Origin of the sequence: Streptacidiphilus sp. MAP12-33 (assembly GCF_041261265.1) — a bacterium.
Classification (GTDB): domain Bacteria; phylum Actinomycetota; class Actinomycetes; order Streptomycetales; family Streptomycetaceae; genus Streptacidiphilus.
Genome location: NZ_JBGCCA010000012.1, coordinates 1 through 114,187 on the forward strand (window position 1 = coordinate 1; position 114,187 = coordinate 114,187).

A 114,187-nucleotide genomic window follows, 5' to 3' on the forward strand; every position below is an offset into this window, starting at 1 on the left:
CGTGCGAATCGGGCGCGCCGCCCGCCCTGGCCTCCGGCCGGGTGACGTCCGGGGGAACAGGCACCCGCGTTGTCCCGCCCCGCTCGGCCTCCGGCCGGGTGGCACCGGAGGCGGCAGAGCCGGCGTGCGAATCGGGCGCGCCGCCCGCCCTGGCCTCCGGCCGGGTGACGTCCGGGGGAACAGGCACCCGCGTTGTCCCGCCCCGCTCGGCCTCCGGCTGGGTGGCGCCGGAGGCGGCAGAGCCGGCGTGCGAATCGGGCGCGCCGCCCGCCCTGGCCTCCGGCCGGGTGACGTCCCGGGGAGCAGGCGCCCGCGTTGTCCCGTCCGCCCTGGCCTCCGGCCGGGTGGCGCCAGGCGCCTGCGTTGTCCCGCCCCCAGTGACCTCAGGGCGGGCGGAGCCGTCGGAGGTGGGTTGCGAAGGTGCGTTCATCTCCGTCACCGTTACCGCCACCGCTTGACCGTGCCCACCGCGCTGTCGCGCAGGCGGCGGGCGGGGCCGCGGGGGGAGAGTACCGCTGTGCGGAAGGACTCGACGGTGTCGGTGGCGACGACGCTGAAGCGGGCCTGGAGCCAGGCGTCCCCCGCGGCCGGGCGGCGGTCGCTGGTGTAGACGCGGCGGTAGCCGAGCGCGCGCAGGCGCCCCAGGACTCGCCGGTCGTACGCGCCGAACGGGCAGGCCGCGCTGTCGACCGGCTGCCCGGCCGTCTCGGCGATCCGTGTCCGCGCGTCCGTCAGTTCGGCGTCGAGCTCGGTGTCCGGCACCTCGGGCCAGGCACGGTGGCCCAGACCGTGGCTGCCGACGCCCATGCCGGCCGCGACGAGCGCGCGCACGCCCTCGGCGGAGATGTTGCCGGGGGTGCCGATCCGCCCGGCGATCAGGAAGAAGTCGGCTGTCAGTCCCCGCTCGACCAGCGCGGGCAGAGCGATCGCGGCGTCGGACTCGTTTCCGTCGTCGAAGCTGAGCCGGACCCCGGGCCGGGCCGCGCAGTCGTCCAGGATGCGCAGGAACGCGTCCCGGCCCACCCAGTAGTCGTGCTCGCCGGGCTCACGCTCCGGGCCCGGCATGCCGACGCCGTGGAACGACACGTTGTGGACCACCTGGGGACTCATCGGCTAGCTCTGCCAATCCGTGTAGTAGCTGCTGGGGTTGGTCAGGTACTGCACCGTCACCGTGGGCACGTGGACGACCCGGTGGCGGCGGCTGTAACGGTGGACCAGCTCCCAGTCCTCCCGGGGCAGGACCTCCGGCGTGCGGCGGATGCGGCTGAACAGCAGCGCGGGCGTGCGGCGCGCCACAAAGGCGTTGGTGTCGAGGAACGCCTTGCGCGCGGCGAGCCGCCGGTTGAACGGCACCGACAGAACGTCCTTCTCGGCGCCGTCCGGCAGGACCCTGCGCAGCGCGGTGTAGACGGCGTCCGGCCCGCCCTCGGCGGTCAACGCGGCCAGCGCGCACTCCAGGTGGTCAGGCTCCCAGAGGTTGTCGTCGTCGAGGAAGGCCACGAAGCGGGAGTCGGTCAGCCGGATGCCGACATTGCGCACCACGCCCGCGATGCCGATGTTGCGGGACAGGGAGACGGTCACGAGCCGCCGGTCGTCCGGCAGGTCCGACGGCAGGCCGGCGCCGTCGTCGACGACGATGACCACCTGGTCGGTCACGGTCTGGGTCAGGGCCGAGGCCACGGCCGCGCGCAGCGCCTCGGGGCGGCGGTAGGTGGCGATCACGGTCGCGACCAGCGCGGTCGGGCGCGGCTGCCGGTCGAACCGGCGGACCTCGGCGTCCTCGGCGCGGCGCAGGGCCCGGGCCGTGTGGCCGAGCAGCACCTTGTTGCGCAGTTCGAACAGCACGTGCCAGCCGAACAGCCACTTGCCGAGCTCCCAGGGCGCGCGCGCCACGGCCCGCACCAGCTTCCTCGCCGCGCTCACTGCGGAGTCACCGGCCTTCCGTCGGAGGTGGTGTTGCCCGCCCAGACGTTGCCCGAGCCGCCCGCGTTCCAGTAGGCGACGTTGCCGTAGACGCCGCAGGCGGGGTGGTACTGGTCGGAGAAGACGTTGCCGGTGACTTTGATGCCTGTCGATCCCTGACCGCCGCCGTAGAGCGCGTAGGCGCCGCCCGCGAGCCAGTTGCCCTCCACCACGGCGTTGTTGACGGTGCCGGTGTCCGCGTAGAGGCCGATCGCGGCGGAGGCGCCGCGATCGACGCCGGGCGCGTCGAGCAGCGTGTTGTGACGGATCGTCAACTGCCCGTCCCCGCCCCCGTCGCTGATGACGGCGTCCAGGTGCTGCCACTGGCCGCTCGCGTTGACGAACGGGGCGAGGTCGTGGACGTAGTTGTCGTGCAGGTCGCCCTGGCCCATGGACAGTGCGTTGCCGAAGACGGAGATGTCGCTCCAGCCGACCTCGACGGAGCTGACGCCCATGTTGGAGACCGCGTAGTCCTCGCCGCCGTTGTCCTGCCCCTTGCCCGGGACGCCGGTGATCCGGCTGTGCAGCACCCGCAGTCCGTGGTACCCGGAGCGCAGGTTGACGCCCCACCAGTTGGTCGAGGTGATGCTGGTGTCGACGACGGTGACGTCGTTGGCGTAGATGTCGAGCGATCCGGCCAGGTTCCAGCCGTCGATCACGGTCCCGTCCGTGCGGATGGTGATGTCGCCGCTGTGCGAACTGGTCGGCGCGCTGCGCGGACCGGTGGTGGCGGCGGTCGGGAAGCCGCACGCGCCCGGCGAGGAGCAGGGGCCCGAGGGTCCGCCCCCGGCGCCGGTGCCGCCGGTGCTGCCGGGGCTCGCGGAGGGCCCGTGGGAGGCCGAGGGTGAGGCGGAGGTCGACGTGGACGCGCTGCCCGACGGTCTCGGGCTCGCGGAGCCCGTGCCCCTGCCCGGGGACGCGCCGTCCCCGGAGGTGCCCCGTGGCGTCCCGGAGGCGCAGGAAGCCTGGCCGGTGGGGCAGCCCGCGGTGGTGTGCTCGTCGAGGTGGGCGCCGAGGGTGTCGGCGACCAGCAGGAGTAAGGCCAGTGCCACGGCCGCCAGCAGCACGCGGACGGCGGTGCGCCGCCGGTCCGGGCGCCCCGGCGGCCGCGACGTGGCCCGGTGGGCGTTCTCGCGCATCCGGCTCACCTGCCACGCCACGGACGGGCGTGCCGTCCGTGCGCCGTCTCGATCCCGCGCAGCCGGTTGCGGCTCGGGAGCACGCCCACGACGTAGACGGCCAGGGCGACGACGCCGGTGGCCAGCAGTGCGGGCAGGCTCTCGCCCAGCGCGCCGCGCAGCCCCCACGCCACCGCGGCCATCGCCGCGCCGGCCACGAACGGCCAGGCGCAGGCCCGCAGGAGTGCGCGTGGGGTGATCCCGGTGCGGGCCAGGCCGATGACGTACACCGGCACCACCACACCTGCCGCGACCAGCACATGGCCCTCGGCGACGCCGACGATGCCGTGCAGGTGGGCCCCCGCGGCCAGCACCGGGATCAGCGCGCCCAGCCACAGCGCCTGGGTGAGGATCAGCAGCCGGCGTCTCCCGATCGCCACCAGGCAGTCGTAGGCCAGCTCGCAGCCGATCCGCACCAGGCCCAGGGCCATCAGCCACGGCAGGGCCCCGGTTGCGGGCAGCCAACGCCCCCCGTAGATCAGGTGGATGACCGGTGCGGCCAGCACCGCGAGCAGCACGCACAGCGGCACGCTGCCGGTGACCAGCACGCCCAGTGCTCTGCCGAATCCCTGGGCCAGAGCCTGCGGCGACTCCGCGAGCCGGGAGAACCCGGCGAAGGAGACCCGGCGGGCGGCCTCGGAGATGATCCGCACCGGCCAGCCGGAGATATTGAACGCCAGGACATAGAAGCCGAGTTGCACCTTGCCAAGGGTCGAGCCGACCACCAGGGTGTCGACGTTCAGCACACCCAGCGCCAGCAGACTGGCACCGGCCAGCGGCAGACCGAAGCGCAGCAGGGCGCGCGCCTGATCGGCGTCCCAGCCGAACCGCAGCCAGCCGGGCGCGGCCAGCACGCAGCCGACCAGCGCCGCGACGTTGCCCACGACCGAACCCCAGGCGAAGCTCATCGCGCCCCACCCACGGAACGCCAGCACCAGCGTCACGGCCGTGCTGAGCACGAAGTTGAGCGCGTCGATGGTCATCCGGCGGCCCTGGGCGAACTCCCGGGTCAGGATTCCGGCGGGCACCTGCGAGACGCCGTCGAGGATCACGCACAGGGACATCACCCGCAGCACGCCGGTGGCCCCGGGAGAGCCTAGCGCGGCCGCCAGGTGCGGCGCGGCGACGAACAGCACGACGTAGAACAGGCCGCTGGAGATGGTGCTCAGGGTCAGCACGGTGGGCGCGAAGCGCCGCACCTCGCCCTCCCAGCGCACCATGGCCAGGCCGACGCCCAGCTCGTTGGCGGACAGCAGCACCAGCAGCACGGTCTGGGCGACCCCGTAGACGCCCCAGGCGGCGGGACCCAGCGCGAAGCGCGCGAGCACGACGCCTGCGGCGAAGTTGCCCAGTCGCATGACCACGGTGTTGATCAGGCTCCACCGCGCGGCGTTGCGGACCCGCGTGCCCAGTGCGGGGGGCGGGTCCGGTGGTTCGGTGGTTCCAGGGGCATCGAGGCCCGGGGCGGGCGCGGTGTCCATGGGCGGCACTCCTCGGAGGCGGCTCGGGGCCGGCGGGGGTCAGCCGAACCAGGAGGATCGCTGCTTGGCCGGCGCGGCAGCGTTCGTGGGAAGGGCGGCCAACTGCATCGTCGGGCTCTCCAGCCCTGCCTCGGCCCGCGTCGGCACCGCGGCCGCGGCCCCGATCGGCTCCGCCGCCGGGCCCGGCCGGCCGGGTGCCTCGGTTTCGGTCTCGGTCTGCGGCGGCCTCCCGCCCTCCGCCGCTTGGCGGGACCGGCGAGATGCCTCGGAGTCGGCCTCGGAGTCGGCTTCGGCCTGCGGCGTCAGCCCGGCCGTGTCCGCCCCGCGCGGCTCCGCCGGGTTGGGCCATGTCTCGGCCTCGGTCTGCGCCGGCCTCCCGCCCTGCGGCTCCGCCGCAGGGTCGGGTCGGCTGGTGGGCCCGGACTGCCGGGGCAGGCCGGACATCGCGCCCAGCGGCGGAGCCGCTGGGGCGTCGGGGGAGGCGAGGGCGGAATCCGCGCCGTCAGGCGCCCGGCGCCGGCGGGCCTCGACGAAGAAGGTGGCCACCAGGCTGAGGGCGAGGCCCAGGAGCCCGGCCAGCACCGTGTACTCGATCCGGGTCTTGGTCTGGGCTGCCGGCGTCTGCGGCGAGACGATCGTCATCATCCGGATCATGGCGTCCTGCGGGACGGACTGCTGCGTCTGGAACTGCTGCAGCCGCTCCGCCGCGTACGCGGTCAGCGTCCGGTCCTCCGCCAGCACCTGGGACGGGTCGGGCCCGGTGACGGTCAGCCACATCAGCGGTGCCTGCGCGTTGTCGGCGATCATCGCGACGTAGGTGTCGCTCACGCCACGGGCGGCCAGCTCCGCCTTGGCCGAGTCGGAGTTCAGGTTGCGGCCGAGACTGTCGGCCATGCCTGTCAGCGAGGTCTGCGTGCTCAGGAACGGGTTCCCGTCGAACGGCACCGTCGCCTTCTGCGAGTTGAGCAGCTCGACGGTGCTCTGCGACTGGTACTTCGGTGGCAGCACGACGATGATCGCCACCGCGAGCGCGGCCGTCAGCAGCAGTCCGGGCAGCAGGACGTACCACCGTCTGCGCATGACCCGCGCGATCTCGGCGAGATCCACTCCGTCTCCTTGTCCGTGGGTCGGTCGGCGGCTACGGGGACACGCGACTGACGAACGAGCTTATGGGCTTATGCGATCAGACGAGAGGGCTTTGCGCCGGTTGGTTCTGTGAGTCGGCGGGCCCGGGGTCGGCGGCCACCAGGTCGGTGGGCCGTGCCCGCCCGCCCGCGGGGCCGCCGGTCAGCAGGACCTCGGCGATCCGTTCACCGGCCCGGCCGTCCCACAGCGCGGGGCGGCGCGCAGGCGGAGGAGCCGCCAGGACCGCCAGCGTGGTGCGGACGATTCCCTCGGGCTCGATCCCGGCGAGGACGTTGGTGCCCTCGGAGACCGTGATCGGCCGCTCGGTGTTCTCCCGCAGCGTCACACACGGCACGCCCAGGGCCGTGGTCTCCTCCTGGATGCCGCCCGAGTCCGTCAGCACGATCCGGGCGGACGCCTGGAGCGCGAGGAAGTCCAGGTAGCCGGCGGGCGGCACCAGGCGCACCCCCTCGGGGACCCCCAGCGCGGTGAGCTTGCCGGCCGCGCGAGGGTGCGCGGGCAGCAGCAGAGGGCATTGCTGCGCCACCTCCCCGAGCGCCTTGAGCATGCCCGCCAGGACGGCCGGATCGTCGACGTTGGCGGGCCGGTGCAGCGTCACCAGGCCGTACTCGCCCTGCCGCAGGTCCAGCCGTTCCAGCACGCCGTTGTCCCGGGCCCGGGGCAGGTTCGCCAGCAGGGAGTCGATCATGACGTTGCCGACCAGATGGATCTGGTCCTCGCGGTAGCCCTCCGTGCGCAGGTTCTCCACCGCGTCCTGCGACGGCGCCAGCAGGTAGTCGCTGAGCCGGTCGGTGACGACGCGGTTGACCTCCTCGGGCATCCGCCAGTCGCGGCTGCGCAGGCCCGCCTCTACATGGGCCAGCAGTGGCCCGGCCTTGGCGGTCACCAGCGCGCAGGCGACGGTGGAGTTGATGTCGCCGACGACGACGACCGCGTCCGGGGCGACCTCGGCCAGCAGCGGTTCGAAGCCGGTCATCACCCGGGCGGTCTGCTCGGCGTGGCTGCCGGAGCCGACGCCGAGGCTGCGGTCCGGTCGGCGGATGCCGAGATCGGCGAAGAACACGTCGTTCATCGCCGGGTCGTAGTGCTGGCCGGTGTGCACCAGCAGCACCTCGGCGCCGCGCCGCTCCAGCGCGTCCATCACCGGCTTGACCTTCATGAAGTTGGGGCGGGCCCCCACCACGCAGACGATCCGCATCGGCTCAGAGCACCTCGACCTCGGCGCCGGCACCGCTATCCGCGCCGGCGTCACCGGCCAGTCGGCGGCGGCAGTCCAGCACGTAGCGGGCATGGCCGCGCACCAGCTCCCAGTCGAAGCTGTCGTGGTCGGTCAGCACCACCACGGCGTCGGCGGCGTCCAGTTCCTCTGCTGTCAGCTCGACACGGACGAGCCGGGCGTCGACCTCGGGCCGCTCGACCACGTGCGGGTCGGCGGCGTGGACCTGCGCGCCGAGGTCCAGCAGCAGCCTGGCCACCCGCAGCGCGGGCGACTCCCGGGCGTCGCCGGTGTTCTTCTTGTAGGCCAGGCCCAGCAGCAGGACCCGGGAGCCGTTGACGGAGCGCCGCTGCGCGTTGAAGGCGTCGATCAGGCGCCGCGTCACGTACTCGGGCATGTGGTTGTTGATGTCGTTGGCCAGCTCCACGAACCGGAAGCTCTGGCCGAGTTCGCGCTGCACCCGCCAGGACAGGTAGGACGGGTCGATGGGCAGGCAGTGACCGCCGACACCCGGGCCGGGGGTGAACCGCATGAAGCCGAACGGCTTGGTCGCCGCCGCGTCGATGGCCTGCCACACGTCGATGTCCAGGTGCCGGGCGAACATCGCGATCTCGTTGACCAGGGCGATGTTGACGTGCCGGAAGGTGTTCTCCAGCAGCTTGGCCAGCTCGGCCTCCTTGGGGGAGGCCACCGGCACCACCGTGTCCACGAGTTGGCCGTAGAAGGAGCGGACCGCCTCCAGTGAGCCGGGGTCGACTCCGGAAACCACCTTCGGCGTCTGCTGGAACCCCCACACGGTGTTGCCCGGGTCGATCCGCTCGGGGCTGTACCCGAGGTGGAAGTCGGCGCCCGCGGCCAGCCCCGAGCCGTCCTCCAGCAGCGGCCCGAACAGGTCCTGCGTGGTCCCCGGATAGGTCGTCGACTCCAGCACGACGGTCGCGCCGGGACGCAGGTAGCGGCTCAGGGTGCGCGCCGACTCCTCGATGTAGCTGAGGTCGGGCACCCCCTCGCGCAGCGGCGTCGGCACCGTCACCACGGCCACGTCGAAGCCGCCGCAGTCGCGCGCGGCGTCGCTCGCCCGGTAGGCGCCCGACGCCAGGACGGCGCGCAGCCGCTCCGAGGAGACGTCCTCGACGTAGGACTCCCCGGACGCCAGCCGCTTGATCCTGCCGCCGTCCACGTCGTACCCGATCACCTCGTGCCCGACCTCGGCGGCCCGGATCGCGAGCGGCAACCCCACGTACCCCTGTCCGACCACGACGACGCGCATCAGTTACCTCCTGCCGGTGCCGGCGGTTGCGCCGGTTCTGCGGTGCGCGCGAGCATCGCCCGCGCGGTCATCAGCACGAACTGGACGTTGGTGACCAGGTAGCGACGGCCGAGCCGGCGCGGCTCCTGGGCCACCCGGTACAGCCACTCCAGGCCGAGGCGCTGCCACAGCCCGGGTGCCCGCCGGGTGACGCCGGCGAGCACGTCGAAGGAACCGCCGACACCGTGCACGACGCGGACCCCGGTCCGCTCGCCGTAGGCCGCCGTGAACAGTTCCTTCTTCGGCGAGGTCATGCCGAGGAAGAGCAGTTGGGCGCCGCTGGCCGCGATGTCGTCGGCGATCCGCGGCTGCTCCTCGTCGGTGAAGTAACCGTCCCTGGCACCGGCCACGCGCAGGCGCGGGTGCCGTTCGGCGACAGTGGCCAGCATCGCGTCCAGCGCCTCGCGCCGGGCGCCCAGGAAGTAGACCGTGAGGCCCCGTTCCTCGGCCACCGCCAGCAGTCGCTGGAACAGGTCGATCCCGGCGACCCGCTCCGGGAGCGGTGCGCGCAGCAGGCGGGAGGCCCACACCACGGCCTGGCCGTCGGCCAGGACGAGGTCGCAGCCGGTCACCGCGTCGGACAGCCGCGGGTCCTTGCTCATCGTGACCAGCTTGGCCGCGTTGACGACGCCGACCTCCAGCCGCCGGCCCGCGACGGCCGCGTCGGCGCAGACCTCGACGGCCTGGGCCAGCGTGAGTGCGTCGATGCCGACGCCGAGCACCTGGCGTCGGTCCGCACTGTGATGATCCGTCACGGACTGTGCTCCCCACCGGAGTCGAGCGAGCCGAGCCAGGCGTGCAGCATCCAGCCGAACTCGTAGGGGCGGCACTCGCGGTCCAGCTCCACCGGCGGGAAGATCCGCTCCAGCGGTTCAAGCCGTAGGCCGGGGACGATCCGGCTGCCGACGCCGCGCGCCGCGCGGACGGCCTTGCGCGGGTCGCCGCGGAACACCTTGCGCCAGGTCACGCCGAGCTCGTCGCGGATCAGCGACTCGGGGACGGCCACGTCGGCGCCGGGGGCCGAGCGGAGCTCCGGCGCCTGTGTCATCCAGCGCAGCCCGAGCCGGACGGCCGCCCCGTGGTCCGTGCCGCCGGCCTCGGCGAGGTCGAGCAGCGCGGTCGGGGCCATCGCGTGCTGGTGGACGCTGTAGACGGGGTAGCCCTCGACCAGCGTGCCGTGCCGGGCGTCGTAGTGCCACCACCACTGGCCGCCCTCGCCCTGGAGCTCGCAGATGCGCGCCCCACAGGCGTCCGCCGCGGCCAGGGCCGCCGCGTCGCCGCCCTCGGTCGTGGCCTCGGCGGAGGCGTGGGCGCGGGCCAGCGCCTGCAACGGGTAGGTCTGGTCGGCGAAGCAGCCCACATGGGCCCGGTACCAGGGCAGCAGGCCGGGGCCGGTCGCGTGCGGGAAGAGCGGACTCGCACCCAGCCGGGCCCGCAGCAGGCGGTCCCTGGCCGTGCCCAGCCGTCGTTCCACGCCGGTCGCGTCGCTGACGTCGCGGGCGGCGCAGAGGGCGGAGAGCACCCAGGCCGCCTCGACCGTGTAACGCGGCGTCCGGGCCCCCTCCTCCAGGTCGTCGAGCGCGGCCAGGCGGGCCAGCGCGTCGTCGAGCTTGGGGTGGCGGGTGTCGGCGGCGGCCCAGGCCACGAGCGCGGCGTCGCCGAGATTGCGGACGCCGGGCAGCCGCTCGACCAGGACTCCGGCGTACTCCGCCGCGGTCAGGCCGCCGAAGATCGGCCGTTGCCGCTCCTCGGGGAGCAGGCGGGCGCCCAGCACCGTGATGGCGGCGTAGCGCACGCTCTCACCGCGGTCCTCCAGGCGGTGCTCGCCGCCGACGGTGGGCGGACCGACGGCGGCCCGGGTGAAGACGAAGGTCTGCTCGTCCTGCCGGTACATGGCCGGCAGGCCCGCCTCGGCGAGCCGAAGCAGGCGGTCCAGGAGCGCGGACAGGTCGGGATCGGCCGCGATGACGGCCTTGGTGCGTGTGGTGGTCATCAAGTCCTTCACCGCGTCGGGGAGACAGGACGTGCCAGGACGTGCCGGGATGACGTGCGACGTGCTGAAGGGGCGGACGGCCGCGCCCTCGACGCAGCGTACGCCCACACAATAAGCACACATGTGACCGGCAGGCATCGGTTTGCGGAACTCGGCCGATCTGCACCGGTTCTGATGCCGGTTCAAAGAGTCCGGATAACGGCTTGTCGCGGGCCATGACACCCGGTTCGCAGTCAGAAACCTTGACTGTCAGAGGTATTGATCGTCGCGTCCGCCTGGCTCTACCTTGTGGAGATCAAGTGAAGGACGGGGGAGGTCAGATGGGGGATGACAGGGTCCCGGGCCTGGTGGCTCTGGAGGCGGCACGCCTGTATTGGGGCAACGACGCCTGGCATGAGAACAACCGCGGCCAGCAACGGGTGTTGGCGCGATCCCGCTCCGTTCCCGCGCTGGTTCCCGCCGATCCGGTCGGCCACCCGCTCGCGGCCGAGGCCGAGCGGAACGGGTTCGCGGTGCTCGACCCCGGCTACCGGTCCGGTCTGATCGAGGAGGTCCGCACCGGCTACGAGAAGCTCATCGACGACCCGTCCGCGACCGTGGACATGGGCAGCCGGATCAAGGACGCCGTGCGTTACGTGCTGGACCCGGCGGGCCGGGTCCCCGTGCTGGCGGAGTTGCTGAACGACCCGGTCCTGAGCGTCCTCGACGCCTACTACGGCGGGCGCTGGCGCGTGCAGCACGTGCGCATGTGGAGGATCTCCCACCTGCCGCCCTCCGAACGCGCCTTCCACCACTACGGCAACCTCTGGCACTGCGACCAGCACCCGATCTCGACGCTCAAGTACTTCGTCCAGATCAGCGACGGGGTGACCGCCGAGGGCGGGGCGTTCCGGTTGCATCCCGTCCCGAGCACACGGCGGCTGATGCGCAGCGGGTTCCTGGGCCAGGGCTGGGCGAAGGGGCCGGCCCGGCGTCGACTGGACGCCCCCGACAGGGTGGTGCCCTTCGTCGCGCCCGCGGGCCACGGCGCGTTCGTCAACACCACCCGGTGCCTGCACCGTGCGGGCATTCCGCCGGAGGGCACCACCCGCGGCATGGTCCAGTTCACCTTCGTCCCGGCACCGGAGGCGCGTCACCTCGGTGACCCGCTGGCCGGGCTGGCGCCGGACCCCAATGTGGCGGAGGGTCGCACCGCGTAGCCGCGCGGCCGGGCAGCCGGCTACTCGTGGCGCTCGGGCTGCGGGGAGGGGTGGCGGTGTATCCCGTCCATCAGGCTGATCTCGCGGTCGCTGTCGAGAATGCCGCGCAGCCATGCCTCGTGCGTGGCTGCCCGGCGTCGGCTGCGTTCCCGCAACCGGCGTACCAGTGCGCCGACGATCCCGGCGACGGTCGGGTTGAGCTTGTGCACGACTCGAGCGTAGCGAATCCGGAATCCGGAATCCCGAAGTCAGTGAGACCCGGGAGCATATCCGGCTCCCGGGCCTCGAGGTGCCACCACTGGTGCGCGTCGGCACGTTTAAGAGCGTGGGTCATTCTCAGTTCGCCGTGTTCTGCCTTTGAACTACCTCCGCACGCTGGAGCGGAGAGCAGGAGTTGAACCTGCATCCGGCGAGTGCTGCCCGCACTCGGTCGATCCGACGCCGGGTGGCGAATGCTGAGTCTGGAGCGAGAGTCTGAGATTGATCGCGGCTGCCTCTACCGTCGTTGGGCTACCCCGGCGCGAAGTGCCGGGGGGAGGACTCGAACCTCCACTGGACCGCGTTCGTCACGACAAGCTTCAGCTTCAGCTTGCGCTCCTGGCGCACCCCGCCCACCGGGGGCGGGGAGTCTGTGTTGTTGTGCCTGCCGGCTACTCGAACAGGTAGCCGAAGACGGCGTCCCCGATCCGCTGGTCGCTCACCTCGGTGCCGTTGGCCTCCTCGCGGGCGAACTTGACCGCCTGCTGCAGCTTCTCGACGCGCTCCAGCAGCTGGTTGACACGCCGCGCCGGCAGCGCGCCGGAGAACTTCACCGTGGTCCAGTGACCGATCGTCACGTCCTCGGTGTAGACCTCGACCTGGGCCGGGTGCTTCTCGGTCGCCTCCGCCTTGACGTGGTTGCGGTAGACCTTCTTGGTGCGGTTGGTCTTGACCGGCTCGGTCCGCCAGCTGTCCGTCGACTCGTCGCGGCTCCAGTTCTCGGCGGCGTCCAGCACCGGCAGCTTCTTGACGAAGGTGTGCATGTCCACCAACTGCTTCTCCAGGAAGAGCAGGTAGCCCACCGGCACGTCCGTCAGCAGGGTCCGGCCCTCGACGGTCACGTCCGCGCGGGCGTGGCAGTTGGCCCAGTCCTTAGTGGCGGTGACGTCGAACAGGCGGGTCAGTGAGGCGGCGGTGCCGCGCAGCACGTCCTCGGCGTGGACCTGCACCCGCGTCGACTCGGGCGGGAACATCTCGCCCTCCTCGTCGCGCGGCTGGTAGGTCCGGGCGATGCCGGTGAGCAGCGCGGCCTTCTGCACGTCGTGGTGCGCCTGGGTGAGGTCGGCGAAGGCCTTGGCCTTGACGCCCTTCTCGACGGCGATGATCTGGTTCAGCTTGGTGGCCATGCGTGGTTCCCCCGTATCCGGTCCTCGTGGGTGCGCCGCCAGGGAATCGAACCCTGGGAGCCGTGTGGCGAGGGCCAGTCTTTGACATGGCCCAGCAGGCCCCCTTGTGTCCCAGCACTCGACGCTTGTCGCGGGCGTCTCCGTCCCGCTGACAGGAGGTTAGGGATCACCCCTCCTGGGGCGCCAGCGATTTTCCGATCTTCTGTGGCTGTCGCGGTGGGCCCGGTGGGCGTCACCGGACAGACGGCCAAGGGCGGTGGCCAGGGCGCGAACAGCGGCTCCGTCCGGCTGGAGCTGCAGGCGGACTGCTACGCGGGTGTCTGGGCCCACCACGCGACGACCACACCGTCCGCGTCCACCGGCCGTCCGCTGATCACCTCGCTGACCTCCACGGACATCGCCCAGGGCCTGGACGCGGCGGCGGCGGTGGGCGACGACCGGATCCAGGCGCGCTACCAGGGCCGGGTCACCCCGGAGAGCTGGACCCACGGCTCGGCGGCGCAGCGTCAGCAGTGGTTCACCACGGGTTACCGCAGCGGGGATCCGTCCTCCTGCAACACCTTCGCCTGAACACCGCGCCGGATCGGGCCGATACTGGTGGGAACGAGCCGAAGGAGCCGAAGGGAGACATCCCATGCGCAAGGTTGCCGACTGCCGCGACTACCCGAGTGAGTCCGGTTGCTCGCTCACCATCGCGGGCGAGGAGGAGGAAGTGGTCCGCGCCGCCGCCGAGCACGCCGTCTCGGTCCACGGCGAGACGGACAGCCCCGAGCTCCGCAACGAGATCCGCGGCGCCCTGAAGGACGAGGCGCTCAGCGGCGCCTGATCCCCGCCTCTCCCCACAACCCTCGGCGCCCCGCCCCGCGCGGGGCGCCGTCGCGGCTATGCTGCGCCACGTGCCGACACACCGCCTGGCCGCCGCCTGTCTCCTCGCCGTCGGCCTGCTGTCCGGCTGCTCGTCGTCCCAGGGCCGGCAGCTCACGCACCCGCCCGCCACCGAGGCCTACCCCTATCCCACGTCCGACGTCCCCGCCGACGAGCAACTGCGCTGGACGTACGGCTGGATGCGCGTCCTGGACTGCGAAGACGACCCGTCCGGACTGCCGAAGGGAAAGACGCAGCTCTCCCTCGACATCATCGACCACTTCGGCCAGGACAACGGCGACGAGCTCGGCGCACGTCTGGTGTACGACGGCCGCCCGCTCCAGGTGCGCACCTCGGACTCGGTCGGCATCGTCACCGCGTGGAACATGCGGGCGGGCCGGGAGATCGTCGACGTCGTGCTGGACCCGGCCACCTGCGAACGGTGGGCGCTGGCGAAGACGCACCCACCGTTCGAGCTGGTCGCCTCCCCGCCCTGACGGTCGCGACCCGCGTCAGTACTGGTAGAAGCCGCGGCCGGACTTGCGGCCCAGCAGGCCCGCGTCGACCATGCGCTGGAGCAGCGGCGGGGCCGCGTACAGGGGCTCCTTGAACTCCTCGTACATCGAGTCGGCGATGGAGACGATGGTGTCCAGGCCGATCAGGTCGCACAGGCGCAGCGGGCCCATCGGGTGGGCGCAGCCGGCCTCCATGCCCTTGTCGATGTCCTCGGCGGTGGCGATGCCCGACTCGAACATGCGGACTGCGGAGAGCAGGTAGGGCACCAGCAGGGCGTTGACGACGAAGCCGGCGCGGTCGCGGGCGCGGATCGGGTCCTTGACGAGCGCCTCGCGGGTGAACGCCTCGGCGCGGGCGACGGTCTCGGCGGAGGTGGTGAGCGTCGGGATGATCTCGACGAGCTTCTGGACCGGCGCCGGGTTGAAGAAGTGGATGCCGAGCACCTGCTCGGGCCGGCTCGTCGCGGAGGCGAGCTTGACGATCGGGATGGAGGAGGTGTTCGACGCCAGGATCGCGTCGCGGCGCTCGACGACCCGGTCGAGGGTCTCGAAGATCGCGACCTTGATGTCCTCCCGCTCGGCGACGGCCTCGACGACCAGGTCCCGGTCCGCGAAGTCGGTCAGCTCGGTGGTGAAGGAGATCCGCGCCAGCGCGCCGTCCCGGTCCTCCTCGCTCAGCTTGCCGCGGCGGACCGCGGTGTCGAGGGAGGTGGTGATGCGGGTGCGGCCCAGCTCCAGGGCCTCGCCGGTGGCCTCGGAGACCTTGACGTCCAGCCCCGCGCGGGCGAAGACCTCCGCGATGCCGGACCCCATCAGGCCGCAGCCGACCACTCCTACTCGCGCGATGTCGCTCACGTGGCTTCCCCAGTTCCGTTCGACGGGAAGTCCTAGGACTTCCATTCAGTTCGACGGCCCGACGTTACCTCCTGCGCCTCCGCGTGTCCGCCGCCGGTCCCGCCAAGAGCGGACGACGATGACATGGACGAACGTGCCAAAGGGAGGGAGGCGGGGCCATGGGCCTGCGCAGTCTGGAGGGGCGGTCCGCCCTGGTGACCGGTGCCGGTCGGGGGATCGGGCGGGAGATCGCGCTCGGTCTGGCCGAGGAGGGCATGAACGTGGCGCTCATCGGCCGCCATCGCGAGACCCTCACCGACACCCTGCGCGCCTGCGTGCGCCACGGGGTGAAGTGCGTCGCGTTCGCCGCCGACGTGGCGCACCCGGGGCAGGTGAAGGCAGCGGTCAACGGCGTCCAGCGCGACCTGGGCCGGATCGACCTGCTGGTCAACAACGCCGGCCAGGTGGACCGGGCCGAGGTGCCGCTGTGGGAGGCGGACCAGACCCAGTGGTGGCAGGTGGTGGAGACGAACCTGCGCGGGCCGTTCAACCTGCTGCGCTCCGTCCTGCCGGGCATGGTCGACCGCGGCGAGGGCCGGGTCGTCAACCTCAACAGCGGCTTCGCCCTGCGTCCCGACGGCCGCTACACCGCGTACGCCACCTCGAAGGCGGCGCTGCTGCGGCTCAGCGACAACCTCGCGGAATCGTTGCGCCCGCACGGGGTGACCCTGCTGGACATCAGTCCGGGCGCGGTGGCCACCGACATGACGGCCGGCATGGCGATGTTCGACGGCATGGTGCACTGGGGCAGCATCCCGTACCTGGTCAGCACGGTCGTCGACGCCGCCCGCGGTCGGTTCGACCCGCTCCACGGCCGCTTCCTCCACCTCGGCCAGGACGACCTCGAGGCCCTGCTGCGCGACGCCGACCTGATCCGCCAACGCGACGCCCGCACGCTGCGCCTGCGTCCGTACGGCGAGGAGGACCCGCTGGCCGCGTACGTCTGAGGACCGCCTGATAGCCTCCCGCTCCGCCGCCGGTGGGACCGGCGCGGGCGGACGGGGGCGGGCATGAGCGCGGGCGTGGGCAGGGACGGTCGACGGGCGTGGATCGCGGCCGTGGTGGGCGTGGCAGCGTTGGTGGCGCTGGTGGTCATGTCCTGGCGTGCGGTCTCCGACGCCGTGGACGCGCGCGCCTACGGCGGCGCTGCGTTCTGCGCGTCCTCAGGGGTGACCGCGGGCGCCGACTGTCGTGAGCGGACCGAGGGAACGGTCACCGGGGTCACCGAGATCGGGGGCCGCAACGCGAACTTCAGCCTCGACGTCGCCGTGGGCCCGACGGCCGGCGTCCCCGGCCACGCGGTCGCGGTCGGGTTCCGGTCCGGCAGCGCGCTGCTGGCCTGGGCCGCCGACGGAGACCGGGTCACCCTGGTCTCCTGGCACGGCCGGGTGGTCTCCGTCGAGGGCAGGGGCGGCAGCGCCGAGACCCTCGCCGCCCCGCGCGAGCGGTTCGCGACGATGCTGGGCGGCGCGCTGTTCTCGCTCGGGCTGGCCGACTACGGCCTGCTCCTGGCGGCGCTGCCCGCACTGGTGCGTCGCCACGGGCAGGGCGGGATCGTCGGGCGCTACAAGCGCGGTCGCCGGGCGACCGCGCGGACGTTCGGCTACCTGTGCGTGTCGATCGGCGGGCTGGTGCCGCTGGTGGTCGGTGTGGTGCAGCTGAACCTCGGCGCGGGCGGTACCGCCGGGTGCCTGGTCGGCGGCGGAGCGGCGATGCTCGCTGTGGCCGCGCTCGCGGCCTGGGTGACCGTGCGGACCCGGGGGCCGCGTCCCCCGCGCCGGTCCGTCGCCCGCCGAGGGAGCGGGTACGTCCGGGGGGAGGACGGGCCGGCGCGGGGTCGACGTCCGCTGCGTCCGGCTCGGGTGCCGTGGGGCCGCCGGTCCCGCCCGGTGCGGCTGCTCCCGGATGTGCCTATGCCGGCGTTCGAGCGGACCGTCTGGGTGCAGTGGGGGCTGCCGGTGCTCGGCGTGGCGGGGGTCTTCCTCATGGTCCTGGCCACCACCCAGGCGGTGACCGCGCACGACTACCGCGTCGCGCCGCCCTGCCGTGACCGGGTGCTCACCGCGGACTGCCGGGGCGTCGTGCCGATGGCCGTCAACGGCCTGCGCACCCCGGCCGGCGAGGGACGCCCGGCCGTGTCGATGGTCACCGCCGACGGCTCGCTCAACACCTGGGCGACCTTCGACGACGGCCTGCTGGCCGGTGAGGCGGTCCGGCTCCGGGGCTCCGGCACCCTGCTGCCGGCGCACGTGTGGCGGCGGCACGTCATCGGCGTGGACGTGGACGGAACGACGGACTGGTCCGTCGCCGCCCCGCCGGACCCGACCTTCGCGGTCACCGCCCTGGGGGTGGTGCTGGCCCTCTTCCTCGCCCTCAACCGGGTCCGGGCCCGCCTGCGCAACGGCTCCAGGGCGACATCCACCGGGCGCCTGCTGCTGGAGGACGTCGTGGCGATCGCGGTGGGGGCGCTCGGTGTCCGGCTGCTCGGCCTCGGGTTCTCCTGGGCGGTGGTACCGGTGCTGGCCGTGCCGGTCTGGTCGCTCGTCGCCGTGCGTCGCACCTGGGTGGCGGACCGCGTCAGCGGCTACGTCCCGGTCCTGGCCGGGCACGTGGAGGCGGAGCCGGTCCTGCGCGGATCGACGCTCGCCGAGTGCATGGCCCAGCTGGCCGACGCGCCGTTGCTGCTGGAGCCCCGCGACGGTCGCGCGGAGCGCCTGGTGAACCGCTTCCACTACGGCCGCGACTGGGCCGAGGACCCGGCCGTCGACCAGCTGCCGGCCCTGCTGGAGCAGCTGGCCACACGGCTCCACGAGCGCGTCACCGCCGCCCACCGGGCGGACGGCTCGGCGTTCTTCTACGCCTACGTCATGACCGACGAGCCGGTGCTGTGCTGCGGCGTCGGCTCCGATTCGCTCGTCCGGGCCCTGGCCAGGCCGGTTCCGCCGCGCCGCGTGGACTCGGCCGCGGAGGTCGTCGGCCTCTGGCGGACCCGCCTCGCGGAAGCGGTCCCCGAGGGGGACGAGGAGGATGAGGAGGACGACGAGGACGACGAGCGCCCGAGTCCGCCTGTCCCGGTCTGGTGGGTCCCGCTGGCCTGAGGCCGGAGCGCGGCCGGTGACGACAGGGGCGCCGCATGGGCTTCATTGCATGAATGTGCCTCCCTCCGTATAGTTATCCCAACACCGAGGAGGCAGCAGATGGCAGCGAAGGCCACGTACCGGGCGGCGGTCGCCGGGGCGAGCGGGTACGCCGGGGGCGAGGTGCTGCGCCTGCTGCTGGCGCACCCCGCGATCGAGATCGGCGTGTTGACCGGCGGGTCCAACGCCGGGACCAGGCTCGGGGAGTTGCAGCCGCACCTGTGGCCGCTCGCCGAGCGGGTGCTGGAGCCGACCACCGCCGAGACCCTCGCCGGGCACGACGTCGTCTTCCTCGGGCTGCCGCACGGCCAGTCCGCCGCCGTGGCCGAGCAGCTCGGCCCGGACGTGCTCGTCGTGGACTGCGGCGCCGACTTCCGGCTGCACAGCGCCGAGGACTGGGAGAACTTCTACGGCTCCCCGCACGCGGGCACCTGGCCCTACGGGCTGCCCGAACTGCCCGGCGGCCGCAAGGCGCTGGAAGGCAGCTCGCGCATCGCCGTCCCCGGCTGCTACCCGACGTCCGTCTCGCTCGCGCTGTTCCCCGCCTACGCCGCCGGGCTCGCCGAGCCCGAGGCGATCGTCGTCGCCGCCTCCGGCACCTCCGGTGCCGGCAAGGCGCCCAAGACGAACCTGCTCGGCAGCGAGGTGATGGGCTCGATGAGCCCCTACGGCGTCGGCGGCGTCCACCGTCACACGCCCGAGATGACGCAGAACCTCTCCGCCGTCGCGGGCGAGCGCGTCGCCGTCTCGTTCACCCCCACCCTCGCGCCGATGAGCCGCGGCATCCTCGCCACCTGCAACGTCAAGGCGAAGCCCGGCGTCACCGCCGCCCAGGTGCGCGCCGCCTACGCCGAGGCGCTCGCGGGGGAGCCGTTCGTCCACCTGCTCCCGGAGGGGCAGTGGCCCGCCACCGCCTCCGTCCAGGGGTCCAACAACGCGCTCGTCCAGGTCGCGCTCGACGAGAGCGTCGGCCGGATCATCGCGATCGCCGCCATCGACAACCTGGTCAAGGGCACCGCGGGCGGCGCCGTCCAGAGCATGAACATCGCCCTCGGCCTGCCCGAGGAGCTCGGCCTTCCGCAGACAGGAGTCGCACCGTGACGCAGCAGGACACCGGAAACCCGACGGGCATCGGCGTCACGGCGGCCCGCGGCTTCCGCGCCGCGGGCGTCACCGCCGGGATCAAGGCCTCCGGCACGCCGGACCTCGCGCTGGTCGTCAACGAGGGCCCGTCCCTCGCCGCCGCCGGCGTGTTCACCTCCAACCGGGTCAAGGCCGCGCCGGTGCTCTGGTCCCAGCAGGTCGTCAAGGGCGGCGCGGTCAGCGCGGTGATCCTCAACTCCGGTGGCGCCAACGCCTGCACCGGCCCGCTCGGGTTCCAGGACACCCACGCCACCGCCGAGAAGGTCGCCGACGCGCTCGGTCTCAGCGCGGGCGAGGTCGCCGTCGCCTCCACCGGGCTGATCGGTGTCCGGCTGCCGATGGACAAGCTGCTGCCCGGCGTCGACACCGCTGTCGCCGCGCTCAGCGCGGACGGCGGCGAGCAGGCCGCCATCGCCATCAAGACCACCGACACCGTCCACAAGACCGCCGTCGCCCACGGCAGCGGCTGGACGGTCGGCGGCATGGCCAAGGGCGCGGGGATGCTGGCGCCGGGCCTGGCCACCATGCTCGTCGTGATCACCACCGACGCGCTCGTCGAGGCGCCCGAGCTGGACGCCGTGCTGCGCGGCGCCACTGCCAGGACCTTCGACCGGGTCGACTCCGACGGCTGCATGTCCACCAACGACACCGTGCTGCTGCTCGCCTCCGGCGCCAGCGGCATCGTCCCGGACGCCGACGAGTTCGCCGCCGCCGTCCGCGAGGTCTCCGGCGACCTGGCCCGCCAGCTGATCGGCGACGCCGAGGGCGCCAGCAAGGACATCCGCATCGATGTGGTGAACGCCGCCAGCGAGGCGGACGCCGTGGAGGTCGCCCGTTCCATCGCCCGCAACAACCTGCTCAAGTGCGCGATCCACGGCGAGGACCCGAACTGGGGCCGCGTCCTGTCCGCCATCGGTACCACCGCCGCCGCCTTCGAGCCGGACCGGCTGGACGTGGCCATCAACGGCGTCTGGGTCTGCCGTGACGGCGGCGTCGGCGAGGACCGCGACCTGGTGAGCATGAAGGACCGCGAGGTCGTCATCACGGCCGACCTGAACGCGGGCCAGGAAGCCGCGACGGTGTGGACCAACGACCTCACCGCCGAGTACGTCCACGAGAACAGCGCCTACTCCAGCTGACGAGCCGAGGACCGGGAACCGTCGTGCAGATCGCACCCAAGGGCGAACAGGCCCGCAACAACACCGCGCTCCCCAAGGCGCTCACCCTCGTCGAGGCCCTGCCGTGGCTGGAGCGCTTCCACGGCAAGACCGTCGTCATCAAGTTCGGCGGCAACGCCATGGTCGACGACCAGCTCAAGGCCGCGTTCGCGCAGGACGTCGTGTTCCTGCGCTACGCGGGTCTGCGCCCGGTCGTCGTCCACGGCGGCGGCCCGCAGATCAGCGCCCAACTGGCCAAGCTGGGCCTGGAGTCCACCTTCACCAACGGCCTGCGGGTGACCACCCCGGAGACCATGGACGTGGTCCGCATGGTGCTCGCCGGGCAGGTCCAGCGCGACCTGGTCGGGCTGCTCAACGAGCACGGCCCCTTCGCCGTCGGCATGACCGGCGAGGACGCGCACACCATGACCGCGATCAAGCGCTATGCCGAGGTCGACGGCGAGCAGGTCGACATCGGCCTGGTCGGCGACATCGCCCACGTCAACGCGGGCGCGGTCAAGGCACTGATCGAGGACGGGCGGATCCCCGTCATCTCCTCCGTCGCGCGCGGCGCCGACGGCCACGTCTACAACGTCAACGCCGACACCGCCGCCAGCGCCATGGCGGTGGCGCTGGCGGCGGAGATGCTGGTCATCCTCACCGACGTCGAGGGCCTCTACGCGAACTGGCCCGCCTCGGACGACGTGATCAGCCAGCTGTGCGCCACCGAACTGGACAAGCTGCTGCCCACGTTGGCCAGCGGCATGCTGCCGAAGATGGAGGCCTGCCTGCGGGCGGTCCGCGAGGGCGTGGGCACGGCGCGCGTCCTGGACGGCCGGGTCCAGCACAGCCTGCTGCTGGAGATCTTCACCGACGAGGGCATCGGCACGATGGTCGTGCCTGACGCCGACAACGACAACATCGACGCGACCGTGATGGCCGGGGGGCTGGCATGAGCCACGCTGGAAAGACCAACAACGATGCGATGACCGGCCGTTGGCAGCACGCGCTGATGGACAACTTCGGCACCCCGCGGCTGCCGCTGGTGCGCGGCGAGGGCGTGCACGTCTGGGACGCGGACGGCAAGCGCTACACCGACTACCTCGGCGGCATCGCCGTCAACTCCCTCGGTCACGCGCACCCGGCGATCGTCGCCGCGGTGACGCAGCAGATCGGCACCCTCGGCCACGTCTCCAACCTGTTCATGGCCGAGCCGTCGATCCGTCTCGCCGAGCGGCTGATCTCGTACGCGGGCCACCCCGAGGCGCGGGTCTACTTCTCCAACTCCGGCGCCGAGGCCAACGAGGCCGCGTTCAAGCTGGCCCGGCTGACCGACCGCACCCACATGGTCTCCGCGCTCGGTGCCTTCCACGGCCGGACCATGGGCGCGCTGGCGCTCACCGCCCAGCCGAACAAGCAGGACGGCTTCCACCCGCTGCCCGGCGACGTCACCAACGTCCCCTTCGGCGACATCGAGGCGCTGCGGGCAGTCGTCACCGAGGAGACCGCGGCCGTCTTCCTGGAGCCGATCCAGGGCGAGAACGGCGTCGTCGTCCCGTCGGCGGACTACCTGGTCGCGGCCCGCGAGATCACCCGGGCCAAGGGCGCGCTGCTGGTCCTGGACGAGATCCAGACCGGCATCGGCCGCTGCGGCCACTGGTTCCAGTACCAGGCCGTCGAGGGAGTCGACCCGGACGTGGTGACCCTCGCCAAGGGCCTCGGCGGCGGCCTGCCGATCGGTGCGACCCTCGCCTTCGGCGACGCGGCCCAGCTGTTCAAGCCCGGCCACCACGGCTCGACCTTCTCCGGCAACCCGGTCGTCTGCGCGGCGGCCAACGCGGTCCTGGACACCATCGAGCAGCAGGGCCTGCTGGACCAGGTCACCAAGGTCGGCGAGCGGCTGCGGGCCGGGATCACCGGCCTCGGCGACCCCCTCGTCGACCACGTTCGCGGCGCTGGCCTACTGATCGGTATCGTGCTCACCCGGCCGGTCGCGGGCGAGCTCCAGGCCGCGTTGCAGCGGGCCGGGTTCCTGGTGAACGCCGCCGCGCCGGACGTCATCCGGTTGGCCCCACCGCTGATCCTGACCGAGCGCGACGTGGACGCCTTCCTCGCGGTCCTCCCGGGTGTGCTCCGCTCGATCAAGTAAGGGACACTTGCTCCATGACCGAACCCCATCGCGACGCATCGGCGACGTCGTCTTCGGCCCAGCTGCCGCAGACGCGCACGGCGCGCCACCGGCGGATCGTGGAGCTGCTGACGCGTCAGCCCGTCCGCTCCCAGAGCCAGCTCGCCAAGCTGCTCGCGGACGACGGGCTGACGGTCACTCAGGCCACGCTCTCGCGCGACCTCGACGAGCTCGGGGCGGTCAAGATCCGCAACTCGGACGGCGCCCTCATCTACGCCGTCCCGGCGGAGGGCGGGGACCGCACGCCGCTGGCCCCGATGGGGGAGTCGGCGTCGGAGACCCGGATGGCGCGCCTGGCGGCGGAGCTGCTCGTCTCGGCGACCGCCTCCGGCAACCTCGTCGTCCTGCGCACCCCGCCGGGCGCGGCGCAGTTCTTCGCGTCCTCGATCGACCAGTCGGGGGTGTCGGAGATCATCGGCACGATCGCCGGCGACGACACCGTCCTCGTCATCAGCCGCGACCCGAACGGCGGCCAGGACCTGGCCCGGTACCTGCTCCAGCTCGCCCAGTCCTGAGTTCTCCGCCTGGACGCAACCCGGCTGTGCCCGGGCTGTGATCGGCGCGGCGGAGACTGGCCCGCATGGGGGACGCCGCGCGAGGGCGCCTTCCGGCGGGGGCAGCCCTCGCCTGGGCGGTGCAGCCGGGCACGTTGGCCGCACTGGTGGTGCTGGTCGTCAACGACCATGTGCTGAAACAGCTTTGTCCGGGCCCGGTGAGCGGAAAGCTCAGCGACCTGGCCGGGATGCTGGTCGCCCCACCGTTGCTGGCCCTCTTCCTCGCGTCCGTGTGCGGCCGCGCCTCGGATCGGCAGGCGCTCGCGGCGGTGGTGGCGACCGGAGTGGGCTTCACCCTCGTCAAGACCTCGGCCGAGGGCGCGCGGTGGGCCTCGGCGCTCTGGTCGCTCACGGGGCTGACGACCCGGCTCCGGTCCGACCCGACCGATCTGGTGGCGCTGCCGCTACTGGCCGTCGCCTGGCTGGTCTGGCGGCGAGCGCGCCGTCGTCCGGTCGGCGCCGGCGCGCTGCGCCGCGTCCGTGCCCTGCTCCTGGTCCCCCTGCTGGTCGCGGGCGTCGTCGCCACCTCGCCGGGGGAGTTCCCGGTTCCGCAGGTCGCCGCCGACGGCGGCCGGATCGTCGAGTTCAGTGTGGACGGCACGAGTGGGATACCGGCGCTGCGGCCGGGCACACGGATCGGCGGGTACTGGACCACCGACGGCGGCAGGACCTGGACGCGCGCCCGGGCGCCGTTGCCCGCCGGGCTCCTGGCCGCCACCCGTGCCTGCGCGCCCGAGCAGCCACACCATTGCTTCCAGGTCGGCCTGCCCGGGCCGCCGCAGGTGCGGGAGACCCTCGACGGCGGGGCGCACTGGCGGGTCGCCTGGGCACTGAGCGGCGGTCGCGTGCTCTACCGTGCGCGCGGCGAACTGGACGGCACCCTCGGCCTGTCCCTGGGCCTGCCGCGGTTCGACGGCCAGATCTCCTCGACCTCGGTCGTCGTCCGGGCCGGGCCCGACGGCGACACCGTGATGGTGGCCGACCAGGCCGACGGCCTGGTCGTCCGGGACCCCTCGGGCCGCTGGCGGCGTATCGCCGCGCCGGACTGCCGAAGCGACTGCTCGCCGCCGCTCACGGGCTTCGGCCGGTACGTCGAGTTGGAGATCCTGCTCGCCCTGGCCTGGGGCGTCGCGCTGTTGATCTGGTCCCGGTACCTGGTGTGGTGGTGGCGTGACGGACGCGGGTCCGGGAGCGCGGTACTGGTGCGGGTGGTGCTCGCCGCTCTGCTGGTCGCCGGCCTTGAGTGGTGCGCCTTCGACGGTTTCGGGGACTTCACGCTGGCGCTGGACCTCCTGGTGCTGGTGTGCGGGCTCCTCGCGCTGTCGGCCGTGGGGGAGCCCGAGGGCTACCCGGCCGAGCCGCCGGGCACAGGGGTGCGGTGCGCGGCAGCCCTGGGCGGCAGCGCCCTGGTGATCGCCCCCTACCTGGGCTGGAGCGCGGGTGTGCCCGACAGCTTCGCGGTGGCCTCGCTTCTCGGCGCAGCCGCCCTGCCAGTGAGCGCGGCCGGGATGGCCGCGCTCACCTCGGCCCGGGTGCGTCGCGACCGGTCCGGCCCTCTCACGCCGCGCTCAGGACCGCGCCGATCGGACGCTTCGGCTGCAGGGTGAGGCCCGTGAACGGCTCGACCTCGCCCGGGTCCGCCTCCACCCGCCACCGCTGGGCGAGCGTCGCGAGCACGAGCGCCGCCTCGACCATCGCGAAGCGTGTGCCCAGGCAGGTGCGGGGGCCGCCGCCGAAGGGGAACCAGGCGTGGTCCGGGATCGGGGTGGGCGCGTCCGCGTCCCAGCGTTCGGGGCGGAAGGCGTCCGGCTCGGGGAAGAACCGGGGGTCGCGCTGGACGGACCACTGGCTGCTCCAGACCGTCGTGCCCTCCGGGACGGGCCTTCCGCCGAGCGTCGCACCCGGGCGGGCGACGGCGGTGATCAGCCAGATCGGTGGGTAGAGGCGCAGCGCCTCCTTGACGATCGCCTGGGTGAACGGCAGCCGTGCGTAGTCGTCGAAGCCCGGAAGACGGCCGTCGGCCAGGACCTCGGCCAGCTCCGCGTCGAGCCGGGCCCGGGCGTCCGGCGCACCGGAGAGCAGGTGCCAGGCCCAGGTCAGGGTCGTCGAGGTGGTCTCGTGGCCGCCGATGTACAACGTGATGGACTCGTCGCGCAGTTCGCGGTCGGACAGCGGCGCGCCCGCCTCGTCGCGGGCGGTCAGCAGCCGGCTCAGCAGGTCGTCGCGTTCCTCGCCGGCCGCCTCGGCGGTGCGGTGCTCGGCGATGATGCGGGCGATCTCCGCGTCCAACTCCACGACGGCGGTTCGCAGTCGGCGCCGACCGGGGGTGGGGACCCACGGCGGCAGGAAGATGGTGGCGCCGCGCAGCTCCGCGCCGATCTCCTGCTGGGCCACGGCCATCGCCCGCGCGATCGTCTCCTCGCGCCCGGCCGTCTCGACGCCGAACAGGGTGCGCACCGCGACACGTTGGGTCAGTCGCGTCATCTCCTGCTGCACGTCGACGCGTTGGCCGTCGTGCCAGTCCGACGCCACGGCGTCGGCGCACTCGACCATGGTGGCGGCGTAGGAGCGGACCTGCCGCGGCCGCACCGACGGCTGCACCAGGGCCCGCTTGCGGCGCCAGTCGTCACCGGTGCTGGTCACCACGCCCTCGCCGAGGACGTGCCGGAAGGCCCAGCCCAACTCGGAGGGGCTGAAGGAGGTTTCGACGCCCGCCAGCAACTCGTTGACGTCCTCGGGGCGGGAGACGAAGACGCACGGCTTCGGGCCCATCGCCCAGGGGACCCAGTCGCCGTAGGTGTCGCGCAGGTGGCAGAAGAAGCCGAGCGGATCACGGGCCAGGGAGGGCAGGTTGCCGAGCAGCGGCAGACCGCGCGGGCCACTGGGCGTGGTCACCGTGGTTCCCTTGGCAGAAGCCAGAGTTGAGGTCACGCGGAAAGAATGGCGGCGCCGGCGCGAAGTCTCAAGACACTCAGGAGACGGCCTCGCCACGCATGTGGCCGAAGATGAGGCTGGTCTCGGTGTGGGCGACGGCCGGGTGCGCGGTCAGGTGGTCCAGCACGAAGTCCCGCAGCGCGTCGGTGTCGGGGACCGCCACGTGCAGCAGGTAGTCGTCCGCGCCGGCCAGGTGGTAGGCGGCCACGACGCCGGGCAGGCGCGGGATCTCGGCGGTGAAGCTGGAGATCCGCTCCTTGGTGTGCGCGTGCAGCCGCACCGCGATCATCGCCTGGATGCCGAGCCCCAGCGCCGCCGGGTCCACGTCCGCGTGGAAGCCGCGGATCACGCCGCGCTCGCGCAACGCGCGCATCCGGGCGAGGCAGGTCGACGGCGCGATGCCGACCGCCTCGGCGATGGCGTTGTTCGGCATCCGCGCGTCCTGGGCGAGCAGGCGCAGGATGGCGCGGTCGACGGGCGCGAGCGCGGGCTGCGGATTCTTCGGCACAGGGCCCATCCTGCCCACGCTCGCCGAATATGTACACAGTGGGACACGCCATCAACGAATCTTCTGCGGAACTGTGGCACTCGTGCTGGCAGATCTTCATTCTGGGGCCACCCCCACAGCACCACACAGCCCTCGACGAGGAGGACTCCCATGCTGTCCGACGCCACTCGCGCCGACACCCGTGCCGTCCACGCCGGCCGCACCGACCTGCGCGGCCTGGGCGTGCACGTGCCCCCGATCGACCTGTCGACGACCAACCCGCTGCCGGGTGTCGAGTCCGGCGGTGACAGCTACGAGTCCCTCGCCACCGGTGGGCTGATCCCGGAGGGCGGCAGCGCCGTCTACCAGCGCCTGTGGAACCCGACCACGGCCCGGTTCGAGCAGGCGCTCGCCGAGCTGGAGGGCGCGGAGGCGGCCGTCGCCTTCTCCTCCGGCATGGCCGCGATCAGCGCCTGTCTGCTGGCCGCCCGCGCCGAGGGCAAGGGGCACGTCGTCGCGGTCCGCCCGCTCTACGGCGGCACCGACCACCTGCTGGCCACCGGCCTGCTCGGCACCGAGGTCACCTGGGCGTCGGCCGAGGAGGTCGACGCGGCGATCCGCCCGGACACCGGCCTGGTCGTCGTCGAGACCCCTGCCAACCCGACGCTGGAGCTGATCGACCTGGCGGCCCTGGTCGCCCGCTGTGGCGATGTCCCGCTGCTGGTCGACAACACCTTCGCCACGCCCGTGCTGCAGCAGCCGATCCGCCACGGCGCGACGATCGTCGTCCACAGCGCGACCAAGTACCTCGGCGGCCACGGCGACGTCCTCGCGGGCGTGGTGGCCACCAGCGACGCGTGGGCGCAGAAGATCCGCCCGGTGCGCGCCGTCACCGGCGGCATCCTGCACCCGCTCTCGGCCTACCTGCTCCACCGCGGGCTGCAGACGCTGCCGCTGCGGGTGCGCCACCAGTCGGTGAGCGCGGGCAAGCTGGCCCTGTGGCTCTCCGAGCAGCCGGCCGTCGAACGCGTCTACTACCCGGGTCTGCCCGACTGCGATCCGCTCGGCCTGATCGGCAGGCAGCAGTCGCTGCCCGGCTCGGTCCTCGCCTTCTCGCTGCGCGGCGGCTTCGACGCGGCGGCCCGCGCGGCCGAGCGCTGCAAGCTGATCACCCACGCGGTCTCGCTGGGCGGCGTGGACACCCTGATCCAGCACCCGGCCTCGCTCACCCACCGCCCCGTCGCCCCCGAGGCGCGTCCGCACCCCTCGCTGCTGCGCATCTCGGTGGGCCTGGAAGACGTCGAGGACCTGTTCGAGGACTTGGCTCAGGCGCTGGCCTGAGCCGGAAGGCGGGTCAGCGCTCGTAGGTGCCGTCGAGCCGTCCGCGGGCCAGCACCGGGCCCGCGACCGCGTCCATCAGGGCGCGGGGCCGGGCCTGCCGGGTGGCCTCGTCCAGCGGCTCGGCGAGCGCGAACAGCTGGAACACGTAGCGGTGCGGGCCGTGGCCCTTGATCGGCTCCGGACCGTGGTACCCGCTGCTCATGGTCGAGCGCAGCAGCCGCACGCCCGGCGCCGGGCTCTTCCGGTCGAGCCCGCCCGTGGGCAGCGCGGTGAGCTCGGGGTCGATCAGCGCCACGGTGTGGACGGCGGGCGTCGACATCGGCACGTCCGGGTCCTCGAAGACCAGGAGCAGTTGCGCGGTGCCCTCGGGCGCGGGGGACCAGGCGAGCTCGGGGGAGACGTTGTCGCCCCCAGCGCGCCGTCCTGCGGTCGAGAGCGGCATCGGCGTCTCGTGGGCGAAGGCCTCGCTGGTCAGCTTCAGCGTTTCGGGTCCGCCGAGATTGGCGCGGTGCCAGGCGACGTGCTGCTCGCCCGCGCGCTTGTTCTTGAGCAGTCGTCCCATGATCGCCACGATGCGTTCTCCTCTTTCCTGCTTGCTGCTACTTCTGCGATCGGCGTTCGCAGTATCTGGTGACTAAGATACTGCATACGCCGTTCGCAGAAAAGGAGGGCCGGTTCGTTGCCCGAGCAGCCCGAGCTCAGCATCTGGCTCCGCCCCGAACGCTCCGGGCGCGGGCCCGCACCCGGCTTCGACCGGGACCGACTGGCCCAGGCGGGCGTCGAGCTCGCCGACGCCGAGGGCCTCGCCGCTGTGACGATGCGCGCGGTGGCCACCTCGCTCGGCTCCGCGCCGGCCTCCCTCTACCGCTACGTCGCCACCCGGGACGAGCTGATCGAGCTCATGGTGGACCGGGTCAACGCGGAGATCTCCTACGACGGCCTCGGCGCCGGGGAGTGGCTGGACGAACTGCTCCTGCTCGCCCGGCAGGCGCGCGGGGTCCTGCTGCGGCACCCCTGGCTGCTCGACGTCTTCAACGGCACCGCCCCGGTCGGCCCGCACACCTTGGTCTTCCTCGACCGGTGCCTCGGGGCCCTGGCCGACCTGTCGCTGGACGGCCGGCAGAAGCTGGAGGGCGTCTCGGTCCTGATGGCCCTCGTCACCGCCCTGGTCCGGGCCCAACTCGCCGATCGGGAAGGCGCGGAGGAGCCCCCGCTGTGGCGCCGCGCCCAGCAGCAGTACCTCGCCCACGTCGCCGCCACCGGCGAACACCCGCACGTGGCCGCCGCACTGCTGGAGGCGCGCCCGCTGAAGGGTTCGAAGTCACCGGACGAGCTCTTCGACCGCATTGTCACCCGCGCGCTGCGTGGGCTGCTGGGCTTTTGAATTTCATACAGAGGAGTGCATACTTATGCCGAGCAGCGATGGGGTCCTGCCCTGAGTGAATGGAGACAGCCGTGACCGAGCCCGCAGGTGCGAAGAACGAGGACGTCCGTCTCTGGGGAGCCCGGTTCGCGGACGGCCCGTCCGAGGCCCTGGCCAAGCTCTCGGCCAGCGTGCACTTCGACTTCCGGCTCGCGCCCTACGACATCGCCGGCTCCAGGGCCCACGCCAAGGTGCTGCACCGCGCCGGACTGCTCACCGACGACGAGCTGACCCGGATGCTGGACGGCCTGACCACGCTGCTGGCCGACGTCGAGTCCGGCGCCTTCACCGCCACCGTAGCGGACGAGGACATCCACACCGCGCTGGAGCGCGGCCTGCTGGAGCGGCTCGGCGCCGAGCTCGGCGGCAAGCTGCGGGCCGGCCGGTCCCGCAACGACCAGATCGCCACGCTCGGCCGGATGTTCCTGCGTGACCACGCGCGCATCATCGGCGCCCTGCTGCTGGAGCTCCAGCAGGCCCTGGTCGGTCTCGCCGAGGCCCACCCGGCCACCGCCATGCCGGGCCGCACCCACCTCCAGCACGCACAGCCGGTGCTCTTCTCCCACCACATGCTCGCCCACGTCCAGGCCTTCTCCCGGGACGCGGAGCGGCTGCGCCAGTGGGACACCCGCACCGCCGTCTCCGCCTACGGCTCCGGCGCGCTGGCCGGCTCCTCGCTCGGCCTGGACCCGCAGTTCGTCGCCGCGGAGCTGGGCTTCGAGGGCGGCTCGGCGGCCAACTCGATCGACGGCACCGCCTCGCGCGACTACGTCGCGGAGTTCGCCTTCATCACCGCGATGATCGGTGTCAACCTCTCCCGCGTCGCGGAGGAGGTGATCATCTGGAACACCAAGGAGTTCGGCTTCATCACGCTGCACGACGCCTTCTCCACCGGCTCCTCGATCATGCCGCAGAAGAAGAACCCGGACATCGCCGAGCTCGCGCGCGGCAAGTCGGGCCGGCTCATCGGCAACCTGACCGGCCTGCTGGCGACCCTCAAGGCGCTGCCGCTGGCCTACAACCGCGACCTTCAGGAGGACAAGGAGCCGGTCTTCGACTCCTGCGACACCCTGGAGGTCCTGCTGCCCGCCTTCATCGGCATGATGGCGACGCTGACCGTCCACGAGGAGCGCCTGGAGGAGCTGGCCCCCGCGGGCTTCTCCCTGGCCACGGACATCGCCGAGTGGCTGGTCAAGCGTGGACTGCCGTTCCGGGTCGCCCACGAGGTCGCGGGTGCCTGCGTCAAGTTCTGCGAGCCGCGCGGCATGGAGCTGTCGGACCTGACGGACGCCCAGTTCGCCGAGATCAGCCCGCTGTTGACCCCCGAGGTCCGTGAGGTCCTCTCCGTCCCGGGTGCGATCGCGGCCCGCAACGGCCGCGGCGGCACGGCGCCGGACGCCGTCGCGCTGCAACTGGCGGAGGTCAGGACCGATCTGACGCTCCAGCAGGAGTGGCTCGACGCCAAGCGCTGATGCGCTCCCGTCCCCCCGGCCCCGGCCGGGGGGACGACGTCACTCCGACCCGCCCTCGACCAGCATCCGCGCGTAGTTCGCCATCGACCGCTGGTAGCGCGGCAGATGAGGGGCCAGCGCGCCCACCGCCAGCGAGACGGCCTCACGCCCTCGGCCCACGTCGACCAGGCAGAGCGCGAGCGTCGCCGCGACCGCGTCGGAGAGCACGGCCGCGTCCGGGTCGTGGTTGCCGCGCTCGGCGGTGAGCAGCTCGATCGCCTCCTCGACGCGACCGATGTTCCGCAGTGAGCTGGACATCTGCACCACGGCCCGACGCCGGCGCATGCCCGCGAGCCCGCGGTCCAGCGCCTCGCGGTAGAGCGGTGCGGCCTTGTCCGAGTGCCCGGTCGAGTCCCAGGCGCAGGCCCGCTCGAACGGCGCGATCGGGCTGCCCTCGGGCAGCTCGTCCGCCAGCGCGTCGATCCGCTCGCGGAACTCGGCCTCGGCCTCGCGCTCGTAGTAGCCGTCGATCTCCGCCCAGGCCTGGTCGCTGCGCCGGTTCCAGTCGTTCATGTCGTTCATGTCGTTCATGTCGTTCATGTCGTGCGCGTCGGGCGTGTCAGGCGTGACGTCCGTGTCGATCTTCTGTTCCATGCGCGCAGCCTGGCACAGCGCTGCGCACACGGTCCATCGGTATCGGCCGGTCAGGCGGCCTCGTCGAGCTTGCCCTGCCCCGGCGCCGGCTGCTCGGCCTTGGCGGCCTTGGCCGCCAGCAGCTTGGCCTTGGTGGCGTACATGTCCACGTACTCCTGCCCGGACAGGGCCAGGATCTCCGAGACGATCTCGTCGGTGACCGCGCGCAGCACGAACCGGTCGCGCTGCATGCCCTCGTAGCGCTCGAAGGTCAGCGGCTTGCCGAAGTGGATCTCCGGGCGCACCCGGAACGGCGCGCGCCAGCGCATGCTCCCGTTCGCCTGCACCTGGTCCGTGTTCACCAGGCCCACCGGGATGACCGGCGCGCCGCTGGCGAGCGCCAGGTGCGCGACGCCGGTGCGGCCGCGGTGCAGCCGCCCGTCGGGAGAGCGGGTGCCCTCCGGGTAGATGCCGAAGAGCCGGCCCTTCTTCAGCTGGGCCATGCCGGTGTCGATCGCGGCCATGGACGCGCGCCCACCGCTGCGGTCCACCGGCACCGCGCCGACGCCGGTGAAGAACCAGGCCATCAGCCGGCCCTTGAGGCCGGTGCCGGTGAAGTACTCCTCCTTGGCGACGTAGTGCACCTGCCGCGGCGCGGCCAGCGGCAGGAAGACGGAGTCGCAGAAGGAGAGGTGGTTCGGTGCGATGATCGCGGGGCCGTCCAGAGGGATGTTCTCGAGGCCGGTGACCCGCGGGCGGTAGAGCGTGCGGACCAGCGGGCCGACAATGATCCTCTTGAGCGTCCAGTAGAACACCGTGCCTCCGTCATGGGCCAGGCTCGATCGCGGGATGTAGTGATCCTAGTCGCCTTCTGTTACCGATCGGTAAGCGGGTACCTGTGCCGCGGGTTACATTCGGTTGATCACTGGATGAAGCGCGTTGCGCCGACGGAGTGATCTTCTGCTCCCACCGCAGCGGCCATCCGTCCACGGAGCGTCTCGTCCCGCATGGAGATCCCCGTCGGCCTGCGGCTTCCCCGTTCGGGCGGCTGTCCCGAGGCCCACCACCTCGCCCACGAGCGCGCGGCGGCGCTGCGCGCCGCGGTCGCGCGCCTTCCCACCCGTTGCACGCGGCTGCTCGCCGCGCTCCTTGACGACCCGTCCGCGGACTACGCGGCTCTCGCCGCGACCCTCGACATGCCGCGCGGCAGCATCGGACCCACCCGCTCCCGCTGCCTGGAATGCCTCCGCAGACGCCTGAATCCGGACATCTGGCTGCGCCCCTGACGGGGCTGCGCCCCTGACGGGGCTGCGCCCCTGACGGGGCTGCGCCCCTGACGGGGCTGCGCCCCGAGCCAGGCCGCCAGGCCCGTGCGGAGCTCCTCCGGGGTCGGATCGTTCGCCGCCCAGGCGATGTAGCCGTCCGGGCGGACGAGGAGCTGTTGGGGGCCGAGGCTCGGGGCGGTGACGGGGAGGACGCGGTCGGCCCACTGCGGCGGGAGCGCCGGAGCGGCCGGTCCGGCGAGGACGAAGCGGCCCGAGCGCAACGCCTCGTAGAGGCGCCCCGCCCCCTCGTCGGCGAGCGCCAGATCCCCCGCGCGCTCGCCGACGAGGGGGTGGGAGCCGGAGGCGGCCTGGGCGCGGTAGGAGACCGCGATGCCGGAGACCTCCAGTCCACCGCGGCGGGCCAGTGGGGTGAGGTGAGGCCCGAACACCTTGGCCAGCGCCCGCGCCAGCCGCATCGGCGCGGACTGGCCGACGGCGATCCGCAGCAGGCCGCCGGACGTCCGCAGGACGTGCGCGCCGACGGGGTGGCGCTCGGCCTCGTAGCTGTCGAGCAGGTCGGGCGCGGCCCAGCCCCGCACCGAGGCGACCAGCTTCCAGCCGAGGTTCGCCGCGTCCTGCAGGCCGGTGTTCATGCCCTGGCCCCCGGCGGGGGAGTGGCAGTGCGCCGCGTCCCCGGCGAGCAGGACCCGGCCGACCCGGTAGCGCGTCGCCTGCCGCTCGTCGCTGTGGAAGCGCGAGGTCCAGCGTGGGTCGTGTGGGCCGTAGTCCTTGCCGAGGACCGAGGTGACGAGCCGGCACAACGCGTCGAAGTCGACCGGCGCCGAGTCGGGAAGCTCCTCCGACCGGTCCCAGGCGAGGATGCGGTACCAGCCGTCGCCGTAGGGGGCCAGGAAGGCGAAGCCCTCCTTGGTGGCGCCGACGGTCAGCACCTCCTCCGGCTCGGTGCCGAGCCGCACGTCGGCCAGCATCACCGAGGAGATCGCCGACTCGCCGGGGTAGGCGACCCCGAGCAGCCGTCGCACGGTGCTGCGCACCCCGTCGCAGCCGACCAGGTAGGCCGCGCGGAGGGTGACGGTCTCGCCGTCGATCCGCGCCTCGACCTCGACGCGGTCCTCGTCCTGGCGCAGGTCGGTGGCCTCGGCGCCGCGCAGCACGGTGGCGCCGGCGTCCAGTGCCCGCCGCAGCAGCACCCGTTCGGTCCGGTACTGAGGGGTGATCAGCACCTCGGGGAACCGGCTCGGCAGCGTGCTCATGTCGACGCGGACCGCGCCGAAGACGCTCAGGTCCTTAAGACGCGCCCCGGTCTCCAGCAGTTCGTCGGCGAGGCCGCGGGCGTCGAGCTCCTCCAGGGTGCGGGCGTGGACGGCGAAGGCGCGGGTGAGCTGCGACTCCTCCATGCGGCGCTCCAGCACGGCGACCCGCAGGCCGGCCGCCGCCACGTCGCCCGCCAGCAGCAGGCCGGTCGGGCCCGCGCCGACCACGAGGACGTCGTACTCACGGTTCTGAATGGTGGTCATCGTCGTGTCCTGTTCCCCGGTGTGCCGTGTCCTTGCGTCGAAGGTAATTCATCACCTGATGAGTTACAAGGGGCCGATCGGTGGAGGTTGCAATCCGGAGGCCGGTGGGTAAAGGGGACTGGAACGTACGCCGATGACGACGCATGATCGTCAGGCAGACCACACCTCCGGTCAGGGCAACCCGGTCGCCTCCCCTCAGTCCCTCGCGACCGGGCTCACGAGAAAGGGAGGAAGCGCGTGGGCATGAGCGTGACCACCTCGGTGGCCACCGAGGACGACGCCGAGCGGATCCTGAAGCTGCAGTTCCTGTGCTATCAGGGCGAGGCGGAGCTCTACGGAGACTGGACCATCGACCCGCTGACGCAGACGCTCGACAGCATGCGGACGGAGCTGAAGGAGCACCACGTGCTCGTCGCCCGACTGGGTGACGAGGTCGTGGGCAGCGTCCGCGGCCGGGTCGACGCCGACGGCGTGGGCCGGATCGGACGGCTGATGGTCCACCCGCGGATGCAGCGGCACGGGCTCGGCAGCCGGCTGCTGCGCGCGATGGAGCAGCAGCTCGCCTCGGACGGGCGGGTGACCGCCGGGTACCGGCTCTTCACCGGCCACCGCAGCATCGGCAACCTCCGGCTCTACCAGCGCCTCGGCTACCGCCAGACGCAGGTGGAGGAGGTCAACAGCAGGCTCAGCTTCATCGTGCTGGAGAAGCACTCCGAGCCGGCGATCGGGCAGTTCGCCGCGACCGCCTGACCTGACGTCTCGCGCCGCCCCGAGGTCTCCCCACGACCGCGGGGCGGCGCGATCACGTGGCTCCAGGTGGTTGTCCAAACGCCATGACCTGCGCGGTCTCGGCGCCGTCCCATCATGTGTCTCGCATGCTGAACGTCCGTTTTGGGCGATCTGTGGACCATCTGTTTAACTGTTCTCCATGACGACGACCACGCACCCCCACCTCACCGGCGCGATGCCGGCAGGTGGTCGTGGCATGCGCAGCATGATGCGCTGTTGTCGAATGTGCGGCTGCTGAGCTTCCGCCCGGCACCACCGCGCCCGTCGAGCCTCGCTCCGGGCCGCCCCGCACGCCCTTCCCCGCGTGAACCAGCCGTGCTGACGGCTGCGCGCGCCGACCCACGGAAACACTGTGATCACCACCTCTGACCTGCGTAAGGTCTACCGCGCTCAGGGCCGTCCCGGCTCGACCACGGAGATCGCCGCACTCGACGGAGTCGACCTGCACGTCCGCCAGGGCGAGGTCTACGGCGTCGTCGGCACCAGCGGCGCCGGCAAGTCCACCCTCATCCGCTGCGTGAACCTGCTGGAGCGCCCCAGCTCCGGCAGCGTCCGCGTCGACGGCCGCGAGCTCACCACGCTCTCGCCCGCCGAGCTGCGCGCCACCCGGCGCTCCATCGGGATGGTCTTCCAGCACTTCAACCTGCTGGCCAGGCGAACCGTCGCGGAGAACGTCCAACTCCCACTGGAGCTCGGTGGTCTGACCCGCCGTGAGCGGGCTGCGAAGGCGGCCGAGCTGCTGGACCTCGTCGGCCTCGCCGACAAGGCCAAGGCCTACCCCGCGCAGCTGTCCGGCGGCCAGAAGCAGCGCGTCGGCATTGCCCGTGCGCTCGCCGGCAACCCCAAGGTGCTGCTCTCCGACGAGGCCACCTCGGCGCTGGACCCGGAGACCACCCGCTCCATCCTCCAGCTGCTGCGCGATCTCAACCGGCAACTGGGCCTCACCGTGCTGCTGATCACCCACGAGATGGACGTCATCAAGTCCGTCTGCGACTCCGCCGCGCTGATGCGGCGCGGACGCGTCGTCGAGTCCGGGACGTTGTCCGAGCTGCTGGAGCAGCCGGGCTCCGAGCTCGCCCGCGAGCTGTTCCCGCTGGGCGAGGGCGAGCCGCTGCAGGGCGCCACCGTCGTCGACATCACCTTCCAGGGGGACGCGACGGCCCAGCCGTTCATCTCCCAGCTGGCCCGCACCTACAACGTCGACATCAGCATCATCGGCGCAGCTGTCGAGACCGTCGGCGGACGCCAGGTCGGCCGGATGCGCGTCTCGCTGCCCGGCAGCTTCGAGGAGAACGTGGTGCCGATCGGCTACCTGCGCGAGCAGGGCCTCCAGGTGGAGGTGGCGGCCTGATGACGTGGAACGACATGCAGCCACTGCTGGTGCAGGCCACCCAGGAGACCGTGTGGATGGTCGGCCTGGCCGCCCTTGCCACCGTCCTGGTCGGCCTGCCGCTCGGCCTGCTGCTCGCGCTCACCCGACGCGGCGGACTGCTGCCGAACGCGCCGGTCAACAAGCTCGTCGGCACGGTCGTCAACGTCGGGCGCTCGCTGCCCTTCGTCATCCTGATCGTGGCGATCTTCCCGCTCACCCGCTGGGTGGTCGGCACCACGCTCGGCTGGCAGGCGGCGACCGTGCCGCTCGCCATCGCCGCGATCCCGTTCTTCGCCCGGCTCGTGGAGACCGCCGTCGCCGACGTCGACGCCGGCCTGATCGAGGCTGTCCAGGCCATGGGCGGCTCGACCTGGACGGTGGTCCGCAAGGTCCTGCTGCCCGAGGCACTGCCCGCGCTCGTCTCCTCGCTCACCACCACCGTCATCGCGCTGATCGGCTATTCGGCCATGGCCGGCACGGTCGGCGGTGGCGGGCTCGGCACCCTCGCCATCAACTACGGCTACATGCGCTTCGAGACCACGTTCATGTGGGTCATCGCGGCCGAGCTGGTCGTCCTGGTGACGCTGGTCCAGCTCGTCGGCGAGGGGCTCGCCCGCAGTCTCGACCACAAGCGGTCCGTGTCCGCGCCCCGATGGACGTTCCGGCGCCCCGCCCCCAAGACTTCCGCCGCCCCCGAGGCCGCGGAGACCCCCACGCGGGAACGGGAGCTCACCGGCTCCGTCTCGCGTTGATCCACCCGCACCATCTCTTTGGAAGGGCACTTTTCGTGCGCACCTCCGTGAAGTTCACCACCGCCGCCCTCGCCGCCTCCGCGCTGGCCCTCACCCTCTCCGCCTGCGGCTCGTCCTCCTCGACGGCCTCCTCCGGCGGCTCGTCCGCCGACGCGAGCAAGCCGCTCGTCGTCGTCGCGAGCCCGACCCCGCACGCGCAGATCCTCGAGTACATCCAGAAGAACCTGGCCGCCAAGGCCGGACTGAACCTGCAGATCAAGGTCGTGACCGACTACGTCACGCCCAACACCGCGGTCCAGGACGGCTCCGCCGACGCCAACTACTTCCAGCACCAGCCCTACCTGGACGACTTCAACAAGACCCACGGAACGAACATCGTCTCCGTCGAGGCCGTCCACCTGGAGCCGCTGGGCCTGTACTCGCACAAGGTGAAGTCCGCCGCCGCGCTGGCCGACGGCGCCACCGTCGCCATCCCCAACGACGCCACCAACGAGGGCCGCGCCCTCGACCTGCTGGCGGCCAACGGCCTGATCAAGCTGAAGAGCGGCGCCGGCCTCGAGGCGACTCCGAACGACGTCACGGACAACCCCAAGCACCTGAAGTTCCAGGAGATCGACGCGGCCCAGCTGCCGCGCACCCTCAGCGACGTCGACGCCGCCGTCATCAACGGCAACTACGCGCTGGACGCCAAGCTGAACCCCAAGAAGGACGCGCTGCTGCTGGAGAAGGCGCAGGACAACCCCTACGCCAACATCCTCGCGGTCAAGTCCGGCGAGCAGAACGACCCGCGGGTCAAGAAGCTGGCCGAGCTGCTGCACTCCCCGCAGGTCAAGCAGTACATCGACGAGAGCTTCTCGGGCGCGGTCGTTCCGGCCTTCTGAGGGAGCGAGTAGCCTCGTTCTCCCACACGCCGTCACCTCCTCGTCCCGGCACGCCGCGTCAAAGAGGTGACGGCGGCCCCCACCCTGGAGCATGATCGTTCCATGAGCAGCAGCGATGCGGCGTCCGGACCGCCGGGACGCCCCCCGGCGTTCCCGGAGATCACGATCAGCACCGATCGCCTGGAGCTGCGTGCCTTCGACCTGGACGACGCGCCGGCCCTGGCCGAGATGATGAACGACGAGCTGGTCCACCAGTGGACCACCGCGCCGCATCCCTACGCCGTGGCGGACGCGGAGGCGTGGGTGGGCAGCCGCGCCGTGGGCGAGCGGGTCTCCGGCCGGGGGCTCGTGCTCGGGGCGGCGGAGTTCCTGACCCAGCGCCTGGTCGGCACGGTGCGCCTGCGCGCGACGGACTGGCGGCTGAGGAGCACGGAGCTCCAGGTCGTCACGGCGCACTGGGCCCGGGGCGAGGGGTATGCGGGGGAGATCGCCCACGCGGTGGCCCGCTGGCTCTTCGAGGACCAGAAGTTCGAACGCCTGGAGCTGCGGACGGCGGCGGGCAACGTGGCCGCCCAGCAGGTCGCCCAGAAGCTGGGCGCGATCAGCGAGGGCATCCTGCGCAACGCCTGGCTGGTCCGCGGCGCGGACGCGGAGCACGCGAGCCGCTCCGACCTCATCGTCTGGAGCCTCCTCCCGGAGGACCTCGACCCGCACTGGAGCTGAGGCCTGCGGCGGCGAGCCGCGGTTGGGGTGCGGGGAACCGCGCGAGCAACCCGGTGGCGGATGGCCCTGTGCTCACGGGATCTCAAGGCCCACGGCGGCTTGTCGCGCAGTTCCCCGCGCCCCTGAGGTCATGCAACGTCCCTCGCGCGCAAGGCCGTGCGCCGCTGGGGCGGTGCCCCCGGATAGTGCAACGGGACGTGGGCGGTTAGCCTGTGCGCGCCGGTTCGAAAACGACTGCGGGGGAAAACGTGCGGAGCGACCGCCATGGCTGACCGGGTCACCGTGATCGGCTGGGACGGTTCGCCGCTCAGCGCCGCAGGGAAGGCCGCGCTGGACGCGGCGACGCTCGTCGCCGCCGCACCCGGGCCGCTCCGTGCGCTGACCCTCGCCGCAGGAGTCGAGCGCATGGCGCTCGGGAGCGTGGAGCTGGTGGCGCGGCGCATCGCGGACCACCGCGGGACCGCGGTCGTCGTCGCGGACGGGGACCCCGGATTCTTCGGTGTCGTGCGGACCCTGCGCCGGCCCGAGTACGGCCTCGAACTGGAGGTGCTGCCGGCGGTCTCCGCCGTCGCCGCGGCCTTCGCCCGCGCCGGCATGCCCTGGGACGACGCCCAGATCGTCTCCACCCACGGCCGCGGCGGCCTGCGCCGAGCGGTCAACGTCTGCCGGGCGCACCCGAAGGTCGCGGTCCTGACCGCGCCCGGCGCCGGGCCCTCCGAGCTCGCGCTGATGCTGCGCGACGTCCACCGGACCTTCGTGATCTGCGAGTCCCTCGGCGGTCCCGAGGAGAACGTCACCGTCCTCACCTCGGACCGCGTCCCCGACCACCTGTGGCGGGACCCCAACGTCGTGCTCGTCATCGGCGGTTCCGGCAACGGCGGACCGCTGCCGCCCTCGGGATGGCTCGCCGGACGGCCGGTCGACTTTCCCGGCAAGGGCGGTCGCGGCTGGGCGCAGTCGGACTCGGCGCCGAGCCGCGAGCTCTCCGCGCCCGTCCGGGCGCTGGCGCTGGCCCGGCTCGGGCCGCGTCCGGGAGACCTGGTCTGGGACGTGGGCGCCGGTGACGGCGCCCTCGCCGTGGACGCCGCGCGCTGCGGCGCCGCGGTCATCGCCGTCGACCGCGACCCCGACGCCTGCGCCCGACTCGACGTCAACGCCCGCCGCGCGGGCGTGGAGGTGCAGACCGTGCTCGGCACCGCGCCCGCCGCGCTCGCGGACCTGCCCGAGCCGGACACCGTCCTCGTCCGCCACGGCGCGGCCGTCCTCCAGGCCTGCCTGACCCGGCGCCCGGAGCGGATCGTCGCGCTCCCGCGCACCACCGCGGAGCTGGAGGAGGTCCGGCGCGCCTTCGCGCGGTCCGGCTACCGCGTCGAGGGCAGCCTGCTGCAGTCCTCCCCGCTCGACGCCGAAGGGCAGTTGGGCGCAGCCGCGCCGTGCTGGGTGCTCTGGGGCGACCGGGACTGAGCGGGCGGGTACCCCACCAGCACGCCCGCGTCCAGGGCGCAAGACCGTGGCGCCCGGCGTCACTGACGGCAGGTAGGCTGACGCCGTGTCCCGAGGGGCTCGGTGCAACGTGTCGGAAGCCACAGCACCGGCGGGCGTGCTCGTTGGCCATGGCCCCCGATGGGACGGAAGAATGCCGGTGTGGCCGGGGCGATCGTGCCGGTTGCCCCGGTTCTGTCGTTCTTCTTTGTGGCGGGCGGGGTCACCACCGGTTCGTCACAGTGAGGCGAGGACCGGAACGGTGGGCGCCGTGGTCGTGGACCGCGGGGCCATGGACGCCAGGCGGCCCTGGAAGGAGCCAGTGACATGAGCGAGACCGGCAACGTCCCCCTCGGGGGGCAGGTACCCGGTGTCGAGCCGGAGCAGGTGCCGCAGCCCCATGGGTTCGCGGCCGAGCAGGGCCCGGCCCAGGGCGTCCGGCCCGCTTACACCTTCCTCGACGAGGTGGACGAGGAAGAGGACGAGCTGCTCATGCCCGGCCCGCAGGGCGCGTGGAACGACGGCGCGCGCGGTCAGGAGTACCCGCCGGGGCAGATCCCGCCGGTGGTTCCCGTGGTCCCCGCCGCTTACGGCACCGCTTCGTTCGAGACCGGCTCGTTCGAGGGCGGCGCCTACGGGGCGCCCGCCTTCGAGGGCGGCGCCTACGAGCCCGGCGTGACGACACACGCCCCCGCGCACGGCGAGCCGCCCGCGCCCTCCTGGCCCCCGCTGACGCCCCCCGGTCCGGGTGAGCCGCACCTGGCGCAGCCGCCGGTCGCCCCCGCCGCCGTCGATCCGCTCACGGATCCGCTGACGGGTCCGCTGCCCACCGCGCTGGGCCAGCCCGGCCTGACCGTCGACCACTCCGCGCTGACGGCCCCCGTCGCGAGCCTGGGCGAGGGCGTGCCTGTCGACCCGTACGCGGCCCCGTCCTACCCGAGCGAGCCGTACGCCGCCACCGTCGGCATGCCCGTCGAGCAGCCCGCCGCGTCCGCCGCGTACATCCTGGCGCAGCAGCCGGTCGTGGAGCCCCAGCCGGCCGTGGAGCCCCAGGCGGTCGTGGAGCCCGGGCTCGGCGCCGAGGCGGCGCCGCTCGCCGAGGCCGGGTCCGGTCCGGACGCCGTGCCGCGGCGCCCCCTGCACGCCGGTCCGCCCATCCCGGACCCCTCCCTGATGACGGGCCAGGTGCCCGTCCGCTCCCTCGCCGACCGCGGCCCGAGCAGCCACGGCGGCAACGGCCCGCTGCCGGCCGGCACGCCACCGTTCGGCGTTCCCACGCCGGTCGTGCCTGTTCCGGTCGCAGTCGCCGTGATGCCCGGTGCGCCCGAGTACCTGGACCAGTCCGCCGCCGCTGCGGCCTCCGCCACCGTCCCCGTGCAGATGCCCTCCCCGGACAGCACGCTCGGCGGCTCGGCGGCGCAGACCGAGGCGCTCGCCCAGGCCGGTGCGTTCGCGCCGGTCGTGAGCGCCGTGCCCGTCGTCGAGGCAGCCGCCGAGGTCGCGCCCGAGGCCGTCGCCGCTCCGGCGGGCGAGGTCACGGGCGGGGGCCTGAGCGAGCCGCAGGCCGTCGGCGGACCGTTCGTCATGGAGCCGGTGGCCGTCGAGCCCACGGCCCAGATGTCGGCCCAGGCCGTCGCTGTCGCGGTCGCCGATCCGGCCGCCGCCCTGGCCCCCGTCGCCGAGCACGTCCCGGGCGGGCCGGAGCAGCCGCAGGCCGAGCCGGTCGTCCCGGCGCAGGGCCGGGCCACCGAGGCCGCCCCCACGAGCCGCATCGCCTCCTTCATCACCCCGCCGTCGCAGGCCCCGGCCCAGCCGGAGGAGACCGCCCAGGGCATGGGCGTGCTGACCGGCGAGCCGGTGGCCGAGCCGGTCACGTCGCCCTCCGCGGCCGTGACGACGGAGACCGCCGAACCCGTCGAGTCGGTCGAGTCGGTCGAGTCGGTCGAGTCCGCTCAGGCGGCGGCGCAGGCCGCCGACGAGCAGACTGGTGAGCCGGTGGCCCGGCCCACGGTCGACGAGGCCGACGCGGTCGAGGTGACCGAGGGGACCGGGGCCATCGCGGAGTCGGTGGGGGAGCAGGGTGCTGAGGCGTCGGCCGAGCCGGTCGTCGAGGCACCGGTGGAGTCGGACGTGGAGGCAGGGAACGTGGCGGAACAGGCCGTGGCCGAGCAGGCGCCGGAGTCGCAGGAGGCCCTTCCGGGCCAGGCTGCCCAGGAGCCGCAGCAGGAGACCGCGGCCGGACCGGAGGCAGCAGCCCCGGCCCCTGCCGAACCGTCGGCGGACGCCGCCCCGGCCGACGTGACGGCCGAACCGTCCGTGGCCGAGCAGGCCGGGACGCCCGAGGGTGTCGTGGAGTCCGTGGACGCGGACGCGTCCGAGGAGCCGCTCGGCGACGCCGCCCCCGGCTACGACGAGGACATGCGCGAGGCCGTGCACCGCGTCATGCGCGAGCGCCGCGACATCCGCAACGGCTTCCGTTCCGACCCGATCCCGCACGAGGTGCTGATCCGGGTCCTGGAGGCCGCGCACACCGCGCCCAGCGTCGGCTACTCCCAGCCCTGGGACTTCGTCGTCATCCGCTCCGCCAAGACCCGGACCAAGATGCACGAGCTGGCCGAGCGTCAGCGCGACATCTACGCCGAGTCGCTCCCCAAGGGCCGCGCCAAGCAGTTCAAGGAACTGAAGATCGAGGCCATCCGGGAGACCCCGGTCAACATCGTGGTCACCGCCGACCGCACCCGCGGCGGCCGCCACACCCTGGGCCGTCACACCCAGCCGCAGATGGCGCCGTACTCGGCCGCCCTCGCGGTGGAGAACCTCTGGCTCGCCGCGCGCGCCGAGGGCTTGGGCGTCGGCTGGGTCAGCTTCTTCGACGAGGTGGAGCTGGTCCGCGAGCTCGGCCTGCCGGAGCACCTGGAGGTCGTCGCCTACCTCTGCGTCGGCTACGTCAACGAGTTCCCGGAGGAGCCCGAGCTGGCGCAGGCCGGCTGGGCCAGGAAGCGCCCGCTCTCCTGGGTCGTGCACGAGGAGACCTACGGCCGCCGCGCCCTGCCGGGCGAGGAGCCGCACAGCGTGCTCCAGGAGACCCTGCGCGGCATCCGCCCGCTGGACGCCAAGGCGCTCGGCGAGGCCTGGGACCGCCAGAAGCGGATGACCAAGCCGGCCGGCTCGCTGGGCATGCTGGAGATAATCTCCGCGCAGCTGTGCGGGCTGAGCCGCAAGTGCCCGCCGCCGATCCCGGAGCCCGCCTGCGTCGCGATCTTCGCCGGTGACCACGGTGTCCACGCCCAGGGCGTCACCCCGTGGCCGCAGGAGGTCACCGCGCAGATGGTCGGCAACTTCCTTGCCGGCGGCGCGGTCATCAACTCGTTCGCCAACCAGCTGGGTGCCGAGGTCTGCGTCGTCGACGTGGGCGTCGCCTCCGAGCTGCCCCCGGCGCTCGACTCAGGCCGCACCACCGGCCTGCTGCCGCGCAAGGTCCGCGCGGGCACCGGCGACATGACGCAGGGCCCCGCGATGACCCGCGAGGAGGCCATGCGCGCGCTGGAGGTCGGCATCGAGACCGCACGCGATCTGGTGGCCGCGGGCAACAAGGCGCTGGTCACCGGCGACATGGGCATCGCCAACACCACCGCTGCCGCCGCGCTGATCTCCGTCTTCACCGGTGAGGACCCGGCGGCCGTCACCGGCCGCGGCACGGGCATCGACGACGAGACGCACGCCCGCAAGGTCGCGATCATCCGTCAGGCGCTGGAGCTGCACCGTCCGGACCCGTCCGACCCGATCGGCGTCCTGGCGGCGGTCGGTGGCCTGGAGCACGCCGCGATCGCGGGCTTCCTGCTGGGCGCGGCGTCGCTGCGCACGCCGGTCATCCTCGACGGCGTGATCGCCGGCTCGGCGGCGCTGGTCGCCAAGGCGATCGCCCCCGAGGTGCTGGCGGCGTGCATCGCCGGCCACCGCTCGGCGGAGCCGGGGCACAAGGCGGCTCTCGCGAAGCTCGGTCTGCGTCCCCTCATCGACCTGGACCTCCGCCTCGGCGAGGGCACGGGCGCGCTGCTCGCTCTGCCGCTGGTGCAGTCGGCTGCGCGGGCGATGCACGAGGTGGCGACCTTCGACTCGGCGGGAGTCACCGAGAAGCACTAGCCCCTCCCCGGGCGAATCGCTTCTGCAGCGCTTTGCGGTGGCAAGGGTCACCTTTCGCTGCCGCACGAAGTTGCACTTTGCTAGGGGCGCGAGGAACTGCGCGACAAGCCACCCTGAGTGGTACGTCGCTGAACGAGCAGGGCCATCCGCATGTGGGTGGTTGCTCGCGCCCACAAGGCGGAGCCGCAAGTCAGCAGAGCCCCGCGCCCCTGGTGTGTTCCCCACGTCCGTAACCAGAGTTCTCCGGAGTGCCGCTGATGCCCACCGCACCGCTCGACGACGACACCACCCCGCCGTACCCGGTAGGCCTGCGCCTCGCCGGACGACGTGTCGTCGTCCTCGGTGGGGGCGTGGTCGCGCAGCGCCGGCTGCCGGCCCTGCTGAACGCCGGGGCCGACGTCGTGGTGGTCTCGCCCGAGACCACCCCCGCCGTCCAGGCCATGGCGGACGCCGGCGAGCTGCGCTGGGAGCAGCGTGCCTACCAGGTCGGGGACCTCGCCGAGGCCTGGTACGTGATGATCGCCACCTCGGACCCGCAGACGAATGCGGAGGCCGCCGCCGAAGCGGAAGCGCGCCGCATCTTCTGCGCGCGCAGTGACGACGCCTCCGCCGCCACCGCGTGGACCCCGGCCAGCGGGCGCGCCGAGGGGACCGTCGTGGCGGTGCTCTCCGGTGACCCGCGTCGCTCCGTCGCCCTGCGCGACGCCATCGTGAGCGGCGTGCGCGACGGCGGACTCCTCGCCGCGCACCACCGCGGACGCACCGCCGGTGTCGCGCTCGTCGGCGGCGGACCGGGTGACCCGGAGCTGATCACCGTCAAGGGCCGCAGGCTCCTCGCCGAGGCCGACGTGGTCGTCGCCGACCGGCTCGCCCCGCGCGAGCTGCTCGACGAGCTGCCGCCGCACGTGGAGGTCATCGACGCGTCGAAGATCCCCTACGGCCGCTACATGGCCCAGGAGGCGATCAACAACGCGCTGATCGAGCACGCCAAGGCGGGCAAGTTCGTGGTCCGGCTCAAGGGCGGCGACCCGTACGTCTTCGGGCGCGGCATGGAGGAGCTGATCGCCTGCGCCGAGGCGGGCGTGCCGGTCACCGTCGTGCCGGGCATCTCCAGCTCCATCAGCGTCCCGGCCGCCGCCGGGATCCCGGTCACCCACCGGGGTGTGACGCACGAGTTCACCGTCATCTCCGGGCACGTCGCCCCCGAGGACCCGCGTTCGCTGGTCAACTGGGACGCGGCCGCGAAGATGCGCGGCACGCTCGTGCTGCTCATGGCCGTCGAGCGGATCGCCGCCATCTCCGCCGCGCTGGTCGCGGGCGGGCGCGCGCCCGAGACGCCGGTCGCGGTGATCCAGGAGGGCACCACCGCCGCGCAGCGCGTCGTGCGGGCGACGCTCGCCACCGTCGCCGACGCGGTCGAGGCGGAGGGCATCCGTCCGCCGTCGATCGTCGTGATCGGCGACGTCGTCGCCTTGGCAGGCTGAGCGCGAGCGGGCAGGATCGACCCGTGGCCGAGCTCATCACCATCGAGGACCCCGAGGACCCGCGCCTCCACGACTACGTCGCGCTCACCGACGTGGAACTGCGCCGCCGCCGCGAGCCGGAGGAGGGGCTGTTCATCGCCGAGGGCGAGAAGGTGATCCGGCGTGCCCGGATCGCGGGCTACCGGATGCGGTCGATGCTGCTCTCGGCCAAGTGGATCGACCAGATGAAGGACGTCATCGACGAGGTCCCGGCCCCCGTCTACGCGGTGACGCCCGCCGTCGCGGAGCAGGTGACCGGCTACCACGTGCACCGCGGCGCCCTCGCCTCGATGCAGCGGAAGCCGGCCCGGCCGGTCAAGGACGTGCTGGCCGGCGTCCGCCGGGTCGCGGTCTTCGAGGACCTCGTCGACCACGCCAACATCGGCGCCGCGTTCCGCAACGCCGCCGCGCTCGGCGTCGACGCCATCCTGCTGAGCCCGCGCTGCGCGGACCCGCTCTACCGGCGCGCGGTCAAGGTGTCGATGGGCGCGACGCTCAGCCTCCCCTACGCCGTCCTCGACTCCTGGCCGGACGGGCTGACCCTGCTGCGCGACGAGGGCTTCACCGTCGCCGCCTTCTGCCTCGCGGACAACTCCGTCTCCCTGGACGAGTTCGCGGCGCGTCGCCACGACCGCGTGGCGCTGGTCTTCGGCACGGAGGGCAACGGCCTCAGCACGGCCGCGCTGCGCGCGGCGGACGAGTGGGTCACCATCCCGATGTCCAGCGGCGTCGACTCGCTCAACGTGGCCGCGGCCTCTGCCGTTGCTTTCTACGCCACCCGGGGCTGAGCCCCGCCCGCAGGCTCACAGCCCGAGCAGCTCCGCGAGGTTTCCACCGAGCACACGGTCACGCAACGCGCCCGGCTTGGTGACCCTTTCGACGGTGGCGCGGGCGAGCACCGGGTCGCCGTAGGGGGCGTCGGAGCCGAACAGCACCCGCTTCGGCAGCTCCGCGACCGCCAGGCGGACGGCGAGCACCACCGGCGCCGTGGACAGGTCCAGATACAGGCTCGGCGTCTCGCGGGCCAGCTCGATCGCGGTGAGCCAGTTGAGCCCACCCAGCTGACTGACCACCAGCGGGACGCGCGGGTGCCGCCTGGCCAGCGCGGCCAGTGTCGCGAGGTCCCCGGCGGTGGTGGGCGCGTAGCCGTGCACGACGACGGGCAACCCGCCGTGGTCGTCGGCCGCCCGCAGCACCGGCTCGACGAGCCCGGCCCCGTCCGGAGGCGGCGTCAGCTCGCCGACGCCGTGGAAGCCCCGGCCGACGACGTCCCGTTCGACCTGCACCTCGACGTCCTCGGGGGAGCGCGACAGATCGACCTTGCCGAAACCGATGAACCGGCCGGGATGGGCCGCGATCGCAGCCTCCAGTTCCCGCCGGGCGGCCTCGTACACGTCCGCACCCACCGCCGCGCCGCTGACCGTCTCGTGCAGGACGGCCAGCTCCCGCCGGAACGAGGCGAGGTCGGCTGCCCGCTCCGGGTGCGGGCGGGTGCCGAAGAGTACGGTGCGGTCGACCCCGGCGTCGTCGAGCAGGGCGATGTGGTCGGCCACAGGGGCGTGGACATGGCTGTGCGCGTCGATGATCAACGTGTTCTCCTGGTGGACCGGCCACGGCCGCGGGAATGCGGCCGCCGGGTCCAGCGTCGAACACTGACACGGTGACAAGGTCAAGCCGAGGGGGAGCAGCGGGCATGCGGATCGGGCAACTGGCGCAGCGCACGGGCACGAACGAGCGGCTGCTGCGCTACTACGAGCGCGTCGGACTGCTCACCTCCGAGCGTCTCCCCAACGGCTACCGCGACTTCCACCCGGACGCCGAGCAGACGGTCCGCACGATCCGTGCGCTGCTCGCCGCCGGGCTCCCCACCGCGCTGATCCGTCAGGTTCTGCCCTGCGGCCGCGACGACGGCTCCCTGCGCGCCTGCCCCGGCGTCCTCACCCGGCTGCGCGGCCAACTGGTCCGCCTCGACCAACGTGCGTCCGAACTGGACCGGGCCCGCGCGACGCTCCGCGAGGCGATCTCGGCGACGGAGCGGGCGCTCTGAGGCGCGACGCGACTACGGGAACCAGCGCGAGCCGTTCCGGGGTGGGTCCCGTTCGTCCCGGAGGGACGGTCGGATGATCGAGCGCAGGCGCTTCAGCTGTTTCACGCTGATCAGTAGCACCAGGCCCACGATGAGCAGGCTGGTGCAGGTTCGTGCCCCCAGAAGGAACCACCACTGCGCAGCGCCCGACGTCCGCCCGGCGAGGCCCAGGCAGGGGAAGGATGCGGTGCCGCCTCAGACCATCATCACGGGCGGTCAAACGTGTTGTGGCCTCCCGTGACTTCACCGACCGCCGTCAGGCGCCGACACGCTTGGCGCCGATCAGGACGCGGTAGCGTGCGCGGGTGCGGAAATCGGCGGTCGACCAGACGGTCGGCTGCCCGACCTCGCGACACAGGTGCAGGATCTGTTCCGGCCCCAGCCAGACCCCCACGTGGGCGCCGTAGGGATCGCTCGTCGGGCCGAACAGCAGCAGGTCCAGCGGCTCGGGCGAGGTGACGCGCATGGTTGCCGCGCGGTCCTCCCACAGCTCGCTGGAGCGCAGCGGCGGCACCTGTCGCCCGAAGTGCGCCAGGACGGCGTAGGCGTAGAGCTGGCAGTTCGCACCGGCCGCGAGGTCCGGTCGGGCGAGGACGGCCGGGGCCCCGGGGGAGCGTGCGCCGACGTACGGGACGTGGAGCAACGCGGGCGGTAGCAGGGCGGGATCCATGGCCGGGAGCGCGGCTCCGTCGTCCACCCGGGTGCTCCGGTTCAGCCGTGCGACGCGGCGGGGCTCGGGGTCGCGCCGAGGGCCTGGGTCCGGGTCTGGGCCGAGGGGGAGCCGGAGGGAGAGCTGGCAGGGGAGGCCGGGGTGGAGGCCGCGCCGGTGCCCGGCCAGGTCTCGGTCATGGTGCCCTTCGCGGCGATCGTGTAGCGGGTGGTGCTGACGGTGCGGCCGGCGCTCTGCGGGGTGCGTTCCTCGCGGAGGACCGCGCCGTTCTGGATCAGCCAGGTGCTGGTGCCGTTGGGGTCGCCGGTGGTGGCGTGGGCGGCCAGCAGAACCGGTTCTGCACCGCTGCGGAGCCGGTAGAGCTCGATCATGTCCTCCGGGACGGCCCGGTCGCGGCGGGTCAGCACGACGACCGCCGCCGTGTCGCCCTGGTAGCGGGCGGGCAGGACGGCGGTGAGGGTCACCGGCGCGCCGGGGCCCGTGCCGTGACCGTTCGACAGGTCGATGCGCGAACCGTCCGCCGGGTCCTGGTAGGAGCGTGAGCCCCAGTCCACCGCCGCGACGGCCTGGGCCGCCGCGTCGCCGGTGGCGACCGCGGCCAGGCCGGACGAGGCGTCCTGGGCGGCGGCCGGCGCCGCCTGGGAGGCGTTGACGCCCTGCGGAGCCGGCCGCGCCGGCCCGCTGCCCTTGGCTGTCCGGTTCTCGCAGCCCTGCGCCGTGGCGATCGCCAGCGCCACCCCGATGGTCACCGTGATGAACACGATCAGCCGCTGCCGCAGCAGCCGCCGACGCGCGGCCGGACCGCCGGGACGGCCGGGCGCGGGCGTGCGCGGGCCGCCACCCGACGGCCTGCGGGCCGGGTGCGGCGTGCGCGTGCCCGCGGGCGGAGCGGGACGCCGCGGCTGCTCGCCGGGACGACGCGCGGCGGCGATGCCCTCCACGGGCTCCCGCATCGTCGGCGGCAGCGGCCGCCGCCCCTGCGCGGGCCGCCGACTCTCGGGCCGGGCCCCGCCCGAACCGTGGGAGCCCTGGCCGTCGCCGCCTCGCGTGCCACCGCGCCTGCCTTCGGCGCGGGCCGCGTCACCCGGTCGCGACCCGCGCTCGCCTGCGTCGCTCGCCGAACCGGCCGCGCCGCCCGGACGGGCGCCGCGTCCGCGCGCGCCCGCTCCCTGGGGTTCGGTCCCACTGCCGGGCCGCAGCTCCCCGCCGCTTCCCGAGCCGCCCGCGTGCGGGCCGACCTCGTCGGCCCCGGCACCGTAGGAGTCCGGCCCGTAGGGGTCCTGTCCGGTGCCTGTCCGTCGAAGGCCCGCGCCGCTCGCCGCGCCCGACGGGCTGCCCGGCCGCGCGCCGCGTCCGCGCGGGTCCCGGCCGTAAGGGTCCGAGCCGGGGCCGGGCCGCAGGCGCGCGCCGCTCGCCGAACCGTCCCCGCGCGGGTCGCGCCCGTCGGTGCCCGGCCGCAGGCCGTCGCGCCGGGCGGTGCCGTGCGGTGGGTGCGCGTCCGCGTACCCGGCCAGGCCGGCGACGTCGCCGGGCGCCGGCCAGGACGCCTCGGTCGGCGCGGAGGCGTACGCCGGACCCGCGTGCCCGTCGGCGCCCGCGTCGTACTCGTACCCGTGGCCGTGCGCCTGCGGCGCGATGCTGCGCCCGATCGCGGCGCCGCGCGCGGCGAGTTCCCGCAGCCGGTCGTGGACCTGGGCGGGGGTGGGCCGTGCGGACGGGTCCTTGGCCAGGCAACTGCGGATCAGCGGTGCCAGCGCGGCCGGAAGACCCGTCAGGTCCGGTTCCTCGTGAACGACCCGATAGAGCATCACCTCGGAGCTGCCCGAGCCGAACGGGGTGTCACCCGTCGCCGCGTAGGCGAGCGTGCTGCCGAGGGCGAAGACGTCCGTCGCGCCCGTCACGGAGACGCCGCGCACCTGCTCCGGAGCGAGGAAGCCCGGGGAGCCGACGGCCGTGCCGACGTGCGTGAGCGTGCTGGCGCCGCTGGACCAGGCGATGCCGAAGTCGATGATCCGCGGGCCCTTGGGGGAGAGCAGGATGTTGGACGGCTTCAGGTCGCGGTGGACGACCCCGGCGTCGTGAACCTGGGCGAGCCCGTCCGCGAGCGCCGCGCCGATCGCCGCGACCTCCGCCCACGGCAGCGGACCCTCATCGCCCACCCGCTTGTACAGCGAGGGTCCGGGCACGTATACGGTGGCCAGCCAGGGGCGCTCGGCCTCGATGTCGGAGGAGACCAGGCGGGCGATGCAGCCGCCCCGGATCCGCGCGGCCGCGGCGACCTCACGCGCGAACCGGGTGCGGAACTCCGGGTCCTCCGCCAGCTCGGCGCGGATCAGCTTCAGTGCGACCTTCTGCCCCTTGCGGTCGGACCCGAGGAAGACGACCCCCATGCCGCCCGCGCCGAGCCTGCGGTGCAGGCGGTAGGGGCCGACGAGTCGCGGGTCCTCGCGCCGGAGCCGCATCTTCGTCACATCGCCGTCCCACCGTCAGGTCCCCGTCGCCGGGGGTGTGCTGGGCATACCCGAGCACGGATTGCCGATTGCCAGGACCACAGCTTACGGACTGCACGGACCGGTGTGCTGATACGCAACACCTTGCCGCCGCCTTCACAGCCACCCGGGGGCACAAGCCCGCCTCAGGGACAACCCTGAGAAGCCCCCCGAGGCGCTGTCCACCTGGGGTAGTAGTCCTCAGGTCGGAGGCTCCTCCCTGGGGCGGCCCGCAGGACCCTGCGCTGGCATGACGACCGGGAAGAAGCAGCCGCCTAACGTTGTTGTTGCGCGGTGGGCGGGACGCTCGTCCCCCGAGGATCTCCGCCTGCCGCGACCAGCCATGGCTCTCGGAGTCCAAGCCGGTACAGCAATCCGCAAGGACGGCCCGGAAGCATGGCACGGATGATGACGAAGACGACGAAACGGTGGATGGGGGCGTCAGCGATGGCCATGCAGGAGACCGGGAGCCGACCGCCGCGTCGGCGCAGGCCGGCGTCGGACGGCACCAGGAACCCCCTGGTCGCGCTCGCCATCGCGCTGCCCGTCGCCGCGCTGCTCGCCTACGCCTTCGGGGGTTGGCACCAGTTCGCGCTCCAGGCGAACACCATGGTGCAGATGTTCGGCCACTGAGCCGCGCTGCGCCTCCAGGACCGCGGGTGGCGGGTCCGGTCTGTCGGTGAGGGCAGACCGGGCTCGTCCCCCGCACTTCTTCGTGCCCGCGAGCGGCAGCCGGGCAGCAGCAGAAGGGCCCCGACAACCGTCGGGGCCCTTCTGACCTGCTCTGGTGCGCGATACTGGGATTGAACCAGTGACCTCTTCCGTGTCAGGGAAGCGCTCTCCCGCTGAGCTAATCGCGCGGGTGGTACTGCTTGTACTGCACACCCTCCGAGGAGGGCAGTGCGCGATACTGGGATTGAACCAGTGACCTCTTCCGTGTCAGGGAAGCGCTCTCCCGCTGAGCTAATCGCGCGGGTGGTACTGCTTGTACTGCTGGGTCCTGCGGTGGTGCACGGTCCTGTGAGGGACCAGTGCGCGATACTGGGATTGAACCAGTGACCTCTTCCGTGTCAGGGAAGCGCTCTCCCGCTGAGCTAATCGCGCATGGAGGTGGAGACGGGATTTGAACCCGTGTACACGGCTTTGCAGGCCGTTGCCTCGCCTCTCGGCCACTCCACCGAGGCGGGGGGTCAACAGGCAACCCCCTACTCAGAGCGGACGACGGGATTCGAACCCGCGACCCTCACCTTGGCAAGGTGATGCTCTACCACTGAGCCACGTCCGCGTGATCTCCGGTGGCTGACCGCTTTCGTATCCAGCGGTCCGCGTCCCGGCGACGTGTTGAACTCTAGCGGATTCCGGGCCCAGCTCAAATTCCGTATCCCCTGCGTGCCGGAACGGGGTCCTCGGCCGCAGGCGCTCCGGCCTGCGGAGACCTAGACTTCGGCCACCGCCGTAATCGCACAGGAGTCGACGCACCCGTGACCCAGCAGCTCTTCTCCACCGATGCCATGGCCCGCTTCGCGGGTCGGGTCGCGACCGGACTGCTCGAGGTCAGCGACGATCCGGCAGTTCTGGACGGCACCGGATTCTGGGCGGTTGTCGCGGATTTCGAGGGCCGGATCACGTGCGCCCGGTTTGCCGACGTCCGTCCCGAGGAATCGTTTCCGCGCACCGATCCGGCCGGCTGGCTCGGCCCGGAACGTTCCGCCTGGCACAGTTCTCTCGACCACGCCGCGTACACCGCCGGCGTCCGCCGCATCCGCGAGCACATCGCCGCCGGCGAGGTCTACCAGGCCAACCTGTGCCGCGTCCTGCGCGCGCGCCTGCCCGACCCGGCCCGCGCGGACGTGGACGCCCTGACCGCACGCCTGGCCCTCGGGAACCCCGCCCCCTACGCCGGCACGGTCCGCCTCCCGGACCACGGCGTCGAGGTCGCCTCCGCCTCGCCCGAGCTGTTCCTGCGCCGCGACGGCGGTGTGGTCCTCTCCGGCCCGATCAAGGGCACCGGCCGGACCGAGGAGGACCTGCTGGAGAAGGACTTCGCCGAGAACGTCATGATCGTCGACCTGGTCCGCAACGACCTCGGCCGCGTGGCCGTGACGGGCAGCGTCACTGTTCCCGACCTGTGCGCGGTGGAGAAGCACCCCGGGCTGGTGCACCTCGTCTCCACGGTCCAGGGCAGGCTCCGCGCGGACGCGGGCTGGCCGGAGCTGTTCGCCGCGACCTTCCCGCCCGGGTCGGTGACGGGTGCCCCCAAGAGCAGTGCCCTGCGGATCATCGAGGCCCTGGAGACCGCGCCGCGCGGCCCCTACTGCGGCGCGGTCGGCTGGGTGGACGCGGACCGGGGCATCGGAGAACTCGCGGTCGGCATCCGCACGTTCTGGGTCGAGCGGGACGGCGCGTCAGCGACGGTTCGCTTCGGCACGGGCGCGGGCATCACCTGGGGGTCGGATCCGGAACGCGAGTGGGACGAGACGGAGCTCAAGGCCTCCCGCCTGCTGACGGTCGCCTCCGAGCGGTAGTTGCACTGCCCTCAGGGGTGCGGAGCTCTGCCGATGTGCGGCTCCGCCGCGTGGACGCGAGCAACCACCGGCGTGCCGATGGCCCTGCGCGCCCCGGACCATCCGCTCGTCGGAGGTGCCCTCTCCGGCGTGCGGATGGTCCGGGGCGAGCAGCGCCGTCCGCCCCGGATGGGTTCCTCGCGCAGTTCCCCCGCCCCTGGGGGTCCCGTTTAGGATCAAGTGCGAGTGGGTGCAACCGAGACTCACAGCGAGGAGAGCGACCGTGCGGACCTGGGTCAACGGCCGGCTGGCCGACGCCGCGGAGGCGACCGTCTCCGTGCTGGACCACGGCATGACCGTCGGTGACGGCGTCTTCGAGACGGTCAAGGCGATCGACGGGCGTCCCTTCGCCCTGCGGCGGCACCTGTCGCGGCTGGAGCGCAGCGCGCGTGGGCTGGGGTTGCCGACGCCCGACCGCGCCGAGGTCGAGCGCGCGTGCGCCGCCGTCCTGGAGGCCAACCCCGTCGCGCTCGGGCGGCTGCGGATCACCTACACCGGCGGCCTCGCGCCGCTCGGCTCGGACCGGGGTGACGCGCCGGCCACGCTCGTCGTGGCCGTCGGCCCGACCCCGCGACGTCCCGACACCGCCGCCGTGGTGACCGTCCCGTGGACGCGCAACGAGCACGGTGCGACGGCCGGGCTCAAGACCACCTCGTACGCCGAGAACGTCGTCGCCCTCGCCCGTGCCCACGAGCAGGGGGCGAGTGAGGCGCTGCTCGCCAACACCACCGGCCGGCTGTGCGAGGGAACCGGGTCCAACGTCTTCGTCGTGGTGGGCGGCCGCCTGCTGACCCCGCCGCTGAGCTCCGGCTGCCTCGCGGGAGTCACCCGCGCGTTGGTGCTGGAGTGGACCGACGCGGAGGAGGCCGACCTGCCGTACTCCGTGCTGGAGGAGGCCGAGGAGATCTTCCTGACCGGCACTCTGCGCGACGTCCAGGCGATTTCCCGGGTGGACCGGCGTGACCTGCCCGGCGCGCCCGGTCCGGTCACCGCGAAGGTCATGGCGATCTTCGCGGAGCGCGTTGCCGCCGATCTCGAGCCCTGACGGCCACCAGCCCTGACGATCACCCTGACGGCCACCAGCCCTGACGACCACAGGAGGCCCCGCGTGACCACGACCCTGCGTCCCACCGGCCCCGAGCGCACCGACGACCAGGGCGGGCGTGAGCGCGCGTACGCGATCTGCGTCAACGGGCGCGCGGTGGGGGCGGTGCGGGTCCGGGCCGATGCCGACGGGATCGGCGAGATCGCCGACCTGGCGGTCGAGGAGCAGGGCCGCGGCCGCGGGCGTGGCACGACGGCGGTCCTGGCGGTGGAGGAGATCCTGCGCGGGTGGGGCTGCCCACGCGTGGAGGGCGTGGTCGTCGGCGAGGAGGGCGACCCGACGGTCGCCCGGCTGCTGCGCTGGGCGCAGTCGCTGGGATACGTGCCCGCCGCACGCAACATGGTCAAGACGCTCCCGGCCACGCCGCCGGAGCTCCCCGCGGGCCTGTCGGCCCGCCCGCTTACCGCGGCGGAGTTCCCGGCCTGGCGGGACTCCCGCAACGCGGGCTACGCACAGATGCTGCTCCGGCACGCCGGTCTCTCGCCCGAACAGGCCGAGGCCAGGTCGGGGGCGAGCCACGCGCAGCTGCTGCCGCAGGGGCTGGACACCCCCGACGTGTCGATCCAGCACCTGCTGGCCGGGGACGACGTGGTCGGCATGCTCTGGGTCAGGACGGCGGAGTCGCCCGAGCGCCCGGCGTGGGTCTTCGACGTCGAGGTGATGGAGGGGTTTCGCGGCCACGGGTACGGGCGCGCCCTGATGCTGCTGGCCGAACGGGTCACCCTCGTGGCGGGCCGCGACCGCCTCGGCCTCAACGTCCACGCGGGGAACACGCCCGCGGAGCGGCTGTACGAGTCTCTCGGCTACCGGACCTACCGCTGGGCCTTCGCCAAGCCGCTCTCGTAGCCGAGCGGCTGCCCTCAGCCCAGCAGCTCGTCGATCCGGCCCCGGAGCCCGTCCTGGCTCTTCGAGCCGTCCAGCAGCTTGCCCGCCACCACGTACGTGGGCGTGCCCTTGACGCCGATCGCCTTGCCCTCGGCGTGGTCCGCCTCGACCGTGAAGCTGTGCCGGCCGTCGATCAGCGCCGTGTCCAGCTCCTCGCCGTCCAGGCCCAGTTCGGTGGCGAGCGCGGCGAGGAAGCCGGTGCCGCCGCGCTCCAGCTCCGGCAGACGCCCGAGCAGCGCCTCGACGTAGGGCCAGCCCCGGCCCTGGGCGAAGGCCTCCTCCGCGGCCTCCGCCGCCGCGAAGGCGAACTTGTGCTTCTCCAGCGGGAAGTGCCGCAGCACGAGGTCGATGCTGTCGCCGTGCGCGGCGCGCAGCGCCCGCACGTCGTCGAGGGCGGTCGCGCAGTCGGGGCACTGGAGGTCGCACCAGAACTCGACGGTTCGGCGCGCGGAACTTTCGGTCATGCTCGAAAGTCTCCCATTTCGGGAAGGATGGAATTGCAGCGGAGCCGCACAAGGAGAGCACGATCATGACAGCGATCATCTGCATGGCACTCTCGGCCCTCGGTGTCGTCATCGCGGTGCTGACGGCGAGCCGGGGCCGGATGCGGGCCGGGCTGCGCTGGCTCGCGGTCGCGTTGGTCCCGACGGGCCTGTACCTGACGGGCCTGGTCACCGTCTTCCGGAACATCGGCACGACGCTCGCGAACTGGGCCACGCACCTCGTCTTCGACCCCAAGGTCTGGGTGGGTGTCGCCATGCTCTGCGGCACCGTGCTCATCCTGCTCTCGACGGGCGTCCGGTTCGGCCGCGGTCGTCGGCGCGGGAAGGAGCAGGGTCAGGTGCCCGCGAAGGGCGGAGCGCCGAGCGCGCCGCCGGGGCGGCCCGCCGGGGCCGCACTGCCGGCCAAGGGCAGCGCACCGACCGCCGACCTCGGCGACTTCTCCGACGTGGAGGAGATCCTCAAGCGTCGCGGGATCTGAGCGCCGCGCCGCGCTGAGCGGCGCTCTCCCAGCAGACCAGGCCCGCCAGCAGTGCCGTGGTCACGGCCAGGGCCGTGCCGCCGCTGGACCAGCGCAGTGCCGGGACGCCGGCGGCGAGGACCGCGGCGGCCGTGACCAGGCGGCGCCGGGGCCAGTCGCCAGCCAGGGCGCGGTGGAACGCGGCCAGGGCTGCCAGGTAGAGGGCGACGCCCAGCGGGAGCAGCGCGCCGGGCAGTCCGTGCAGCGGATGCCGGAACGAGTCGATGGCCTTCTGCATGCCGACCGCCGCGACGGCGATGCCGAGGATCAGGAACAGGTAGGCGTAGCCGAAGGACCACAGCGCCGCGCGCGGCCGCTCCTCGGCGGGGACACGTTCCAGCAGCGCGGCGCTGGCCTCCTCCTCGCGGTCGAAGTAGAGCCACCACAGGGCCGCGCTGGCGGCGAGCGCCAGCAGGGAGCCGACCAGCACGGTCGTCAGGTCGTCGAGGTGGCTCGCGGCGGCGCCGACCTCGGTGACGGACTCGCCGAGCACGATGATCACGGCCAGGCCGTGCCGTTCGACGAAGTGGCCGACGCCCACGGTGAACCCGCCGACGCCGGAGAGCCACGGCGTCACCCACTCCATCAGGCCGGCCAGGGCCCAGACCCAGACGCGCTGTTCCGGGGCCACGAATCCGGCCGCCAGCACGACCAGCGCGCTGGCCAGGTTGTACGGGCCGATCCGGTGGATGCCGCGCTGCCCCGAGGTGCCCTGGAAGGCGAAGAAGTGCACCAGGACCACCACCAGGTAGGCGGCGCCGAAGACGACGGCCCACGGCCCGGGGCCGACGGCGCGCGGAACGGCCTGCGACATCACGAAGAAGCCGGCGGTGCCGAGGAGCAGCATCAGCCGGGGGCCGGTGCGGTCCAGGTCGAGGGCGTTCGTCAGCCAGGCGTAGCCCCCGTACATCCACCAGGTGATCGCCAGCAGCAGCGCGGCCCTGGCCAGGCCACCGGGGTTCGGGTGCTCGACCAGGACCGTGGCGATCTGCGTGATCGCGAAGACGAAGACCAGGTCGAAGAAGAGCTCCAGCGACCGGACGGACTCCGCGCCGCCGCCCTGCGGGACATCGCCCTGGGGGACGTCGTCCTGCGGGACGGCGGGGGAGTCCGGTGTCACGAACCGACGCCGACGCCGCGTTCGGCCGCGACGGGCGGGGCGGTGCGTTGGCGCGCCCGGTAGGCGGCGACGTGCAGGCGGTTGCCGCAGGTACGGCTGTCGCAGTAGCGGCGGGAACGGTTGCGGGAGAGGTCGACGAAGACCCGCACGCAGTCCGGTGCCTCGCAGTGGCGCAGCCGCTCGCGCTCCCCGGCGACGATCACCAGGGACAGGGCGATCCCGGACTCGGCGGCCAGCCGGTCGGCGAGGGCCGCGCCGGGCGCGAAGTAGTGGACGTGCCAGTCGTGGCCGTCGTGGTCGGTCAGCCGCGGGGTGGTCCCGGCGCGGGCGATCATCGCGTTGAGCAGCTCCGCGGCGTCCCGGGTGCTCGTGGCGTCGAGGACGTCCCAGAAGCGCCGGCGCAGTCGGCGGACGGCCTCCAGGTCTCCCGGGGTCAGCTGGCCGACGTCGCTCAGCTCGCGGCGGACGACGAAGCCGCGCAGGGCGGGGAGATCGGGCAGTCCCTCGTGGCCGCAGGCCTGGGGGGCGGTGTTGAGCAGTTCCACCAGCACGTCGAGTGCGCACTCGGTGTCGTGGGTGATCAGCACGGCGGGGCTCCTGGCTCGTCCGTACGTGGCGCGACGGGGCGCGACTGGTTGCGCAGACTCTACAGCCCACGGCGGGAAGTGGTTCATGTCCACGCCGAGTCCGGGGCCGAGCACGTGTGCGGGCGCACAGACGACGACGCCGCGACCGGTCCGGTCGCGGCGTCGTGCCGTGCTGCGCGGCGCGCCCCCGAGTCGGTACGCCTGCGCATGAGTGAGTGCGGTATGCGGACTTCCGGACGCCCAGGCCCGCTGGCAGTGCGGTCGGGCGCCGGCGCCTCAGCTCTCGGCCAGGATGTGGCTCAGCTCCCTGTCCAGGTCGAAGTGGCGGTGCTCCGTCCCCGGAGGGACGGCGGCATCGGTGCGCTTGAGGAAGGACTCCAGCGCACGCGCCGGGGCCTCCAGCAGGGCTTCTCCTTCCGGAGAGCTCAGGGCGATGCAGACGACTCCCTGTCCGTGGCTGCGTGACGGCCACACGCGGACATCGCCGGTCCCGGTCGGCCGGTGCAGCCCCTCCGCGAGGAGGTCGCGGGCGAACACCCAGTCGACGGTCTCGTCGGCGCCCGTGTGGAAGGTGGCGTGCACGGCATAGGGGTCGGCCGTGTCGTAGCGCAGCCCCGCCGGAACGGGGAGGGAAGACTCGCTCGACACGATGAGGCGCAGGTGCAGCTCGCAGCTGACCGTGGTGTTCATAAGCGCCAAGGCCTTTCGCTCAGTGTGCGCTCGGGGATCGCACGTCGGCGAACGGACCATCCCACCCTCAGGCCCGGTGTAAACCCGTCTGTCCGGATTAGTGCGCTGCCAGTACCCCATCCAGCCCATCTGTCACAGGTGTCACACCCGTCACGGATTCCTGTCCCAGACGGGCCGAATCGGTCGTCCAAGGACGGATATGTGGCCTGTTTTCAGCCACTCGGGTTGCCGGACGCCTGACGTGCAGGAGCACGGTTCGGCATGCGGTAGTGTTTTCCCTGCACCCGGGCGATTAGCTCAGTGGGAGAGCGCTTCGTTCACACCGAAGAGGTCACTGGTTCGAACCCAGTATCGCCCACCCGGATGCAAAGGCCCGCAGGTCAACGACCTGCGGGCCTTCTGCGTTCGGCAAGTTCGCCCGGTCGGAGCAGTCCTCAGCCGAAGGGCAGCCCGTCCGCGCCCGCGATCACCGCGCCGAGCGTCGCCAGCTCGTGCTCGACGCGGGCGGCCGCGTCCGGGGCGTAACCCTCGTGCGCGCCGGAGAGCAGAACGACGCGGTAGCCGCGCTTGAGCGCGCCGAGCGCGGTGGCGCGCACCGCCTCCTCGCTCCAGACCCCCGCCAGTGCCACCCGGCAGCCGGCCGGCAGCGCGTCCGTCAGTGCCGAGCCGAGAAAGGCGTCGTCGGCGCCGTGCTCGATGACCTGCTCCTGCGGCCAGGATCCGAAGAGCAGCTCGTGCCCGCCCGTCCGCAGGTGCAGCACCGGCGCGCCCTCGTTGCGGGCGCGGCTGAGCAGTGCGCGCAGGGCGGCGGAGACGGAAGGGGTGAGCAGCATGTCGCGCTGCGCGTCGATCAGGACGAGCACGGTGGGCATGCTTCGACGGTAGCACTGGTGTTCGAATCGTTCGAGGCGAAGCGCCCGGGGAAGACGTCGATTTTTCGGCATCGGCCCAGGCGGTGCTAATGTTCTCTGCGTGCCCGGGCGATTAGCTCAGTGGGAGAGCGCTTCGTTCACACCGAAGAGGCCACTGGTTCGAAACCAGTATCGCCCACCCGTGCAGCACCTGAAGGCCCCTCAGTTGAGGGGCCTTCAGTCGTTCTGCGGCAGTGGCCTCATGCCGCCTGCTCGAGCGGCAGCCGCATCGGCCAGGCCCGTTCGACCCGGGTCGGGGTGCCGCTGCGGGCGAACCACTGCTCCAGGCCGCGCGCCTGGGCCGCGTGCCAGACCGCCTGCCGCAGGTGCAGCTCGGCGGCGCTCAACCCCTCCAGCGTGCCGCGGTGCCGACGGCCTATCGCCCGCGACAGCTCCAGTGCCGCGGTCGCGTCCGCCGCCGCGTCGTGGGCGTCCGTCAGCGGTATGCCGTAGTGCCCGCACAGGGCGGTCAGGGTGCGGCGGCCCTTGCGGTAGCGGTCGACATGGCGGTCCAGCACCCACGGGTCGACCACCAGCAGCGGACAGCCGGACGTGTACTGAGTGAGCGTCAGTCCCCGATGCCGGCGCAGCTCCCGGTCGAGCAGGGTGAGGTCGTACGGCGCGTTCATCACCACCAGCGGACGGCCCGCCCGCGCGTTTTCGGCCAGCGCCCGCGCGATCTCCTCCACCGCCACGCCCGGCGCGCGGCCGTGCTCCCGCGCCCAGGCGTCCGTCAGGCCGTGCACGGCCGTGGCCTGCGCCGGAATCGGCAGACCGGGATCGACGATCCAGTCCTGCCGCCGCAGTGGCCCGCCCGGCTCCTCCTGGACCACGAGCGCGGCCGTCACGATCCGGTCGCGTTCGACGTCCACCCCGGTCGTCTCGGTGTCGAAGGAGGCCAGCGGCCCCTCGTACCAGAGCGTCATCCCCGACCCCCTGCCGTGCGTCTCCCTGTCCCCGCGGTCCCGGCCGGACCGCGAAGTGCTCACGATCGGGTGATACCCGGTCACTTTCCGCGTCCAATCCTCCTTTCTGCGGGTCTCTTGCCGTTTCATGCCACCGCGCCTTGGAAAGACCGAAGTTGACGGGGCGTTCGGGACCGGACGGGTATCCCGTCGCCCAGACCGAGAGCGGCAGTGATGGCATTCTCCCTGCCCGAGCCGGCCGAGCGACCGGACGACGGGCGCACCCTGCGCGGCCAACTGGCCGTGACCTCCTGCATGGAGACGCTGCAGGTCGGCTACCTCCACGCGGTGGCCGCGGCGGCGGGCTGCGCGCTGGCCTCACCCTTTCCCGACAACGGCATCGACTGGCACCTCAGTCACGGCAGCACGCTGCACATCGAGGACGACGAGGTGACCATCAAGGTCCAGCTGAAGTGCACCTACCAGATCGCGCCGAATCCGGCCGGACCCGCCTTCAGCTTCACGCTCGACAACGAGCACCTGCGCAAACTCGCCCACCCACGGGTCGCCGTGCACAAGATCCTCGTGGTGATGCTGGTCCCGCGCGAGGTCGACCAGTGGCTGCTGGCCCGCCCGGACCGGCTGGAGCTGCGGCACTGCTGCTACTGGGTCAACCTGGCCGGCCATCCGGTCACCGGCAGGCGGCGGACGAATGTCCGGATACCGACTCAGCAGGTCTTCGACGATCGCGCGCTGTGCGCCATCATGGCGCGTGTGGGGGCGGGCGAACGGCCCTGAGCGATCGAGGCCCAGGGCACCGGGCCGCCGAGAGGCGGCCGCTACGCGGTTGCGGTTCAGGCACCCACCGGCGCGGGAGGCGAAGGCGTGACAGCCAGTCGGCGTGACACCACGGCAGATGAGGTGACCCCGGTCGCGCGCGCCGCCGTACGCGCGGGCGGAGCACGCACGTCCCTCGCGGACGCCGAACGGACCACGGCCGAGGAACCCGCCGTCCCCGACGCGACCCGGGTCGACCCCGACGTGCTGACCACCCTGCTGGCCCGGCACGGCTGGATCCGCCGCGGCGGCGCGGGCGGCCGCTACAGCCGCTGGTCGCCCCCGGACGACCAGGAGCCGGACACCAGCCTGCTCGTCCCCGCCGACCGGGGTTTCGACGACAGCGTCGACCTGCTGGAGGAGAGCCTGCACAGCCTCGCCCGCTCCGGCGTCCCGTCCGCGCGGGCCGTCCTGGCCGCGCTGCTCGTGCCCGGCGACGAGATCCACTGGCGCCGCGAGGTGCCCGGCGTCGGCGGCGCGGTCCCCTGGGGCAGCGAGACCGAGTTGCGCGAGGCGGCCACCGCGATGCTCGCCGCCGCGGCGAAGGCCGGGCGGGCCCGCTGCGCGTACTTCGGCGCGCGCCTGGACCGCTACGCCGCCCGCTTCCTCGACCGCGTCCTGGTGGTCGCCCCCGGCACCGGCGCGGGACTGCTCACCGCGTACACCCCGGCCCCCACCGACCGCCCCGCCGCGAGCACCCTCGTCCTCGCCCTGGAGGCGCTGCGCGAGGCGGTCGACCTGCAGCGGGCGACGGGCGCCACGGAGGCCTTCGACAACGGCGTCCGGCTCGGGCTCAGCCACGAGCTGATCTCGTCCGTGGTCCACCTGGTGCGCGGCAGCGAGGGCGCGCGGATCAGCCTGCACTGGTCCGCACAGGTCGGCCCGCCGCCGGGCTTCGGCAGCCGGCGTCCCGCGGTGGAGTTCTCACCCGGCGACCTGCCCGCGCTGGAGGCGGCGGCCGCGCGGCTGGAGCGCAGCGAGCCTGCGGTGGACGTCGAGCTGACCGGCGCGGTGGTGCGCCTGAAGCGGGCGGTGCCGGGCGGCGAGGGTGTCGTCCGGGTGCGCGTCCTGAGCGGCGCGGAGGTCGACGAGGTGCGGGTGCGTCTCGGCGACGCGGACTACCGGGTCGCCGTGAGCGCGCATCTGGAGGGGACGCCCATCCGGTTGCGGGGGCGGCTGGAACGCAAGGGCGGCTTCCGCCGCGTGGCGGGCGCCGGCCAGGTCACCCTGGTCGAACTGGACGAGGCGGAACGCGAGCGCGTCGCCAAGATGCTCCGCCTCCGCGCCGGCGCGGCCGCCCCCGAGGGCGAGGACGAGACCGACTGAACTTCTCGCTCCCGCAGCCAGTCGCACGACCCAGGGGCGCGAGGCTCTGCCCGATGAACTGCGTGCGCGACAAGCCACCCAGTGCGGTCGGGCCCCGTGTGTTCAGGGCCATCCGCCTGCGGCGGGTTGCTCGGGCAGAGCCCCGCGCCCCTGGGGGAGTGCAACTCGCCGCCCGTGCGCACGGTTCTCCCCGCGCCCCTGGATGGTGCAACGCCTCGCGCCGGTACCATCGTGATCGCAGCATTCCTGCTGTCCTTCCAGAGGTACCGAGAGTCAGGAGAGTCCGGTGTCGGACGTCCGTGTGGTCATCAGTCGCGAACCCGATCGGGAAGACCGCGTGGTGACGACGGGCACGACGGCCGCCGAGCTCTTCCAGGGCGAGCGGGCCGTCATCGCCGCCAAGGTCGGCGGCGAGCTCAAGGACCTCACCTACGTCGTCCAGGACGGCGACGAGGTCGAGCCCGTCGAGCTCACCAGCGAGGACGGCCTCAACATCCTGCGCCACTCCACCGCGCACGTGATGGCCCAGGCCGTGCAGGAGGTCTTCCCGGACGCCAAGCTCGGCATCGGCCCGCCGATCAAGGACGGCTTCTACTACGACTTCGACGTCGAGAAGCCGTTCACTCCCGAGGACCTCAAGGTCATCGAGAAGAAGATGCAGGAGATCCAGAAGCGCGGCCAGCGCTTCCAGCGCCGCGTGGTGACCGAGGACGCCGCCCGCGAGGAGCTCGCGAACGAGCCGTACAAGCTGGAGCTGATCGGCCTCAAGGGCTCCGCGTCCACCGAGGACGGCGCGAACGTCGAGGTGGGCGGCGGCGAGCTGACCATCTACGACAACCTGGACGCCAAGACCGGCGAGCTGTGCTGGAAGGACCTCTGCCGCGGTCCCCACCTGCCCAGCACCCGCCTGATCCCGGCCTTCAAGCTGATGCGCAACGCCGCCGCGTACTGGCGCGGCAGCGAGAAGAACCCGATGCTCCAGCGCATCTACGGCACCGCCTGGCCGTCCAAGGACGAGCTGAAGGCGTACCTCGACTTCCTGGAGGAGGCCGAGAAGCGCGACCACCGCAAGCTCGGCTCCGAGCTCGACCTGTTCTCGATCCCCGAGGAGATCGGCTCCGGCCTCGCGGTCTTCCACCCCAAGGGCGGCATCATCCGCCGTTCCATGGAGGACTACTCGCGCAAGCGGCACGAGGAGGCGGGCTACGAGTTCGTCTACTCCCCGCACGCCACCAAGGGCACCCTGTTCGAGAAGTCGGGCCACCTGGACTGGTACGCCGACGGCATGTACCCGCCCATGCAGCTCGACGAGGGCGTGGACTACTACCTCAAGCCCATGAACTGCCCGATGCACAACCTGATCTTCGACGCCCGTGGCCGCTCCTACCGTGAGCTGCCGCTGCGCCTGTTCGAGTTCGGCACGGTGTACCGGTACGAGAAGTCGGGTGTCGTCCACGGCCTGACCCGTGCTCGCGGCTTCACCCAGGACGACGCGCACATCTACTGCACCAAGGAGCAGATGGCGGACGAGCTCGACTCGCTGCTGACCTTCGTGCTGGACCTGCTGCGCGACTACGGCCTCAACGACTTCTACCTGGAGCTCTCCACCAAGGACCCGGAGAAGTACATCGGGTCGGACGAGGTCTGGGAGGAGGCGACCGAGACGCTGCGCAAGGCCGCCGAGAAGCAGGGCCTGCCGCTGACCCCCGACCCGGGCGGCGCCGCGTTCTACGGCCCGAAGATCTCCGTCCAGGCCAAGGACGCGATCGGCCGCACCTGGCAGATGTCGACCATCCAGGTCGACTTCAACCTGCCGGAGCGCTTCGACCTCGAGTACACCGCGCCCGACGGCTCGCGCCAGCGGCCGGTCATGATCCACCGCGCGCTGTTCGGCTCGATCGAGCGCTTCTTCGCGGTCCTGCTGGAGCACTACGCCGGCGCCATGCCGCCGTGGCTCGCCCCGGTCCAGGCCGTCGGCATCCCGATCGGTGACGCGCACATCGAGTACCTCCAGGAGTTCGCCCGCGAGGCGAAGGCCAAGGGGCTGCGGGTGGACGTGGACGCCTCCAACGACCGGATGCAGAAGAAGATCCGCAACCACCAGAAGCTGAAGACCCCGTTCATGGTCATCGTCGGCGACGAGGACATGGCGGCCGGTACGGTCTCCTTCCGCTACCGCGACGGCTCCCAGGAGAACGGCGTCCCGCGCGCCGACGCCCTGGCCAAACTGGTCGACGTGGTGGAGCGCCGGGTGCAGGTGTGAGAAGCAGCCAGGTGTGAGCAGGCACTGAGTAGGTGAGGGCGGTCTCGACGGGACCGCCCTCACGTCTATGCTGATCAGCATGACGACGGAGCCGGAGCAGCAGCACGGAGTGGGCGTTCCCGACGGGTTCGGGCGCCTGTGGACCCCGCACCGGATGGCCTACATCCAGGGTGAGTCCAAGCCCACCGGCCCCCTGCCGGACGACGGCTGCCCGTTCTGTGCGATCCCGTCCATGACGGACGAGGACGGCCTGGTCGTCCGCCGGGGCGTGCACGCCTACGCCGTGCTCAACAAGTACCCGTACAACGGCGGCCACTTGATGGCCGTGCCGTACCGGCACGTCGCCGACTACACCGAGCTGACGGCAGAGGAGACGGCGGAGATCGCCGAGCTCACCAAGCAGGCCATGACCGCCCTGCGGGCCGCCTCCGGGGCCCACGGTTTCAACATCGGCATCAACCAGGGCTCCGCCGGCGGCGCGGGTATCGCCGCCCACCTGCACCAGCACGTGGTCCCGAGGTGGGGCGGCGACACCAACTTCATGCCCGTCGTCGGGCACGTCAAGGTGCTCCCGCAGATGCTCGGCGACACCCGCAAGCTCATCGCCGACGCCTGGCCGGAGCAGCCCTAGCCGCTCCATCAGCAGGGTGCGCTCACGGAGTCCACGCGGTCGTCGTGAGCAGGTGGAGCGCGCCCGCGAGCGGGAGCAGCGCGGTGAACACCGCCGTGCCGAACGGCGGTGGCGCGCCGCTCAGTCCGCGTCGTAGACGTCGGGCTTGCCCGGACGCACGCTCTGGACCTCGGCGCCGAGCAGCAGCGAGCGGTTCTGGAAGCGTTCGAGGTCGACGTCGTGGTCCTTGAGCAGGTCCATCGTGGCCGCGTGGCACGCGCGCAGGAACGGCGTGGCCACCCGGATCGCGTCGTCGGCCATGAAGCGGTGGCCCCACGGGCGGGTGGCCCAGGCGTGCCGCAGGCCGAACGGCTCCGGCAGCTTGACCGACCCGCCGAGGTGGTTCAGCAGCGGCTGGTGCCAGGTGAACGGCGCCCGGGTGGCGAGCCGCACCACCTCGGCGTTGTTCACGATCGGGAGCTGGAAGGTCTGGTCCTCCCAGAACTTGACCGTCTTCTTGACGGTCTTCTCCTCCGGCTTGGCCTTCTTGCTGAACAGGCTGTGCACCGGCCCGAGCGCGTGTCCGGTCACCTCGATCCGGAGCGTGTCGTGCAGGACGGTGACCGTCGCCATCAGGGTGATGACCAACTGGCCGTCCCAGAGCACGAACTGCGCGCCCACGTAGTGGCGCGGCCCGGAGCCGAAGGTCTGCTTGTCGGCCAGCTCGGTCACCGAGAAGGGCCGCATCCGGTGGCCGTCCATGACCGGACCGGCGGGCCGGGAGATCTCGTCCGCGCTCTCGCCGATCGGCAGCAGTACCCAGTGGTCGACGATCACGTGCGGGATGCCGCCCTCGGCGACCACACTGCGGCCGAACCGGTGCAGCCGTTCCTCGATCTTCCTGACCACGTCGTAGTTGTGGAACGGCCGGATCTCCTGGTGCCCGGCGGCGGGCACCATCTGCTCCGCGAGGCTCCACGACGCCCAGCGCGGCCCCAGCCCCAGGATGCCCTTGGGTCCGGCGTAGTGGCCGATGTTGGTGTCCTGCTCGGCCAGCAGCTCGGCGAGGCGCTGCCGCTGGTTCTCCGCCTTGTGGTCGTCCGGGCCCTTGGGGACGGCGCCGGGCACGGTCGGCCCCATGGCCGTCCCCTCCAGCAGGCCGTTCCAGCGGTCGCGCAGCTTCTGCGCGGTGTTCAGGCAGATCCGCCGGGCCAGGTACCAGCCGACCAGCGGCACGATCGTCATCACCCGCAGGTACAGGCCCCACACGCCGGTGACCGACCCGGGCCGCCAGGCGAGCAGCCCCGCGATCAGCACCACCACGACGATGCCGAAGTTCTGCGTCAGCTCCCGGCTCTTCTGCGGCGCGCGCCGGGCCAGCTCGAACACGAGCAGCCACAGCAGCGTCCCCGGCAGGAAGAGCAGCCCGAAGACCAGCGACACCAGCGTCAGCTGCTTGTCGCGCTGGTGCCGGACGTCCTCCGCCTCCAGCGCGTGCTCGACGACGATGCGGGGCTGCACCCCGTAGGACGGCACGATCGGCTTGCGCTTGCCGCCCAGCGTGCGGGCGATCAGCGCCTCGCAGAAGGCCTCGCCCAGATTGGGCGAGAGCAGCTTGATGCGCCCCGGCTTGGACTTGGTCTCCGGGTGCAGGTCGACGAGCTGCTGGAAGTCGCCGTCGCGGTAGGCCATCGAGGACAGGGAGGTGGTGGCTCCGTACCCCGGTGAGGGATCGGTACGGAGCACCTGGGGCCCGAAGGGTCCATCGCTCATCGTCGCGCTTCCTCCCCTGAAGGCGTGTCAACGGGCGTGCGGTGCCAGCGTATCGCTGACGATCACACCATGTCAGCGGGTTGCCCCAGGGTGAGGCTCGGGGGGACCTGCGAGAATGTCCGCATGGACATCACTCCGGGCACACCGTTGCTCGTCTTCGACGGCGACTGCGCGTTCTGCACGTCCACCGTGCGGTTCGGCGAGCGGCTCCTGGGCACGGACGGCTGGGCGGCCGTCCCCTTCCAGTTCGCGGAGATGGACACCCTCGCGGAGTTCACCGCGGGCGCGGTCTCGCGCGAGCGCGCGGAGCGGGAGGTCCTGTGGATCACCCCCACCGGCACGGTCTACGGCGGCGCGGACGCGGTGGCCAAGGTGCTGCTGCGGCAGCGGCGCCTGCCGTGGAACGTCCTGGGCGCGGCGATGCGCCTCCCCGGCGTCCACGCCCTCGCGGAGGCGGTCTACCGCCTCGTCTCCGCCAACCGTGAACGCCTCCCCGGCGGCACCCCCGCCTGCGCGATCAAGCGGTAGTCGCACTCACCTCAGGGGCGCGGGGAACTGCGCGACAAGCCACCCCGTGTGGGCAGATCCCGCGTGTTCAGGGCCATTCGCCTCGGGTGGGTTGTTCGCGCAGTTCCCCGCGCCCCTGGGTAGCGCAACCACCTGCGGGAGCTTCGGTGACCCGCTCGCGCGCACGCGGCGGAGCCGCGCATCAGCACGGCCCCGCGCCCCTGAGGTGAGTGCAACTACTTCTCGGCGGCTTTCAGCACCTTCGTGGCGATCGCCTCCGGCAGGGTCTCGTGGCGGGCGTAGGCCCTGGTGAAGCTTCCAGCGCCGTGGCTGAGGCTGCGGAGGTCGACCGCGTAGCGGATGATCTCCAGTTCCGGGACGTCCGCGTGGACCGCGGTCCGACCGCCCGTGCCGACAGGCTCCGTGCCCAGGACCCGGCCGCGGCGGCTGCTCAGGTCGCTGAGGATCGCGCCCACGTACTCGTCCGGGACGAGCACGTGGACCTCCGCCACCGGTTCCAGCAGCCGCACGTTGTTCGCGGCGGCCTCCCGCAGGGCCAGCGCGCCCGCCGTCTGGAACGCGGCGTCCGAGGAGTCGACCGAGTGGGCCTTGCCGTCGACCAGGGTGACCCGAACGTCCACCAGCGGGAAGCCCGCCGCGACGCCCCGGGCGAGCTGCGCGCGGACGCCCTTCTCCACCGAGGGGATGAACTGGCGCGGGACCGCGCCGCCCACCACCTTGTCCACGAACTCGAAGCCCGCGCCCGTCGGCAGCGGCTCGATCTGGATCTCGCAGATCGCGTACTGCCCGTGCCCGCCGGACTGCTTGACGTGCCGGCCACGGCCCGTCGCGGGGCCCGCGATCGTCTCGCGGAACGGGACCACGTAGTCGACGGTGTCGATGTGCACGCCGAACCGCCCGCGCAGGCGTTCCAGCATGACGTCCGCGTGGGCCTCGCCCATGCACCACAGGACGAGCTGCCGGGTCTCCGGGTTCTGCTCCAGGCGCAGGGTCGGGTCCTCCGCCGCGAGGCGGGCCAGGCCCTGGGAGAGCTTGTCCTCGTCGGCCTTGCTGTGGGCCGCGATGGCGACCGGCAGCAGCGGCTCGGGAAGAGCCCAGTGGTCGAGGCCGACGTGGTGGTCGGGCAGGCTCAGGGTGTCCTCGGTCGAGCCGTGGGCGAGCTTGGCCACGCAGACGATGTCGCCCGCGACCGCCTGGGCGACGGGCCGCAGCGTCTTGCCGAACGGGGAGGACAGCGCGCCGACGCGCTCGTCGGTGTCGGCGTCGGCCATGTGGACCTGGCCGTCGGGGCGCAGCGTGCCGGAGAAGATCCGGCACAGGGTCAGGCGGCCGACGTAGGGGTCGCTGGTGACCTTCAGGACCTGCGCGGCCAGCGGCCCCGCGGGGTCGCAGGCGAGCGCCTCCTCGCCCTCGTGGACGGGCGTGACGTGCTCGACCGGCGAGGGGAACGCGGAGGTGATCAGCTCCAGCAGCTCCGCCGTGCCGACGCCCTCCTTGGAGCCCTCGGCCGCCGGCAGGACGGCGATGACGGGGTGGAAGTGGCCGCGCGCGACCGCGCTCTCCAGGTCGTCGATCACGGTCTTGGTGTCGATGGACTCGCCGCCGAGGTAGCGGTCCATCAGCGTCTCGTCCTCGCTCTCGGTGATGACGGCCTCGATCAGCCGCCCCCGCTCGGCCTCGATCGCGTCGGCGAGTTCGCTGCCCGCCTCGGCCTCGACGCGCTTGCCCGTCGTGTAGTCGTAGGTGTGCCGGCTGAGCAGGCCGACGAGGCCGGTGACGGTGGGTTCGCCGTCGGAGCCGGGGGCGCCCTCCCGCAGCGGCAGGTAGAGCGGCAGGATCGACTCGGGCGCGTCGAGGGCGAACGCCTCGCGGCAGCGTTCGACGGTGGTGTCGAAGTCGGCCTGGGGTGCGTCCAGCTTGGTGACCAGCAGGGCGCGGGGCATGTTCACGGCCGCGCACTCGTCCCACAGGCCGCGGGTGCTGCCGTCGATGTCCTCGTTGGCCGGGACGACGAAGAGGGCCGCGTCGGCGGCCCGCAGTCCCGCCCGGAGCTCGCCGGTGAAGTCGGCGTAGCCGGGGGTGTCCAGCAGGTTGATCTTGAATCCCGCGTGTTCCAGCGGGACGAGGGAGAGCTGGACCGAGCGCTGCTGGCGGTGCTCGATCTCGTCGTAGTCCGAGACGGTGGTCCCGTCCTGGACCTTGCCCGCCCGGTTGATCGCCCCCGTGGCCAGGGCGAGGGCTTCGGCGATCGTCGTCTTTCCCGCTCCGCTGTGGCCGACCAGCACCACGTTCCGAATGTCTTCGGGCCGGTCGGCCGACGGTGCCCTGCCGGCGGCTCCCGGGGCATGTCCTGTCTTGTCACCCATGATCTTCCATCTCCTCCCGCACGCGTGCTGCAGAGACGCCACGGGGCCGCGCCGGGTGAGGATGGGTCCGTGATGTGACGCAGGTCACCCGCGGTACTTTGGAGCCTCCCACTCTGTTCGCCGCAGGTCCATACGCCGGTCAGGTGGAGTCGGCCCGATAGCATGACGCTCACCTGGACCACGGTGCATGCGCCGAGAACCTGCCTGAAACGGAGCGGTCGGAAGACCCATGCTCAACAAATACGCCCGAGCCTTCTTCACCCGCGTGTTCACCCCTCTGGCGGCCTTCCTGCTGCGCAGGGGCGTCAGCCCGGACGCGGTCACCCTGGTCGGTACCGCCGGGGTGGTGGCCGGAGCGCTGGTCTTCTTCCCGCGCGGGAGCTTCTTCTGGGGCACGATCGTCATCACGGCGTTCGTCTTCTCCGACCTGGTCGACGGCAACATGGCCCGCCAGGCCGGGCGCTCGGGCCCGTGGGGCGCGTTCCTGGACTCCACCCTGGACCGGGTCGCCGACAGCGCGATCTTCGGCGGTATCGCCATGTGGTACGCGGGCAAGGGCGACAACCTGCTGCTCTGCGCCGTGACGCTGTTCTGCCTGGCGAGCGGCCAGGTGGTGTCCTACAGCAAGGCCCGCGCCGAGAGCCTCGGGCTCAAGTGCGACGTCAACGGCGTCGTCGAGCGCGCCGAGCGGCTGGTGGGCACGCTGGTCGCGGCCGGGGTCGCCGGTCTGCACCAGTTCGGCGTGCCGGGCGTGCAGTGGTTGCTGCCGGTCGTGCTGTGGCTGGTCGCCGTCGGCAGTCTGATCACCGTGTTCCAGCGGGTACTGACCGTCCGCCGCGAGGCGGCCGAGCTGGCCGAGCTGACGGCGGCCCAGGCCGCCGTGCCCGGCACCACAGGGGAGGTTCAGTGAACAAGGACGACCTGACGTACCTTGCCTACGCGGCGGGCTGGGGGCTGGTCAAGCGGCTGCCCGAGCCGGCCGCCGACGCGCTGTTCCGCCGCATCGCCGACATGGCGTGGAAGCGGCAGGGCAAGAGCGTGCTGCGCCTGGAGGCCAACCTGCGGCGGGTCCGCCCCGACCTGGACGAGGCCGGGATCCGGGCGCTCAGCCGCCAGGGCATGCGCTCCTACCTGCGGTACTGGTGCGAGTCCTTCCGCATGCCGGTGTGGAGCAAGGACAAGATCCGCGGCTCCTTCGCCCCCGAGCACATCGACCGCCTCGACGACACCCTCGCCGCCGGGCGCGGCGTCATCCTCGCGCTGCCGCACATGGGCAACTGGGACCTGGCCGGTGCCTGGGTCGTCGTGCGCGGCTACCCGTTCACGACGGTCGCCGAGCGCCTCAGGCCGGAGAAGCTCTTCGACGCCTTCGTCGCCTACCGCGAGGGCCTCGGCATGGAGGTGCTGCCGCTGACCGGCGGCGCGCACACCATGGCGACGCTCGCCAAGCGCCTGCGCGCGGGCAAGCTGGTCTGTCTGGTCGGCGACCGCGACCTCTCCGCCAACGGCATCGAGGTCGACTTCCTCGGTGAGAAGACCCGCATGCCGGCCGGTCCGGCCGCACTGGCCGCGCAGACGGGCGCGGCGCTGCTGCCCGTCACGCTCTGGTACGACGAGACGAAGACCATGCGGGGCCGTGTCCACGAGGAGATCCTCGTGCCCGAGGAGGGCACGCGCCGCGAGAAGACGGCCGCGATGACGCAGGCCATGGCCGACGTCTGGGCCGTGGGCGTGCGCGAGCACGCCGAGGACTGGCACATGCTCCAGCGCTTCTGGCTCGCCGACCTGGAGCCGCGGCCGGAGCAGCCCACCGCGGACGCCCGACCCGTGGAGGCCCAGGCGTGAGGATCGGCATCGTCTGCCCGTACGCCTGGGACGTCCCCGGCGGCGTCCAGTTCCACGTCCGCGACCTCGCGGAGCATCTGATCGGCCTCGGCCACGAGGTCTCCGTGCTCGCCCCGGCCGACGACGACACCCCCGTGCCGCCCTACGTCACCTCGGCGGGCCGGGCCGTCCCCGTGCCCTACAACGGCTCGGTGGCCCGCCTGAACTTCGGCTTCCTCTCCGCCGCGCGGGTGCGCCGCTGGCTGCACGAGGGCAAGTTCGAGGTGCTGCACATCCACGAGCCGGCCACTCCCAGCCTGTCGCTGCTCGCCTGCTGGGCAGCGTCCGGCCCGATCGTGGCCACCTTCCACACCTCCAACCCGCGCTCGCGGGCGATGATCGCCGCCGAGCCGATCCTCCAGCCCGCGCTGGAGAAGATCTCCGCGCGGATCGCGGTGAGCGAGTACGCGCGCACGACGCTGGTGGAACACCTCGGCGGTGACGCGGTGGTCATCCCCAACGGTGTCGACGTCGACTTCTTCGCGAGCGCGGAGCCGCGCGAGGAGTGGCAGGGCGACACGATCGGCTTCGTCGGCCGCATCAACGAGCCGCGGAAGGGTCTGCCGACCCTGCTGGAGGCGCTGCCCGCGATCCTGGCCGCACGGCCCGGCGTCCGGCTGATCGTCGCCGGCAAGGGCGACGAGGAGGAGGCCGTCAAGGACCTCCCGGCGTCGGTCCGCGAGCGGATCACCTTCCTCGGGATGGTCTCCGACGAGGACAAGGCGCGGTTGCTGCGCAGTGTCGACGTGTATGTCGCGCCGAACACCGGTGGCGAGAGCTTCGGGATCATCCTGGTCGAGGCGCTGTCGGCGCGGGCGCCGGTGGTCGCCTCCGATCTGGACGCCTTCCGGCAGGTCCTCGACGGCGGCTCCAGCGGCGAGCTGTTCCCCGTGGAGGACGCCGAGGCCCTGGCCAAGACGGTCCTGCGGCTGCTGGCGGACCCGGCCCGACGGGAGGCGCTGCGGGACACGGGCTCGCGCCACGTGCGGCGCTTCGACTGGTCCACGGTGGGCGCGGACATCCTGGCGGTCTACGAGACGGTCGCCACGGGCGCGGCCGCGGTCACCGACCTGGAGCCCACCGGCGGCTGGCGCTCACGTCTGGGCCTGTAGTTGCCCTACCCCCAGGGGCGCGGGGAACTGCGTGAGTAACCCACCCCAGGCGGATGGCCCTGTCCACTCGGGATCTTGCTGCCCAGGTGGCTTGTCGCGCGGTTCCTCGCGCCCCTGGACGGTGCAGGTCAGTCGAGCCAGTCGAGGCGCTCCCCGTGCGGTCCTGTGAAGGCCTTCGGCTCGCCGTCCAGGGACAGGACGAACACCCCGCGGTCGGTCGGCGCCGGCCGCGGCAGCCGGGCGTCGATCTCCGGGAGGACGCCCGGGGCCTCGTTGGAGATCCAGTGGCACGGCAGCTCGCGCATCGTCGCGACGAACCTGGCCCGCGCGTCCGGCGGCAGGTACGTGAGGACCGCGCTGTGGAAGACCACCGGCGTGGACCCGGCCGGAGCCGCCGCGACCAGCTCCGCGACGCGGGCGTTGAGGTCCCCGCGGACGATGCGGGCCGGCTCGTCGCGGGCGACGGCCAGCGCCGCGCGCAGGCGGTCCAGGCGCTGCTGCTGGCCGGGCCAGACCAGGCTCTCCAGCCAGCGGGTGTCGTCCGGGTCGGTGGGGTCCAGCGGGTTGAGGTCCGCGCCGGTGCGGGACACGACCCGCGGCAGCGCCGCGGGCAGCGGCACCGGGCCCGTCGTTGCGCAGTCGAGGGTGACGGGGCTGTCGGCGCCGAACGCCTCCGCGCCGTCGTAGCGGTACCGGTAGCGGTCGGGCCGCAGGCAGAGCCCGGCCGAGGCGCCGACCTCGACCAGCGCCAGCGGCTGCGGCAGCGCCGCGAGCAGCGGGAGGAGGGTCGCGCAGCGGCCGGCCTCGTTGGTCTGGGTGGCGCGGGCCAGCATCACCTCGCGGACCGGCTCCCAGTGGGCGAGGGTCCACTCGACGAACGCCTCGGCCGACTCCGCGGGCCCGCCGAGGTACCGCACAGCCGCGAGCAGCAGGTTCGGCTGCCGTTTGATCCGCGGCAGCGCGACCAGGCGTGTCAGCAGCTCCTCGGACTCGGCGACGGCCGCACTGATCCGCTCGTACGCAGGGGAGTGGGCGCGGGTGTGGACGTGGGCGAAGTCGCGGTAGTCGGTGGCGGTCGTTTCGAGGTCGATGACGGAGTTCATGCTTGCCAATGTCGTCGCAGTGATCAATAGTTGTCAACGTTGATCGATCTAATCAATATATGGAGGCCCGATGGTCGCCGAGGGCATGCTGACCACCCGGCAGGCGGCGGAGCGGCTCGGCGTCAAGCCGCAGACGCTGTACGCGTATGTCAGTCGCGGGTTGATCGCGCGGGTGCGCGCCGCCGACGGCAAGGGGAGCCTGTTCGCCGTGGCGGACGTCGACGCTCTGGCGGAGCGCAACGCGCAGCCCGCGCGCGGCGGCGAACGGCCCTCGGGGCCGGCGATCCGCACCGAGCTGACCCTGCTGGAGGGCGACCGGCTGTTCTACCGGGGTCGCGACGCGACGCACCTGGCCGAGCGGTGGACGTTCGAGGCGACGGCGGTGTGGCTGTGGACCGGTCGCGAGGAGCCGACGGCGCGCTTCGCGCCACCGCCGGCCGCGCTCGCGGCCGCCGCGGGGGCGTGCGCGGATGCGCTGCCGGGCACGGCGCGCGTGGTGGACCGGTTCAAGGCGGCGGTCCTGGCGGCCTCGGTCGCCGATCCGCTCAGCCTCGACCTGCGGCCGGAGAGCGTGGTCGCCACCGGCCGCACGTTGGTCGGCGCGCTGCTGGCCGGTGTCCCGGAGCGGGCGCTGCCGTCGGGGGAGGGGGTCGCCGCGCGGCTGTGGGCCCGGCTGAGCGCGGCGCCCGCGAGCGAGCCGGGGGTGCGGGCGCTGGACGCGGCGCTGGTGCTGCTCGCCGACCACGACATCGCCACCTCCACGTATGCGGCTCGCCTGGCCGCGTCCACCCGGGCCAACCCGTACGCGGTCGTCACCGCGGGCCTCGCGGCACTCGACGGCCCCCTCCACGGCGGCGCGGGCGCGCTGGCCCGGCGCGTCCTCGTCCACGCGGCGGAGACCGATCCGGTGACGGCGCTGGCGGCGACCCTGCGGGACACCGGCTCGGTGCCCGGCTTCGGCCACGTCCTCTACCGCGACCGTGACCCGCGCGCGCGGGCGCTCCTCCGCCTCCTCGGCGACCTCCCGGATCCGCGCGGACTGCTGGCTGTGGCAAGGGAGTTGGCGGAGCTCGCCCGCGAGCGCCTCGGCACCTTCCCGGGCGTCGACTTCGCCCTCGCGGTCCTCGCCGAGCTGTGCGGCTTCCCGCAGGACGCCGAGGAGGCGGTCTTCGCACTGGCCCGCACGGCCGGCTGGATCGCCCACGCCCTGGAGGAGTACCAGTCACCCCCGCTCCGCCACCGCCCGACGGGTGTCTATACCGGCGACAGGTAGTTGCACTCCCTAGGGGCGCGAGGAACTGCGCGAGCAACCACCGGCGTGCGGATGGTCCTCAACGTGCGGGGCCATCCGTCCCGGGTGGGTTTCTCGCGCAGTTCCTCGCGCCCCTGGGGGAGTGCAACTTCCCGCCCAGATAGGGTCACACCCTGTGAGCACATGGATCTGGATCGCCCTCGTCGTCGTCGCCTTCGGGCTGTACCTGAGCTGGACCGCCGGGCGGCTGGACCGGCTGCACGCGCGGATCGACGCGGCGCGGGCCGCGCTGGACGCGCAGCTGCTGCGGCGCGCCTCCGGCGCGCTGGAGTTGGCGACGTCGACGATGCTGGACCCCGCCGCGTCGATCGTGCTGTACCAGGCCGCGCACGCGGCCCGCACCGCGCAGGACGAGCAGCGGGAGGTCGCCGAGAGCGAGCTCTCGCAGGCGCTGCGCGCCGTCTTCGCGGAGCAGGAGCAGGTGGACGAACTCACCTCGCTGCCGGGCGGAGGGGACGCGCTCGTGGAGCTCGGGGAGGCCGTACGGCGGGTGCCGATGGCGCGCAGGTTCCACAACGACTCGGTGCGCGCAGCCCGAGCGGTGCGTCGTCACCGGCTCGTCCGGCTGTTCCGACTGGCCGGTCGTGCCCCGTTCCCGCTGGCCTTCGAGATGGACGACGAGGCGCCGCGCACCCTCGAGGCCGTCCGCACCTGACGGGGTGACAGTTGGCGGCGATCTGATAACACCATGATTGCGATGGCGTCCGCGCCGTAGACAGAAAGTCGGTGCGCCCCGAGATTACTGACGGTGCCTCACCGGGCACCTCGACGTCGTGGATCCTGAGCGGAGCCCCGGCCGTGGGGGGTTTCGCCCGCCCGCGTTCCGAGTCCCCGCCCCCACGGCGCCACTTGTGCATCGAACGTCTGGAAATCGATCGCAGGAGGCGCTCCACATGCCACGCACCAACCGCAGAACCCGCACCCTGGCGCTGGGAGCCGTGCTGACGAGCGTCGCGCTCGCAGCCGCAGGCTGCTCCTCGTCCAGCAAGCCCAGCCCCGGCGGGCCGACCGGGGGGACCTCCTCCGACGCCAACGCGGCGAACGTCAACGCCACCGGAACCCCCACCACGGGCGGCACGCTCAAGCTGATCGGCAGCGGCGACGTCGACCACCTGGACACCGCCAGCGGCTACTACACCGCCACGTACACCCTCGAACGGGCCTACACGCGGCAGCTGTTCACGTATCCGGCGTCGACGGACGCGTCCAAGGCCACCAACGTCATCGCCGACCTGGCGAGCGACGTCCCGACCACCGGCAACGGCGGTATCAGCGCGGACGGCCTGACCTACACCATCCACCTGCGCACCAACGCGATGTGGAACACCAGCCCGGCCCGCGCGGTCACCGCGCAGGACGAGGTGCTGGGCATGAAGCGGCTGTGCAACCCGACGCCGAACGCGGTGGGCGCTCCCGGTTACTACGTGGGCGTCATCGCGGGCTTCAAGGAGTACTGCGACGGCTTCGCCAAGGTCAGCCCGACCATCCCGGCGATCAAGGCCTACGTCAACAGCCACGACATCTCCGGCATCAAGGCCGTGGACGCCGGCACCGTCCAGTTCACGCTGGTGAAGAAGGCCAACGACTTCCTCAACATCCTGGCGATGCCGTTCTCCTCGCCCGCGCCGGTGGAGTACCTCGACTACCTGCCGGACGACGCGAACTTCCGGACCCACACGATCTCCGACGGCCCGTACCAGATCACCTCGTACACGGCCAACCAGTCGATCAAGCTGGACCGGAACCCCGCCTGGACCAAGGCCTCCGACCCGGTCCGTGACGCCTACGTCGACCACATCACCATCACCGAGGGCCAGGACGAGGCCCCGGTGCAGCAGCAGATCCAGGCCGGCACCGCGGACATGGAGTGGGACACCTCCGTGCCGACCGCGTCCGTCCCGGCGCTGAAGGCGAGCAAGGACGCGCGCCTGGGCATCTACCCGTCCGGCAGCACCAACCCCTTCCTGGTCTTCAACGAGCAGAGCCCGAGCAACCAGGGCGCGCTCGGCAAGGCGGCGGTGCGTCAGGCGCTGGAGTACGCGATCGACAAGGTCGCCATCGGCCAGATCTACGGCGGTCCCTCGCTGAACACCCCGCTGGACCAGGCCATCCCGCCGGGCAGCCTCGGCTACCAGCAGTACGACCCGTACCCGACGCCGGACCACAAGGGCGACGCGGCCAAGTGCAAGTCGATGCTCGCCGCCGCCGGATACCCGAACGGCCTGGTCCTCAAGGACCTGGCCCGCAACGCCGGCAAGCACCCGGCCGTCGCCCAGTCCGTCCAGGCCGACCTCAAGGCCTGTGGTGTCACCACCCAGATCGTCCCGGTCTCCCAGGGCGACTACTACGGCAAGTACCTGAACCTGCCGAGCGCCGCCAAAGCGGGCAGCTGGGACATCACCGAGGCGGGCTGGGTGCCGGACTGGTTCGGCAACAACGGCCGCGCCAACCTGGAGCCCCTCTTCGACGGCCGCAACTACGGCCCGGGCTCGACCGACTGGGGCGACTACAACAGCACCGTCACCAACGGCCTGATCGACCAGGCCATGGCGGCGCCCGACCAGGCCTCCGCCGACGCCCTGTGGCACCAGGCCGACCAGCAGGTCATGAAGGACGCGGCGATCGTCCCGTTCGAGACCCAGAACACGCCGCTGTTCCGGTCCGACCGGGTGCACAACGCGATCTTCGAGCTCTTCTCGCAGAACTACGACATCACCGAGGTCTGGCTCTCGCCCAACAGCTGAGCCACGCGCAGCGCACCACCCTGCCCGGCGCGGTGACCCCGCGCCGGGCAGGGCCCGCATGTCCCCACGCCCAACGGGCCGGGGGGCAGAAGCCCTCCGCCCGTGATCGAGCTGCGAGGCGCAATGAGCCTTCTCGAGGTCTCCGACCTCCATGTGTCCTTCCGTACCAGCGACGGTGACGTCCAGGCGGTGCGCGGCGTCTCCTTCGAACTCGAGGCCGGACGCACGCTCGGCATCGTCGGCGAGTCCGGATCGGGCAAGAGCGTCTGCACGCAGACACTGCTCGGCCTGACCACCGGCGCCCGGGTCCGGGGAATCGCCCGCTTCGAGGGCGAGGACCTGCTCGCCATGGGCGAGCCCGAGTTCCGCAGGATCCGCGGCGCGAAGATCGCGGCGATCTTCCAGGACCCGCTCTCCAGCCTGCACCCGCTCTACAAGGTGGGCTGGCAGATCGTGGAGATGATCCGCGCCCACGAGGCCGTCAGCAAGGCCGTCGCCCGGCGGCGCGCGATCGACCTGCTCGGGCAGGTCGGCATCCCGCATCCGGCGCAGCGCGTCGACGACTACCCGCACCAGTTCTCCGGCGGCATGCGCCAGCGCGCGCTGATCGCCATGGCCCTGGCGCTGGAGCCGCAGCTGGTCATCGCCGACGAGCCCACCACCGCCCTCGACGCCACCGTCCAGGCCCAGATCCTGGACCTGTTGCTGCGCCTGCAGCAGGAGAACGGGATGGCGCTCATCATGATCACCCACGACCTCGGCGTGATTGCCGGACTGGCCGACGACGTGCTGGTGATGTACGCGGGCCGGGCCGCCGAGCGCGCGGACCGCCGCGGCCTCTACTACCGCGCTCACCACCCCTACACCAACGGCCTGTTGGAGTCGATCCCGTCCTCCAGCGCGGCCGGCACCCGGCTGCGCCCGATCGCGGGCCAGCCGCCCAGCCTGATCCGGCTGCCCTCCGGCTGCGCCTTCCACCCGCGCTGCGAGTTCGCCATGGACCGCTGCCGCACCGAGCAGCCGGACCTGGCGCCCGTCGACGACGGCGGCCGCCACACCTCCGCCTGCTGGCTGCCGGGACATCTGGTCGGCACCACGGAGGAGATGAAACAGGCCCGCCAGGACGCGAGCGCCGCCGGACGCGCGGTGGAGCGGGTGCCGGGCCAGGGCTCGGCAACCAAGGACGCAGCGGTCGAGGAAGGCGCGGCATGAGCACCGACACCACCAGCGCGGAGCCTCTGGTCGAGGTCCAGGACGCGGTCAAGTACTTCCCGATCAAGCAGGGCATCATCGTCAAGCGCGAGGTCGGCCGGGTCCACGCCGTCGAGGGCGTCTCGCTGACGGTGCGCCGCGGCGAGACCCTCGGCCTGGTCGGCGAGACCGGCTGCGGCAAGTCGACCCTGGCCCGCTGCATCACCAAGCTGCACCCGCTGACCTCGGGGAAGCTGATGTTCGAGGGCCAGGACATCACCGGCCTCAGCCGGTCGCAGGTGCGCCCGTACCGGCGCCGGATGCAGATGATCTTCCAGGACCCGTACGGCTCGCTCAACCCGCGGCGCCGGGTCGGCTCGATCATCGGAGACCCCTTCGCCATCCACGGCGAGGGCGAACGCGACGAGCGCAAGCCCAAGGTCCAGGAGCTGATGGAGCTGGTCGGGCTCAACCCCGAGCACTACAACCGGTTCCCGGCCGAGTTCTCCGGCGGCCAGCGGCAGCGCATCGGGGTGGCCCGCGCGCTCGCGCTCAAGCCCAGCCTGATCGTGGCCGACGAGCCGGTCTCCGCGCTCGACGTGTCCATCCAGGCGCAGGTCCTGAACCTGCTGGAGGACCTCCAGCGCGAGTTCAGCCTGACGTACGTCTTCATCAGCCACGACCTGTCCGTGGTGCGGCACGTCAGTGACCGGATCGCGGTGATGTACCTGGGCCAGGTCGTCGAGCTCGCCGACTCCGAGGAACTGCACGACCGGCCGCGTCACCCGTACACCAACGCGCTGCTGTCGGCGGCCTCGATCGCCGACCCCGACCAGGCCGCCGCGCGCCAGCGGATCGTGCTGACCGGGGACGTGCCGTCCCCCATCGCGCCGCCGACCGGCTGCCGCTTCCACCCGCGCTGCCCCAAGGCCCAGGAGATCTGCGTGCAGCAGGTCCCGCCGCTGCTCGCCCGGTCCGGCGATCCCGACTCGCACCTGACGGCCTGCCACTTTCCGGTGGAGCCGGGCGAGGACCTCACCCGCGTCACCGCGACCATCCCTGACGAGGAGCGGGCCGAATGAGCACGGACATGACCGCCGACGGCGCGCCCGAGGCCGCCGACGGCACCCCCGAACCGGGTGCCGTCGCCGTGGCCGAGGCCCCCGCCGCCCCACGCGCCCAGAGCGGTGCGATCCAGGGACGCAGCCCCTGGCAGCTCGCCTGGCTGCACCTGCGCAAGGACAAGGCCGCGATGATCTCGCTGGCCTTCATCGTGGTCCTGGTGGTGGTGTCGATCTCCGCCCCGCTGCTCGCGCACTGGATCGGCTGGGGCCCCACCGACCAGGACCGCACCCAGGGACTGACGGTGGACGGCCTCCCCGTCGGCCCGAGCGGGCGCCATCTGCTCGGCACCGACAACCTCGGCCGCGACATCCTGTCCCGCACCATCTACGGCAGCCAGGTCTCGCTGCTGGTCGGCGTGGTCTCCACGCTCCTGGCCGTGGCGATGGGCGTCCTGGTCGGCCTGGTCTCGGGCTACTTCGGAGGCATCGTCGACTCGTTCCTGTCCCGGGCGATGGACGTGGTCCTCTCCTTCCCGTTCCTGCTCTTCGCGATCGCGCTGGTCTCGATCTACGGGTCCAGCCTGGCCATCTCGGTCTTCGTGATCGCCTTCTTCTCCTGGGCCGCCGTCGGGCGCATCGTGCGGGGGCAGACGCTCTCCATCCGGGAGAAGGAGTACGTCGAGGCGGCCCGCTCGCTCGGCGCGAACGACCTGCGGATCATGTTCGTGGACGTGCTGCCGAACCTGCTGGCGCCCGTCATCGTCTACACGACGCTGCTGATCCCGATCGCGATCGTCTTCGAGGCGACGCTGTCCTTCCTCGGCCTCGGCGTCGTCCCGCCGACGCCCACCTGGGGCAACATGCTGAGCGACTCGCAGGACTTCTACCAGGTCGCCTGGTGGTTCCCCCTCTTCCCCGGCCTGGCGCTGCTGTTGACGACGCTGGCCTTCAACCTGCTCGGCGACGGGGTGCGCGACGCGCTCGACCCGCGTGCCGAGCGCCTGTTCCAGGACTGAGCGGGAGGCTCGTCGATGCTGAGGTTCCTCATCCGACGGCTGCTCTCCGGGGCCCTGGTGCTCTGGCTGATCAGCGTGTTCACCTTCGGGATCTTCTTCGTGGCACCGGACAACGTGCCGCGCATGATCTGCGGCCGGCTCTGCACCCAGACCCAGGTGGCCCTGATCACCAAGCAACTGGGCCTGAACCAGCCGCTCGTGGTGCAGTACTGGCACTTCCTCGACCGGCTGCTCCACGGCAACCTCGGGTACTCGTACTACAACTCCGAGCCGGTCTCGACCCTGATCGGCAACGCGCTGCCGGTCACCGCCTCGCTGGCGGTGGGCGCGGCCGTGCTCTGGCTGGTCGGCGGCGTCACCATCGGCGTGATCTCCGCCGTCCGCCCGCGCAGCCTGCTGGACCGGGCCGGGACGATCTTCGCCCTGATCGGTCTGTCGATGCCGTCGTTCCTGATCGGCATCCTGCTGCTGTACTTCCTCTTCTTCAAGCTCACCACGGCCGGGCTCGCCTGGTTCCCGCCCTCCGGCTACGTCGGCATCACCACCGACCCGCTGGAGTGGGCCCACCACCTGATCCTGCCCTGGTGCGCGCTGGCGTTCATCACCGCCGCCACCTACGTCCGGCTCACCCGCAGCCAGATGCTGGAGGTGCTCGGCGAGGACTACGTCCGCACCGCCCGGTCCAAGGGCATCGCCAAGCGCCGGGTCACCATCCGGCACGCACTGCGGGCGGCACTGACCCCGGTGGTCACCCAGTTCGGCATCGACCTGGCCGGACTGCTCGGCGGCGCGATCGTCACCGAGCGGCTCTTCGGCCTGCCGGGCCTGGGCGAGCTCGCGGTCGGCTCCGTCACCCGGCAGGACCAGCCCGTGGTCATCGCGACCGTCCTGCTGGCGGCGGTCTTCATCGTGATGGCCAACATCGTCGTGGACCTGCTCTACGCGGTGCTGGACCCGCGCGTGCGGTTGAGCTGACCCTGCGGCGCGGCGGCACGCCGGCGCCACTCGTCCTGCCACGCGGAGTGCTCCGTAGTGGCACAACGAGTGGCGCCCGGCTGGACCGGGTGGAGCATCGGATAAGGTCGTTACACGCCTACCATTGGCTTATCGCACCGAATCCGCGTCTTCAGTGAGGTCATTCGTGTCCACCAACACCACTCCCACCTCCGGCCAGCCTGCGGTCGGCACCGCCCGCGTCAAGCGTGGCATGGCCGAGCAGCTCAAGGGCGGTGTGATCATGGACGTGGTCAACGCCGAGCAGGCGAAGATCGCCGAGGATGCGGGTGCCGTGGCCGTCATGGCCCTGGAGCGCGTCCCCGCCGACATCCGCAAGGACGGCGGCGTCGCCCGCATGTCCGACCCGAACATGATCGAAGAGATCATCGGCGCCGTCTCCATCCCGGTCATGGCCAAGTCCCGCATCGGTCACTTCGTCGAGGCCCAGGTGCTCCAGGCCCTCGGCGTCGACTACATCGACGAGTCCGAGGTGCTCACCCCGGCCGACGAGGTGAACCACTCCGACAAGTTCGCCTTCACCACCCCCTTCGTCTGCGGCGCCACCAACCTGGGCGAGGCGCTGCGCCGCATCGCCGAGGGTGCAGCCATGATCCGCTCCAAGGGTGAGGCCGGCACCGGCAACGTCGTCGAGGCCGTCCGCCACCTGCGCCAGATCAAGGGCGAGATCGCCAAGCTGCGCGGCTACGACAACAACGAGCTCTACGCCGCGGCCAAGGAGCTGCGCGCCCCGTACGAGCTGGTCGCCGAGGTCGCCGAGCTGGGCAAGCTCCCGGTCGTGCTGTTCTCCGCCGGTGGCGTGGCCACCCCGGCCGACGCCGCCCTGATGCGCCAGCTGGGCGCCGAGGGTGTCTTCGTCGGCTCCGGCATCTTCAAGTCGGGCGACCCGGCCAAGCGTGCCGCCGCCATCGTGAAGGCCACCACCTTCTACGACGACCCGAAGATCATCGCGGACGCCTCCCGCAACCTGGGCGAGGCCATGGTCGGCATCAACTGCGACACCCTGCCGGAGACCGAGCGCTACGCCAACCGCGGCTGGTAGTCACTCCGGTTCCCGTGCGGTAGCCCCGACCCCAGCTGGGGTCGGGGCTCCTCCCGTTCGTCCGTCCGTCTTGAACGTCTGTCGAAGAGGTCTTCCCCGTGTCGTCCAGCTCCACCCCCGTCATCGGCGTCCTGGCCCTCCAGGGTGACGTCCGTGAGCACCTGATCGCGCTGGCCGAGGCCGACGCGCTGGCCCGCCCGGTCCGCCGCCCCGAGGAGCTGGCCGAGGTCGACGCCATCGTCATCCCCGGCGGCGAGTCCACCACCATGTCCAAGCTCGCGCTGCTCTTCGGAGTGATGGAGCCGCTGCGCGCCCGGGTGGCCGCGGGCATGCCGGTCTACGGCACCTGCGCCGGCATGATCATGCTCGCGGACAAGATCCTCGACGGCCGCGACGACCAGGAGACGGTGGGCGGCATCGACATGGTCGTGCGCCGCAACGCCTTCGGCCGCCAGAACGAGTCCTTCGAGCAGGGCGTCCCGTTCCAGGGCCTGGAGGAGGGCGGCGACGTCCACGGCGTCTTCATCCGCGCCCCCTGGGTCGAGTCCGTCGGCGCCGACGTCCAGGTGCTGGCCTCGCTGCACACCGGCACCGCCGACGAGCACATCGTGGCGGTCCGTCAGGGCAACCTGCTGGCCACCTCGTTCCACCCCGAGCTGACCGGCGACCACCGTGTGCACGCCTACTTCGTGGAGATGGTCCGCGCCGCCGGTCACCACGGGTGACGGTAAGATCTCTCCGTCCGTTCACTTCCACCTGGTGCTGTTTTAAGGAGCAACTCGATGTCCGGCCACTCCAAGTGGGCTACCACCAAGCACAAGAAGGCCGTCATCGACGCGAAGCGCGGCAAGCTCTTCGCGAAGATGATCAAGAACATCGAGGTGGCGGCCCGCACCGGTGGTGGAGACCCCACCGGTAACCCGACCCTCTACGACGCCATCCAGAAGGCGAAGAAGAGCTCGGTCCCGATCGACAACATCAACCGCGCCGTCAAGCGCGGCTCCGGCGCGGAGGCCGGCGGCGCCGACTACTCGACCATCATGTACGAGGGCTACGGCCCGAACGGCGTGGCGGTCCTGATCGAGTGCCTCACCGACAACCGCAACCGCGCGGCCTCCGACGTCCGCGTCGCGATGACCCGCAACGGCGGCTCGATGGCCGACCCGGGCTCGGTGTCGTACATGTTCTCCCGCAAGGGCGTCATCCTGGTCCCGAAGGCCGACAAGGTCGACGAGGACACGATCATGGAGGTCACCCTCGAGGTGGGCGCCGAGGAGGTCAACGACCTCGGTGACAGCTTCGAGATCCAGACCGAGGCGACGGACATGGTCGCGGTCCGCACGGCCCTCCAGGAGGCCGGCATCGACTACGACTCGGCCGAGGCGAACTTCGTCCCCTCCGTCCAGGTCGAGCTGGACGCGGACGGCGCGCGCAAGATCTTCAAGCTGATCGACGCGCTCGAGGACAGCGACGACGTCCAGAACGTCTTCGCCAACTTCGACATCTCCGCCGAGGTCGAGGCCGAGCTCGACGCCGACGCCTGAGTCCTTCGCTCCCGCCTGTGGTTGCACCTCCAGGGGTGCGGGGCTGCGCTCATGTGCGGCTCCGCCGCGTGGGCGCGACCGGGTCACTGATGCTCCCGCCTGTGGTCGCACCTCCAGGGGCGCGGGGCTGTGCTCATGTGCGGCTCCGCCGCGTGGGCGCGACCGGGTCACTGATGCTCCCGCCTGTGGTTGCACCTCCAGGGGCGCGGGGAACTGCGCGACAAGCCACCCATGTGGTGAGTCGCTCAGCGAGCAGGGCCATCCGCACAGGGTGGTTGCTCGCGCAGTTCCCCGCGCCCCTGCTGGTTGCGACTGGCTGCTTGCGCCCACGCGGCGGAGCCGCAAATCGGTAGAGCCCCGCGCCCCTCGGTGGTTCTGTCGGTGCGAGCCGATAACCTGCGGGCATGCGTGTTCTCGGGGTGGATCCAGGCTTGACCCGTTGCGGGGTCGGCGTCGTCGACGGCGCGCCCGGGCGGCCGCTCAGCATGGTCGCGTGCGGCGTCGTGCGGACCCCCGCCGAGGAGGACATCCCGCTGCGGCTGCTGAAGATCGAGCACGGGATCGAGGAGTGGCTCGACACGCACCACCCGGATCTCGTCGCCATCGAGCGCGTCTTCGCCCAGCACAACGTCCGCACCGTGATGGGCACCGCCCAGGCCAGCGCAGTGGCGATGCTGTGCGCGACGCGCCGTGGTATACCCGTCGCGCTGCACACCCCCAGTGAGGTCAAAGCCGCCGTGAGCGGCAGCGGACGCGCCGAGAAGGCCCAGGTGGGCGCGATGGTCACGCGCATCCTGCGGCTCGACGCCCCGCCCAGGCCCGCGGACGCCGCGGACGCGCTCGCGCTCGCCATCTGTCACATCTGGCGCGGGACCGCCAACAACAGGATCGCCGCAGCCCTCAGTCGCGTCAGGGAGCCCCGACCGTGATCGCCTTCGTCAGCGGCCCGGTGGCCGCGCTCACGCCGTCCAGTGCCGTCATCCAGGTCGGCGGCGTGGGCATGCTCGTGCAGTGCGCGCCGGGCACTCTCGCCCGCCTGCGCCTCGGGGAGGAGGCGCGGCTCGCGACCTCCCTCGTGGTCCGCGAGGACTCCCTCACCCTCTACGGCTTCGCCGACGACGACGAGCGGCAGACCTTCGAGCTGCTGCAGACCGCCAGCGGGGTCGGGCCCAAGGTCGCGCAGGCGATGCTCGCCGTGCACACCCCGGAGGCGCTGCGGGTCGCCGTCGCGCGCGGTGACGCGAAGGCGCTGACCGCCGTGCCCGGGATCGGGCCCAAGGGGGCGCAGAAGCTGCTGATCGAGCTCAAGGACCGTCTCGGCGCGCCGACGGGCGCCGTGCCCTCCCAGCACGCGGCCGTCGCAGCCGCGCCCGCGCCGTGGCACGAGCAGTTGCATGCCGCGCTGGTCGGCCTGGGCTTCGCCCCGCGCGAGGCGGACGAGGCCGTCGTCGCGGTGACGCCCGAGGCCGAGGCCATGGCGAAGCCGAACGTCTCCGCGCTGCTGCGCACCGCCCTCCAGAGCCGCAACCGCACCCGCTGACCGCCGTCCCCCACCGAGGAGCCGAGAGAGCATGTACGACGACGCCGCTGCCGACCGCCTGGTCACCGCCGCCGCGGACGGCGAGGACCGGGCCGTCGAGGCGGCGCTGCGCCCGCGCGACCTGGACGAGTTCATCGGGCAGGAACGTGTGCGCGAGCAGCTCTCCCTCGTCCTCCAGGCGGCGCGGCACCGCGGCGCCACGCCCGACCACGTGCTGCTCTCCGGCCCGCCCGGGCTCGGCAAGACCACGCTGTCGATGATCATCGCGGCCGAGATGGCGGCGCCGATCCGGATCACCTCCGGACCGGCGATCCAGCACGCGGGGGACCTGGCCGCGATCCTCTCGTCGCTCACCGAGGGGGAGATCCTCTTTCTCGACGAGATCCACCGCCTCTCCCGGCCCGCCGAGGAGATGCTCTACATGGCGATGGAGGACTTCCGCGTCGACGTGATCGTCGGCAAGGGTCCCGGCGCCACCGCCATCCCGCTGGAGCTGCCGCCGTTCACGCTGGTCGGCGCGACCACCAGGGCCGGCCTGCTGCCGCCGCCGCTGCGCGACCGCTTCGGTTTCACCGGCCACATGGAGTTCTACGCTCCCGAGGAGCTGGAGCGGGTCATCCACCGCTCGGCCCGGCTGCTCGCGGTCGAGATCGACCCGAAGGGCGCCGCCGAGATCGCCCGCCGCTCGCGTGGCACGCCGCGTATCGCCAACCGCCTGCTGCGCCGGGTGCGCGACTACGCCCAGGTGCGGCACGACGGGCTGGTCACCCCGGAGATCGCGGACGCCGCGCTCGCCGTCTACGAGGTCGACCCGCGTGGTCTGGACCGGCTGGACCGGGCCGTGCTGCAGGCCCTGCTGAAGCTCTTCGGCGGCGGCCCGGTGGGCCTGTCCACGCTGGCCGTCGCGGTGGGGGAGGAGGCCGAGACGGTCGAGGAGGTCGCCGAGCCCTTCCTGGTCCGCGAGGGCCTGCTGGCCCGCACCCCGCGCGGCCGCATCGCCACCGCCGCCGCCTGGCAGCACCTGGGGCTCACGCCCCCACCCCAGGCGGGTGGCCTCGCTCTGCCGCAACAGGCGGAACTCTTCGCACCCCCGGAGGCCTGACGCCGCCTGCGCCGCTGGGCGCCTCCGGCCGCCCGCAGGGCCCCCGGACCGGGCCGGGAGGCCCCTTTCCGGGGCCCGAACACGTCAAGTCCGTCACGTCACTCGCCATTCGCCTCACTCGGATGACATGCTGGACGTTGTTGTACTGGGCGTAGTCCCCTAGACTCCGCCCGCTCCCGCCCCTTCGTGGTGGGCCCGATCACCGACCGGCCGCTGTCCCCCCTGCGGCCTCGCAAAGGACTGTCAGCCGTGAATCCGCTCTTTCTCATGGTCATCGTCATGGCCGGCCTCATGTTCGTGACGCTGCGGAGCAACAAGAAGCGTCAGCAGCAGGCGCAGGACATGCGCACCCGTCTGGAGCCGGGCGCCGGCGTGCGCACCATCGGGGGCATGTACGCGCTGGTCAAGGACGTGACGAACGAGGCTGTCGAGCTCGAGGTCGCGCCGGGCGTCTACGCCCTGTACTCCAAGCAGGCCGTCGCGCAGGTGCTGGACCCGGTCGAGTACAACCGCATCGTCCACGGCGACGAGCCGGAGACGGACGAGGCCACCGACGAGTCCGAGGCCGCTGACGCGGCCGTCGAGACCGCGGTCGAGGACGCGGCCCCGGCCGAGGCGAAGGCCGAGGACGAGGCCGCTGTCGAGTCCGCCATCGACCCCGACGCGCTGGCCGAGAAGGTCGAAGCCAAGGTGGGTGGCGACAAGGACGCCTCCGACAAGTAGCCTTTCGCGCTACGGAACCCGGTCGGTCGTGAGCGAGCGGCCGGGCCCAAGGACCGCTGCGTCGTGGCCGAGCCGCCCCCTGTCCGCCGGTACCCCGGTGTGGGCGTCTTGACCTGCCCACGGCATGGACAGAGAGAATCGAGAAGGTGGCATCACCCAAGTCCCGTCCCCGTGACGGATACCCGGGGCGTGCGCTGAGCCTGATCCTGGTGGTCATGGTCGCTCTCGTGGCGATCATGTTCGGGACCGGCAACACCAAGCCCCGCCTCGGCATCGACCTCGCCGGTGGCTCCAGCGTGACGCTGAAGGCCACGTCGCCCGACCCCGCGGCGATCAACCCGGCGAACATGGCGATCGCCTCCGCGATCATGCTCGATCGCGTGAACGGGACCGGTGTGACCGAGTCGACGGTCCAGGTCCAGGGGAATGACGAGATCGTCATCAACATCCCCAAGGGCACCAACTCGACCACCGTCGCGAACGAGCTGGCCCAGACCGCCAAGCTCTACTTCCGACCGGTGCTGGCCGAGGTGCAGCAGGCCAACGCGTCCGCGCTGCCCAAGAGCAGCGCCTCGCCGTCCGCCTCCTCGACCGGCGGCGCCAAGCCGTCCGCCTCCGCGAGCGCGTCCGACAAGCCGAAGGCGTCGGGCACCGGCGCCGCGGCCTCGCCGAGCGCCGGCAAGTCCCAGGGTGACGCGATCACCCAGGACCTGAAGGCCAGCCCGTCCGCCTCGGCGCACGCCTCCGACTCCGCCAAGGCCTCCGCCTCCGGCGCGGCCGCGGCCGGCACGCCGAAGGCGTCCACGACCCCGTCCGCGGCGCCCACCGGCGCCGTCTCCGGCACCGTCGGCGGCACCGTCCCCGCCGCGCTCCAGACGGCGTTCAACAAGGCCGACTGCACCACCGAGACCGGCCGTGCCGCCGTGAAGAACGCGGCGAACAACGCCCAGGAGACCGACCAGGTCGTCGCCTGCTCCCAGGTCGCCAGTGGCGGTATCTGGACCAAGTACGCGCTGGACAAGGTCGCCGTCAACGGCACCGCGATCACCAAGGCCCAGGCCAACCTGAGCACGGTGAACGGGCAGTGGGAGGTCGACCTCTCCTTCAACTCCGCGGGTGCCAACGCCTTCGCCAACATCACCGGCACCCTGGCCAAGAACCAGCCCCCGGCCAACGAGTTCGCCATCCAGCTCGACGGCGAGGTCCAGTCCTCCCCGTCCGTCAGCGCGGCCATCACCGGCGGCCAGGCGATGATCTCCGGCAGCTTCGACCAGTCGAGCGCCAGCCAGCTGGCCAACGTGCTGAGCTACGGCTCGCTGCCGCTGAACTTCCAGACGCAGGAAGTCGTCACCGTCTCGCCCGAGCTCGGCAGCAGCCAGCTCACCGCGGGTCTGATCGCGGGCCTCATCGGTCTGGTCCTGGTCGTGCTCTACTGCCTGGCCTACTACCGCGGCCTCGGCCTGGTGGCCGTCGCCTCGCTGGCGGTCTCCGCGATCCTCACCTGGTCGCTGATGTCGCTGCTCGGTGGCGCGATCGACTTCGCGCTGAACCTGCCGGCCGTCTGTGGCGCCATCGTCGCCATCGGTATCACCGCGGACTCGTTCGTCGTCTACTTCGAGCGCATCCGTGACGAGCTGCGCGAGGGCGCCACGCTGCGCCCGGCCGTCCGCAACGCCTGGCCGCGCGCCCGTCGTACGATCCTGGTGTCGGACTTCGTGTCCTTCCTGGCCGCCGCGGTGCTGTACTTCTTCACCGTCGGCAAGGTGCAGGGCTTCGCGTTCACGCTGGGCCTGACCACCGCGCTCGACGTCGTCGTGGTCTTCCTGTTCACGAAGCCGCTGATGACCCTGCTCGCCCGCCGGACGTTCTTCAACTCCGGTCACCCGTGGTCCGGGCTCTCGCCCGAGCGCCTCGGGGTCCGCAACCCGCTCCGTGACAGCCGCAACTCGCGCCGTCCGGCCCACACCGCCGGCAAGGAGGCCTGACCCGATGTCTCGCTTCGGCAATATCGGCCACCGCCTCTACACCGGCGAGGTCAGCTTCGACTTCGTCGGGCGGCGCAGGCTGTGGACGATCATCTCGGGCGTCATCCTGGTCGCCGCCATCCTCGGCCTCACGGTCCGTGGCCTGAACCTCGGTATCGAGTTCAAGGGCGGTGAGATCTACACGATCACCAAGCCCGGGGTCACCGTCTCCCAGGCGCAGAAGGCCGCGAACGACCTGACGGGCGACAGCTCCTCGCTCGTGCAGACGGCCAACAGCAGCACGGGCCAGCAGATCCTGGTCCAGATCAGCTCGGCCGAGAAGGTCGACCCGACGACCGGCCAGTCCGCGCTGTCGAAGTCGCTGGGCCTCACCCAGGACCAGATCTCGACCCAGTCGCTCAGCGCCAGCTGGGGGCACGACATCAGCCAGAAGGCCCTCTACGGTCTGATCGCCTTCATGGTGCTGGTGACGGCGTACCTTGCCATCGCCTTCGAGTGGCGGCTCGCGGTCGGCGCGCTGGTCGCGCTGCTGCACGACCTGGTGATCACCGTCGGCGTCTACGCCCTGGTCGGCTTCGAGGTCACCTCGGGTACGGTCATCGGCTTCCTGACGATCCTCGGGTACTCGCTCTACGACACCGTCGTCGTCTTCGACGGTCTCAAGGCGGCGACGAACAAGATCACCAAGCAGAACAAGCTGACCTACAGCGACGCCGCCAACGCCTCGCTGAACAGCACCCTGGTCCGGTCGATCAACACCTCGGTCCTGGCCCTGCTGCCGGTCGCCGCGCTGCTGTTCATCGGTGGCGGCCTGCTCGGCGCGGGTGTCCTCAACGACATCTCGCTGGCGCTCTTCATCGGTCTGACCGCCGGTGCCTACTCCTCGATCTGCGTGGCCACCCCGATGGTCGCCTGGCTCCAGGAGAAGCGTCCGGAGTACATGGAGCTGGCTCGCAAGGTGAAGCAGCGCCGCGCGGCCGAGGCCAAGGCGGCGGCCGAGGGTCGCACGCTGGAGGACGAGGCCCCGCAGGAGGTCACCGTCCCGGCGCCGACCGGCGGGCCGCGCAACCAGCCCGTCAACCGCACCCGCAGCGAGCGCCGGTCCTCCGGCGGTCGTCAATGAGCACCGAGCACTGAGGAGCAGCGGAACCGCATGAGCAGCACCGACCTGGCCGGCCTTCTGACCGCCAAGATCCGCGACGTCCCGGACTACCCGAAGCCCGGCGTGGTCTTCAAGGACATCGCACCGCTGCTCGCCGACGCCGAGGGGTTCGCCGCCCTGGTCAACCACCTCGCGGCTCGCGCCAAGGCGTTGGGCGCCTCCAAGATCGTCGGTCTGGAGGCGCGCGGCTTCATCCTCGCCGCGCCGGCCGCGTACGCGGCCGGCGCGGGGTTCGTGCCCGTCCGCAAGGAGGGCAAGCTCCCAGGTGACTGCTACCGCCAGGCGTACGAGCTGGAGTACGGCTCGGCCGTCATCGAGGTCCAGACGGACGCGTTCCTCCCGGGCGAGCGGGTCCTCGTCGTCGACGACGTCCTCGCCACCGGCGGCACGGTCGAGGCGGCCCTGTCGCTCATCGAGCGGGCGGGCGCGGAGCTCGCGGGGGTCGAGGTCCTGATGGAGCTCGGCTTCCTCGGCGGGCGCGACCGCCTGGCGCCTCTGCTGGGGCACGCTCCGCTGGGGACCGTCATCTCGATCTGAGCATTCGCTACCGTCGGTAGTCGCACCTCCCTCAGGGGCGTGGGGCTCTGCTCGATGTACTGCGTGCGCGCGACAAGCCACTGGCGTGCGGATGGTCCTCCACGTGCAGGGCCATCCGCACGCCGGTGGTTTCTCGCGCACGCAGTACATCGAGCAGAGCCCCACGCCCCTTTCGGCCCCTGCGGGGCCGGTGAGAGCGAGGGGGTGTGACGCTCGGTACCATTGAGGTCCCGGTCTCGCTCCCGAGGAGTGCAGTTGCCCGAAGAGGTCGTGCCCACAGCCCCCGGAACGCAGGAGGAGCGCCCGAAGCCGGCCCCCGCCGCGCCGAAGCCCGCATCCCCGGCCGTGCCGGCCACGTTCCAGGCAGGCGGCGCCCCCGCCGTCCCGCCGCGATCGGGCGCGCCCTCGCCCTCCCGTGTCCGCGCGCGTCTCGCGCGCCTGGGCGGGCAGCGCAGCAGCACGCTCAACCCGGTGCTCGAACCGCTCTTCCGGATAGTACGGATCAACTATCCCAAGGCGGACCTGCACCAGCTGGAGCGCGCCTACCAGATCGCGGAGAAGTGGCACCGCGGCCAGAAGCGCAAGAGCGGTGACCCGTACATCACCCATCCGCTCGCGGTCGCGACGATCCTTGCCGAGCTCGGCATGGACGCCCCCACCCTGATGGCGGGCCTGCTGCACGACACCGTCGAGGACACCGACTACGGCCTGGACCAGCTCCGCCGCGACTTCGGCGACACCGTCGCCATGCTCGTCGACGGCGTCACCAAGCTGGACAAGGTCAAGTTCGGCGAGGCCGCGCAGGCCGAGACCGTGCGCAAGATGGTCGTCGCGATGGCCAAGGACCCGCGCGTCCTGGTCATCAAGCTGGCCGACCGCCTGCACAACATGCGCACCATGCGCTACCTCAAGCGGGAGAAGCAGGAGAAGAAGGCCCGCGAGACTCTCGAGATCTACGCCCCGCTGGCGCACCGGCTGGGCATGAACACCATCAAGTGGGAGCTGGAGGACCTCGCCTTCGCGATCCTCTACCCCAAGATGTACGACGAGATCGTCCGCCTGGTCGCCGAGCGCGCGCCCAAGCGCGACGAGTACCTCGGCACGGTGCTGGAGCAGGTCACCGACGATCTCAAGACCGCCCGCATCAAGGCCGAGGTCAAGGGCCGCCCGAAGCACTACTACAGCGTCTACCAGAAGATGATCGTGCGAGGCCGGGACTTCGCCGACATCTACGACCTGGTCGGTGTGCGCGTCCTGGTCGACTCGGTCCGCGACTGCTACGCGGCGCTGGGCACCATCCACGCGCGGTGGAACCCGGTGCCGGGGCGGTTCAAGGACTACATCGCGATGCCCAAGTTCAACATGTACCAGTCGCTGCACACGACGGTCATCGGGCCCGAGGGCAAGCCGGTCGAGCTGCAGATCCGCACCTTCGACATGCACCGCCGCGCCGAGTACGGCATCGCCGCCCACTGGAAGTACAAGCAGCAGGCCGTCGCCGGCGCCTCCAAGATCCGCACCGACACCCCCGCCGGCCAGGGCGAGACCGTCAACGAGATGGCCTGGCTGCGGCAGCTGCTGGACTGGCAGAAGGAGACCGAGGACCCGAGCGAGTTCCTGGAGTCGCTGCGGTTCGACCTCTCCAACAACGAGGTCTTCGTCTTCACCCCCAAGGGCGATGTCATAGCGCTGCCGGCCGGGGCGACCCCGGTAGACTTCTCGTACGCGGTCCACACCGAGGTCGGCCACCGGACCATAGGCGCCCGCGTCAACGGCCGCCTGGTGCCGCTGGAGTCCACGCTCGAGAACGGCGACACGGTCGAGGTCTTCACCTCCAAGGCCGAGAACGCCGGCCCGTCCCGGGACTGGCTCTCCTTCGTCAAGTCGCCGCGGGCCAGGAACAAGATCCGTGCGTGGTTCTCCAAGGAGCGCCGCGAGGAGGCCATCGAGCAGGGCAAGGACGCGATCACGCGGGCCATGCGCAAGCAGGGCCTGCCGTTGCAGCGCATCCTCACCGGCGACTCCCTGGTCACCCTCGCGCACGAGATGCGCTACCCGGACATCTCGTCCCTGTACGCGGCGATCGGCGAGGGCCACGTCGCGGCGCAGACGATCGTCCAGAAGCTCGTCCAGTCCCTGGGCGGGGAAGAGGGCGCGACCGAGGACATCGAGGAGCTGACAACTCCGTCGCCGACCCGCAACCGCCGCCAGCGGCGGGCGACGCAGGATCCGGGCGTGGTGGTCAAGGGCGTCGCGGACGTGTGGGTCAAGCTCTCGCGCTGCTGCACGCCGGTGCCGGGCGACCCGATCGTCGGCTTCATCACCCGAGGCAACGGCATCTCCGTGCACCGCACGGACTGCGTCAACGTCGACTCGCTCGCGCAGCAGCAGGAGCGCATGGTCGAGGTGGAGTGGGCCGCGACGCAGTCGTCGGTCTTCCTCGTCGCGATCCAGGTCGAGGCGCTGGACCGCTCGCGCCTGCTCTCCGACGTGACGCGGGTCCTGTCGGACCAGCACGTCAACATCCTGTCGGCGGCGGTGCAGACCTCCCGCGACCGGGTCGCGATGAGCCGCTTCACCTTCGAGATGGGCGACCCCAAGCACCTCGGGCACGTCCTGAAGGCCGTCCGCGGCGTCGAGGGCGTCTACGACGTCTACCGGGTCACCTCGGCGAAGTCGCGGTGACCGCGGAGCCGGACACGGCTCCGCGCAGCGCCTTCCTCGACGGCGAGTCGCGACCGCCCTCGGCCTCCGGGCCGAGGGCGGTCCGCCGGACTCGGCGGTGGAGCCGGACGGCATCCGGCTGACGAGCGTGTCGCCGCACGGCGGGACGCCCTGGCTGGAGCCCGGGCCGACCGTGCCCGCCGCCGCGGTCCGGCGGCGGTCGCGGAGCGTGGCTGGGGACACGCGGCCACCGGGTCGGGGACATCGCGTCGGCGGAGGTCCTGCCCGGCGACGAGGTGCTGATGAGCCGGGAGCCGAACGGCCGGCCCGAGTGGCTTGCCGGTGCGGTTCCGGTGGAGCACGTGCCGCGTGCCGCCGCGGTGAGGGGTCGGCCTCCGGCCGAGGTCGCCGGGCGGCTGGCGGTCGGCGGCGCTGGGCTACCGCATCCCGGACGCGCCGCCCGCGTCAGTGGTCCACCGGGACGACCGCGTCCCGCCCCGACACGTCCGTGACGCGGCGAAGCGCCTGAAGCGCGACCCGGGCGAGATCACGTCCCGCCTCGAGCTGTTCGGGTACGGGCTGTCGTTGCAAGCGTCAGGGGCGCGGGGAACCGCGCGAGCAACCACCGCGTGCGGATGGCCCTGCTCGCTGAGCGACTCACCACACGCGGTGGCATGTCGCGCAGTTCCTCGCGCCCCTGAGGGTGCTCAGCCGCTGAACTCCTCCAGGCCCTTCTGGGCCTGGGCCAGGAGCTCGCGGCGGCCGTCGAGCTCCGACTGGAGCTTGGCGATCTGGCGGGTGTCGCCCTTGGCCTCAGCCGTGGCGATCTGCTTCTCCAGCTTCTCCACCGCCGCCTGGAGCAGGCCCGTCATGCCCGCGGCACGCGCCCGCGCCTCGGGGTTGCTGCGCTGCCACTCGGCCTCCTCCGCCTCGCGGATGGCCTGCTCGACGTGGCGCAGGCGGGACTCCAGGCGGGGGCGGGCGTCGCGCGGGACGTGGCCGATGGCCTCCCAGCGCTCCGCGAGGTCCCGGTAGGCGGCCTTGGCGGCCTTGAGGTCGGCGATGGGCAGCAGCGTCTCGGCCTCGACCAGCAGGGCCTCCTTGGCGTGCTGGTTCTCCCGCTCGCCGGCGTCGCGCTCGTCGAAGACGGCCGAGCGGGCCTGGAAGAAGACGTCCTGCGCACCGCGGAAGCGGGTCCACAGCTCGTCCTCGGCCTCGCGCTGGGCGCGGCCCGCGGCCTTCCACTCCGCCATGAGCTCGCGGTAGCGGGCGGCCGTGTCGCCCCAGTCGGTCGAGCCGACCAGCGACTCGGCCTCGACGACCAGCTTCTCCTTCTTCAGGCGAGCCTCCTCGCGCTGGTTGTCCAGCTGCGCGAAGTGCGCCTTGCGACGCTTGGAGAACGCGGAACGGGCGTGCGAGAAGCGGTGCCACAGCTCGTCGTCGGACTTGCGGTCCAGGCGCGGCAGACCCTTCCAGGTGTCGACCAGCGCGCGCAGACGGTCGCCCGCCTCGCGCCACTGGGTGGACTCCACCAGCTGCTCGGCCTCGGCGACCAGCGCCTCCTTCGCGCCGCGCGCCTCCTCCTGCGCCTTGGCGCGCTGCGCCTTCTTCTCCTCGCGGCGGGACTCGACCTCGGCCGTCAGCGCCTTCAGGCGCTGGGCCAGCGCGTCCAGGTCGCCGACCGCGTGGCCCTCGTCCACCTGCGCCTGCAGGTGCTCGATGGCCGTCTGGGCGTCCTTCGCGGCGAGGTCCGTGGTGCGCACGCGGCGCTCCAGCAGGCCGATCTCCACGGCGATGCCCTCGTACTTGCGCGTGAAGTAGGCAAGTGCCTCCTCGGGGGAGCCTGCCTGCCACGAACCGACGACGCGCTCGCCGTCGGCCGTTCGCACGTAGACGGTCCCCTCGTCGTCGACACGGCCCCACGGGTCGCTGGTCACAGCGCCTCCTCCATATGGCGTCCGCCGCCTGCTCTGGCGGGGCGGCCGCCTTCCACGTTCGATTGCCCGGCCGGTTTGGTCTGCGCGCCGCCGGGAGGCGCAGATGCGCACCCTACAAGACGCCAACATAGGCGACGGGCAGGGGCGCTGTCCGTATCCCCGCGAGGTTGATTTGGCTGCGCCGCCCGCCCGTGGCCCACTGCTACGTACTGCTACCTACCGCACTCAGTTCTTCGTGGTGGTGACCGTGTTCATGATGACCGGATCGATCGGGTGACCGTCGCCCTGGCCGTTCGCGTCGTCCTCACCCTTGGCCGCGATGCCGTTGAGCACGTCCATGCCGCCGGTGATGGTGCCGAACGGGGTGTAGTTGGCCGGCAGCGGGCTGTCCTTGTAGACGAGGAAGAACTGCGAGCCGTTGGTGTTCGCGCCCGAGTTCGCCATCGCGATCGTCCCGGCCGGGTAGTTGCCGCCCTTGAGGGTCGGGGAGCTCAGGTTCTCGTCCTTGAACTGGTAGCCGGGGCCGCCCGAACCGGTGCCGGTCGGATCGCCGCACTGCAGGACGTAGAGGCCCGCGGTGGTGAGGCGGTGGCAGTAGATGCCGTCGAAGAAGTGCTGGCTCGCCAGGAAGACGAAGGAGTTCACCGTGTGCGGCGCGTCCTTGGCGTCGAGCTTGATGTCGACCGCACCCTGACCAAAGTTGATCTTCGCGGTGTAGTTGCCCGCGGCGTCGATCGTCATGGCCGGCTCGGTCTTCCAGCTGCCGGGATTCTTCTTCGGCGTGATGGTGTACGTCATCTTCGCCGCCGCCGGGGGCGTGCTCGCCGCGGCCGAGGGGGTGCTGCTCGCGTTGTCCGTGGAGGACGCCGCCGCCTTCGGCTTGCTGCTGGAGGGCCACAGCACCACGGCGCCGACCGCGATCGCCGCGACGGCGACGACGGCGCCACCGATGATCGCGGTCTGCTTGCGGGCCTCCTTGACCTTCTGGGCCCGGATCGCTGCCTGGCGCTCCAGCTTCCTGCGCTGCAGTTCGCGGCGGCGCTTTTCAGGGTCCTTGGGAAGGTCCCGGGGACTCTGCGTGTCGTTGGGGGCCACCGCCCACACTCCTGCCGTGAAGTCGTCGTTCGGTCGTACTCGGTCCTGTCGCGGGGATCTTCCCACCCGACGGCCGCCCAGTGTAGGGAGCAATTCTGTAAACGCGCGGTGAAAGCGGCCAACGGAAGGTTTCGACGCCCCGGATACGGTTCGCGAACCGTCCCCTGCCGCCGGTACGCTGCGTACAGCATCCGCAGCCATTCGCAGTCGTCCGCAGCCGTTTCTTGTCGTGAGTAGGGGACCGACCCACGTGTTCATCGCCGGCTTTCCCGCAGGAGCCTGGGGCACCAACTGCTACCTCGTGGCCCCCGCCGCCGGTGAGGAGTGCGTCATCGTCGACCCGGGCCACGAGGCGGCCGCCGGAGTCGAGGAGGCCGTGCGCGAGCACGGGCTGAAGCCGGTCGCGGTGGTGCTCACCCACGGGCACATCGACCACGTGGCCTCGGTCGTCCCGGTCTGCGGCGCGCGCGGCATCCCGGCGTGGATCCACCCCGAGGACCGCTACATGCTGTCCGATCCGGAGAAGGCGCTCGGCCGCTCCATCGGCGCCCAGCTGATGGGCGAGCTGACCGTCGGCGAGCCGGACGACGTCCGGGTGCTGACCGACGGCAGCGTGCTGGAGCTGGCGGGTCTGAGCCTCACGGTCGACCACGCGCCCGGCCATACCGGGGGGTCGGTGACGTTCAGGACGCCCGCTGCACCGGAGCTGCCTCCGGTGCTCTTCTCGGGCGACCTGCTCTTCTCCGGCTCCGTCGGACGCACCGATCTTCCCGGGGGAGACCACGACGCCCTCCTGCGGTCGCTGGCCCGTGTGTGCCTGCCGCTGCCGGACGAGACCGTGGTCCTCTCCGGACACGGCCCCCAGACCACCATCGGTCGCGAGCGCGTCGCCAACCCGTACCTGCTCCAGGTCGCCGGCAGCGCCGCGCCGACCGCAGCCCAGCGCCGCGGACTGTAGACAGAGACGAGACGTACAAGTCGTGAGCAGTTCCTTCCAGGCCCCCCGGGGCACGTACGACATTCTTCCGGCCACGGCCGGCGCCGTGCTCGCCGTTCGCGAGGCGCTGGCCGCGCCGCTGCGCAGGGCCGGCTACGGCTACGTCGAGACGCCGGTCTTCGAGGACGTCAAGCTCTTCTCGCGCGGTGTCGGTGAGTCCACCGACATCGTGTCCAAGGAGATGTTCACCCTCACCTCCCGCACGGAGGAGAGCCAGGATCTCGCGCTGCGCCCCGAGGCCACCGCCTCGGTGCTGCGCGCGACGCTCCAGGCCAACCTGCACCGGATCGGCAACCTGCCGGTCAAGCTCTGGTACAGCGGCTCGCAGTACCGCTACGAGAAGCCGCAGAAGGGCCGCTACCGCCAGTTCTGGCAGGTCGGCGCGGAGGCGATCGGCGCGGAGGACCCGGCGCTGGACGCCGAGCTGATCATCCTGGCCGACGACGCCTACCGCTCGCTGGGCCTGCGCAACTTCCGCATCCTGCTGAACAGCCTCGGCGACAAGCAGTGCCGCCCGGTCTACCGCGAGGCCCTGCAGAACTACCTGCGCGGCCTGGACCTCGACGAGGAGACGCTGCGCCGCGCGGAGATCAACCCGCTGCGCGTGCTGGACGACAAGCGCGCGGAGGTCCAGGACCAGCTCGGCGGCGCGCCGATGCTCGTCGACTACCTCTGCGAGGACTGCAAGGCCTACCACGAGCAGGTCCGCGAGCTGCTGCTCGCCGCCGGTGTGCGCTTCGAGGACGACCCCAAGCTGGTCCGCGGCCTCGACTACTACACCCGCACCACCTTCGAGTTCGTCCACGACGGCCTCGGCGCGCAGTCCGCGGTGGGCGGCGGCGGCCGCTACGACGGCCTGTCCGAGATGATCGGCGGCCCTGAGCTGCCGTCCGTCGGCTGGGCGCTCGGCGTCGACCGCACCGTGCTCGCGCTGGAGGCCGAGGGCATCACCCTCGACATCCCGGCCACCACCGACGTCTACGCCGTCCCGATGGGCGAGCAGGCCCGGCGCGTGCTGTTCGGCAAGGTCACCGAGCTGCGCCGCGCGGGCGTCTCGGCGGACCTGGTCTTCGGCGGCAAGAGCGTCAAGGCGGGCTTCAAGGCCGCCGACCGCTCCGGCGCCCGCTACGCCGTCGTCGCCGGTGAGCGGGACCTCGCCGACGGCGTGGTTCAGTTGAAGGACCTCACCTCCGGTGACCAGACCCCGGTCGCCCTCGACGCTCTCGTCACCACCCTGAAGGAGAAGCTCCAGTGATCCGCACCCACGAGGCCGGCACGCTCCGCCCGGAGCACGCCGGCACCACCGTCACCCTCGCCGGCTGGGTCGCCCGCCGCCGCGACCACGGCGGTGTGGCCTTCGTCGACGTGCGGGACACCTCCGGCACCGTCCAGGTCGTCTTCCGCGACCTGGAGGCCGTGGGCGAGCTGCGCTCCGAGTGGTGCGTCAAGATCACCGGTGACGTGCGGGTCCGCCCCGAGGGCAACGAGAACCCCGACATCCCGACCGGCCAGGTCGAGGTCGTCGTCTCCGAGCTGACCGTGCTGTCCGAGGCCGCCGCGCTGCCGTTCCAGGTCGCCGAGTACGAGCCGGGTTCGGTCAACGAGGAGGTCCGCCTCCGCTACCGCTACCTCGACCTGCGCCGCGAGGGTCCGGCCCGCGCGCTGCGCCTGCGCTCGCGCGCCACGCACATCATCCGCACGGTGATGGAGGAGAACGGTTTCCTCGACATCGAGACGCCGTACCTGACGCGTTCGACCCCCGAGGGCGCCCGCGACTTCCTGGTGCCGGTCCGCCTCCAGCCGGGCCACTGGTACGCCCTGCCGCAGTCGCCGCAGCTGTTCAAGCAGCTGCTGATGGTCGCCGGCATGGAGCGCTACTACCAGATCGCGCGCTGCTTCCGTGACGAGGACTTCCGCGCCGACCGTCAGCCGGAGTTCACCCAGCTCGACGTCGAGGCCTCCTTCGTCGACCAGGAGGACATCCTCCAGCTCGGCGAGCAGGTCGTCTCCCGCGTCTGGGGCGAGGTGCTGGGCTACGAGGTGCCGCTGCCGCTGCCGCGGATGTCCTACGCGGACGCGATGAACCGCTACGGCTCCGACAAGCCCGACGTCCGCTTCGACAACGAGCTGACCGAGCTGACCGAGTACTTCTCCGGCACCGAGTTCCGCGTCTTCCAGGCCCCGTACGTCGGCGCCGTGGTGATGCCGGGCGGCGCCTCCCAGCCGCGCAAGCAGCTGGACGCCTGGCAGGACTGGGCCAAGGCGCGCGGCGCGCGTGGCCTCGCCTACGTGCTGATCGACGAGGAGACCGGCGAGCTGCGTGGCCCGGTGGCCAAGAACCTCAGCGAGCAGCACCTCGCGGGTCTGGCCGACGCGGTCGGCGCCAAGCCGGGCGACTGCGTCTTCTTCGCCGCGGGCAAGAAGACCGCCTCGCAGGAGCTGCTGGGCGCGGCGCGCCTGGAGATCGGTCGCCGTTGCAACCTGATCGACGAGTCCAAGTGGGCCTTCCTCTGGGTCGTCGACTTCCCGATGTTCGAGCCCATCGAGGACGACAAGGGCGAGTTCCAGGGCTGGCACGCGGTGCACCACCCCTTCACCGCGCCGACCGCCGAGTCGATGGCGACCTTCGACACCGACCCGGGCAACGCGCTCTCCAACGCGTACGACCTGGTGCTCAACGGTTCGGAGATCGGTGGCGGCTCGATCCGTATCCACCAGAAGGACGTGCAGAAGCGCGCATTCGACGCGATCGGGCTCTCGCAGGAGGAGGCCCAGTCGCAGTTCGGCTTCCTGCTGAACGCCTTCGACTTCGGCCCGCCGCCGCACGGTGGCATCGCGCTGGGCCTGGACCGTCTGGTCACCCTCCTGGGCGGCTACGACACCATCCGTGACGTCATCGCCTTCCCGAAGACGTCCACCGGCGGCGACCCGCTGACCGGCGCGCCGACGCCGATCACCGCCGCGCAGCGCAAGGAGGCCGGCGTCGACGCGAAGCCGAAGTCCGAGCTGGCCGCCGAGGCCGCGAAGGCCGAGCAACAGTAGGAGAGCAAGCAACCGAAAGAGCGGGGCCCTGCCGATGGCGGGGCCCCGCTCTTCGTCGTTGTCAGGCCCCGGCCTGCCCGGCCTGGAGGCGGAGGCCGGCGAGGGTGAGTTCGAGGGCGGAGCGGAACTGGTCGGCGTCGTCGTGGCCGTCGAACTCGTCGATGATCTCGTGGACGAACGGGTAGTCCTTCGGGTCGAGTTCGCGCCAGGCCTGCGCGGCGCGGCCGAGGAACTGGTCGCGGTCGACGGCTCCGTCCAGGACCTCCTGGGGCGGCTCCTGGCCCAGGTCGACGGCGGAGCCGACGACGACGCCGACGATCGCCGAGACGGCGTGGAACCGCTGGCGCGGGGTGAGGTCGAGCCGGAGGGTCTGCCGGCCGAGCCGCTCGTAGAGACGGAGCGAGTTGCTCTGGGCGTCGGTGTTGCGCATGAAGTACGCGCCGAGCCAGGGCCGGTCCACGATCGCGTCGAAGAGGGCCAGCGCCATCGCGCGCAGGTCGTCGATCGGGTCGTCGCTGTCCGGCAGCCGCTCGATGTCGGCCAGGATCGAGCCGATCACGTGGTCGGTGGCGAGGTCGAGCAGTTCGTCCTTGTTGGCGACGTACCAGTAGATGCTCGCGACGCCGCCGCCGAGGCGCTGGGCCAGCGCCCGGAAGGTGAGCGCGGGCGCACCGGCCTCGTCGAGCAGGGCCACCGTCTCGGTGAGGACGGACTCCATCGAGTGCGAGGCGCGTCGACGCCCCTGGCCCGGGCGGTTCTGCGGGTGTGCCATGGCTTGCGTTCCCTCCACCTTGCACAGCATCGAACGTTGTTCTATCGTAGCTCATCGTACGACGTTCGATAACCGAACCGCATTCGATTGGAGGGCCGCCATGACCACCGCCACGCTCCAGAGCACCCCGTCACGCACCTACCCGTCCCTACGCGCGGCATGGATCCCCCTGGTCGCCCTCTGCCTGGCCTTCTTCGTCGAGATGGTCGACAACACGCTGCTGTCGATCGCGCTGCCGACCATCGGCCGCGACCTCGGCTCCGGCACGACCGCCCTCCAGTGGGTCACCGGCGCGTACTCGCTGACCTTCGGCGGGCTGCTGCTCACGGCCGGATCGATGGCCGACCGGTTCGGGCGCCGCCGGGTGCTGCTGATCGGCCTGGCCGTGTTCGGTTCACTCAGCCTGTGCGTCGTGTTCGTCAGCACGGCGGGCGAGCTCATCGCGCTGCGGGCCGCCCTCGGCGTCGCCGCCGCGGCGATGGCGCCGATCACGAACTCGCTGGTCTTCCGGCTCTTCGACGACAAGGCCCTGCAGATGCGGGCGATGACGGTGATGATCGTCGTCGGCATGTCCGGCTTCGTCCTCGGCCCGCTGCTCGGCGGCACCGCGCTGGCCCATGTGAGCTGGCAGTGGCTGCTGGTGGTCAACGCGCCGATCGCGGTGCTCGCGTGCGTCGGTGTCCGGCTCGGCGTGCCGGCCGACCGGCCGCAGGACCTCACCCAGGACCGGCTCGACCTGCCCGGTGCCGCCCTGAGCATCACCGCCATCGGGCTCGCCTGCTACGCGCTGACCAGCGGTGTCGAGAACGGCTGGCTCTCCGCGCCCACCCTCGCCTCGATCGCGGGCGCGGTCGCTGCCGCGATCGCCTTCGTCCGGCACGAGCGCCGCAGCGCGGCACCGATGCTGGACCTGCGGCTCTTCTCCAACGGGACGGTGCGCGGCGCCGCGATCGCCCAGGTCGGCACCTCCATCGCCATGGCCAGCGTGATGTTCGGCCTGATCCTGCACTTCCAGTTCGCCTACGGCTGGAGCCCGGTCAGGGCCGGCCTGGCCAACCTGCCCATCATCGTCACGATGCTCCTGGCGACCCCGCTGTCCGAGTGGCTCGCACGCCGCTTCGGCCACCGCATCGCCTGCCTGATCGGCGCGGCCTGTCTGGCCGGCGCGCTGGCGGGCCTGTCCTGGGGCGTCGAGCACGGCTACGCCTTCATCGCGCTGTGCATGGTCGTCATGACGATCGGGCTCCGCACCGTGATGACGATCTGCGCGGTCGCCCTCGTCGACGCGATGCCCGGCAACCGCACCTCCATCGGCGCGGCCCTCAACGACACCGCCCAGGAGGTCGGCTCCAGCATCGGCACCGCCGTGGTCGGCACCATGATCGCCGCGCTGGTCACCACCCAGCTCCCGAAGGGAGTCTGGAGCAGCGCCCTCGTCCAGTCGTTCTTCCGGGGCGAGCGGATCACCTACGCCCTGCTCGCGGTCGTCGTGGGCCTGATCGCGGCGGGCGGCGCGCTCAGCCTGACGGACTCCCACAGCGTCGAGGAGTCGCACGGCGAGGAGGGCGACGCCTGACGGGCGGTGGGGCGGCTGGTGGCGGCCGACCGGCTAGAGCCAGCCGAGGCGCGCTGCCTGCACGCCGGCCTGGAAGCGGGTGGTGGCGCCGAGGGTGCGTTGCAGCACCGAGACCCGGCGGACCACGGTGCGCCGTCCCAGTCCGAGGCGGCGGGCGATGGCCTCGTCCGTGGCGCCGCTGGCCATCAGGGTCAGGATCTGGCGGTCGCGGGCGTCCAGCTGGGTGCCGAAGCGGTCCACCGACGCCGGGATCGCGAACCGCCACAGCGACTCGAAGACGCCCGCGAGGACGTCGAACAGGCGGGAGGGGCGGACCAGCAGGGCGACCAGATCGGGGTAGCTCTCACCCGGGAGCGGCACGATGGCCAGGTCGTCGTCGCGGATCAGCAGCTTGAGCGGCGGGTTGGCCAGGATGCGGGCCTGTTCCCCGGCCTCGATCTCGCGGGCCATCACCGGTGCCGCGATCGGGTCGTCGAAGGCCGCCTCGTAGTAGAGGGTCCGGTAGGTCACCCCCTCGGCCATCCGCCCGGTCTGAAGCGCCTCCAACTCGACGTTGTCGGCCGCCGATCCGTAGTACGGCGGCATGTCGATGATCCGTACCTGGTGCCGGCCGGAGCGGTGGAGGTGCTTGACGGCGGCCAGGAAGCGCTCGCGGCCCTCGACGATCTCCAGGCCGTCGTAGTGTCCGGCGTCGCTCCGGGCCAGCCGGTAGAGCCGTTCCAGGTCCGCACCCGCCTGCCGGGCCACGGCGTGGCGCAGCAGGTCCCGCTGGAGCAGCGCCTCCACGACGCCGGTGGGCGGGTGGGCGTCCCAGGCGTCCGCGGCCGGGTCGGCCGCCACCACGAGATCCTGGGCGGCGAGTTCGCCGAGGGCCGTGCGGACGGTGTGCTCCCGGCGGCCGGTGCGCACGGCGATCTCCGCCACCGGAGCACCGGGATGCGCGACCAGGTCGTGGTAGACGGCGCCGCAGTCGGTCGCGGGGTCCAGGAAGTCCGGCACCGGCGCAGCCTACGGGCGGTGGCGTGTGTGCGCCAGTGGCGCACACGGGCCCGTGGATTCTCTGGTGCCGGCACGGCCAGTGCGTTGGGATGAACGCGACAACCCGACCCGATGACCAAGGGGGAGCCTTGCGTTCGTTCCTGCCCACCACGCGCCGGCGGCCACGGCTGCGGGCGTTGCTCGTCGGCACCGCCGCGCTCGCGATGACCGTGTTCGCCGTGCCGGCCCACGCGGACGGCCCCGTCGTCCCGGGGCCCGGATGGAACATGGCCCGGATCACCCAGGCGGGGCCCGTCGCCGCCGGGCAGACGTCCTTCAGCTACACGCCGCACTCCCACGGGGCGGGCGTCAACGCCTACGTGATCGACTCGGGCCTCGACTACGGCAACTCCGACCTCGGTGGGCGTGCGGCCCTGGGCTACGACACCTTCGGCGGCGACGGGCAGCCGTGTCCCACCGCGAACGCGACCGACGGGGCCGACCCCCGGCACGGCACCGAGGTCGCCGACGTGCTCGGCGGTACCCAGTACGGCGTGGCCAACCAGGTCAGGCTGTGGTCGGTCAAGGTCGCCGACTGCGGGAACGTGCCGCACGCCAACTTCCTCGCCGGGATCAACTGGGTGGCCGCCCACCACATCAGCCCGGCGATCGCGGTGATCTCCCGCAACGACATGGGAGCCGGCTACATCGGCCAGGACAACGATCTTGCCCAGGCCGTCAACGCCCTCGCCGACTCCGGCGTCTTCGTCGCGGTCTCGGCCGGCAACGTGGGCGCGAACGACAACCCGATCTCCTGCTTCATCATCTGCCTCGGCAACGGGCCGGAGCGGTACGCGGTCGACAACCCGCCCGCGAACGCGGGCCACGCACTGGTGGTGATGGCCATGGACCGCACCGACCAGGCCCCGGACAACTCGACCTACACCCAGGCCGACGGCTGCACCTCGACGTGGTCGACCGCGTTCGGCGGGGAGATCTACGCGCCCGGCGTCGCGATCCCCACCGTCTTCGGCACCGCCTGCGGCACCTCCGAGGCCGCGCCGATGGCCGCCGGAGTCGCCGCGCTGTACAAGGCGACCTACGGGGACGTGTCCTCGGCCGCGCTGAAGACCTGGATCTTCGACCACGCGACCGCGAACGCGATCACGAACAACCCGCCGGAGCAGGGCGGTAACAACCTGACCTACACGCCCAACCTGCTGCTCAACACCGGCGGGTTGTGACCGGGACCCGACTACGCGGGGGTGGGGGCCTGTTCCGGCATCACCGGCGCGGGCTCCGTTCCGGCCTCCGTTCCGCCCTCCGTTGCGCCGTCCGTCGCGGCAGCCGACTCGGCGAAGGGCAGGCGACCGGCCAGCACGAGACGCAGGCGGTCGTGGTCGAGTTCGCCGGTCCAGTGGCCGAGGAGGACCGTGGCGACGGCGTTTCCCGCGAAGTTCGTCAGGGCGCGGGCCTCGCTCATGAAGCGGTCGATGCCGACGATCAGGCCGACGCCGTCGACGAGGGCGGGCTGGTGGGACTGGAGGCCGCCCGCGAGGGTGGCCAGGCCCGCGCCGGTGACGCCCGCGGCGCCCTTGCTGGCGATCACCATGAAGAGCAGCAGCGAGATCTGCTGCCCGAGCGACATCGGCCGGTCCATCGCCTGCGCGATGAACAGCGAGGACATCGTCAGGTAGATCGCGGTGCCGTCCAGGTTGAAGCTGTAACCCGCCGGGACGGTGATGCCCGCGACCGGGCGGCTCACGCCCAGGTGCTCCATCTTGGCGATCAGGCGCGGCAGCGCGCTCTCGCTGGACGAGGTCGACAGGATCAGCAGGAACTCGCGGCCGAGGTACTTCAGCAGGGCGAAGACGTTGACGCCCGCGAACACGCGCAGCATCAGCCCGAGGACCACCACCACGAAGATCGCGCAGCTGGCGTAGAAGCCCAGCATGATCATGGCCAGTGACTTCAGCGCCGCCCACCCCGTCGCGCCGACCACCGCCGCGATCGCGCCGAACGCGCCCACCGGGGCCACCCACATGATCATCGAAAGCACCCGGAACACCAGCTTCTGCAGGTGCTCGACACCTCGCACGACGGGCGCGCCCGCCGCACCCATCGACTGGAGTGCGAAGCCGGCCAGCAGTGCCACCAGCAGCGTCTGGAGCACCTGGCCGCCGGTGAGGGCGGAGACCAGGGTGGTCGGGATGATGCCGAGCAGGAAGTCCGAGGTGCCCTCGGCGCCGCCCGCCGCCGCCTGGGCGTGGCCCGCCTTGGCGAGCGCCTGGGTGAGGTGGAGCCCGTGGCCCGGGTCGATGACGTTGCCGACGACCAGGCCGATGGCGAGCGCGACGGTCGACATGACGAGGAAATAGCCGAGCGCGAGGCCGCCGACCTTGCCGACCTTGGCCGCCTTGGTGACCGAGCCGATGCCCAGCACGATCGTGGTGAGGATGACGGGACTGATCATCATCTTGATCAGGTTCACGAAGCCGGTGCCGAGCGGCTTCAGCTGCACGGCGACGTGCGGCGCCGCGAGGCCGACGACGATGCCGAGCACGACGGCGCCGATCACGGCCAGGTACAGATGGTGCGTGCGATCCCGTGTCGCTCTCATGGCTGCGGCTCCTTTGCCGGTCCGGTCCGGCCCGAGGTGGCGGGCCGGTTCCGACGAATATCCGGGCGGGCGTGGCGGCCGTCACGTTTGCGTTCATATCGTTCACGGCGCACGGCTACTCATCCGGCGCGGTCACCGGGCACACTGGCCGACATGCCAGCCAGTACCACCCCTGCCCGGTCCCGACGCCATCGCGTCGCGCGAAGTCTGGCCGGGCAGTTGTTCGCGGTGCAGGTGCTGATCGTCGCGGTGGTGGTGGCCGGCGGTGCGGTGCTCGCGTACGTGCTGACCAGCGACCGCGCCGAGCAGGCCGCGGAGCAGCAGGTGTCCGCGACGGCCACGGCGGTCGCCGACGCGCCGAGCGTGGCGCAGGCCGTCCAGGGAGCGGATCCGACCGCGCTGTTGCAGCCCTACTCGCTCCGCGTCACCCGGGACGCGCACGTCGACTTCGTCACGATCATGGACACCCACGGGGTCCGCTGGACGCACCCCGACCCCACCGAGATCGGCAGGCACTTCCTCGGGCACATCGAACCCGCCCTCGCCGGGCGGACGTTCACCGAGACCTACACCGGGACCCTGGGCCCCTCCGTGCGCGCGGTCGCGCCGGTGCGGGACGCCGGCGGCAAGGTCGTCGCGCTGGTCAGCGTCGGCATCACCGTCCGGCAGCTCAGCGGCGAGCTCCGGGGTGCGCTCACGGCGCTGGTCGCGGTCGCGGCGGCCGCGCTCGCGCTCGGCGGGTTCGGCACCTGGCTCGCCAACCGCCGCCTGCGGCGGCACACCCACGGGATGGGCGCGGCCGAGCTGAGCCACCTGTACGAGTACCACCAGGCGACGCTGCACTCCGTCCGCGAGGGTCTGGTGCTGCTGGACCGCGCGGGGACGGTCGTGCTCTGCAACGACGCGGCCCGCGAGCTGCTCGGCCTGGCCGGCCCGGCGGAAGGACGGCCGTTCGCCGAACTCGACCTCCCCGGGCCGCTGCGCGCGGCCGTCGCGGGGGACGAACCGGTCCGCGACCAGCTGCACCTCACCGCCGATCGCGTCGTGGTGGTCAACACCTCGCCGATCGGGGACGGCAGCGACCATCACGCCGGCCTCGGAACCGTGGTCACCCTCCGGGATCACACCGAACTGCAAGCGCTCAGTGGCGAGTTGGACTCGGCGCGGGGCTTCGCCGAGGCGCTGAGCGCGCAGGCGCACGAGTCGGCCAACCGCCTGCACGCCGTCGTGTCGCTGATCGAGACCGGCCGCCACCGGCAGGCCGTCGACTTCGCCACCGCCGAACTGGAGCTTGCCCAGCAACTCACCGACCGCGTCGTGGGCGCGGTCAACGAGCCCGTGCTGGCCGCGCTGCTGCTCGGCAAGGCCGCGCAGGCCGCCGAGCGCGGCGTCGATCTGGTGCTGACCGAGGAGAGCCGGATCGACGACGCGCTGCCTGAGCGCCTGAGCGCCCGCGACCTGGTGACCCTCCTCGGCAACCTCATCGACAACGCGACCGACGCCGCCATCGAGGGCGCGGGGGAGCAGACGGGCCCGCCGACCGTCACCGTGACCGCCCGCACCGACAGCCGGGAGCTGCTCCTGCGCGTCGCCGACACCGGGCCCGGTATCGCGCCGGACGCCGTGGACCGGGTCTTCGAGCGCGGCTGGTCGACCAAGCAGCCGGAGCAGGCGCGGGGGAGAGGGATCGGTCTCGCGCTCGTCGCGCAGGCCGCGCGCCGCAACGGCGGGCGCGTGGAGGTCGGGAGCGTCGGCGACGGCGGCCGTGGCGCGGTGCTGACCGTGCGCATCCCGCTCCAGCGGGGGGTGAGCGAATGATCGACGTGCTGGTCGTCGAGGACGACCCGGTCGCGGCCGAGGCGCACGGCAGCTACGTCGACCGCGCGGACGGCTTCCGCTGCGCGGGCGTCGCCCACAGCACGGCCGAGGCCCTGCGCTTCCTGGAGCGTGCGCGGCGCGAGGGCGTGCCGGTCGCACTGATCCTGCTCGACCTGTACCTCCCCGACGGGCACGGCCTGGACCTGGTCCGCGCGATCCGCAGCGCGGGTCACGGCGCGGACGTCGTCGCCGTGACCTCGGCGCGGGACCTGGCGACCGTGCGGCGCGCGGTCTCGATCGGCGTCGTGCAGTACCTGCTCAAGCCCTTCGCTGCCGCGACGCTGCGGGACCGGCTCGCCCGCTACGCGCGCTACCGCGCGAGCCTGTCCCGCGAGGGCGAGGCGCTCGGCCAGGACGAGGTGGACCGGGCGTTCGCCGAACTGCGCTCCCCGCACGGCACGACGCTGCCCAAGGGGCTGACCACCCCGACGCTCGACGCCGTCGCCACCGTCCTGCGGAAGGCGGACGCCGGGCTGTCGGCAGCGGCCGTCGGCGCGGCGGCCGGAGTCTCGCGGATCACGGCCCGCCGCTACCTGGAGCACCTCGTCGAGACCGGCCGAGCCCGCCGCGAACCGCAGTACGGCCAGGTGGGCAGGCCGGAACTCGCCTACCGCTGGCGGTAGGTCCTCATCGCACCGGCGCGAACGGGCCGTCCGCGCCGAAGGCCAGGCGGGCGAAGTTCTCACCGATGCGGCGGTGCGCGGCCGCGTCCGGGTGGAGACCATCGGGCAGGGGGAACTCGTCGTGCTCGGCCTGCCCGTAGAGCCGACGGCCGTCGAGGTAGTGCAGATGCTGGTCGTCATCGGCGCGCTCGGCGACGATCCTGGCCATGACCTCGCGGATGACGGTGAGCGTCAGCCGCCCCGCGGCGCGTTCCGCCGGATCGCCGCTGGGCTCGAAACGGACCGTCCCCTCGCCGAAGACAGGCATCAGCGGGCCGGGGGTGTCCTCGTGGAACGGGCACAGCAGCGGCGAGACGACCAGCAGCGGAGTCTCCGGGTGCCCCTCGCGCAGGGTGTCGAGGAAACCGTGCACGGCGGGAGCGAAGGCGCGCAGCCGCATCGCGTCGGTGTTGACGACGTTGATGCCGAGCTTGACGCTGATCAGGTCGGCGGGCTGGTCGCGCATCGTGCGCGCGGTGAACGGGTCGAGCACCGCGTTGCCACCGAAGCCCAGGTTCACCAGGTCGACGCCGCCCGCGGCGGCAGCCAGCGCCGGCCAGATCGTGGTCGGGCTCGCGGCGTTCGAACCGTGGCTGATCGAGCTGCCGTGGTGCAGCCAGCGTCGCCGACCGCTGTCGGGCGCGGGGCCGACGGGCGCGTCCGTGCGCAGCGTCAGCAGCTCGGTGGTCTCGTTGTAGGGCAGCCAGATCTCGACGGTCTTCTCGCCGGCGGGGAGCCCGCCGAAGCGTGCCGTGCCGGGCGGGCCCTCATGGACCTCGGTGGCGCCCGTCCGGAAGTCGACCTCCCGGGTGCGGCCGCCCGCCACGCTCGCCTGCGCCGTCAGCCGGCCGTCGACGAGCAGGTCGTAGACCCCGTCGGGCGTGGCCGGCAGGCCGCGGTAGGCGCGCTTGGTGGGCAGCGTCACGAGTTCGACGACCGTCGCCGCCGTGCGGAAGGCCAGACGCACACCGGAGGTCTGCGTCTCGATCGCGGTGAACCCGGCGTCGGGCAGCTGCCTGCGCGCCCATGCGGGCAGCCGGTGCGGCAGCAGGCCGCCGTGAGGGGTGGTCTCGGTGTCGAGGTGGCCGCGCAGCAGCTCCTCGGTGACGGGAGTGGTGATCATGGTTGGGTCTCTCTTTCAGGAGAGGTGGGTGCGCAGCATCGCGTCGAGGGCGTCGACGGTCCAGTCCCACGACGCCTGCGGATCGACCGCGGTGTGGGCGAACCCGCCCGCCGCCTCCAGTTCGACGAAGCCGTGGACCAGGCCGCCAAGCATCCGCACCGCGTGCGTCTGCTCCGGCTCGGCCAGGTCGTAGCCGCGCAGCAGCGCGCGGGTCATCTGCGCGTGACGCACCCCCGCGCTCGCGGCCGCTGTGGCCGGGTCCAGCCGGTACCGGGCGGCGGCGTATCGGCCGGGGTGCGCGCGGGCGTAGTCCCGGTACGCGGCGGCGAAGGCGGCCAGCGCCTCCCGCCCGGCTCGCCCCGCGATCGAGTCGGCGACGCGGTCCGCGAGCTCCTCGAGCGCCAGCAGGGCGATCCGGGTCCGCAGGTCCTCGGTGCTCTTGACGTGGGCGTACAGACTGGCCGCCTTCACGTCGAACCGCCGGGCCACCGCCGAGACGGTCACCTGCTCGAACCCCGCCTCGTCCGCGAGTTCGGCGCCGGCCCGGGTCAGCCGTTCCGGCGTCAGTCCCGCGCGTGCCATGGCTCTCCTCCGCTCTTCCTACGATGAGTATGCAGTTTCCTACGATCTATAGGCAAACGGCTTCTGTCAGTGCGCGCAGGTAGGGTCGACGCTGTGGAGCCAGACCTGTTCACCGCCGCAGCCGAGGAGATCCAGGCCAAGGAGCCCGGGCGCGCGCCGCTCGCGGTGCGGATGCGCCCGCGCACGCTGGAGGAGGTCGCCGGGCAGCAGCACCTGCTCAAGCCCGGATCGCCGCTGCGGCGGCTGGTCGCGGCCACGAGCGGGCCCGCCGCCACCTCGTCGGTGATTCTGTGGGGCCCGCCCGGCACGGGCAAGACCACGCTCGCCTACGTGATCAGCCAGGCCACCGACCGGCGGTTCGTCGAGCTCTCCGCGATCACCGCCGGGGTCAAGGAGGTCCGCGCGGTCATCGACGGCGCCCGCCGGACCATCGGCACCACCGGCAAGGAGACGGTCCTCTTCCTCGACGAGATCCACCGCTTCTCCAAGGCCCAGCAGGACAGCCTGCTGCCCGCCGTCGAGAACCGCTGGGTCACGCTGATCGCCGCCACCACCGAGAACCCGTACTTCTCCGTGATCTCGCCGCTGCTCTCCCGCTCGCTGCTGCTCACGCTGGAGTCGCTCACCGACGACGACATCCGCGCCCTGCTGCGGCGCGCCGTCACCGACGAGCGCGGGCTCGGCGGCGCGGTCGAGCTCGCCGAGGACGCCGAGGACCACCTCGTGCGGATCGCGGGCGGGGACGCCCGCAAGGCGCTGACCTCGCTGGAGGCCGCCGCCGGCGCGGCCATCGAGGAGCGGGCGCCGGTCGTCACGCTGGAGCTGACCGAGACGGCCGTCAACCGCGCCGCGGTCCGCTACGACAAGGACGGCGACCAGCACTACGACGTCGCCAGCGCGCTGATCAAGTCGATCCGGGGCAGCGACGTCGACGCCGCCCTGCACTACCTCGCCCGGATGATCGAGGCGGGCGAGGACCCGCGCTTCATCGCCCGGCGGCTGATGATCTCCGCCAGCGAGGACATCGGCGTCGCCGATCCGACGGCCCTGCCGACCGCCGTGGCCGCCGCGCAGGCCGTCGCGATGATCGGCTTCCCGGAGGCCTCGCTGACGCTCTCGCACGCGGTGATCGCGCTCGCGCTCGCGCCCAAGTCCAATACGGCCACGGTCGCCATCGGCGAGGCCCTGGCCGACGTGCGCGGCGGGCTGGCCGGGCCCGTCCCGGCACACCTGCGGGACGGGCACTACGCGGGGGCGAAGAAGCTCGGCCACGCCCAGGGCTACGTCTATCCGCACGACCTGCCCGAGGGTATCGCCGCCCAGCAGTACGCCCCCGACGCCGTGCACGGGCGGCAGTACTACCGCCCGACCCGCCACGGCGCCGAGGCCCGC

At 72.3% G+C, this 114,187-nt stretch carries 100 protein-coding genes, 7 tRNA genes and 2 pseudogenes (1 of these 109 cut by a window edge); 66 read left to right on the plus strand and 43 right to left on the minus strand.

Annotation, left to right across the window (positions count from 1 at the left end; all coding sequences use genetic code 11):
• The 10 genes from ABH931_RS14020 to ABH931_RS14065 all read right to left on the minus strand — a co-directional run.
• Positions 1-187: hypothetical protein (locus ABH931_RS14020; RefSeq protein WP_370112951.1), on the minus strand; the 187-nt coding region annotated here is incomplete at its 3' end.
• Between the two features lie 254 nt (positions 188-441).
• Positions 442-1,110 (minus strand): polysaccharide deacetylase family protein, encoded by a 669-nt coding sequence (locus tag ABH931_RS14025; RefSeq protein ID WP_370112953.1) that lies wholly within the window; start codon positions 1,108-1,110, stop codon positions 442-444.
• A 3-nt stretch (positions 1,111-1,113) separates the two neighbouring features.
• A complete protein-coding gene (locus ABH931_RS14030; RefSeq protein ID WP_370112955.1) occupies positions 1,114-1,923 on the minus strand; it encodes a glycosyltransferase family 2 protein in 810 nt (269 codons plus the stop codon).
• A complete protein-coding gene (locus ABH931_RS14035; RefSeq protein ID WP_370112956.1) occupies positions 1,920-3,101 on the minus strand; it encodes a hypothetical protein in 1,182 nt (393 codons plus the stop codon). Before ABH931_RS14035 ends, ABH931_RS14030 begins: the two co-directional genes overlap by 4 nt.
• Positions 3,102-3,106: 5 nt before the next feature.
• Entirely contained in the window at positions 3,107-4,621 is a 1,515-nt protein-coding gene (locus ABH931_RS14040) for an oligosaccharide flippase family protein (protein ID WP_370112958.1), read from the minus strand.
• A gap of 39 nt (positions 4,622-4,660) precedes the next feature.
• Positions 4,661-5,728, minus strand: coding sequence for a Wzz/FepE/Etk N-terminal domain-containing protein (locus ABH931_RS14045; RefSeq protein WP_370112959.1), 1,068 nt, complete (start codon positions 5,726-5,728; stop codon positions 4,661-4,663).
• 76 nt (positions 5,729-5,804) lie between these two features.
• Positions 5,805-6,965, minus strand: coding sequence for a non-hydrolyzing UDP-N-acetylglucosamine 2-epimerase (wecB, locus tag ABH931_RS14050; protein ID WP_370112961.1), 1,161 nt, complete (start codon positions 6,963-6,965; stop codon positions 5,805-5,807).
• Between the two features lie 4 nt (positions 6,966-6,969).
• The gene (locus tag ABH931_RS14055; protein WP_370112963.1) at positions 6,970-8,253 is read right to left on the minus strand and encodes a nucleotide sugar dehydrogenase; all 1,284 of its coding nucleotides are present in this window, start codon (positions 8,251-8,253) and stop codon (positions 6,970-6,972) included.
• The gene (locus ABH931_RS14060) at positions 8,253-9,047 is read right to left on the minus strand and encodes a WecB/TagA/CpsF family glycosyltransferase (protein WP_370112965.1); all 795 of its coding nucleotides are present in this window, start codon (positions 9,045-9,047) and stop codon (positions 8,253-8,255) included. Before ABH931_RS14060 ends, ABH931_RS14055 begins: the two co-directional genes overlap by 1 nt.
• Positions 9,044-10,285 carry a hypothetical protein gene (locus tag ABH931_RS14065; protein WP_370112967.1) on the minus strand — a complete coding sequence of 414 codons (1,242 nt, stop codon included), beginning with the start codon at positions 10,283-10,285 and terminating at the stop codon, positions 9,044-9,046. Before ABH931_RS14065 ends, ABH931_RS14060 begins: the two co-directional genes overlap by 4 nt.
• 320 nt (positions 10,286-10,605) lie before the next feature.
• On the opposite strand from ABH931_RS14065, the gene ABH931_RS14070 reads away from it, so the two are divergent.
• On the plus strand, positions 10,606-11,484 hold the full coding sequence (locus ABH931_RS14070) for a hypothetical protein (protein ID WP_370112969.1): 879 nt from the start codon (positions 10,606-10,608) through the stop codon (positions 11,482-11,484).
• Between the two features lie 20 nt (positions 11,485-11,504).
• On the opposite strand, the gene ABH931_RS14075 is transcribed toward ABH931_RS14070, so the two are convergent.
• The gene (locus tag ABH931_RS14075) at positions 11,505-11,693 is read right to left on the minus strand and encodes a hypothetical protein (protein WP_370112971.1); all 189 of its coding nucleotides are present in this window, start codon (positions 11,691-11,693) and stop codon (positions 11,505-11,507) included.
• A gap of 441 nt (positions 11,694-12,134) precedes the next feature.
• On the minus strand, positions 12,135-12,869 hold the full coding sequence (locus ABH931_RS14080; protein ID WP_370112973.1) for a hypothetical protein: 735 nt from the start codon (positions 12,867-12,869) through the stop codon (positions 12,135-12,137).
• 255 nt (positions 12,870-13,124) lie between these two features.
• Here ABH931_RS14080 and ABH931_RS14085 point away from each other — a divergent pair.
• The 3 genes and pseudogenes from ABH931_RS14085 to ABH931_RS14095 form a co-directional block, all read left to right on the plus strand.
• A pseudogene (locus ABH931_RS14085) lies at positions 13,125-13,439 on the plus strand (neutral zinc metallopeptidase); the annotation flags it as partial.
• A 64-nt stretch (positions 13,440-13,503) separates the two neighbouring features.
• Positions 13,504-13,695 (plus strand): DUF1059 domain-containing protein, encoded by a 192-nt coding sequence (locus ABH931_RS14090; protein WP_370112975.1) that lies wholly within the window; start codon positions 13,504-13,506, stop codon positions 13,693-13,695.
• Positions 13,696-13,765: 70 nt separating this feature from the next.
• Positions 13,766-14,230, plus strand: a complete 465-nt coding sequence (locus ABH931_RS14095) for a hypothetical protein (RefSeq protein WP_370112977.1) — start codon at positions 13,766-13,768, stop codon at positions 14,228-14,230.
• Between the two features lie 15 nt (positions 14,231-14,245).
• On the opposite strand, the gene ABH931_RS14100 is transcribed toward ABH931_RS14095, so the two are convergent.
• On the minus strand, positions 14,246-15,103 hold the full coding sequence (locus tag ABH931_RS14100; RefSeq protein ID WP_370112978.1) for a 3-hydroxybutyryl-CoA dehydrogenase: 858 nt from the start codon (positions 15,101-15,103) through the stop codon (positions 14,246-14,248).
• Between the two features lie 158 nt (positions 15,104-15,261).
• Here ABH931_RS14100 and ABH931_RS14105 point away from each other — a divergent pair, with 158 nt between their 5' ends.
• The 8 genes from ABH931_RS14105 (at position 15,262) to ABH931_RS14140 (ending at position 24,928) form a co-directional block, all read left to right on the plus strand.
• Complete coding sequence (locus tag ABH931_RS14105; RefSeq protein ID WP_370112980.1) at positions 15,262-16,089, plus strand: SDR family NAD(P)-dependent oxidoreductase; 828 nt, start codon at positions 15,262-15,264, stop codon at positions 16,087-16,089.
• A 63-nt stretch (positions 16,090-16,152) separates the two neighbouring features.
• Positions 16,153-18,240, plus strand: a complete 2,088-nt coding sequence (locus tag ABH931_RS14110) for a hypothetical protein (protein WP_370112982.1) — start codon at positions 16,153-16,155, stop codon at positions 18,238-18,240.
• A 99-nt stretch (positions 18,241-18,339) separates the two neighbouring features.
• Entirely contained in the window at positions 18,340-19,380 is a 1,041-nt protein-coding gene (argC, locus tag ABH931_RS14115; protein WP_370112984.1) for an N-acetyl-gamma-glutamyl-phosphate reductase, read from the plus strand.
• A 29-nt stretch (positions 19,381-19,409) separates the two neighbouring features.
• The gene (gene argJ / locus ABH931_RS14120) at positions 19,410-20,561 is read left to right on the plus strand and encodes a bifunctional glutamate N-acetyltransferase/amino-acid acetyltransferase ArgJ (protein WP_370113244.1); all 1,152 of its coding nucleotides are present in this window, start codon (positions 19,410-19,412) and stop codon (positions 20,559-20,561) included.
• A 23-nt stretch (positions 20,562-20,584) separates the two neighbouring features.
• Entirely contained in the window at positions 20,585-21,535 is a 951-nt protein-coding gene (argB, locus tag ABH931_RS14125) for an acetylglutamate kinase (RefSeq protein ID WP_370112986.1), read from the plus strand.
• Positions 21,532-22,728, plus strand: a complete 1,197-nt coding sequence (locus tag ABH931_RS14130; RefSeq protein WP_370112988.1) for an acetylornithine transaminase — start codon at positions 21,532-21,534, stop codon at positions 22,726-22,728. The genes argB and ABH931_RS14130 overlap by 4 nt, the downstream gene beginning before the upstream one ends.
• A gap of 14 nt (positions 22,729-22,742) precedes the next feature.
• On the plus strand, positions 22,743-23,282 hold the full coding sequence (locus ABH931_RS14135; protein WP_370112990.1) for an arginine repressor: 540 nt from the start codon (positions 22,743-22,745) through the stop codon (positions 23,280-23,282).
• A 65-nt stretch (positions 23,283-23,347) separates the two neighbouring features.
• Positions 23,348-24,928 carry a hypothetical protein gene (locus ABH931_RS14140; protein ID WP_370112992.1) on the plus strand — a complete coding sequence of 527 codons (1,581 nt, stop codon included), beginning with the start codon at positions 23,348-23,350 and terminating at the stop codon, positions 24,926-24,928.
• Here the strand turns inward: ABH931_RS14140 and ABH931_RS14145 are convergent.
• Together ABH931_RS14145 and ABH931_RS14150 are read right to left on the minus strand one after the other, a co-directional pair.
• Entirely contained in the window at positions 24,879-26,240 is a 1,362-nt protein-coding gene (locus ABH931_RS14145; RefSeq protein WP_370113246.1) for a cytochrome P450, read from the minus strand. The two genes, ABH931_RS14140 and ABH931_RS14145, sit on opposite strands and share 50 nt — an antisense overlap.
• Positions 26,241-26,292: 52 nt before the next feature.
• The gene (locus ABH931_RS14150; RefSeq protein WP_370112994.1) at positions 26,293-26,772 is read right to left on the minus strand and encodes an Lrp/AsnC family transcriptional regulator; all 480 of its coding nucleotides are present in this window, start codon (positions 26,770-26,772) and stop codon (positions 26,293-26,295) included.
• 141 nt (positions 26,773-26,913) lie between these two features.
• Here ABH931_RS14150 and ABH931_RS14155 point away from each other — a divergent pair, with 141 nt between their 5' ends.
• Positions 26,914-28,083, plus strand: coding sequence for a PLP-dependent aspartate aminotransferase family protein (locus tag ABH931_RS14155; protein ID WP_370112996.1), 1,170 nt, complete (start codon positions 26,914-26,916; stop codon positions 28,081-28,083).
• Between the two features lie 13 nt (positions 28,084-28,096).
• Here ABH931_RS14155 and ABH931_RS14160 read toward each other — a convergent pair whose 3' ends face one another.
• The gene (locus ABH931_RS14160; RefSeq protein WP_370113248.1) at positions 28,097-28,645 is read right to left on the minus strand and encodes a YbhB/YbcL family Raf kinase inhibitor-like protein; all 549 of its coding nucleotides are present in this window, start codon (positions 28,643-28,645) and stop codon (positions 28,097-28,099) included.
• A 117-nt stretch (positions 28,646-28,762) separates the two neighbouring features.
• Between ABH931_RS14160 and ABH931_RS14165 the strand changes: the two genes are divergently transcribed.
• Positions 28,763-29,467: a TetR/AcrR family transcriptional regulator C-terminal domain-containing protein gene (locus ABH931_RS14165; RefSeq protein ID WP_370112998.1), complete on the plus strand. Its 705-nt coding sequence runs from the start codon at positions 28,763-28,765 to the stop codon at positions 29,465-29,467.
• Positions 29,468-29,538: 71 nt separating this feature from the next.
• Positions 29,539-30,978, plus strand: a complete 1,440-nt coding sequence (gene argH / locus ABH931_RS14170) for an argininosuccinate lyase (RefSeq protein ID WP_370113000.1) — start codon at positions 29,539-29,541, stop codon at positions 30,976-30,978.
• A gap of 39 nt (positions 30,979-31,017) precedes the next feature.
• Here argH and ABH931_RS14175 read toward each other — a convergent pair whose 3' ends face one another.
• The 3 genes from ABH931_RS14175 to ABH931_RS14185 form a co-directional block, all read right to left on the minus strand.
• Positions 31,018-31,539 (minus strand): tetratricopeptide repeat protein, encoded by a 522-nt coding sequence (locus ABH931_RS14175; protein WP_370113250.1) that lies wholly within the window; start codon positions 31,537-31,539, stop codon positions 31,018-31,020.
• A 122-nt stretch (positions 31,540-31,661) separates the two neighbouring features.
• A complete protein-coding gene (locus tag ABH931_RS14180) occupies positions 31,662-32,405 on the minus strand; it encodes a lysophospholipid acyltransferase family protein (RefSeq protein ID WP_370113002.1) in 744 nt (247 codons plus the stop codon).
• 353 nt (positions 32,406-32,758) lie between these two features.
• Positions 32,759-34,393, minus strand: a complete 1,635-nt coding sequence (locus tag ABH931_RS14185) for an FAD-dependent monooxygenase (protein ID WP_370113004.1) — start codon at positions 34,391-34,393, stop codon at positions 32,759-32,761.
• Between the two features lie 237 nt (positions 34,394-34,630).
• Here ABH931_RS14185 and ABH931_RS14190 point away from each other — a divergent pair, with 237 nt between their 5' ends.
• The 9 genes from ABH931_RS14190 to ABH931_RS14230 all read left to right on the plus strand — a co-directional run bounded on the left by ABH931_RS14190 (position 34,631) and on the right by ABH931_RS14230 (position 46,846).
• Positions 34,631-35,143: a GNAT family N-acetyltransferase gene (locus tag ABH931_RS14190; RefSeq protein ID WP_370113006.1), complete on the plus strand. Its 513-nt coding sequence runs from the start codon at positions 34,631-34,633 to the stop codon at positions 35,141-35,143.
• Positions 35,144-35,534: 391 nt separating this feature from the next.
• Entirely contained in the window at positions 35,535-36,533 is a 999-nt protein-coding gene (locus ABH931_RS14195; protein ID WP_370113008.1) for a methionine ABC transporter ATP-binding protein, read from the plus strand.
• Positions 36,533-37,306 carry a methionine ABC transporter permease gene (locus tag ABH931_RS14200; RefSeq protein WP_370113010.1) on the plus strand — a complete coding sequence of 258 codons (774 nt, stop codon included), beginning with the start codon at positions 36,533-36,535 and terminating at the stop codon, positions 37,304-37,306. The genes ABH931_RS14195 and ABH931_RS14200 overlap by 1 nt, the downstream gene beginning before the upstream one ends.
• Positions 37,307-37,341: 35 nt before the next feature.
• Positions 37,342-38,187 (plus strand): MetQ/NlpA family ABC transporter substrate-binding protein, encoded by an 846-nt coding sequence (locus tag ABH931_RS14205; protein ID WP_370113012.1) that lies wholly within the window; start codon positions 37,342-37,344, stop codon positions 38,185-38,187.
• A 102-nt stretch (positions 38,188-38,289) separates the two neighbouring features.
• A complete protein-coding gene (locus ABH931_RS14210; RefSeq protein ID WP_370113014.1) occupies positions 38,290-38,910 on the plus strand; it encodes a GNAT family N-acetyltransferase in 621 nt (206 codons plus the stop codon).
• Positions 38,911-39,174: 264 nt separating this feature from the next.
• Positions 39,175-40,374 carry a precorrin-6y C5,15-methyltransferase (decarboxylating) subunit CbiE gene (gene cbiE, locus ABH931_RS14215; RefSeq protein ID WP_370113016.1) on the plus strand — a complete coding sequence of 400 codons (1,200 nt, stop codon included), beginning with the start codon at positions 39,175-39,177 and terminating at the stop codon, positions 40,372-40,374.
• A 345-nt stretch (positions 40,375-40,719) separates the two neighbouring features.
• The gene (gene cobT / locus ABH931_RS14220) at positions 40,720-44,535 is read left to right on the plus strand and encodes a nicotinate-nucleotide--dimethylbenzimidazole phosphoribosyltransferase (protein WP_370113018.1); all 3,816 of its coding nucleotides are present in this window, start codon (positions 40,720-40,722) and stop codon (positions 44,533-44,535) included.
• Between the two features lie 257 nt (positions 44,536-44,792).
• Positions 44,793-46,019, plus strand: a complete 1,227-nt coding sequence (gene cobA / locus ABH931_RS14225; protein WP_370113020.1) for a uroporphyrinogen-III C-methyltransferase — start codon at positions 44,793-44,795, stop codon at positions 46,017-46,019.
• A gap of 23 nt (positions 46,020-46,042) precedes the next feature.
• Positions 46,043-46,846, plus strand: coding sequence for a TrmH family RNA methyltransferase (locus tag ABH931_RS14230; protein ID WP_370113022.1), 804 nt, complete (start codon positions 46,043-46,045; stop codon positions 46,844-46,846).
• A 15-nt stretch (positions 46,847-46,861) separates the two neighbouring features.
• Here ABH931_RS14230 and ABH931_RS14235 read toward each other — a convergent pair whose 3' ends face one another.
• Entirely contained in the window at positions 46,862-47,647 is a 786-nt protein-coding gene (locus tag ABH931_RS14235) for an amidohydrolase family protein (RefSeq protein WP_370113024.1), read from the minus strand.
• Positions 47,648-47,751: 104 nt separating this feature from the next.
• Between ABH931_RS14235 and ABH931_RS14240 the strand changes: the two genes are divergently transcribed.
• Entirely contained in the window at positions 47,752-48,105 is a 354-nt protein-coding gene (locus ABH931_RS14240; protein WP_370113026.1) for a MerR family transcriptional regulator, read from the plus strand.
• A gap of 295 nt (positions 48,106-48,400) precedes the next feature.
• On the opposite strand, the gene ABH931_RS14245 is transcribed toward ABH931_RS14240, so the two are convergent.
• Together ABH931_RS14245 and ABH931_RS14250 are read right to left on the minus strand one after the other, a co-directional pair.
• Complete coding sequence (locus tag ABH931_RS14245) at positions 48,401-48,814, minus strand: hydrolase (protein WP_370113252.1); 414 nt, start codon at positions 48,812-48,814, stop codon at positions 48,401-48,403.
• A 1,265-nt stretch (positions 48,815-50,079) separates the two neighbouring features.
• Positions 50,080-51,276: pseudogene (locus tag ABH931_RS14250) on the minus strand (serine/threonine-protein kinase); the annotation flags it as partial.
• Between the two features lie 423 nt (positions 51,277-51,699).
• Between ABH931_RS14250 and ABH931_RS14255 the strand changes: the two are divergent.
• Positions 51,700-51,936 carry a hypothetical protein gene (locus tag ABH931_RS14255; RefSeq protein WP_370113028.1) on the plus strand — a complete coding sequence of 79 codons (237 nt, stop codon included), beginning with the start codon at positions 51,700-51,702 and terminating at the stop codon, positions 51,934-51,936.
• A 152-nt stretch (positions 51,937-52,088) separates the two neighbouring features.
• On the opposite strand, the gene ABH931_RS14260 is transcribed toward ABH931_RS14255, so the two are convergent.
• The 5 genes from ABH931_RS14260 to ABH931_RS14280 all read right to left on the minus strand — a co-directional run bounded on the left by ABH931_RS14260 (position 52,089) and on the right by ABH931_RS14280 (position 52,588).
• Positions 52,089-52,163 (minus strand) — tRNA-Val (locus tag ABH931_RS14260).
• Positions 52,164-52,204: 41 nt separating this feature from the next.
• Positions 52,205-52,276 (minus strand) — tRNA-Val (locus ABH931_RS14265).
• A gap of 59 nt (positions 52,277-52,335) precedes the next feature.
• Positions 52,336-52,407: transfer RNA gene (locus ABH931_RS14270), tRNA-Val, on the minus strand.
• Between the two features lies 1 nt (position 52,408).
• Positions 52,409-52,482, minus strand: a tRNA-Cys gene (locus tag ABH931_RS14275).
• Positions 52,483-52,516: 34 nt separating this feature from the next.
• Positions 52,517-52,588, minus strand: a tRNA-Gly gene (locus tag ABH931_RS14280).
• Positions 52,589-52,814: 226 nt separating this feature from the next.
• Between ABH931_RS14280 and ABH931_RS14285 the strand changes: the two genes are divergently transcribed.
• The 3 genes from ABH931_RS14285 (at position 52,815) to ABH931_RS14295 (ending at position 55,818) form a co-directional block, all read left to right on the plus strand.
• On the plus strand, positions 52,815-53,828 hold the full coding sequence (locus ABH931_RS14285) for a chorismate-binding protein (RefSeq protein ID WP_370113254.1): 1,014 nt from the start codon (positions 52,815-52,817) through the stop codon (positions 53,826-53,828).
• 262 nt (positions 53,829-54,090) lie between these two features.
• Complete coding sequence (locus ABH931_RS14290) at positions 54,091-54,912, plus strand: aminotransferase class IV (RefSeq protein ID WP_370113030.1); 822 nt, start codon at positions 54,091-54,093, stop codon at positions 54,910-54,912.
• 63 nt (positions 54,913-54,975) lie between these two features.
• The gene (locus ABH931_RS14295) at positions 54,976-55,818 is read left to right on the plus strand and encodes a GNAT family N-acetyltransferase (RefSeq protein ID WP_370113032.1); all 843 of its coding nucleotides are present in this window, start codon (positions 54,976-54,978) and stop codon (positions 55,816-55,818) included.
• Between the two features lie 14 nt (positions 55,819-55,832).
• On the opposite strand, the gene ABH931_RS14300 is transcribed toward ABH931_RS14295, so the two are convergent.
• The gene (locus ABH931_RS14300; protein WP_370113034.1) at positions 55,833-56,321 is read right to left on the minus strand and encodes a DsbA family protein; all 489 of its coding nucleotides are present in this window, start codon (positions 56,319-56,321) and stop codon (positions 55,833-55,835) included.
• Between the two features lie 65 nt (positions 56,322-56,386).
• On the opposite strand from ABH931_RS14300, the gene ABH931_RS14305 reads away from it, so the two are divergent.
• Entirely contained in the window at positions 56,387-56,839 is a 453-nt protein-coding gene (locus tag ABH931_RS14305; RefSeq protein WP_370113036.1) for a hypothetical protein, read from the plus strand.
• Here ABH931_RS14305 and ABH931_RS14310 read toward each other — a convergent pair.
• The 3 genes from ABH931_RS14310 to ABH931_RS14320 form a co-directional block, all read right to left on the minus strand.
• Positions 56,820-57,998 carry a low temperature requirement protein A gene (locus ABH931_RS14310; protein ID WP_370113038.1) on the minus strand — a complete coding sequence of 393 codons (1,179 nt, stop codon included), beginning with the start codon at positions 57,996-57,998 and terminating at the stop codon, positions 56,820-56,822. The two genes, ABH931_RS14305 and ABH931_RS14310, sit on opposite strands and share 20 nt — an antisense overlap.
• Complete coding sequence (locus ABH931_RS14315) at positions 57,995-58,585, minus strand: CGNR zinc finger domain-containing protein (RefSeq protein ID WP_370113040.1); 591 nt, start codon at positions 58,583-58,585, stop codon at positions 57,995-57,997. The genes ABH931_RS14310 and ABH931_RS14315 overlap by 4 nt, the downstream gene beginning before the upstream one ends.
• A gap of 276 nt (positions 58,586-58,861) precedes the next feature.
• Positions 58,862-59,275: an SsgA family sporulation/cell division regulator gene (locus ABH931_RS14320; protein ID WP_034091203.1), complete on the minus strand. Its 414-nt coding sequence runs from the start codon at positions 59,273-59,275 to the stop codon at positions 58,862-58,864.
• A 286-nt stretch (positions 59,276-59,561) separates the two neighbouring features.
• Here ABH931_RS14320 and ABH931_RS14325 point away from each other — a divergent pair.
• Positions 59,562-59,633: transfer RNA gene (locus tag ABH931_RS14325), tRNA-Val, on the plus strand.
• Between the two features lie 76 nt (positions 59,634-59,709).
• Here ABH931_RS14325 and ABH931_RS14330 read toward each other — a convergent pair.
• On the minus strand, positions 59,710-60,147 hold the full coding sequence (locus tag ABH931_RS14330) for an isochorismatase family protein (protein ID WP_370113042.1): 438 nt from the start codon (positions 60,145-60,147) through the stop codon (positions 59,710-59,712).
• A gap of 106 nt (positions 60,148-60,253) precedes the next feature.
• Here ABH931_RS14330 and ABH931_RS14335 point away from each other — a divergent pair.
• Positions 60,254-60,325, plus strand: a tRNA-Val gene (locus ABH931_RS14335).
• A gap of 61 nt (positions 60,326-60,386) precedes the next feature.
• Here the strand turns inward: ABH931_RS14335 and ABH931_RS14340 are convergent.
• Positions 60,387-61,112: an exonuclease domain-containing protein gene (locus ABH931_RS14340; RefSeq protein ID WP_370113044.1), complete on the minus strand. Its 726-nt coding sequence runs from the start codon at positions 61,110-61,112 to the stop codon at positions 60,387-60,389.
• Between the two features lie 213 nt (positions 61,113-61,325).
• Here ABH931_RS14340 and ABH931_RS14345 point away from each other — a divergent pair, with 213 nt between their 5' ends.
• The 4 genes from ABH931_RS14345 to ABH931_RS14360 all read left to right on the plus strand — a co-directional run bounded on the left by ABH931_RS14345 (position 61,326) and on the right by ABH931_RS14360 (position 66,148).
• Positions 61,326-61,889: a DUF4365 domain-containing protein gene (locus tag ABH931_RS14345; protein WP_370113046.1), complete on the plus strand. Its 564-nt coding sequence runs from the start codon at positions 61,326-61,328 to the stop codon at positions 61,887-61,889.
• 87 nt (positions 61,890-61,976) lie between these two features.
• Positions 61,977-63,254 carry a hypothetical protein gene (locus ABH931_RS14350; protein ID WP_370113048.1) on the plus strand — a complete coding sequence of 426 codons (1,278 nt, stop codon included), beginning with the start codon at positions 61,977-61,979 and terminating at the stop codon, positions 63,252-63,254.
• Positions 63,255-63,540: 286 nt separating this feature from the next.
• Positions 63,541-65,517, plus strand: coding sequence for a threonine--tRNA ligase (gene thrS, locus ABH931_RS14355; RefSeq protein WP_370113050.1), 1,977 nt, complete (start codon positions 63,541-63,543; stop codon positions 65,515-65,517).
• Positions 65,518-65,584: 67 nt separating this feature from the next.
• Positions 65,585-66,148: an HIT domain-containing protein gene (locus ABH931_RS14360; protein WP_370113052.1), complete on the plus strand. Its 564-nt coding sequence runs from the start codon at positions 65,585-65,587 to the stop codon at positions 66,146-66,148.
• 120 nt (positions 66,149-66,268) lie between these two features.
• On the opposite strand, the gene ABH931_RS14365 is transcribed toward ABH931_RS14360, so the two are convergent.
• Complete coding sequence (locus ABH931_RS14365; protein WP_370113054.1) at positions 66,269-67,900, minus strand: hypothetical protein; 1,632 nt, start codon at positions 67,898-67,900, stop codon at positions 66,269-66,271.
• 123 nt (positions 67,901-68,023) lie between these two features.
• Here ABH931_RS14365 and ABH931_RS14370 point away from each other — a divergent pair, with 123 nt between their 5' ends.
• A complete protein-coding gene (locus ABH931_RS14370; protein ID WP_370113056.1) occupies positions 68,024-68,428 on the plus strand; it encodes a thiol-disulfide oxidoreductase DCC family protein in 405 nt (134 codons plus the stop codon).
• 215 nt (positions 68,429-68,643) lie between these two features.
• On the opposite strand, the gene ABH931_RS14375 is transcribed toward ABH931_RS14370, so the two are convergent.
• The gene (locus tag ABH931_RS14375; protein WP_370113058.1) at positions 68,644-70,794 is read right to left on the minus strand and encodes an elongation factor G-like protein EF-G2; all 2,151 of its coding nucleotides are present in this window, start codon (positions 70,792-70,794) and stop codon (positions 68,644-68,646) included.
• Positions 70,795-71,023: 229 nt separating this feature from the next.
• On the opposite strand from ABH931_RS14375, the gene pgsA reads away from it, so the two are divergent.
• The 3 genes from pgsA to ABH931_RS14390 are packed head-to-tail and all read left to right on the plus strand — an operon-like array spanning position 71,024 to position 73,790.
• Complete coding sequence (gene pgsA, locus ABH931_RS14380) at positions 71,024-71,704, plus strand: phosphatidylinositol phosphate synthase (RefSeq protein WP_370113060.1); 681 nt, start codon at positions 71,024-71,026, stop codon at positions 71,702-71,704.
• Positions 71,701-72,639 (plus strand): phosphatidylinositol mannoside acyltransferase, encoded by a 939-nt coding sequence (locus ABH931_RS14385; protein ID WP_370113062.1) that lies wholly within the window; start codon positions 71,701-71,703, stop codon positions 72,637-72,639. Before pgsA ends, ABH931_RS14385 begins: the two co-directional genes overlap by 4 nt.
• Positions 72,636-73,790 carry a glycosyltransferase family 4 protein gene (locus tag ABH931_RS14390; protein ID WP_370113064.1) on the plus strand — a complete coding sequence of 385 codons (1,155 nt, stop codon included), beginning with the start codon at positions 72,636-72,638 and terminating at the stop codon, positions 73,788-73,790. Before ABH931_RS14385 ends, ABH931_RS14390 begins: the two co-directional genes overlap by 4 nt.
• Positions 73,791-73,918: 128 nt before the next feature.
• Here the strand turns inward: ABH931_RS14390 and ABH931_RS14395 are convergent, their stop codons facing one another.
• On the minus strand, positions 73,919-74,893 hold the full coding sequence (locus tag ABH931_RS14395) for a DUF2332 domain-containing protein (RefSeq protein WP_370113065.1): 975 nt from the start codon (positions 74,891-74,893) through the stop codon (positions 73,919-73,921).
• 70 nt (positions 74,894-74,963) lie between these two features.
• On the opposite strand from ABH931_RS14395, the gene ABH931_RS14400 reads away from it, so the two are divergent.
• From ABH931_RS14400 to ABH931_RS14485, 18 genes are all read left to right on the plus strand, one after another.
• The gene (locus ABH931_RS14400; RefSeq protein ID WP_370113067.1) at positions 74,964-76,166 is read left to right on the plus strand and encodes a citrate synthase; all 1,203 of its coding nucleotides are present in this window, start codon (positions 74,964-74,966) and stop codon (positions 76,164-76,166) included.
• A gap of 154 nt (positions 76,167-76,320) precedes the next feature.
• A complete protein-coding gene (locus ABH931_RS14405; protein WP_370113068.1) occupies positions 76,321-76,860 on the plus strand; it encodes a hypothetical protein in 540 nt (179 codons plus the stop codon).
• A 238-nt stretch (positions 76,861-77,098) separates the two neighbouring features.
• Positions 77,099-78,949, plus strand: coding sequence for an ABC transporter substrate-binding protein (locus ABH931_RS14410; RefSeq protein WP_370113070.1), 1,851 nt, complete (start codon positions 77,099-77,101; stop codon positions 78,947-78,949).
• Positions 78,950-79,072: 123 nt separating this feature from the next.
• Positions 79,073-80,161 carry an ABC transporter ATP-binding protein gene (locus ABH931_RS14415; protein WP_370113072.1) on the plus strand — a complete coding sequence of 363 codons (1,089 nt, stop codon included), beginning with the start codon at positions 79,073-79,075 and terminating at the stop codon, positions 80,159-80,161.
• A complete protein-coding gene (locus tag ABH931_RS14420; protein ID WP_370113074.1) occupies positions 80,158-81,222 on the plus strand; it encodes an ABC transporter ATP-binding protein in 1,065 nt (354 codons plus the stop codon). Before ABH931_RS14415 ends, ABH931_RS14420 begins: the two co-directional genes overlap by 4 nt.
• Positions 81,219-82,220: an ABC transporter permease gene (locus tag ABH931_RS14425; protein WP_370113076.1), complete on the plus strand. Its 1,002-nt coding sequence runs from the start codon at positions 81,219-81,221 to the stop codon at positions 82,218-82,220. The genes ABH931_RS14420 and ABH931_RS14425 overlap by 4 nt, the downstream gene beginning before the upstream one ends.
• A gap of 15 nt (positions 82,221-82,235) precedes the next feature.
• The gene (locus tag ABH931_RS14430) at positions 82,236-83,195 is read left to right on the plus strand and encodes an ABC transporter permease (RefSeq protein ID WP_370113078.1); all 960 of its coding nucleotides are present in this window, start codon (positions 82,236-82,238) and stop codon (positions 83,193-83,195) included.
• Positions 83,196-83,361: 166 nt separating this feature from the next.
• Positions 83,362-84,276, plus strand: a complete 915-nt coding sequence (gene pdxS / locus ABH931_RS14435) for a pyridoxal 5'-phosphate synthase lyase subunit PdxS (protein ID WP_370113080.1) — start codon at positions 83,362-83,364, stop codon at positions 84,274-84,276.
• A 98-nt stretch (positions 84,277-84,374) separates the two neighbouring features.
• Positions 84,375-85,001 (plus strand): pyridoxal 5'-phosphate synthase glutaminase subunit PdxT, encoded by a 627-nt coding sequence (gene pdxT / locus ABH931_RS14440; RefSeq protein ID WP_370113082.1) that lies wholly within the window; start codon positions 84,375-84,377, stop codon positions 84,999-85,001.
• A 57-nt stretch (positions 85,002-85,058) separates the two neighbouring features.
• A complete protein-coding gene (locus ABH931_RS14445) occupies positions 85,059-85,820 on the plus strand; it encodes a YebC/PmpR family DNA-binding transcriptional regulator (protein WP_370113083.1) in 762 nt (253 codons plus the stop codon).
• 404 nt (positions 85,821-86,224) lie between these two features.
• Positions 86,225-86,749: a crossover junction endodeoxyribonuclease RuvC gene (gene ruvC / locus ABH931_RS14450; RefSeq protein ID WP_370113085.1), complete on the plus strand. Its 525-nt coding sequence runs from the start codon at positions 86,225-86,227 to the stop codon at positions 86,747-86,749.
• Complete coding sequence (gene ruvA / locus ABH931_RS14455; protein WP_370113087.1) at positions 86,746-87,360, plus strand: Holliday junction branch migration protein RuvA; 615 nt, start codon at positions 86,746-86,748, stop codon at positions 87,358-87,360. Before ruvC ends, ruvA begins: the two co-directional genes overlap by 4 nt.
• A 31-nt stretch (positions 87,361-87,391) precedes the next feature.
• The gene (gene ruvB / locus ABH931_RS14460; RefSeq protein WP_370113089.1) at positions 87,392-88,462 is read left to right on the plus strand and encodes a Holliday junction branch migration DNA helicase RuvB; all 1,071 of its coding nucleotides are present in this window, start codon (positions 87,392-87,394) and stop codon (positions 88,460-88,462) included.
• Positions 88,463-88,711: 249 nt separating this feature from the next.
• The gene (yajC, locus tag ABH931_RS14465; RefSeq protein ID WP_370113091.1) at positions 88,712-89,185 is read left to right on the plus strand and encodes a preprotein translocase subunit YajC; all 474 of its coding nucleotides are present in this window, start codon (positions 88,712-88,714) and stop codon (positions 89,183-89,185) included.
• Positions 89,186-89,331: 146 nt separating this feature from the next.
• Positions 89,332-91,170, plus strand: a complete 1,839-nt coding sequence (secD, locus tag ABH931_RS14470) for a protein translocase subunit SecD (protein WP_370113093.1) — start codon at positions 89,332-89,334, stop codon at positions 91,168-91,170.
• A gap of 4 nt (positions 91,171-91,174) precedes the next feature.
• Positions 91,175-92,293: a protein translocase subunit SecF gene (gene secF / locus ABH931_RS14475; protein ID WP_370113095.1), complete on the plus strand. Its 1,119-nt coding sequence runs from the start codon at positions 91,175-91,177 to the stop codon at positions 92,291-92,293.
• Positions 92,294-92,323: 30 nt separating this feature from the next.
• On the plus strand, positions 92,324-92,869 hold the full coding sequence (locus ABH931_RS14480) for an adenine phosphoribosyltransferase (RefSeq protein WP_370113097.1): 546 nt from the start codon (positions 92,324-92,326) through the stop codon (positions 92,867-92,869).
• A 249-nt stretch (positions 92,870-93,118) separates the two neighbouring features.
• Complete coding sequence (locus tag ABH931_RS14485; protein WP_370113099.1) at positions 93,119-95,554, plus strand: bifunctional (p)ppGpp synthetase/guanosine-3',5'-bis(diphosphate) 3'-pyrophosphohydrolase; 2,436 nt, start codon at positions 93,119-93,121, stop codon at positions 95,552-95,554.
• A gap of 686 nt (positions 95,555-96,240) precedes the next feature.
• Here the strand turns inward: ABH931_RS14485 and ABH931_RS14490 are convergent.
• Together ABH931_RS14490 and ABH931_RS14495 are read right to left on the minus strand one after the other, a co-directional pair.
• Complete coding sequence (locus ABH931_RS14490; RefSeq protein WP_370113101.1) at positions 96,241-97,470, minus strand: DUF349 domain-containing protein; 1,230 nt, start codon at positions 97,468-97,470, stop codon at positions 96,241-96,243.
• Between the two features lie 225 nt (positions 97,471-97,695).
• Positions 97,696-98,565, minus strand: coding sequence for a peptidylprolyl isomerase (locus tag ABH931_RS14495; RefSeq protein ID WP_370113103.1), 870 nt, complete (start codon positions 98,563-98,565; stop codon positions 97,696-97,698).
• Positions 98,566-98,815: 250 nt separating this feature from the next.
• On the opposite strand from ABH931_RS14495, the gene ABH931_RS14500 reads away from it, so the two are divergent.
• Genes ABH931_RS14500 through aspS form a run of 3 tightly spaced genes read left to right on the plus strand, consistent with a single transcriptional unit; the run spans position 98,816 to position 102,604 of the window.
• Positions 98,816-99,523: an MBL fold metallo-hydrolase gene (locus tag ABH931_RS14500; protein ID WP_370113256.1), complete on the plus strand. Its 708-nt coding sequence runs from the start codon at positions 98,816-98,818 to the stop codon at positions 99,521-99,523.
• A gap of 22 nt (positions 99,524-99,545) precedes the next feature.
• On the plus strand, positions 99,546-100,817 hold the full coding sequence (gene hisS, locus ABH931_RS14505) for a histidine--tRNA ligase (protein ID WP_370113105.1): 1,272 nt from the start codon (positions 99,546-99,548) through the stop codon (positions 100,815-100,817).
• On the plus strand, positions 100,814-102,604 hold the full coding sequence (gene aspS / locus ABH931_RS14510; protein ID WP_370113107.1) for an aspartate--tRNA ligase: 1,791 nt from the start codon (positions 100,814-100,816) through the stop codon (positions 102,602-102,604). The genes hisS and aspS overlap by 4 nt, the downstream gene beginning before the upstream one ends.
• A gap of 61 nt (positions 102,605-102,665) precedes the next feature.
• Here aspS and ABH931_RS14515 read toward each other — a convergent pair whose 3' ends face one another.
• Positions 102,666-103,322, minus strand: coding sequence for a TetR/AcrR family transcriptional regulator (locus ABH931_RS14515; protein WP_370113257.1), 657 nt, complete (start codon positions 103,320-103,322; stop codon positions 102,666-102,668).
• Positions 103,323-103,476: 154 nt separating this feature from the next.
• Here ABH931_RS14515 and ABH931_RS14520 point away from each other — a divergent pair, with 154 nt between their 5' ends.
• Positions 103,477-104,952: an MFS transporter gene (locus ABH931_RS14520; protein WP_370113109.1), complete on the plus strand. Its 1,476-nt coding sequence runs from the start codon at positions 103,477-103,479 to the stop codon at positions 104,950-104,952.
• Positions 104,953-104,985: 33 nt separating this feature from the next.
• On the opposite strand, the gene ABH931_RS14525 is transcribed toward ABH931_RS14520, so the two are convergent.
• Positions 104,986-105,951, minus strand: coding sequence for a LuxR C-terminal-related transcriptional regulator (locus ABH931_RS14525; protein ID WP_370113110.1), 966 nt, complete (start codon positions 105,949-105,951; stop codon positions 104,986-104,988).
• A 128-nt stretch (positions 105,952-106,079) separates the two neighbouring features.
• On the opposite strand from ABH931_RS14525, the gene ABH931_RS14530 reads away from it, so the two are divergent.
• Entirely contained in the window at positions 106,080-107,174 is a 1,095-nt protein-coding gene (locus tag ABH931_RS14530) for a S8 family serine peptidase (protein ID WP_370113112.1), read from the plus strand.
• A gap of 11 nt (positions 107,175-107,185) precedes the next feature.
• Here ABH931_RS14530 and ABH931_RS14535 read toward each other — a convergent pair whose 3' ends face one another.
• Positions 107,186-108,550 carry a cation:dicarboxylate symporter family transporter gene (locus tag ABH931_RS14535; RefSeq protein ID WP_370113114.1) on the minus strand — a complete coding sequence of 455 codons (1,365 nt, stop codon included), beginning with the start codon at positions 108,548-108,550 and terminating at the stop codon, positions 107,186-107,188.
• Positions 108,551-108,703: 153 nt separating this feature from the next.
• On the opposite strand from ABH931_RS14535, the gene ABH931_RS14540 reads away from it, so the two are divergent.
• Both ABH931_RS14540 and ABH931_RS14545 read left to right on the plus strand, forming a co-directional pair.
• Positions 108,704-110,368, plus strand: a complete 1,665-nt coding sequence (locus ABH931_RS14540) for an ATP-binding protein (RefSeq protein ID WP_370113116.1) — start codon at positions 108,704-108,706, stop codon at positions 110,366-110,368.
• Positions 110,365-111,051, plus strand: coding sequence for a response regulator (locus tag ABH931_RS14545; RefSeq protein WP_370113118.1), 687 nt, complete (start codon positions 110,365-110,367; stop codon positions 111,049-111,051). Before ABH931_RS14540 ends, ABH931_RS14545 begins: the two co-directional genes overlap by 4 nt.
• 4 nt (positions 111,052-111,055) lie before the next feature.
• Here ABH931_RS14545 and ABH931_RS14550 read toward each other — a convergent pair whose 3' ends face one another.
• Together ABH931_RS14550 and ABH931_RS14555 are read right to left on the minus strand one after the other, a co-directional pair.
• Entirely contained in the window at positions 111,056-112,213 is a 1,158-nt protein-coding gene (locus ABH931_RS14550; protein ID WP_370113120.1) for a GDSL-type esterase/lipase family protein, read from the minus strand.
• Between the two features lie 15 nt (positions 112,214-112,228).
• Entirely contained in the window at positions 112,229-112,795 is a 567-nt protein-coding gene (locus ABH931_RS14555) for a TetR/AcrR family transcriptional regulator (protein ID WP_370113122.1), read from the minus strand.
• 93 nt (positions 112,796-112,888) lie between these two features.
• Between ABH931_RS14555 and ABH931_RS14560 the strand changes: the two genes are divergently transcribed.
• Positions 112,889-114,187, plus strand: the 5' portion of a protein-coding gene (locus ABH931_RS14560; RefSeq protein WP_370113124.1) for a replication-associated recombination protein A. Its footprint extends 96 nt past the window's final position; only the first 1,299 of its 1,395 coding nucleotides appear in the window; it begins with the start codon at positions 112,889-112,891; its stop codon lies beyond the right edge, outside the window.

Excerpts from the sequence above, each read along its gene's own strand:
- ABH931_RS14025 (WP_370112953.1), bottom strand. The coding sequence starts at position 1,110 with ATGAGTCCCCAGGTGGTCCACAACGTGTCGTTCCACGGCGTCGGCATG.
- ABH931_RS14035 (WP_370112956.1), bottom strand. The coding sequence starts at position 3,101 with ATGCGCGAGAACGCCCACCGGGCCACGTCGCGGCCGCCGGGGCGCCCG.
- ABH931_RS14040 (WP_370112958.1), bottom strand. The coding sequence starts at position 4,621 with ATGGACACCGCGCCCGCCCCGGGCCTCGATGCCCCTGGAACCACCGAA.
- wecB (WP_370112961.1), bottom strand. The coding sequence starts at position 6,965 with ATGCGGATCGTCTGCGTGGTGGGGGCCCGCCCCAACTTCATGAAGGTC.
- ABH931_RS14055 (WP_370112963.1), bottom strand. The coding sequence starts at position 8,253 with ATGCGCGTCGTCGTGGTCGGACAGGGGTACGTGGGGTTGCCGCTCGCG.
- ABH931_RS14065 (WP_370112967.1), bottom strand. The coding sequence starts at position 10,285 with ATGACCACCACACGCACCAAGGCCGTCATCGCGGCCGATCCCGACCTG.
- ABH931_RS14070 (WP_370112969.1), top strand. The coding sequence starts at position 10,606 with ATGGGGGATGACAGGGTCCCGGGCCTGGTGGCTCTGGAGGCGGCACGC.
- ABH931_RS14080 (WP_370112973.1), bottom strand. The coding sequence starts at position 12,869 with ATGGCCACCAAGCTGAACCAGATCATCGCCGTCGAGAAGGGCGTCAAG.
- ABH931_RS14090 (WP_370112975.1), top strand. The coding sequence starts at position 13,504 with ATGCGCAAGGTTGCCGACTGCCGCGACTACCCGAGTGAGTCCGGTTGC.
- ABH931_RS14105 (WP_370112980.1), top strand. The coding sequence starts at position 15,262 with ATGGGCCTGCGCAGTCTGGAGGGGCGGTCCGCCCTGGTGACCGGTGCC.
- ABH931_RS14110 (WP_370112982.1), top strand. The coding sequence starts at position 16,153 with ATGAGCGCGGGCGTGGGCAGGGACGGTCGACGGGCGTGGATCGCGGCC.
- argC (WP_370112984.1), top strand. The coding sequence starts at position 18,340 with ATGGCAGCGAAGGCCACGTACCGGGCGGCGGTCGCCGGGGCGAGCGGG.
- ABH931_RS14130 (WP_370112988.1), top strand. The coding sequence starts at position 21,532 with ATGAGCCACGCTGGAAAGACCAACAACGATGCGATGACCGGCCGTTGG.
- ABH931_RS14135 (WP_370112990.1), top strand. The coding sequence starts at position 22,743 with ATGACCGAACCCCATCGCGACGCATCGGCGACGTCGTCTTCGGCCCAG.
- ABH931_RS14140 (WP_370112992.1), top strand. The coding sequence starts at position 23,348 with ATGGGGGACGCCGCGCGAGGGCGCCTTCCGGCGGGGGCAGCCCTCGCC.
- ABH931_RS14150 (WP_370112994.1), bottom strand. The coding sequence starts at position 26,772 with ATGGGCCCTGTGCCGAAGAATCCGCAGCCCGCGCTCGCGCCCGTCGAC.
- ABH931_RS14155 (WP_370112996.1), top strand. The coding sequence starts at position 26,914 with ATGCTGTCCGACGCCACTCGCGCCGACACCCGTGCCGTCCACGCCGGC.
- ABH931_RS14160 (WP_370113248.1), bottom strand. The coding sequence starts at position 28,645 with ATGGGACGACTGCTCAAGAACAAGCGCGCGGGCGAGCAGCACGTCGCC.
- ABH931_RS14175 (WP_370113250.1), bottom strand. The coding sequence starts at position 31,539 with ATGAACGACATGAACGACTGGAACCGGCGCAGCGACCAGGCCTGGGCG.
- ABH931_RS14185 (WP_370113004.1), bottom strand. The coding sequence starts at position 34,393 with ATGACCACCATTCAGAACCGTGAGTACGACGTCCTCGTGGTCGGCGCG.
- ABH931_RS14200 (WP_370113010.1), top strand. The coding sequence starts at position 36,533 with ATGACGTGGAACGACATGCAGCCACTGCTGGTGCAGGCCACCCAGGAG.
- ABH931_RS14210 (WP_370113014.1), top strand. The coding sequence starts at position 38,290 with ATGAGCAGCAGCGATGCGGCGTCCGGACCGCCGGGACGCCCCCCGGCG.
- cbiE (WP_370113016.1), top strand. The coding sequence starts at position 39,175 with ATGGCTGACCGGGTCACCGTGATCGGCTGGGACGGTTCGCCGCTCAGC.
- cobT (WP_370113018.1), top strand. The coding sequence starts at position 40,720 with ATGAGCGAGACCGGCAACGTCCCCCTCGGGGGGCAGGTACCCGGTGTC.
- cobA (WP_370113020.1), top strand. The coding sequence starts at position 44,793 with ATGCCCACCGCACCGCTCGACGACGACACCACCCCGCCGTACCCGGTA.
- ABH931_RS14240 (WP_370113026.1), top strand. The coding sequence starts at position 47,752 with ATGCGGATCGGGCAACTGGCGCAGCGCACGGGCACGAACGAGCGGCTG.
- ABH931_RS14245 (WP_370113252.1), bottom strand. The coding sequence starts at position 48,814 with ATGGATCCCGCCCTGCTACCGCCCGCGTTGCTCCACGTCCCGTACGTC.
- ABH931_RS14255 (WP_370113028.1), top strand. The coding sequence starts at position 51,700 with ATGGCACGGATGATGACGAAGACGACGAAACGGTGGATGGGGGCGTCA.
- ABH931_RS14285 (WP_370113254.1), top strand. The coding sequence starts at position 52,815 with ATGGCCCGCTTCGCGGGTCGGGTCGCGACCGGACTGCTCGAGGTCAGC.
- ABH931_RS14300 (WP_370113034.1), bottom strand. The coding sequence starts at position 56,321 with ATGACCGAAAGTTCCGCGCGCCGAACCGTCGAGTTCTGGTGCGACCTC.
- ABH931_RS14305 (WP_370113036.1), top strand. The coding sequence starts at position 56,387 with ATGACAGCGATCATCTGCATGGCACTCTCGGCCCTCGGTGTCGTCATC.
- ABH931_RS14320 (WP_034091203.1), bottom strand. The coding sequence starts at position 59,275 with ATGAACACCACGGTCAGCTGCGAGCTGCACCTGCGCCTCATCGTGTCG.
- ABH931_RS14330 (WP_370113042.1), bottom strand. The coding sequence starts at position 60,147 with ATGCCCACCGTGCTCGTCCTGATCGACGCGCAGCGCGACATGCTGCTC.
- ABH931_RS14340 (WP_370113044.1), bottom strand. The coding sequence starts at position 61,112 with ATGACGCTCTGGTACGAGGGGCCGCTGGCCTCCTTCGACACCGAGACG.
- ABH931_RS14345 (WP_370113046.1), top strand. The coding sequence starts at position 61,326 with ATGGCATTCTCCCTGCCCGAGCCGGCCGAGCGACCGGACGACGGGCGC.
- ABH931_RS14360 (WP_370113052.1), top strand. The coding sequence starts at position 65,585 with ATGCTGATCAGCATGACGACGGAGCCGGAGCAGCAGCACGGAGTGGGC.
- ABH931_RS14365 (WP_370113054.1), bottom strand. The coding sequence starts at position 67,900 with ATGAGCGATGGACCCTTCGGGCCCCAGGTGCTCCGTACCGATCCCTCA.
- ABH931_RS14370 (WP_370113056.1), top strand. The coding sequence starts at position 68,024 with ATGGACATCACTCCGGGCACACCGTTGCTCGTCTTCGACGGCGACTGC.
- ABH931_RS14375 (WP_370113058.1), bottom strand. The coding sequence starts at position 70,794 with ATGGGTGACAAGACAGGACATGCCCCGGGAGCCGCCGGCAGGGCACCG.
- pgsA (WP_370113060.1), top strand. The coding sequence starts at position 71,024 with ATGCTCAACAAATACGCCCGAGCCTTCTTCACCCGCGTGTTCACCCCT.
- ABH931_RS14395 (WP_370113065.1), bottom strand. The coding sequence starts at position 74,893 with ATGAACTCCGTCATCGACCTCGAAACGACCGCCACCGACTACCGCGAC.
- ABH931_RS14400 (WP_370113067.1), top strand. The coding sequence starts at position 74,964 with ATGGTCGCCGAGGGCATGCTGACCACCCGGCAGGCGGCGGAGCGGCTC.
- ABH931_RS14410 (WP_370113070.1), top strand. The coding sequence starts at position 77,099 with ATGCCACGCACCAACCGCAGAACCCGCACCCTGGCGCTGGGAGCCGTG.
- ABH931_RS14415 (WP_370113072.1), top strand. The coding sequence starts at position 79,073 with ATGAGCCTTCTCGAGGTCTCCGACCTCCATGTGTCCTTCCGTACCAGC.
- ABH931_RS14420 (WP_370113074.1), top strand. The coding sequence starts at position 80,158 with ATGAGCACCGACACCACCAGCGCGGAGCCTCTGGTCGAGGTCCAGGAC.
- ABH931_RS14425 (WP_370113076.1), top strand. The coding sequence starts at position 81,219 with ATGAGCACGGACATGACCGCCGACGGCGCGCCCGAGGCCGCCGACGGC.
- ABH931_RS14430 (WP_370113078.1), top strand. The coding sequence starts at position 82,236 with ATGCTGAGGTTCCTCATCCGACGGCTGCTCTCCGGGGCCCTGGTGCTC.
- ABH931_RS14445 (WP_370113083.1), top strand. The coding sequence starts at position 85,059 with ATGTCCGGCCACTCCAAGTGGGCTACCACCAAGCACAAGAAGGCCGTC.
- ruvC (WP_370113085.1), top strand. The coding sequence starts at position 86,225 with ATGCGTGTTCTCGGGGTGGATCCAGGCTTGACCCGTTGCGGGGTCGGC.
- ruvB (WP_370113089.1), top strand. The coding sequence starts at position 87,392 with ATGTACGACGACGCCGCTGCCGACCGCCTGGTCACCGCCGCCGCGGAC.
- secF (WP_370113095.1), top strand. The coding sequence starts at position 91,175 with ATGTCTCGCTTCGGCAATATCGGCCACCGCCTCTACACCGGCGAGGTC.
- ABH931_RS14480 (WP_370113097.1), top strand. The coding sequence starts at position 92,324 with ATGAGCAGCACCGACCTGGCCGGCCTTCTGACCGCCAAGATCCGCGAC.
- ABH931_RS14515 (WP_370113257.1), bottom strand. The coding sequence starts at position 103,322 with ATGGAGTCCGTCCTCACCGAGACGGTGGCCCTGCTCGACGAGGCCGGT.
- ABH931_RS14520 (WP_370113109.1), top strand. The coding sequence starts at position 103,477 with ATGACCACCGCCACGCTCCAGAGCACCCCGTCACGCACCTACCCGTCC.
- ABH931_RS14535 (WP_370113114.1), bottom strand. The coding sequence starts at position 108,550 with ATGAGAGCGACACGGGATCGCACGCACCATCTGTACCTGGCCGTGATC.
- ABH931_RS14540 (WP_370113116.1), top strand. The coding sequence starts at position 108,704 with ATGCCAGCCAGTACCACCCCTGCCCGGTCCCGACGCCATCGCGTCGCG.
- ABH931_RS14545 (WP_370113118.1), top strand. The coding sequence starts at position 110,365 with ATGATCGACGTGCTGGTCGTCGAGGACGACCCGGTCGCGGCCGAGGCG.
- ABH931_RS14550 (WP_370113120.1), bottom strand. The coding sequence starts at position 112,213 with ATGATCACCACTCCCGTCACCGAGGAGCTGCTGCGCGGCCACCTCGAC.
- ABH931_RS14555 (WP_370113122.1), bottom strand. The coding sequence starts at position 112,795 with ATGGCACGCGCGGGACTGACGCCGGAACGGCTGACCCGGGCCGGCGCC.